Source organism: Bombella sp. ESL0378, from assembly GCF_009725845.1.
GTDB lineage: Bacteria > Pseudomonadota > Alphaproteobacteria > Acetobacterales > Acetobacteraceae > Bombella > Bombella pollinis.
In genome coordinates this window covers 115344-229038 of the sequence record NZ_WNIF01000007.1, presented here as the reverse complement: position 1 = coordinate 229038, position 113695 = coordinate 115344, and the positions used below count along the sequence as shown (strand labels likewise).

Annotated in this window: 112 protein-coding genes and 1 tRNA gene (2 of these 113 only partly in view); 86 read left to right on the top strand and 27 right to left on the bottom strand. The window is 52.6% G+C overall.

Going from position 1 to position 113695, the window contains the following annotated elements; translation table 11 throughout:
• Positions 1–45, top strand: the end of a protein-coding gene (locus GM556_RS06280) for a flagellar biosynthesis regulator FlaF (protein ID WP_155573700.1). The gene continues 330 nt to the left of window position 1, outside the view; the window shows 45 of its 375 coding nt (coding positions 331–375); the start codon falls outside the window, past its left edge; its stop codon occupies positions 43–45.
• A 40-nt stretch (positions 46–85) separates the two neighbouring features.
• Here GM556_RS06280 and GM556_RS06275 read toward each other — a convergent pair whose 3' ends face one another.
• A complete protein-coding gene (locus tag GM556_RS06275; protein WP_155573699.1) occupies positions 86–496 on the bottom strand; it encodes a hypothetical protein in 411 nt (136 codons plus the stop codon).
• Between the two features lie 338 nt (positions 497–834).
• On the opposite strand from GM556_RS06275, the gene GM556_RS06270 reads away from it, so the two are divergent.
• Entirely contained in the window at positions 835–1080 is a 246-nt protein-coding gene (locus GM556_RS06270) for a hypothetical protein (RefSeq protein WP_155573698.1), read from the top strand.
• Positions 1081–1368: 288 nt separating this feature from the next.
• Positions 1369–2079, top strand: coding sequence for a MucR family transcriptional regulator (locus tag GM556_RS06265; RefSeq protein ID WP_155573697.1), 711 nt, complete (start codon positions 1369–1371; stop codon positions 2077–2079).
• 100 nt (positions 2080–2179) lie between these two features.
• On the opposite strand, the gene GM556_RS06260 is transcribed toward GM556_RS06265, so the two are convergent.
• From GM556_RS06260 to GM556_RS06240, 5 genes are all read right to left on the bottom strand, one after another.
• Complete coding sequence (locus GM556_RS06260; RefSeq protein WP_155579582.1) at positions 2180–3970, bottom strand: flagellar hook-basal body complex protein; 1791 nt, start codon at positions 3968–3970, stop codon at positions 2180–2182.
• A 123-nt stretch (positions 3971–4093) separates the two neighbouring features.
• On the bottom strand, positions 4094–5203 hold the full coding sequence (locus tag GM556_RS06255) for a flagellar biosynthesis protein FlhB (protein WP_155573695.1): 1110 nt from the start codon (positions 5201–5203) through the stop codon (positions 4094–4096).
• A gap of 6 nt (positions 5204–5209) precedes the next feature.
• Positions 5210–6046, bottom strand: a complete 837-nt coding sequence (locus GM556_RS06250; RefSeq protein ID WP_155573694.1) for a flagellar biosynthetic protein FliR — start codon at positions 6044–6046, stop codon at positions 5210–5212.
• Positions 6047–6322 (bottom strand): EscS/YscS/HrcS family type III secretion system export apparatus protein, encoded by a 276-nt coding sequence (locus tag GM556_RS06245; RefSeq protein ID WP_099026900.1) that lies wholly within the window; start codon positions 6320–6322, stop codon positions 6047–6049.
• A gap of 42 nt (positions 6323–6364) precedes the next feature.
• Positions 6365–6721, bottom strand: a complete 357-nt coding sequence (locus GM556_RS06240) for a flagellar hook-basal body complex protein FliE (RefSeq protein WP_155573693.1) — start codon at positions 6719–6721, stop codon at positions 6365–6367.
• Positions 6722–6944: 223 nt separating this feature from the next.
• Between GM556_RS06240 and GM556_RS06235 the strand changes: the two genes are divergently transcribed.
• The 17 genes from GM556_RS06235 to GM556_RS06155 all read left to right on the top strand — a co-directional run bounded on the left by GM556_RS06235 (position 6945) and on the right by GM556_RS06155 (position 23162).
• On the top strand, positions 6945–7190 hold the full coding sequence (locus GM556_RS06235) for a hypothetical protein (protein WP_155573692.1): 246 nt from the start codon (positions 6945–6947) through the stop codon (positions 7188–7190).
• 49 nt (positions 7191–7239) lie between these two features.
• Positions 7240–10017, top strand: a complete 2778-nt coding sequence (locus GM556_RS06230; RefSeq protein ID WP_155579581.1) for a hypothetical protein — start codon at positions 7240–7242, stop codon at positions 10015–10017.
• Positions 10018–10054: 37 nt separating this feature from the next.
• Entirely contained in the window at positions 10055–10462 is a 408-nt protein-coding gene (locus GM556_RS06225; RefSeq protein WP_155573690.1) for a flagellar biosynthesis protein FlgB, read from the top strand.
• A gap of 43 nt (positions 10463–10505) precedes the next feature.
• Positions 10506–10916 (top strand): flagellar basal body rod protein FlgC, encoded by a 411-nt coding sequence (flgC, locus tag GM556_RS06220; RefSeq protein WP_155573689.1) that lies wholly within the window; start codon positions 10506–10508, stop codon positions 10914–10916.
• 45 nt (positions 10917–10961) lie between these two features.
• Positions 10962–11792: a MotE family protein gene (locus GM556_RS06215; RefSeq protein ID WP_155573688.1), complete on the top strand. Its 831-nt coding sequence runs from the start codon at positions 10962–10964 to the stop codon at positions 11790–11792.
• A 260-nt stretch (positions 11793–12052) separates the two neighbouring features.
• The gene (locus tag GM556_RS06210) at positions 12053–13600 is read left to right on the top strand and encodes a methyl-accepting chemotaxis protein (protein WP_155579580.1); all 1548 of its coding nucleotides are present in this window, start codon (positions 12053–12055) and stop codon (positions 13598–13600) included.
• Entirely contained in the window at positions 13600–13905 is a 306-nt protein-coding gene (locus GM556_RS06205; protein WP_155573686.1) for an STAS domain-containing protein, read from the top strand. The genes GM556_RS06210 and GM556_RS06205 overlap by 1 nt, the downstream gene beginning before the upstream one ends.
• Positions 13895–14278: a response regulator gene (locus GM556_RS06200; RefSeq protein WP_155573685.1), complete on the top strand. Its 384-nt coding sequence runs from the start codon at positions 13895–13897 to the stop codon at positions 14276–14278. Before GM556_RS06205 ends, GM556_RS06200 begins: the two co-directional genes overlap by 11 nt.
• 12 nt (positions 14279–14290) lie before the next feature.
• Positions 14291–16519 carry a chemotaxis protein CheA gene (locus GM556_RS06195; RefSeq protein WP_155579579.1) on the top strand — a complete coding sequence of 743 codons (2229 nt, stop codon included), beginning with the start codon at positions 14291–14293 and terminating at the stop codon, positions 16517–16519.
• Between the two features lie 32 nt (positions 16520–16551).
• Positions 16552–17073, top strand: coding sequence for a chemotaxis protein CheW (locus GM556_RS06190; protein WP_155573683.1), 522 nt, complete (start codon positions 16552–16554; stop codon positions 17071–17073).
• 5 nt (positions 17074–17078) lie between these two features.
• Entirely contained in the window at positions 17079–17912 is an 834-nt protein-coding gene (locus GM556_RS06185; RefSeq protein ID WP_155579578.1) for a protein-glutamate O-methyltransferase CheR, read from the top strand.
• 4 nt (positions 17913–17916) lie between these two features.
• Positions 17917–18963, top strand: coding sequence for a chemotaxis response regulator protein-glutamate methylesterase (locus GM556_RS06180; RefSeq protein WP_155573681.1), 1047 nt, complete (start codon positions 17917–17919; stop codon positions 18961–18963).
• An 81-nt stretch (positions 18964–19044) separates the two neighbouring features.
• A complete protein-coding gene (locus tag GM556_RS06175; protein ID WP_155573680.1) occupies positions 19045–19434 on the top strand; it encodes a response regulator in 390 nt (129 codons plus the stop codon).
• A gap of 134 nt (positions 19435–19568) precedes the next feature.
• Entirely contained in the window at positions 19569–19892 is a 324-nt protein-coding gene (locus tag GM556_RS06170) for a chemotaxis protein CheD (RefSeq protein ID WP_230873313.1), read from the top strand.
• 28 nt (positions 19893–19920) lie between these two features.
• Entirely contained in the window at positions 19921–20280 is a 360-nt protein-coding gene (locus tag GM556_RS06165; RefSeq protein WP_155579577.1) for a hypothetical protein, read from the top strand.
• A 126-nt stretch (positions 20281–20406) separates the two neighbouring features.
• Positions 20407–21204: a hypothetical protein gene (locus GM556_RS06160; RefSeq protein WP_155579576.1), complete on the top strand. Its 798-nt coding sequence runs from the start codon at positions 20407–20409 to the stop codon at positions 21202–21204.
• A 131-nt stretch (positions 21205–21335) separates the two neighbouring features.
• Positions 21336–23162: a carbohydrate porin gene (locus GM556_RS06155; RefSeq protein WP_230873312.1), complete on the top strand. Its 1827-nt coding sequence runs from the start codon at positions 21336–21338 to the stop codon at positions 23160–23162.
• Here the strand turns inward: GM556_RS06155 and GM556_RS06150 are convergent.
• Positions 23150–23656, bottom strand: coding sequence for a phosphate-starvation-inducible PsiE family protein (locus GM556_RS06150; RefSeq protein WP_155579575.1), 507 nt, complete (start codon positions 23654–23656; stop codon positions 23150–23152). The two genes, GM556_RS06155 and GM556_RS06150, sit on opposite strands and share 13 nt — an antisense overlap.
• Positions 23657–23873: 217 nt before the next feature.
• Between GM556_RS06150 and GM556_RS06145 the strand changes: the two genes are divergently transcribed.
• On the top strand, positions 23874–24254 hold the full coding sequence (locus GM556_RS06145; protein ID WP_099026882.1) for a hypothetical protein: 381 nt from the start codon (positions 23874–23876) through the stop codon (positions 24252–24254).
• A 195-nt stretch (positions 24255–24449) separates the two neighbouring features.
• Here GM556_RS06145 and GM556_RS06140 read toward each other — a convergent pair.
• The 3 genes from GM556_RS06140 to GM556_RS06130 form a co-directional block, all read right to left on the bottom strand.
• A tRNA-Thr gene (locus GM556_RS06140) sits at positions 24450–24524 on the bottom strand.
• Between the two features lie 86 nt (positions 24525–24610).
• A complete protein-coding gene (locus GM556_RS06135) occupies positions 24611–24811 on the bottom strand; it encodes a hypothetical protein (RefSeq protein ID WP_155573675.1) in 201 nt (66 codons plus the stop codon).
• Between the two features lie 55 nt (positions 24812–24866).
• Positions 24867–26006, bottom strand: a complete 1140-nt coding sequence (locus tag GM556_RS06130; protein ID WP_155579574.1) for an Mrp/NBP35 family ATP-binding protein — start codon at positions 26004–26006, stop codon at positions 24867–24869.
• 161 nt (positions 26007–26167) lie between these two features.
• On the opposite strand from GM556_RS06130, the gene GM556_RS06125 reads away from it, so the two are divergent.
• Positions 26168–27745 (top strand): Do family serine endopeptidase, encoded by a 1578-nt coding sequence (locus GM556_RS06125; RefSeq protein WP_230873311.1) that lies wholly within the window; start codon positions 26168–26170, stop codon positions 27743–27745.
• Between the two features lie 11 nt (positions 27746–27756).
• Here GM556_RS06125 and GM556_RS06120 read toward each other — a convergent pair whose 3' ends face one another.
• Both GM556_RS06120 and GM556_RS06115 read right to left on the bottom strand, forming a co-directional pair.
• Positions 27757–28590, bottom strand: a complete 834-nt coding sequence (locus GM556_RS06120; protein ID WP_099026878.1) for a TerB family tellurite resistance protein — start codon at positions 28588–28590, stop codon at positions 27757–27759.
• 98 nt (positions 28591–28688) lie between these two features.
• A complete protein-coding gene (locus tag GM556_RS06115) occupies positions 28689–28937 on the bottom strand; it encodes a ribbon-helix-helix domain-containing protein (protein WP_099026877.1) in 249 nt (82 codons plus the stop codon).
• Positions 28938–29055: 118 nt separating this feature from the next.
• On the opposite strand from GM556_RS06115, the gene GM556_RS06110 reads away from it, so the two are divergent.
• Both GM556_RS06110 and GM556_RS06105 read left to right on the top strand, forming a co-directional pair.
• On the top strand, positions 29056–30585 hold the full coding sequence (locus GM556_RS06110; RefSeq protein ID WP_230873310.1) for an adenosine deaminase: 1530 nt from the start codon (positions 29056–29058) through the stop codon (positions 30583–30585).
• A gap of 27 nt (positions 30586–30612) precedes the next feature.
• The gene (locus GM556_RS06105; protein ID WP_370513601.1) at positions 30613–31707 is read left to right on the top strand and encodes a purine nucleoside permease; all 1095 of its coding nucleotides are present in this window, start codon (positions 30613–30615) and stop codon (positions 31705–31707) included.
• A gap of 19 nt (positions 31708–31726) precedes the next feature.
• On the opposite strand, the gene tgt is transcribed toward GM556_RS06105, so the two are convergent.
• From tgt to GM556_RS06085, 4 genes are all read right to left on the bottom strand, one after another.
• Complete coding sequence (gene tgt / locus GM556_RS06100; RefSeq protein WP_155573751.1) at positions 31727–32875, bottom strand: tRNA guanosine(34) transglycosylase Tgt; 1149 nt, start codon at positions 32873–32875, stop codon at positions 31727–31729.
• A 41-nt stretch (positions 32876–32916) separates the two neighbouring features.
• Positions 32917–33981, bottom strand: a complete 1065-nt coding sequence (gene queA, locus GM556_RS06095) for a tRNA preQ1(34) S-adenosylmethionine ribosyltransferase-isomerase QueA (RefSeq protein ID WP_155579572.1) — start codon at positions 33979–33981, stop codon at positions 32917–32919.
• 81 nt (positions 33982–34062) lie between these two features.
• Positions 34063–34668, bottom strand: a complete 606-nt coding sequence (locus GM556_RS06090) for a phospholipid-binding protein MlaC (RefSeq protein WP_230873309.1) — start codon at positions 34666–34668, stop codon at positions 34063–34065.
• 49 nt (positions 34669–34717) lie between these two features.
• Positions 34718–35485 carry a VacJ family lipoprotein gene (locus tag GM556_RS06085; protein ID WP_155573749.1) on the bottom strand — a complete coding sequence of 256 codons (768 nt, stop codon included), beginning with the start codon at positions 35483–35485 and terminating at the stop codon, positions 34718–34720.
• A gap of 355 nt (positions 35486–35840) precedes the next feature.
• On the opposite strand from GM556_RS06085, the gene GM556_RS06080 reads away from it, so the two are divergent.
• On the top strand, positions 35841–37007 hold the full coding sequence (locus tag GM556_RS06080; RefSeq protein WP_155573669.1) for an aldose epimerase family protein: 1167 nt from the start codon (positions 35841–35843) through the stop codon (positions 37005–37007).
• Between the two features lie 211 nt (positions 37008–37218).
• Here the strand turns inward: GM556_RS06080 and cysE are convergent, their stop codons facing one another.
• Positions 37219–37953 (bottom strand): serine O-acetyltransferase, encoded by a 735-nt coding sequence (gene cysE, locus GM556_RS06075; protein WP_155573748.1) that lies wholly within the window; start codon positions 37951–37953, stop codon positions 37219–37221.
• A 91-nt stretch (positions 37954–38044) separates the two neighbouring features.
• Complete coding sequence (locus GM556_RS06070; RefSeq protein WP_155579571.1) at positions 38045–39265, bottom strand: FAD-dependent monooxygenase; 1221 nt, start codon at positions 39263–39265, stop codon at positions 38045–38047.
• 197 nt (positions 39266–39462) lie between these two features.
• Between GM556_RS06070 and GM556_RS06065 the strand changes: the two genes are divergently transcribed.
• The 3 genes from GM556_RS06065 (at position 39463) to GM556_RS06055 (ending at position 41644) form a co-directional block, all read left to right on the top strand.
• On the top strand, positions 39463–39801 hold the full coding sequence (locus tag GM556_RS06065) for a P-II family nitrogen regulator (RefSeq protein ID WP_155573667.1): 339 nt from the start codon (positions 39463–39465) through the stop codon (positions 39799–39801).
• On the top strand, positions 39801–41072 hold the full coding sequence (locus GM556_RS06060) for an ammonium transporter (RefSeq protein ID WP_155579570.1): 1272 nt from the start codon (positions 39801–39803) through the stop codon (positions 41070–41072). The genes GM556_RS06065 and GM556_RS06060 overlap by 1 nt, the downstream gene beginning before the upstream one ends.
• Positions 41073–41185: 113 nt before the next feature.
• Entirely contained in the window at positions 41186–41644 is a 459-nt protein-coding gene (locus tag GM556_RS06055) for a hypothetical protein (protein WP_196424782.1), read from the top strand.
• A 52-nt stretch (positions 41645–41696) separates the two neighbouring features.
• On the opposite strand, the gene GM556_RS06050 is transcribed toward GM556_RS06055, so the two are convergent.
• On the bottom strand, positions 41697–42596 hold the full coding sequence (locus GM556_RS06050) for a 4-(cytidine 5'-diphospho)-2-C-methyl-D-erythritol kinase (protein WP_155579569.1): 900 nt from the start codon (positions 42594–42596) through the stop codon (positions 41697–41699).
• A 185-nt stretch (positions 42597–42781) separates the two neighbouring features.
• Here GM556_RS06050 and GM556_RS06045 point away from each other — a divergent pair, with 185 nt between their 5' ends.
• The 11 genes from GM556_RS06045 to GM556_RS05995 all read left to right on the top strand — a co-directional run bounded on the left by GM556_RS06045 (position 42782) and on the right by GM556_RS05995 (position 56447).
• A complete protein-coding gene (locus GM556_RS06045) occupies positions 42782–43600 on the top strand; it encodes a uracil-DNA glycosylase (RefSeq protein ID WP_155579568.1) in 819 nt (272 codons plus the stop codon).
• A 317-nt stretch (positions 43601–43917) separates the two neighbouring features.
• Positions 43918–45756 carry a transglycosylase SLT domain-containing protein gene (locus GM556_RS06040; protein WP_196424778.1) on the top strand — a complete coding sequence of 613 codons (1839 nt, stop codon included), beginning with the start codon at positions 43918–43920 and terminating at the stop codon, positions 45754–45756.
• A 325-nt stretch (positions 45757–46081) separates the two neighbouring features.
• A complete protein-coding gene (gene edd / locus GM556_RS06035; RefSeq protein WP_155579566.1) occupies positions 46082–47950 on the top strand; it encodes a phosphogluconate dehydratase in 1869 nt (622 codons plus the stop codon).
• Complete coding sequence (gene eda, locus GM556_RS06030; RefSeq protein WP_155579565.1) at positions 47947–48567, top strand: bifunctional 4-hydroxy-2-oxoglutarate aldolase/2-dehydro-3-deoxy-phosphogluconate aldolase; 621 nt, start codon at positions 47947–47949, stop codon at positions 48565–48567. Before edd ends, eda begins: the two co-directional genes overlap by 4 nt.
• Positions 48568–48764: 197 nt before the next feature.
• The gene (locus GM556_RS06025) at positions 48765–50384 is read left to right on the top strand and encodes an MFS transporter (protein ID WP_230873308.1); all 1620 of its coding nucleotides are present in this window, start codon (positions 48765–48767) and stop codon (positions 50382–50384) included.
• Positions 50381–51502: an HlyD family secretion protein gene (locus tag GM556_RS06020; RefSeq protein ID WP_155579564.1), complete on the top strand. Its 1122-nt coding sequence runs from the start codon at positions 50381–50383 to the stop codon at positions 51500–51502. The genes GM556_RS06025 and GM556_RS06020 overlap by 4 nt, the downstream gene beginning before the upstream one ends.
• Positions 51499–53010, top strand: a complete 1512-nt coding sequence (locus GM556_RS06015) for an efflux transporter outer membrane subunit (protein WP_155579563.1) — start codon at positions 51499–51501, stop codon at positions 53008–53010. The genes GM556_RS06020 and GM556_RS06015 overlap by 4 nt, the downstream gene beginning before the upstream one ends.
• Positions 53011–53087: 77 nt before the next feature.
• Positions 53088–54686 carry a bifunctional phosphoribosylaminoimidazolecarboxamide formyltransferase/IMP cyclohydrolase gene (gene purH / locus GM556_RS06010; RefSeq protein WP_155579562.1) on the top strand — a complete coding sequence of 533 codons (1599 nt, stop codon included), beginning with the start codon at positions 53088–53090 and terminating at the stop codon, positions 54684–54686.
• Between the two features lie 10 nt (positions 54687–54696).
• Positions 54697–55083, top strand: a complete 387-nt coding sequence (locus GM556_RS06005) for a hypothetical protein (RefSeq protein ID WP_155579561.1) — start codon at positions 54697–54699, stop codon at positions 55081–55083.
• A gap of 8 nt (positions 55084–55091) precedes the next feature.
• Positions 55092–55850 (top strand): NAD kinase, encoded by a 759-nt coding sequence (locus GM556_RS06000; protein WP_155579560.1) that lies wholly within the window; start codon positions 55092–55094, stop codon positions 55848–55850.
• A 120-nt stretch (positions 55851–55970) separates the two neighbouring features.
• Positions 55971–56447 (top strand): TM2 domain-containing protein, encoded by a 477-nt coding sequence (locus GM556_RS05995; RefSeq protein WP_155579559.1) that lies wholly within the window; start codon positions 55971–55973, stop codon positions 56445–56447.
• An 89-nt stretch (positions 56448–56536) separates the two neighbouring features.
• Here the strand turns inward: GM556_RS05995 and GM556_RS05990 are convergent, their stop codons facing one another.
• The 5 genes from GM556_RS05990 to GM556_RS05970 all read right to left on the bottom strand — a co-directional run bounded on the left by GM556_RS05990 (position 56537) and on the right by GM556_RS05970 (position 63363).
• Positions 56537–57472, bottom strand: coding sequence for a 2-hydroxyacid dehydrogenase (locus GM556_RS05990; protein ID WP_155579558.1), 936 nt, complete (start codon positions 57470–57472; stop codon positions 56537–56539).
• Between the two features lie 13 nt (positions 57473–57485).
• A complete protein-coding gene (locus GM556_RS05985) occupies positions 57486–57974 on the bottom strand; it encodes a low molecular weight protein-tyrosine-phosphatase (RefSeq protein WP_155579557.1) in 489 nt (162 codons plus the stop codon).
• The gene (locus tag GM556_RS05980) at positions 57971–58948 is read right to left on the bottom strand and encodes an AEC family transporter (protein ID WP_155579556.1); all 978 of its coding nucleotides are present in this window, start codon (positions 58946–58948) and stop codon (positions 57971–57973) included. Before GM556_RS05980 ends, GM556_RS05985 begins: the two co-directional genes overlap by 4 nt.
• Positions 58949–59049: 101 nt before the next feature.
• Entirely contained in the window at positions 59050–62739 is a 3690-nt protein-coding gene (locus GM556_RS05975; protein ID WP_155579555.1) for a Hint domain-containing protein, read from the bottom strand.
• A 99-nt stretch (positions 62740–62838) separates the two neighbouring features.
• Positions 62839–63363, bottom strand: coding sequence for a hypothetical protein (locus tag GM556_RS05970; RefSeq protein WP_155573653.1), 525 nt, complete (start codon positions 63361–63363; stop codon positions 62839–62841).
• A 636-nt stretch (positions 63364–63999) separates the two neighbouring features.
• Between GM556_RS05970 and GM556_RS05965 the strand changes: the two genes are divergently transcribed.
• The 7 genes from GM556_RS05965 to GM556_RS05935 all read left to right on the top strand — a co-directional run bounded on the left by GM556_RS05965 (position 64000) and on the right by GM556_RS05935 (position 75094).
• Positions 64000–64494, top strand: coding sequence for a DUF3576 domain-containing protein (locus tag GM556_RS05965; RefSeq protein WP_155573745.1), 495 nt, complete (start codon positions 64000–64002; stop codon positions 64492–64494).
• A 9-nt stretch (positions 64495–64503) separates the two neighbouring features.
• Complete coding sequence (leuS, locus tag GM556_RS05960; RefSeq protein WP_155579554.1) at positions 64504–67113, top strand: leucine--tRNA ligase; 2610 nt, start codon at positions 64504–64506, stop codon at positions 67111–67113.
• A gap of 14 nt (positions 67114–67127) precedes the next feature.
• The gene (locus tag GM556_RS05955) at positions 67128–67874 is read left to right on the top strand and encodes a hypothetical protein (RefSeq protein ID WP_230873307.1); all 747 of its coding nucleotides are present in this window, start codon (positions 67128–67130) and stop codon (positions 67872–67874) included.
• Complete coding sequence (gene holA / locus GM556_RS05950) at positions 67871–68875, top strand: DNA polymerase III subunit delta (RefSeq protein WP_370513600.1); 1005 nt, start codon at positions 67871–67873, stop codon at positions 68873–68875. The genes GM556_RS05955 and holA overlap by 4 nt, the downstream gene beginning before the upstream one ends.
• A gap of 397 nt (positions 68876–69272) precedes the next feature.
• A complete protein-coding gene (locus GM556_RS05945) occupies positions 69273–71510 on the top strand; it encodes a TonB-dependent siderophore receptor (RefSeq protein WP_155579553.1) in 2238 nt (745 codons plus the stop codon).
• Positions 71511–71843: 333 nt separating this feature from the next.
• Entirely contained in the window at positions 71844–74285 is a 2442-nt protein-coding gene (locus GM556_RS05940) for a TonB-dependent siderophore receptor (protein ID WP_155579552.1), read from the top strand.
• Positions 74286–74410: 125 nt separating this feature from the next.
• Positions 74411–75094, top strand: coding sequence for a Fe2+-dependent dioxygenase (locus GM556_RS05935; RefSeq protein WP_155573649.1), 684 nt, complete (start codon positions 74411–74413; stop codon positions 75092–75094).
• 81 nt (positions 75095–75175) lie between these two features.
• Here GM556_RS05935 and minE read toward each other — a convergent pair whose 3' ends face one another.
• The 3 genes from minE to minC all read right to left on the bottom strand — a co-directional run bounded on the left by minE (position 75176) and on the right by minC (position 77255).
• Positions 75176–75481: a cell division topological specificity factor MinE gene (minE, locus tag GM556_RS05930; RefSeq protein WP_155573648.1), complete on the bottom strand. Its 306-nt coding sequence runs from the start codon at positions 75479–75481 to the stop codon at positions 75176–75178.
• Positions 75478–76293, bottom strand: a complete 816-nt coding sequence (minD, locus tag GM556_RS05925; protein ID WP_155579551.1) for a septum site-determining protein MinD — start codon at positions 76291–76293, stop codon at positions 75478–75480. The genes minE and minD overlap by 4 nt, the downstream gene beginning before the upstream one ends.
• A gap of 185 nt (positions 76294–76478) precedes the next feature.
• Positions 76479–77255 (bottom strand): septum site-determining protein MinC, encoded by a 777-nt coding sequence (gene minC / locus GM556_RS05920; RefSeq protein ID WP_370513599.1) that lies wholly within the window; start codon positions 77253–77255, stop codon positions 76479–76481.
• 83 nt (positions 77256–77338) lie between these two features.
• Between minC and GM556_RS05915 the strand changes: the two genes are divergently transcribed.
• From GM556_RS05915 to rpsM, 40 genes are all read left to right on the top strand, one after another.
• On the top strand, positions 77339–78007 hold the full coding sequence (locus tag GM556_RS05915; protein WP_155573645.1) for a glutathione S-transferase family protein: 669 nt from the start codon (positions 77339–77341) through the stop codon (positions 78005–78007).
• Entirely contained in the window at positions 78008–79192 is a 1185-nt protein-coding gene (locus tag GM556_RS05910; RefSeq protein ID WP_155579550.1) for an aminoacetone oxidase family FAD-binding enzyme, read from the top strand.
• A 42-nt stretch (positions 79193–79234) separates the two neighbouring features.
• Positions 79235–79990 carry a response regulator transcription factor gene (locus GM556_RS05905; protein WP_155579549.1) on the top strand — a complete coding sequence of 252 codons (756 nt, stop codon included), beginning with the start codon at positions 79235–79237 and terminating at the stop codon, positions 79988–79990.
• On the top strand, positions 79977–81410 hold the full coding sequence (locus tag GM556_RS05900) for a sensor histidine kinase (RefSeq protein ID WP_370513598.1): 1434 nt from the start codon (positions 79977–79979) through the stop codon (positions 81408–81410). The genes GM556_RS05905 and GM556_RS05900 overlap by 14 nt, the downstream gene beginning before the upstream one ends.
• Before the next feature lie 269 nt (positions 81411–81679).
• Complete coding sequence (locus GM556_RS05895; RefSeq protein WP_155579548.1) at positions 81680–84859, top strand: efflux RND transporter permease subunit; 3180 nt, start codon at positions 81680–81682, stop codon at positions 84857–84859.
• Complete coding sequence (locus GM556_RS05890) at positions 84856–86205, top strand: efflux RND transporter periplasmic adaptor subunit (protein WP_155573641.1); 1350 nt, start codon at positions 84856–84858, stop codon at positions 86203–86205. Before GM556_RS05895 ends, GM556_RS05890 begins: the two co-directional genes overlap by 4 nt.
• Positions 86205–87812, top strand: coding sequence for an efflux transporter outer membrane subunit (locus GM556_RS05885; protein WP_099026842.1), 1608 nt, complete (start codon positions 86205–86207; stop codon positions 87810–87812). The genes GM556_RS05890 and GM556_RS05885 overlap by 1 nt, the downstream gene beginning before the upstream one ends.
• A 121-nt stretch (positions 87813–87933) precedes the next feature.
• Positions 87934–88368: a 50S ribosomal protein L11 gene (rplK, locus tag GM556_RS05880; protein ID WP_099026841.1), complete on the top strand. Its 435-nt coding sequence runs from the start codon at positions 87934–87936 to the stop codon at positions 88366–88368.
• A 3-nt stretch (positions 88369–88371) separates the two neighbouring features.
• On the top strand, positions 88372–89064 hold the full coding sequence (rplA, locus tag GM556_RS05875) for a 50S ribosomal protein L1 (RefSeq protein WP_155573639.1): 693 nt from the start codon (positions 88372–88374) through the stop codon (positions 89062–89064).
• A gap of 260 nt (positions 89065–89324) precedes the next feature.
• Entirely contained in the window at positions 89325–89849 is a 525-nt protein-coding gene (gene rplJ, locus GM556_RS05870; RefSeq protein ID WP_099026839.1) for a 50S ribosomal protein L10, read from the top strand.
• Positions 89850–89909: 60 nt separating this feature from the next.
• Positions 89910–90287, top strand: a complete 378-nt coding sequence (gene rplL, locus GM556_RS05865; protein ID WP_155573638.1) for a 50S ribosomal protein L7/L12 — start codon at positions 89910–89912, stop codon at positions 90285–90287.
• Positions 90288–90513: 226 nt separating this feature from the next.
• Positions 90514–94680 carry a DNA-directed RNA polymerase subunit beta gene (rpoB, locus tag GM556_RS05860; RefSeq protein WP_155579547.1) on the top strand — a complete coding sequence of 1389 codons (4167 nt, stop codon included), beginning with the start codon at positions 90514–90516 and terminating at the stop codon, positions 94678–94680.
• Positions 94681–94762: 82 nt separating this feature from the next.
• Entirely contained in the window at positions 94763–99079 is a 4317-nt protein-coding gene (rpoC, locus tag GM556_RS05855) for a DNA-directed RNA polymerase subunit beta' (RefSeq protein WP_155579546.1), read from the top strand.
• A 320-nt stretch (positions 99080–99399) separates the two neighbouring features.
• Complete coding sequence (rpsL, locus tag GM556_RS05850) at positions 99400–99771, top strand: 30S ribosomal protein S12 (protein WP_023979007.1); 372 nt, start codon at positions 99400–99402, stop codon at positions 99769–99771.
• Between the two features lie 12 nt (positions 99772–99783).
• A complete protein-coding gene (rpsG, locus tag GM556_RS05845) occupies positions 99784–100260 on the top strand; it encodes a 30S ribosomal protein S7 (protein ID WP_099026835.1) in 477 nt (158 codons plus the stop codon).
• Between the two features lie 105 nt (positions 100261–100365).
• Entirely contained in the window at positions 100366–101556 is a 1191-nt protein-coding gene (tuf, locus tag GM556_RS05840) for an elongation factor Tu (protein WP_155573636.1), read from the top strand.
• 112 nt (positions 101557–101668) lie between these two features.
• A complete protein-coding gene (gene rpsJ / locus GM556_RS05835) occupies positions 101669–101977 on the top strand; it encodes a 30S ribosomal protein S10 (protein ID WP_018980179.1) in 309 nt (102 codons plus the stop codon).
• A gap of 10 nt (positions 101978–101987) precedes the next feature.
• The gene (rplC, locus tag GM556_RS05830; RefSeq protein ID WP_155573635.1) at positions 101988–102671 is read left to right on the top strand and encodes a 50S ribosomal protein L3; all 684 of its coding nucleotides are present in this window, start codon (positions 101988–101990) and stop codon (positions 102669–102671) included.
• Between the two features lie 5 nt (positions 102672–102676).
• The gene (gene rplD, locus GM556_RS05825) at positions 102677–103291 is read left to right on the top strand and encodes a 50S ribosomal protein L4 (RefSeq protein WP_099026832.1); all 615 of its coding nucleotides are present in this window, start codon (positions 102677–102679) and stop codon (positions 103289–103291) included.
• 41 nt (positions 103292–103332) lie between these two features.
• Entirely contained in the window at positions 103333–103629 is a 297-nt protein-coding gene (locus GM556_RS05820) for a 50S ribosomal protein L23 (protein WP_196424781.1), read from the top strand.
• Between the two features lie 18 nt (positions 103630–103647).
• Positions 103648–104478 (top strand): 50S ribosomal protein L2, encoded by an 831-nt coding sequence (rplB, locus tag GM556_RS05815; RefSeq protein ID WP_155573633.1) that lies wholly within the window; start codon positions 103648–103650, stop codon positions 104476–104478.
• Positions 104479–104494: 16 nt separating this feature from the next.
• Positions 104495–104773 (top strand): 30S ribosomal protein S19, encoded by a 279-nt coding sequence (gene rpsS, locus GM556_RS05810; protein ID WP_043557836.1) that lies wholly within the window; start codon positions 104495–104497, stop codon positions 104771–104773.
• Positions 104774–104775: 2 nt separating this feature from the next.
• On the top strand, positions 104776–105201 hold the full coding sequence (gene rplV / locus GM556_RS05805) for a 50S ribosomal protein L22 (protein ID WP_099026829.1): 426 nt from the start codon (positions 104776–104778) through the stop codon (positions 105199–105201).
• Between the two features lie 3 nt (positions 105202–105204).
• Complete coding sequence (gene rpsC, locus GM556_RS05800) at positions 105205–105882, top strand: 30S ribosomal protein S3 (RefSeq protein WP_155573631.1); 678 nt, start codon at positions 105205–105207, stop codon at positions 105880–105882.
• 57 nt (positions 105883–105939) lie between these two features.
• On the top strand, positions 105940–106356 hold the full coding sequence (gene rplP / locus GM556_RS05795; protein WP_099026827.1) for a 50S ribosomal protein L16: 417 nt from the start codon (positions 105940–105942) through the stop codon (positions 106354–106356).
• Between the two features lie 2 nt (positions 106357–106358).
• Entirely contained in the window at positions 106359–106595 is a 237-nt protein-coding gene (gene rpmC, locus GM556_RS05790) for a 50S ribosomal protein L29 (RefSeq protein WP_099026826.1), read from the top strand.
• Positions 106596–106608: 13 nt separating this feature from the next.
• Complete coding sequence (gene rpsQ / locus GM556_RS05785) at positions 106609–106884, top strand: 30S ribosomal protein S17 (RefSeq protein ID WP_077396236.1); 276 nt, start codon at positions 106609–106611, stop codon at positions 106882–106884.
• Between the two features lie 12 nt (positions 106885–106896).
• Positions 106897–107265 carry a 50S ribosomal protein L14 gene (gene rplN, locus GM556_RS05780; protein ID WP_043557844.1) on the top strand — a complete coding sequence of 123 codons (369 nt, stop codon included), beginning with the start codon at positions 106897–106899 and terminating at the stop codon, positions 107263–107265.
• Positions 107265–107585 carry a 50S ribosomal protein L24 gene (gene rplX / locus GM556_RS05775; RefSeq protein WP_155573630.1) on the top strand — a complete coding sequence of 107 codons (321 nt, stop codon included), beginning with the start codon at positions 107265–107267 and terminating at the stop codon, positions 107583–107585. The genes rplN and rplX overlap by 1 nt, the downstream gene beginning before the upstream one ends.
• 10 nt (positions 107586–107595) lie before the next feature.
• Complete coding sequence (rplE, locus tag GM556_RS05770) at positions 107596–108162, top strand: 50S ribosomal protein L5 (RefSeq protein ID WP_155573629.1); 567 nt, start codon at positions 107596–107598, stop codon at positions 108160–108162.
• Between the two features lie 130 nt (positions 108163–108292).
• The gene (gene rpsN / locus GM556_RS05765; RefSeq protein WP_155573628.1) at positions 108293–108598 is read left to right on the top strand and encodes a 30S ribosomal protein S14; all 306 of its coding nucleotides are present in this window, start codon (positions 108293–108295) and stop codon (positions 108596–108598) included.
• A 13-nt stretch (positions 108599–108611) separates the two neighbouring features.
• Positions 108612–109010: a 30S ribosomal protein S8 gene (gene rpsH, locus GM556_RS05760; protein WP_099026822.1), complete on the top strand. Its 399-nt coding sequence runs from the start codon at positions 108612–108614 to the stop codon at positions 109008–109010.
• Positions 109011–109019: 9 nt separating this feature from the next.
• Positions 109020–109556, top strand: a complete 537-nt coding sequence (gene rplF, locus GM556_RS05755) for a 50S ribosomal protein L6 (RefSeq protein WP_099026821.1) — start codon at positions 109020–109022, stop codon at positions 109554–109556.
• Complete coding sequence (gene rplR, locus GM556_RS05750) at positions 109556–109918, top strand: 50S ribosomal protein L18 (protein WP_099026820.1); 363 nt, start codon at positions 109556–109558, stop codon at positions 109916–109918. Before rplF ends, rplR begins: the two co-directional genes overlap by 1 nt.
• A 12-nt stretch (positions 109919–109930) precedes the next feature.
• Positions 109931–110500 (top strand): 30S ribosomal protein S5, encoded by a 570-nt coding sequence (gene rpsE / locus GM556_RS05745; RefSeq protein WP_099026819.1) that lies wholly within the window; start codon positions 109931–109933, stop codon positions 110498–110500.
• Positions 110493–110684 carry a 50S ribosomal protein L30 gene (gene rpmD, locus GM556_RS05740; protein WP_155573627.1) on the top strand — a complete coding sequence of 64 codons (192 nt, stop codon included), beginning with the start codon at positions 110493–110495 and terminating at the stop codon, positions 110682–110684. Before rpsE ends, rpmD begins: the two co-directional genes overlap by 8 nt.
• 1 nt (position 110685) lies before the next feature.
• Positions 110686–111174: a 50S ribosomal protein L15 gene (gene rplO / locus GM556_RS05735; RefSeq protein WP_155579544.1), complete on the top strand. Its 489-nt coding sequence runs from the start codon at positions 110686–110688 to the stop codon at positions 111172–111174.
• A 93-nt stretch (positions 111175–111267) separates the two neighbouring features.
• On the top strand, positions 111268–112641 hold the full coding sequence (gene secY, locus GM556_RS05730; protein WP_155573625.1) for a preprotein translocase subunit SecY: 1374 nt from the start codon (positions 111268–111270) through the stop codon (positions 112639–112641).
• 2 nt (positions 112642–112643) lie between these two features.
• Positions 112644–113222: an adenylate kinase gene (locus tag GM556_RS05725; RefSeq protein ID WP_370513449.1), complete on the top strand. Its 579-nt coding sequence runs from the start codon at positions 112644–112646 to the stop codon at positions 113220–113222.
• Between the two features lie 205 nt (positions 113223–113427).
• A protein-coding gene (gene rpsM, locus GM556_RS05720) for a 30S ribosomal protein S13 (RefSeq protein ID WP_099026814.1) crosses the window boundary here: on the top strand, positions 113428–113695 show its 5' portion. 110 nt of this gene lie beyond the right edge of the window; only the first 268 of its 378 coding nucleotides appear in the window; the start codon lies at positions 113428–113430; its stop codon lies beyond the right edge, outside the window.

Here is a 113695-nt window from a genome sequence, read left to right as displayed (position 1 = left end):
AATGTGTTGGAAGGTTTAAGCTCTCTTGCGGAAGATGAGGGCTAATAAGAACGGGTTCCCTCTGGAAGGAACCCGTTTTTTATGGCTAAGGGCTTGTACAATTTTGGTCCACACAGCTCCGGCTAGGAGGAGAGGGTAGGTAAGGGGCTTGGGATGTAATGTAATTGCCCCAAGGGGTGAAGGCAGGGGCATTCCAGCCATATTGAACAGAGAGTTGTGGGTCGCGGTAAGACCCCCAAAGCGGTCCTGCCCATGGGGCTGGCTGCTCGTGGGGGCGGTAGTCGTCCCGTTGCCATGTGCTGCCGAAGGAGGGCGGCGGCGGCGGTGGCGGTGGTAGATGGGTAAACTCCCTCATAGCTGGTGGCGGTGCTGGGGGTGGGCGTAGAAGATAAGCATTGCCGCCATAAAAATGCTGCGCCATGGCTGGGGTTGATGCGGTGCTGGTAAGGGCTGGGAGCAGTAAAACCGCAGGGAGAATGAGCTTATATATGGACATCGCGCCTCCTTTTTACATCCCGTTAAGGGTAATAGGCCTTCCAATGGTATAGGATGAGATATAATAAGGCATATAAGATTAACTGTTAGGAAATAGGGTTCCAATTTAAGAAGAAAATGGAGATATATAAGGAATATCTTATAGAGAGATAGGTTTTTATTATCTTAAAAATTAATCGTGAGCTATATTTTTAATCATTTTTTAATGTGCCTTCTCTATATAGGCTTTGCTGGCCTTATGATGAATGGGTCAATTATTATTTTTAGGTCTTTATACCGTATAAAAGGCAATAGAGGCCCAAAGCTCGCTAGAGAGACTGTTTTGAGAAGGATTACCTGATGCAGCGTAGCGTTGTTTCGTCTTGCTCTGGAGCGGTAGGGGACCGGTTGCAGGATTTCATGACAGATATGCGCGCGCTTGCCGCAGGGGCGGCGGCTTTGTCATCGCAAGTGCAGCATGATGAGCGCGGTGAGGCACTTCGTACAGCCTCTTATAAGCGGGATAAGCTTATCTATCAGCAATCGCGAGAAATAGGGATGGGGATTGCTGCTATGGTGGCGTGCAGCATTGATAGTATGACGTGAGAGCCATGCGTTACGCTCTGGGTTATCGTGTGAGGCTTGTTGGCATCTGTCAGCAAGCCTTCTTTTTTAAAGGCTATTTCCATGAAAAAGACAAAAATAGCCATTTTTTCGTCTTTTTCGATTTGTATAGTCCTCCTCATAAAATCTTATAACGGTTCTTTTAAAAAGAGAGTTATTGACCAAATGTGAGAGCTGGTTATTAAAAGCACTTGCCGTGTGGTTTGTAACAATCTTTTAATAAGACGGGTAAGATAGGCTAAGCTAGAGTCGGACATAGGAGGGGGACAAATGACAGTGCAGACAACAAGTAATTTTATTGAGAAGGGGATTGGGCGACTTCTTGCACGCTTCCAGCAGGAGTTTTCATCATCTCAAACATTAAGTGATATTGTCGGTCAGGCAGAGCATTTGCGCGGCATGACGGAGACGCTACTAAGCCTTGCTCAACATTACCCAGAGCGGGCAAGCATCGTGCTGAATGTCCTCTCAGAGCTTGTGGATCTTGGGGTTATCCACGATATGACGAGCGCATCAGATGAGATTGTGCGTCTCGCACAGAAGATGACGGCCGTTCTGCCTACGGGGAAAAATGAAGGTAGGGACGCTTTTGCAGGTTTGGCGGCATTGGCAAGCCAGCAAGGCCGTGGGTTTACGGGCTCTCTGGGGAGCCATTTTGTACAAGGTATGTCCCCTGAGGTAAAAGAAAAGCCGGGCCAGTGGATTGCAAACCGCGATGAGCCTTATTGCGCGCCTGAAGAATCTATCTTCCGTGATGAAATTATTTGTCTGCATTGTGGTGGGGCGTTTAGCATGCTCAAACGTCATATTGAGCGGCAACATCGCCAAAGCCCCGAGGGGTATCGCCTTTATTGGGGTTTAGCAGCAGATTATCCCATGGCGTGTGAGAGTTATTCCACAATGAAGAAGCTAGAGGCTTCTCGTACCGGGCTTGGTCATTATGACCGCAAGAAGAAGAATCACCCTCACATCAAGGCCTAAAGGGTCCCTCCTCTTGAGAGTAAGATGTGCTGGCTAGCCAAGAAAAAGGGCGCGAGGTGGTAAAACACCCGCGCCCTTTTTATGGCCTATATGAGACGGTTTATTGCTTCATAGCGATTGTTTGCTGGAGCAATGTATCGGCTGTTGTGACGATTTTCGTGTTCGCACTGTAAGCTTCTTGCGCCACAATGAGGGCGGAGAGATCGCCTGTTAGGTTGGTTGTGGAGGCTTCCACAAAGCCTACAGCGAGGGAGCCTGTGCCATTCTCACCGACAAGGCCCGTTTGAGGGGTGCCAGAGCGTGATGTGGCAAGGTAAGCTTGGCCATCTACGGCTTGAAGGCCATTGACGTTGTTAAAGTTTGTCAAAGCGACTTTGCCGATAAGCTGCGTATAGCCGTTGTCAAATTGCGCCATGACAGAGCCATCGCTTTCAATCTCGGCACCGGTATAGGTACCAGAGGTAATGCTATCATTTGTAAGAGTAGTAGCATCGCCGCCAAGGGATGTCCCAGTTGTGAGGGAGGCATTGCTGAGGTCAAGCGTGTAATTTGTACCATTGATGCTTAGAGACGTGGTAACGGGGCTGCCTTTGCTGACAGCTTGACCATCAAAGCTTTGGATGCTGCCATCTTTATTGAAGATGACAGAATGAGCCTGATCCATTTTTACAGGAGAGGTGGTGGTGGCATCATAAGGGTCCACCGCTTGGACAGACCATGTTTGTGGAGACGCTGAGGTTTGCGTCCATTTTACAGCCACAGGGACCTGCGTGGTGGTACTAGCATTAGTTTGCCCGTTTGTGCCGCCTGTGGTGGAGGCAGCTGTGCTGGCAACCATGAGGGGGGAGCTCATATAGCTTTGCATACTATCGGTTGTCGTCCCGATTGTTGTCGGGCTCATAGATAGTGTCGTGCCAGAGAGGCTAAGCGGGTTTGCCTGGTTGGTAGAGGCGGAGTTATTGGTTGTTACCATAGTGGTTCCGCTCGTTCCACCAATGGTGCCGAGGGCGAGATTGATGGTTTGTTCCACATTATTGCCGTAATGGGCCGTAATGGGGATTTCCGCCTTTGAGCCTACTGTTGATGAGCCAACCTCTTTACCTGTTTGCATATCGGTAATTGAGGCAAGAGAGCCGGAATGGTCGAATGTGACTTGATAATTATTGGGCGCGATGGTGCCTGTCCCATCTGCATCATAAGCAGAGACATTCCAAACAAGTGGGTTAGTGTCGCTTTGCTGCCATTGGAGGGCTATTTTATGGGGGTTAGAGCTTGCATCATAGGTTGTGGTGGCAGCAGTTGTATAGCTTTGCGGTGTGTAGTTGGCGGGGTCCGCAGGGAGCTTACCTACCGCAGCGTTAAGGGTCATGGTTGTTGTCGCGGTTGGCTTAAAGCCAACATTGCTGACATTAAGTGGGCTGATAACATTGGTGAGCGAGCCAGTGGAATCAGTCATATAACCGTCTAAATAATAGCCGGCAGGGTTAACAAGATACCCTTTTTTATCCTGCTGGAAGTCACCATTGCGCGTATAGAACTTTTGCTCGGAGAAATTGGTAACTCCGGCATTTGCTGCGCCTGCCCCGGTGGGTTTGGAAGTTACAAACATCCCCTTACCAGAAATATCTAAAGCCATGCCATTGGTGCTGTTGGTTGCCGTTCCGGCATTATCAACATGCTGCACTGTGATGGCCTGCACTGTGTTGGATTGCGCTTGGGAAGCGGAGTTCCCTGTGATGCTCCCTGCTACGAAATCCGCAAAGGAGGTTGTGTCCGCCTTATAGCCAACGGTCTGGCTGTTGGCGATGTTGTTACTAAGGTTGGTAAAGGCATCTGACTGGGCATTGATGCCGCTGACAGCCGTTGTGAGTGCATTAAACACACCAGACATGATTCTATCCTTGGTTCTGACACATGAATTAAGGTTATTCTATGGCATAAATTAGACATGTCTTTCTATTCAAATCAAATATAACATGCTTATTTCATGAATAAGGAGTTACATAAAGGTTTTTTAAAGAGATGATGATGTCTCTGTAGGAAGCTGCGCGCGTGCGCCGGGGGTTTTAAGGCGCATCACATAGGCAATAATTGTAGCAACGGGCTTCCAAAACTCCTCGGGGATTTCACTATCAAGAGGGAGGCTGTGCAAAGAGCGTGCTAAAGGCGGGTTGGAGATAACGGGGATTCGCGCTTTGCGGGCAATATCGCGGATGCGAAAAGCCAGATCATCCATACCTTTAGCAACAATATGCGGGGCTGTGTTGCTGTTTTGGTCGTAAAGAATCGCTACGGCATAATGGGTAGGGTTGACGACAATAACGGTGGCCTCTTTCACAGCCTTCATCATCTGTCGGCGGGAGCGGCTTTGGCGTAGCTGCCTAAGGCGGGCCTTAATTTGCGGGTCCCCCTCCGTTTGTTTCATTTCATCTTTAATATCTTGCAAGCTCATCCGTAATTTGGCGAAGCGATGATAGCGCGTCCAGACCTCATCGAGCCCTGTGATGACGCATTGTATGGCCAGCACCATAAAACCCGCATAGACGAACCAAGATTTCATGGCATCAATAAGTTGATACGGCGTCCAGCGTTCTGTTTGTGGGGCTAAATCAACCGTTTGTAAGGCAACCTTGTAAAGGATAACGCCAAAGACGGCGAATTTAGCGATGGTTTTTAGCAACTCGATCAGATTATTCACACTGACGATTCGCTTGAGGCCCTTGAGCGGGGAGAGGCGGCTTATATCAGGCTGCAAACTTTGGGGGCGAAAGAGGAAACCCGTTTGTAACAACCCGCCGATTAAAATAGCACAGGCCCCTGTGCCCATAAGAGGGCCAATGAGGTGGAGGCCTGCTGTAAGAGCATGGAGGGTAAAGCCATAGAGGGCCGCGGGGTCCTGACCTACAAAGTCAAAATGAAGGAAGATGCCATTCATCTCCCGGATAAATTGCCGTGCTGCGTTAGGAATGGTCAGCGCAAAAACGAGCAAAAACGTGCCTAAGGCAACGAGGATGAGCAGCTCTTTCGATTGAGCAATATTGCCATCTTCGCGTGCTTTTTGGAGGCGTTTTTCTGTTGGGTCTTGGGTCTTTTCACCCCCGCCGCTGCCATTTTCTTCTGCCATATGATGTTAGGGGGTGGTTAGCCCAAGGCCGGGCAGGGTGGAGAGATAGAGCTGCATTTTCTCTGCCCATGTGCTGGTAAGGATTTGTATGAGTAAGGCTAGGAGCAAAATCCCCCCTAGAATCTGTGCGGGGATGGCAAGGGAATAGACTTGTATGGAGGGCATTAGCCGGTTAAGCACCCCCAGCATGGCAGGCCATAATGTCCCTATTAGAATATAAGGGGCGGCAAGTTGCATCCCGATGAGGAAGCTAACACTGACAATATGGGTTATATCTTTTGTCATATCCCCCACAAGGAGGGCGGTAAGATGCCCTGCTGGAAAGAGTGTATAAGAGCCAGAAATCGCAAAAAGAGGGAGGGCGTAGAGCCCTGTTGCAAAAAGGATGATGGGGGCCAAAGCATTGGTCATATGGCTGACGGCTGTGCTGGAAGCTCCTAATTGGCTATCAGTTTGGATGACGCTTGCCATCCCGGTAAAGACGGCGATAATTTGCCCCGCAATAGCGAGGGAAAGGCTCAGAAGCCGCGCCATCATGCCGAGGAAAAACCCACAAAGAAGTTCCCCTGCAATGAGCTTGAGCAACATAGAGGGCATACGCAACGCCTCGCCAGAGACGGCGATGAGTCGTTGCTGAATGACGGGTAAAAGGGCGATGGTTATCCCTAAGCATAGCCCTGCTCGGATACGGGCGGGGGCTCCCATTTCTCCAAGGCCAGGGGCGAGCATAACTACGGCACTAACACGGCAGAGGATGATGACAAATATGCCTGTTAGGATGGCGATAGAGCCATGAGGTGCGGCAAGGTCAGGCGAGCCAAAGAAATCGGCTAGGCTGTTCATTTAGATGCCCCCAGCCTTGATGAGTTGATCAAAAATCAGCTCTGCATAGGCATGGATGGTGGCGTGCATGAAGGAGGCTGTGAGTATCAGCGTTGCTGTTGCCGCAATGAATTTTGGTACAAAGGAGAGTGTAGCTTCGCTAATTTGTGTCATCGCTTGAAAGAGTGAGACACATAGCCCCGCTAATAGGGATGCCAATAGGGAGGGGGCCCCAAGTTTGACGGCAACAAGAAGTGTTTGACGCAGTATTTCCTGCACATCAACCGCGTGCCCCATTGGGTGCTCCCCTCGTAATTGGCTGTTATTGCCTAATAAGGCTTAAATGGACATCCGCATAACGTCTTGATAGGCGCTCACAAAGCGATCCCGTAATGTTGTGACGGTTTGCAAGGTGAGTTTTGCTTCTTCAACAGAGGCCACAACATCGGACATATTGCCTTTGCCAGAGAGGGCAAGGGCCGTTTGGCTCTCCGCTACTTTGCCTGTGTTAATGGCCCCTTTAATGGCAGTGCTTAAAACAGAGCTGAAGCTAGAGACAGCATCGCTTGTGTCGGCATCTGTCATAGGGGCAGCATTTTCTAAGCGGGTTGCTTGAGTAAGCTGTTGGGCACGACCATAGGCCTGCCCGGCATCAAAGCTTTGTGCTGTGGTGCTGGCAATGCTGGAAAGGGACATGGCCTTGGGAACACTCCTATAAATGAGAGAGGCTGCACCGTGAGGTACAAGGACTTCATGGGCTTTTGTAATGCTTGCTTAAAAATAATTCCATAATTTTCTCAAAAAATAAGGCAATTTTATGGCTTGTTAAAAGTTATATGCTTAATTGGCTTTGTTTTTGGGTTTTGATTCGCTATCAAAAGCCAATAGATGTGGTTCTAAACCCTAATGTAAGGATAAAATGATGTCAGAAGCGTCACTAGCCTCTCAGTTAGCGTCTTCTATGAAGATGCATACGGTTCAACAAGCGCGTGAGGCGCGTAAGGCGGTGCGGCCGCAAAATGCGGGGCGCGTACAAATCTCCTCCCAGCGTAGCAATGGGGCGCAAGCGTCTATGCAGCTTGATGCGACAGGGCAGGTGGTTCCCAGCGCAAAAGGCGTGCGTAAAAACTCCGCTACAGCCAGCTTTGCCAGCTTGTTGGGTTAAGGGCCTGTGAGGGCCGTGCGGACCGAATCGCGGCCGGGCGGGGAGAGGAATGCGTGAGCGGAATGATATGATGAGGGATTGCAGCACGATGATGCGCGCTGTTCGTAAGGCTGTGCGGCGGCTGCCCGTATTGGGATGGCGGACAGCTTGTTATGGTGCTGTGGGTATGCTCCTCATCGGGGGGTATGACGGTGGGAGCCGGAGGGTGCTGTTGGCATCATCGGCTTTTGCTGTGCCATCGTCCCCTCATGCACATTCGGCGCGCATCACTCGTGGGGCGAAGCATCAACGCAAAGCGGCTGCATCGCACCATGCTGAAAATGTCGCTAATAGTGAAACATTAGGGCAAATGCACATTAAGCCGGGGGATCCTTTATTGGATGAATTGCCCGCTGGCTGGGGTGTGCATGTGCTTGGCGTTGGTGGTCCACAGGGAGGAAAAGCTCCTAAAGAGAGTTCTACTCATTCTGTGAAGAAAGTGGCGCGTCCACCTCATACGATACAGCCAGCGGAGGTGACTGCCACCAAACCGGAGGGTCACCCAGCTGCTGCGGGAGCGGTGGGGCTTGCCGCAGGGGTAGGGGATGCGTCTGTTCCCTCTCAGGCAGTGGGGCATATACCGGCTGCAACAGCATCTTCACGCAATCGGATTCTTATCCCTGTACCGGGGCAGATGGGGATAGCGGCGTATCAAAGTGGGGACCGTCTCATCATTTTGGTGGATGGCCGCCACCCTATGGACATAGCGGCCCTGCGTGGGGATGGCATGTTTGCACAGTTGAGTGTGACGGCTTTACCCGATGTAACGATGATTACTCTGCCTGTGCCAGATACACGGGCTTTATATCTCTCGCAGCAAAGTAATGGCTGGGTGTTAGGTGATCAACCACCGCCTGCTGTTGATTATACCGATAGGCGTGAAATCAGCCCAACATTGCGTGAGGATGGTCTTTACTTCCCTATGCGGAAGCCGGGACGTGTTTTCTCGGTTGAAGACCCCGTCTCAAATACGCCCTTATTAGTAGGGACAACGGTTTTAGATGATGGTGGGATGCTCTCTTTACGGCGGGGAGTGGATTATGACGTATGGCCCTCTCTGGAGGGGATCGTCATTGCTCAGCATGATCCGCCACAGGTGACGATGAAGGCCGTTGCTAAAGGGGACCTCCTCCAACGTGCGGATGGTCGTCCTTTGTCGGATTTGGATCGTGCGATTTATGCCAGTGATGTAGATTTAAATTGGTTAGGGCTTAAAAATCTCACCCCAGCCCAAGCACGAGAGCGTTATCGCCATGCCTTAATCGCGGCGGCTGATTCCACACCGGGAGAGCGGTTTAAAAAACGGTTTGAGGCAGCACAAGCGGCGTTAGGGGTTGGAATCTTCCCCGAGGCACGGGCGATTATGGATGTCGCTTTGGAGGATGACCCGGAGGAAGCCTTTCGCCCGGATGTGCGCTTCTTTCTGGCAGCGACGGATTTGCTGACAGGCCAGATGAAAGGGGCCTCACAGCTCATGCAGCAATGGCCGGAGCAGGCTATACGCGCAACGAAGCTCTGGCAGGGGCTTTATGAAGCTCTAGCAGGGGGGAAGGATAGCGAGGCGGCTCATCTTCTTGCCCGCGATATGCCCCGTTTGATGAATTATCCAGAGCCGTTGCGGTCCTTCTTGTTGCCCATCGCGGCAGAAACCATCGCCCGCCATGGCGGCTCAGCAGAATGGCATGCTTTGGACCATCTGCCGGAGGGGAGTGCGTATCAATTTGCGAAGGCGGTGCGTGCGTTACGCTCTGGGCGTGAGGATGAGGCGATCCATCTCTTGGAGGATTTGTCTGTTGATAAAGACCCTATCGTGGCGGAAAAAGCGATGGAGGAAGGCATAGCCCTCAGCGTGCGTGATGGGCATATCGACTCTGAGAAAGCGGCGCGGCAATATGCTTCTCTCCTGCCTGATGCTCGCCTTGCAGGGCGTGATGGTGTGGTGAATATGTTGCGGGCTGGGGCGAATATTCGTGCAAAAAAATGGGAAGCCGCTTTGCAAGCCCTTAATCAAGTGGAGGATACACCACTTCAACAAGACCCGGCGCGTATACAGGTTCTTTTAGGCAAGGCTTTAACAGGCTTAATGCAGGACTTGCCTCATGGGGCATCGGCTGGGCAATCCCCACAGGATGAAGCAGCGTTGGTGCGTGGGGCTGCGCTCATGCGGGCTTATTTGCCAGACCTTTTGCCAAGTGACCAAAAAGGGACTTTGCAGCTTTCTTATGGCCAGCTTTTGGGGCGGTTAGGGTTAGCTGATAAAGCTGGTGAGGCCATGACAACGGCCATCCCCATGATAACTGACCCACAAAAGCGGGCAGCCGGTGGGGATATGTTGGCAGAGAATGAAATTAAGCGTGGCTTGTTTGATGAAGCCTCTGCCACATTAGCGCAAACGGCTCCTAACCCCATGCCCCCGCAGGAAGCGGCTGAGCGGAATCGCATTATGGCGCGTATGGCTGCGGCGTCTGGCAAGCCAGAAATCGCCCTTTATTTGCTTAGTGCCGACCAATCTTCTCAAGGGGCCGATATGCGGGCGCGCTTGCATGAAAATCGGGAGGAGTGGCCTGCTGCAATAGCGGATTTGCGCGGCATGGTAGAGCATGACTTGCCAGAGCAAGGGGCCTTGGACGTATCGCAGCAGCTTTTGGCCTTACGTTTTGCCTCTGATGCGTCCCGTGCGGGGGATGTGGGTATGCTGAATTGGATTAAAAACCGCGTAGGTGAACGTCCTTTTGAGGGCGATGCAGGGCGTATGTTCCAACTGCTTGTCTCGCCAGAACAAGATTAGGAATGGCCTAAAGCGGATGGGGAAAGGATAGAGCGCGATGAGTAATATGATAACAGGGCCGGGGCAGGGCACGGATCTTCTCCACCTTGCGGAGCGGCGGATGAGTTGGCTGCAAAATCGTGAATCCGTGTTGGCAGGGAATGTCGCTAATGCCAACACGCCGCATTATAGCCCTAAAGATGTTACGCCGTTTCAGGGTGTGGTGAATGCGGCACATATGGTGGCGTTAAAGCGTACACAGCCGGGGCATATGCTAGGGCCAGCAGGGGAGAGCCACGCTAAGCGAGAAGGGGGGCGTGCCTCTTTGGATGGTAACCGTGTGGTTTTGGAAGATGAGCTAGGCAAAATTGCGCAAACAAGTGACCAGCAGCGTTTCGCGACAACCGTTTATGGCCGTTATATGGGCATGTACGGCATGGCTTTGGGCAGTTCTGGCGGGCAATAAGCCTTGCTTTATGGTTTTGTTTTGAGTGTGAGAGGGATGAGAGATGGATTTTTCTGATACAATTGGTGTTTCAGCCGCTGGGATGCGGGCACAAACAGCACGTTTGCGTGTTGCGGCGGAGAATCTTGCAAATGCTGAGACGACAGGAGCATCGCCGGGAGCGGACCCGTATCGCCGTAAAATTGTAACCTTTAAAGAATCGTTGGATCGTGCCAGTGGCGTTTCCAGCGTTGCGATACGCTCGGTTGGGGAGGATCAATCCGACTTCCAAATGCGGTACGACCCGGCCCATCCTGCGGCTAATGAGCAAGGCTATGTGAAGATGCCGAATGTGAGTTCCATTGTAGAGATTATGGATAGTCATGACGCTCAACATTCATATGAGGCTAATTTGAATGCCTTGCAGGTAACACGCGCTATGTTGACGCGCGCTATTAATGTCATGCGGGATTGAGGAAGCGGTGTTGTTTGCACTGCGCCGGGTATGAGGACGGATATTATGAGAGGACGTGCTAGGGCTGTGAAAAAACCGGGCTTTTCCCTTAGTAAGATTACAAATCTTGCCTCCTGTTTGATGACGGTCCTTTTGGCGTTGAATCTTCATTCTCTCGCGGCGCAGATTAGCCAGCCTAATACGGAGAAGGAGCCCCCAAAGAATGGTGCAGAGCTGGAGAAGAAGGGGGTAATAGCAGCCCGGAGTGATGGCGAGAAAACGCCCCTTCAGCCTACAGCAACGGGTGCAGTGCCGAAAAAGACGCATCCGACTACAGTGCGCGTTTATGTCAATAAATTACAGGGATGGACGCCGCTTAATGGTTTGGCAGAAGGGGACCCGGCCTCTGGAGAGAAAGATGAGGATGCGTTGGAGCCGCGTGTTAAAACGGCAGAGCAGGGGTTAAATGAGGAAATCTTGGCTCATCGTCAGGCGATGCAAGGGCAGGCAGAGGCTTTAAAGCAGCAACAAAAAAGCCTTGAAGCTGAGCAAAAAGAACTTGATGAGAAGTTGCAAGCGTTAGGGCGTAATGCTTCGGAACTATCTGCTGAGCAAGACCAACGCCGCCAAGATGTGGAGCATAGTATTGACCGGCTCGCGCGCATTTATGAGCAAATGTCCCCGCGTGATGCTGCCGCTATGTTTGATGTATTGGATATGCGCGTCATGGTCCCGGTAGCACAACATATGATACCGCGCCGTATTTCTGAAGTTATTGGAAATATGACGCCAGACCGGGCTAATGTTTTGTCACAATATTTAGCAGGTATTCGTAAATTAAGCCCTGATGCGATGAATCGTCTTAATAGTCCGGTGGATTGTAATATTGCTAAATGAGCTGTATTCTCCACAAATTAACAGGATCAAAATAAAGTTAAAATGAGCTAATGGAAGGTAAATGAAAGCCTATATTATGTCTATTTTTTGATAAATAGCCTTCTTTTTGCTGATATTCTGCCTTATTTAAGGTTAAATTGTGGCATGGTCATAATTCATATGGCTATAATAAGGCTTATGTCTTGTAATTTCGCAGCCCGTTGGGGGATATTGGCCATGCTGAACGGGGATGAATCTTCTGGAGGGAAGGGAGGAGTCTGATGTTCAAATGGCTTTACAGAGATGCTTTGTTCCGCGTGCAAGTGCGTGTAGCGATGTTGGCGATTGAGTTTTATCTAGCGGTGCAGCTGCTTGTGGAGGGGGGGGGTTATCTCCAAAAGAAGCAGTTTGATAGTGTTGCATTTATTAATGTCGGTACGCTTGTTTTTGGCATGTTGCTAGTATGGGGCGTATGGCTTTTTCTTACAAAAGCTTTAACAGAGCCTGTAGAGCGTTTGATGGGTATGGGTGCCGCTTTAGATGAGGGCTACACACCAGATATTAGCCAATATGAAGGCCGTAAGAATTGTGTAGGGCGGCTTGGTAAGCTGCTTGCCTCTTTAGCGGTGAGTTTGCAGGAGCAAAAAGCGGCAGAAAAAGCGCATGGTGAAGCGGCTAATAAAGCCATGGAGGCCATGGAGGAGCTGCGTGAACGTGAGGTGCGAACTCATTCTGTTGTAGAGGAGCTAAACCGTGCTTTGCAACGATTAGCGCAAGGGGATCTCTCCATCCGCATCATGAGCGAGTTATTTAGTGGGGAGTTTGGCCCAGTGCGGGAGGCTTTTAATGGTTCTTTAGCGGGGTTAGGGGCGGCACTTTCGGCTGTGGCAGAAAGCTCCAATATGATTGCTAATGGGGCGAGCGAAATCTCCACAGCCTCTGATGACCTTGCAAAACGGACAGAGCGTCAGGCGGCGAGCCTTGGGCAGGTTACATCCTTTGTAAAATCTATCTCAGCGGGGTTTCAAACCACAGTGAGCAACTGCTCTTATGCTAGTAATGAGACTAGAGAGACGTTGCAGAAGGTTAAGACAGCCTCTACGGGGATGGAGCAGACTCGTGAGGCGATGAACTCTATCAAAACATCATCAGATGATATTGTGCATATTACGCGCTCGGTGAGTGATATTGCGTTTAAAACCAATGTTCTTGCGTTGAATGCGAGCGTAGAGGCGGCGCGTGCTGGTGAGGCGGGCCGTGGTTTTGCAGTGGTTGCAAAAGAGGTGCAATCCCTAGCGGAGCAATCTGCCAAAGCGGCTGATATGATTCGTGATGTGTTAGAGACCGCTACAGCCCATGTGCAAGAGGGTGTACGCCTTGTTGCGCGGACAAGTGGGTTGCTTCAGGATGTTGAAGAAGGCACCGAGGCTCTGGCTGAGCGTGTTGAAGTGGTGACCCAAGCCACCGATGAGCAAGCGCGTAGTTTGGCGGAGGTTTCTGAGGCGGTAAGCAGTATGGATGGCATGACCCAGCAAAATGCGGCGATGGTCGAGCAATCCACAGCGGCAAGCCATAATTTGACGACACAAGCCCTTAAATTGCGTGAAACATTAGCAACTTTCACAATCGGGGGGGGCACGGAGCATAGTGCGTTGTTAGGCCGCAGCCAGCTAAAGGCCTTGCCGCAAGAAGGAGCACCGGCCTTCTCGGCGGGGACGAAGCAAAAGGCAGCATCGCCTTTGTTGGCCAGCCGTCATGGTGAGATTCAGCAGGATGGAAAAATCTTACCAACACATTCTGATGATGAAGATGGCTGGGAACATTTCTAATGGTCGCGCTTATGGAGGGAGCTAGTCCCATAATCACCCTGCCGTCACGATTGGATACAAAAGCAGCGGATGGTTTAAAGCAGTTGCTTTTGGAGGGGCTGGCAGAGCATCAGGGGGGAGAAGCCCTCAGGCTGGATGCATCGCATGTGGAATATGTTGGCGGATTATGCGTGCGATTACTGCTCGCGAGTGGGCTGAAGGTTAGCGCGTGGTCTGACAAAGCAGAGGAAGCCTTCACGCTCTTTGGCGTCCGCGGCCAGCTTTTGGCGCATGAGGGGGCAGAGGAGGCTCATTATGGTGGATAATCAAGCTATCAGGGTGCTGACGGTTGATGATTCGCGCACTATGCAAGGCATGTTGCGGAAAGTCTTGGGGGATGCGGGGTATGATGTCATCCAAGGTGGTGATGGTGTGGAAGGGCTAGAGGCCCTCCAGCAGGCTAATCCAGCCCCACAAGCGATTATTACCGATATTAATATGCCGCGGATGGATGGTTTCCAATTTATCGAGGCGGTACGCGGGATAGAGGCATTTGCGCATCTTCCTATCATCTGCCTTACGACCGAAATTGATGAAGAAAAGAAACAGCGGGCGCGCTCCCTTGGGGCAACCGGGTGGATAGCAAAGCCGTTTAGTGCCGAGAAACTCGTCTGGGCTATAAAGCGTGTCACAGCGTAAGGGAGCATGGTTATGAGTGATGTCATGGATGATATCCTTAAAATCTTCTTTGAGGAATGTGATGAGCTCCTTCCTGAATTGGAAAGAGGCCTTAGCGAACTCTCAGAGGATGATGCTGACCCGGAGACAATTAACGCTATTTTCCGGGCGGTTCATTCCATTAAAGGCGGGGCGGCTTCATTTGGATTGGAGCGTCTTGTACGTTTTGCTCATGTTTATGAGAGCGCGTTAGATTGTTTGCGCTCCGGGCAGGTGAGGCCCGATTCTGCAACAGTGAAGACATTCTTCATAGCGATGGATGTGTTGAGCGATCTTGTTTCTGAATCAAAACAAATTGGCGAGAGAGTCGATAATCACCGTGTTGATGAGAATATCCATAAATTAGAGGAGATTATTGGGGTGCGACCAGAGGAGGAGCCTGTTGTAGAGCTGGAGGATTCTGCAGCTCCGGAAGGGTTTGTCCCCGTCACGGTAGATTTAGAGGCGTTTGATTTTGACGATCCTGCGGAGGAAGCCACCCCCCTAACAGAGACATTGCGAGTGAGTTTTCGTCCCCATGGGGAGCTGTATGAGCGCGGTGATGATGCGCGTAACTTATTATTAGGGTTAAAGAGCCTTTTGCCATCAGAGCAAGCGGCGGCTATGGTGGTGAGCTGTCAGCAACAAGATCTCCCCCCTTTAGCGGACCTTCCCGTAGATGAAGGTTGCCTTGGGTGGGAGGTGCATCTCCCTATTGGAGCTGAAGGTCCAACAGAGGCTGATGTGCATAATGTGTTCGACTGGGTGAGTGATGTATGTGACCTCACCATCAGCCGAGGGGAACAGCCTGTAGAAGATGAAATCTCTGATGAGGCTGAGTGTGTTGCGCCAATAGTCTCAGAGCCAGATTGTGTAAAGCCCCCTAAGGAGGAGCCTCATCCTGTACAGCCCGTACAAGAGGAAGGTCCTTCTGCTTCACCCTCATCCAAACAGGGGCGTAAACAAGAGCAGCATGCGTCCATCCGTGTTGATACAGGTCGGATTGGTATGTTGATGGATATGGTAGGGGAGATGGTGATTGGTCAGGCCTCCCTAGAATCCGCCTTATCACAGCAAGGTGTTACACAAGATCAAGAGCTGGTGAAGCGACTAGCAGTTTTGAAGACCCTTACGCGGGATATTCAAGAGGCTGTTATGGCGATTCGCGCTCAGCCTGTTCGGCATGTCTTTCAGCGGATGCAACGTGTTGTACGGGAGGGAAGTGGCCTCGCGGGGAAAGATGTCCGTCTGATTTTGGAGGGTGAGGAGACGGAAATTGATCGGACGTTGATCGAAAATCTCACAGATCCACTAACCCACATGCTGCGTAATGCGATTGACCATGGGATTGAAGATAAAGAGACCCGGCAGGCGGCGGGTAAGCCAGCCCAAGGGACCATTAGGCTCTCAGCCCGTCATCGCTCTGGTCGGATTTTGATAGAGATTCAAGATGATGGGGGTGGGATTAATAGCCAGCGTGTTTTGCAGACAGCGATTAAACGCGGCATTGTTTCAGCACAGGCTGTTTTGGATGAGCATGAGATTAACGAGCTTATCTTTGCCCCCGGCTTCTCTACGGCTGATGCTGTTTCGGACCTTTCCGGCCGTGGGGTGGGGATGGATGTGGTTCGCCAAGCGATTCAGACCCTAGGAGGGCGGGTGATGATTAAAAGTACACCCGGGCAGGGGACGCTATTTACTTTGAGCCTACCGCTTACCCTCGCTGTATTGGATGGGATGTTGATAGAGTGTCGTGGTGCGGTGATGGTGGTGCCAGTCTCCTCCGTGGTGGAGCTCGTCACAGTGGATGTGAAGGAGGATATTTATCATCTGCCAGATGGGAGCCATGTTGTCTCGATTAGAACACGCTGTATCCCTCTGATTTATCTGGGTGATGAACTGACTCTCCCGCAGGATTATAGCGATGTGACTGGTCCTAACCATATGGGGCGGGCTGGTGAGGGTGATCAACTCATGGTCCTTGTGGTGGAAAATGAGGCCGGGGCCCGGGCAGCTTTGGTGGTAGATGGCGTGCGTGACCAAGCGCAAGTCGTCATCAAAAGCATCGAGAAGAATTACCGTCCCATCAAGGGGGTTTCTGCAGCAACAATCCTTGGGGATGGAAGTGTGGCGTTGATTTTAGACGTATCGACCTTAATTGTTTCTGCTACGAAACGTATTGATACGCGCGCCTTAGAAGTACTTGCTGAACATAATGCGTGAAGAATGACGCATCGGAAGAAAGGTGGAGAAAGATGCCCGTAACGACTAATAGACAAGCCCCCTCAAAAGAGACCGGGGTTGTGGCGCATGCTCCTACGGGAAAAGAGCAGATGATTATCTTCACTGTGGGGGAGCAGCGTTATTGTATTCCTATCCTCCGCATTCGCGAGATAAGGGAGTTTGAAGCCCCAACGTATTTGCCGCATTGCCCTGCTTATGTAGAGGGGGCCATTAATATTCGCGGGAATATCGTAACTGTTGTTAATCTCGCTCGTTATTTAGGGACAGAGATGCAAGAGGGGAATGAGCGGCGGGTTGTTATCATTATTGAGGATAGTACAAGCCGAACGACCTGCGGGCTGTTGGTTGATAGTGTAATTGGCATTACAGATATTATCTTAGATGAGATACAGCCCATCTCTGTTGATGGTGGTGCTGCGGAATTAAGCGGTCTTGTGAGTATTGATGAGCGTGTCATCCGTATTCTGCAATTAGATACATTATTAGCGCGCTTATTGGGGGCTAATCTTATCCATACAGATGGGGTGTCATAAGCGTCATGGACGTTCCAGATAGCTTTGCGTACTCCGCAACGGACTTTCACCGTGTGCAGGAGATTGCGCGTTTGGAGGCGGGGATTCATCTTCCTCATTCTAAGCGGAGCCTTGTGTTCTCCCGTGTGTCCCGCCGCATCCGTGCCACTGGCGGGGAGTCATTTCGCGATTATCTGGACTATGTGACCTCCCAAGCGGGTCGGGCAGAGCTACAAGAGTTAATCTGTGTTCTTACAACAAATGTGACGCAGTTCTTCCGGGAGAAGGCTCATTTTGAGCATCTGGAAACAGAGCTTTTGCCAAAATTAGGGGCTTCTTTACGCCAAGGGGGGCGGGGGCGGTTGTGGTCTGCGGCCTGCTCTACCGGGCAAGAGCCTTGGAGCATGGCTATGTCGGTCATGGCGCGTGTCCCTGATGCACCACGTTGGGATATGCGGATTCTTGCAACAGATATTAATCATGCTGTTGTGGAGACAGGACGTAAGGGAGAATACAGGGCAGAGGACCTCCAAGCTGTACCACAGCGTTGGCGGGAGACCTATATGCAGCAAGCCGGGGATGACACCTTCACTATGGGGGCAGATATTCGCCGGCTTGTGACGTTTCGGTCGCTTAATTTGAATCGAGCTTGGCCGTTTCATGGTCAGTTTGATGCTATTTTCTGCCGAAATGTAGTGATTTATTTTGATGACGAAACGCGCAATGCGCTTTGGAAACGTCTTGCCGAGCGGCTTGTTCCCGGTGGCTTTCTTTATGTGGGTCATTCCGAGCGGGTGGATTGTACAACCGCATGTCAGTTGGATGTTGTAGCCCCAACCATCTATAGAAAGAGGAATTAAGAGCATGAAGGAGCGCATCAAGGTCCTTATTGTTGATGATTCGCGGACCGCACGGGAGCTGATAAAACGCTCTTTTCTCAAATATCCAGAAATTGAGGTCATCGGCCTTGCGTCTAATCCGCTTGAGGCACGGGATATGATTATTGAGAATCAACCCGATGTTATTACGCTAGATATTGAAATGCCGGGGATGAATGGCCTTCAATTTTTAGAAAAGATTATGCGTCTGCGGCCTATTCCTGTTGTTATGGTCTCTAGCATGACGACAAAAGGGGCGAATACAGCGATTACGGCGTTACAAATGGGCGCGTTTGAATGTTTCCCCAAGCAAGATTGTGCTGGGGAGTCCTTTGCGGGGCTGGGGCAAATTGTTTTAGAGGCTGCACAGTCTCGCCCCGGTTTGTGGCATCAACGGGCTGAGAATCCTCTCTCGGCAAAACCGAGCATGGTAAAAATGCCGTTGCCTAAGGCGTGGCGTTTAAGCTTTGGCCTTGTGGGGATTGGTTCTTCCACCGGTGGGGTGGAAGCGGTGGAGGAGGTGTTAAAAGACCTCCCCGCGCATAGTCCGCCGCTTGTGGTATGCCAGCATATGCCGTCTCTTTACACAGCAAGCTTTGCCCAACGCTTAGATAGCATCATTCCTCAGCTCTCTATTGCAGAGGCGAAAGATGGCGAAGCCTTAACGCCAGGGATGGTGCGTATTGCCCCCGGTGGGAGCAAGCATCTCATTGTGGGGAAGGAAGGTACTCAATATGTAACGCGCTTAAGAGATGGTGCGCCGGTGGGCGGGCATCGTCCAGCGGTGGATAGTTTGTTTCATTCCATAGCGCAGGTTGTGGGGAAGAAAGCCTTGGGGATTATCCTTACAGGGATGGGGCGTGATGGGGCTGATGGCCTTTTAGCTATGCGTAAAGCGGGGGCTAGGACAATAGGGCAGGATAAGGCATCTTCTGTCGTTTATGGCATGCCGCGTGTTGCGGCAGAGTTGGGAGCTGTAGAGCATGAAGTGGCTTTGGGAGAGATTGCACGCTTTGCGATGGGGTTACAGTGAGGCTGTAAACCGGGCACGCTAAGGCATAATGCTATAGTTGTTTTTATGATTGATGATTTAATGGGCAGAAAGGGTTAGAAAATGCCGTCCGCATCTCAGATTCGAGCTTTAATTGTAGATGATCAAGCCTCTATTCGGCAGGTATTGGCCAGCCATATGGCAGAGATTGGCTTTAAAGGTGTTGTGCAACGTAAAGATGGCAAAGAAGCCTTAGAGTATTTAGAGGGCCACCCGGTTCATCTTGTTATTTCTGATTTTAACATGCCGGGTATGGATGGTTTAGCCTTATTAGAGGCTGTGCGCGCTAACCCGAAGACGTCCAAATTAGCTTTTATTATCCTTACAGGGGAGGCTAATGCGGGCCTAGTACAAAAGGCTGTGTCGGCAGGGGTCAATAACTTTCTAGCAAAGCCTTATACATTGGCAAAGCTGAAGGAAACGTTGGAAAAAGTCTTTGGGCCTATCAGGTGATATCGCCACTGAATATCATGACCTTGATACAAGGGGAGCTAGCGGTTTCGGATGATTCATCTGTCGTGTTTAGCACCTTGCTTGGTTCATGTATTTCGGTGTGCATGTATGACCCATATGCGGGGGTAGGAGGGATGAATCATTTTCTCTTACCGGGGGAGGATTGTGTCGGGTCAAGCTCTAGCACAGCGTATCTTTATGGGGTTAATGCCATGAATCACCTTATAGAGCGTCTGATAAAAGCGGGCTGTGTAAGAGAACGTCTTGAATGTAAGGCGTTTGGTGGGGCGTCGGTTTTGTCCGTAGCCAGTGATATCGGGCAAAAGAATGTTGATTTCTTATGGGATTATGTAAAGCGGACGCATCTGCACTGCGTTGCTTATAGTCTTGGCGGGCATAAAGTACGCCGTATCCGGTTTTGGCCTACAACGGGAAAAGTATTGCAGCATAAATGCTGATGTAAAATGAGTATATGGAGGCACGAGCATGAGCAAAGGGACTATCATACAGGCAGCTGCCTTAGTGCAACGTCTAGCCATGGTGTTGGATGATAGTTGTCATAAACTATCTGATGTACAAGAGGCGGTCGCTCGTTACATTGCAACTGGGAACTTAAATGCAGAGCAAATGGAACGCCTGCAAGAACTTGACGCGTTAACGCAAGAGATAGAAGCCGTACGCTCTGTATTAAAGCGCATGGGATGTTCGATGGCTAATTTAGATAATTTAAATTATTCATCTGATTCTATTCTTAAAGATGTTCACCTCTCGCAGGTAAGACATATTTTAAATCATGGTAAAGATTTGAATGATAAGGAAATTCATGGTGATGTTACACTCTTTTAACGATATTTTATAGCATTATGTTTTAGGTGGGTACAGTATGTGTTTATGAAGAGATGAATGGGTCGAGGATTTCCTTCATCATTTCTCCTTAAAGCCGTTTGGTTGGGAGGGGATAGAGAGAGTGACGTGATTGGCATCATTGTAGCAACAGCTGATGGGGCTGTGTTTCAACAACAAGGCTATATGAGTGATGAGGCTGCGCGCTTTTTAGTGGGGTATCGCGAGGCTGCGGCGTTAGTAGGGTTTGGGGTGCGGATGCTGCCTGTTATTCTTACAGGGGTTTGGTCTTTCCCGGGGACAGAGCAGTTAGGGGAGGAGAAGCGATGCCTTGTAGGGCTGCATGATGGGAGCGGTAATGATGATATTTACCGGTCTGTGTTGCAGTATTACCCTATGGCATTGGATAGTGATGATGAGGTGGTTGTTTCCTTCATCGCGGTGGATAATTTTCAGCATTGCCCGGTAGAAGAAGCTTTTGATACAGGGCGATTGGCTGCGTGTTTTGATATTGCTGCATGGGCTGTTGATTCATTACCATACCGTCCAAGTACTGGTATTTATGATCTAACAAAGCATGATGTTAAAGCATTGTCACTTGGTGTTTGGGTTAATATTTTAGCGACATGGTTATCGCGTATAGGTATTTTCTCTAATGAGTTTTTAGAGAAAATACGTTTGGTTATTTGCAGATTTGTTATTGAGAAACTTGCTTGTATAAAAAAAGGGGCCACAGCTAATGTGGAAGCCTATATAAAAGAGCAGCCGGGTATTATGGCGCGATTGGTCGATATGATGAGACATTGTTCGGATGAACGATTATCTTATTTGCCGATGGACCCAGAGGCATTATGCCGAGCTATTCTGGTGCGTTCGTTACGGTTTTTCCAAGCGGAGGGGGAGGAAAACGGTAAGGAAGGGCAGTAGTTTTTCCCACACTGTGACAAAGTAGTGACAAGTTATTCTTGATTATCTGCTCATATAGACGTGATTAATATTCTTTCATAAAATGCGCCTATCTTTTTAATGAGGCTGGCCGATAGGGAAGCGTTGACTATATGAGCGTATCTTTCTCAGCGTTATATCGTTGTTTTACTGCGACTTTTTGCTTCTGTGCGACTGCTTCGCCTTTATGGGCTGCGGGGGAGCCAGCAGCGTATGAGCATGCGCTTTCTTACTCTGCTCCCAAAGGTGTGTCGCCCGTGATGAAGGTAGCAGGTAAAACCATTCAGCCTGAGACAAAAGCGGGGCAAATGGAATATCTCTTTAAAAAAGGCGGTCAACATACCTCTCCGCCCTTGCATACAGCTCCCCCTCTGGCATCGGCTCAAGCACAGCGGGAAACGGCAGAGCATACAGCGCAGATTTTTATGCGTCATATGGGGATGAAGACGCAGCCTTATTCCAATTACCCTAAGGAGGAGTTTGGGGTTTTTGGGGAAAATGGAAAAGAATTGCTAGAGCGGGTGAATATCCCGTTGCATGAAGGTGACCCGGAGAGCAAATCTGGCCCACCTTTGCCCCACCCAGAGGCCTTGCTACCACAGATGAAGTGGAACCATTGGCTGCGGGATCGTGGCGTTGCTATTATGGTTGATACAACGAACGAGTTTGCCGGGGCGATTACCAGCCCGACCAAAGGATTGGGCTTAAAGCAGGGTTCCTCCAATGCGGGGCAATATAGTTTTGAAAATGATATTGATTGGTACAAATTAGCCGGTATTCGTGGCTTTGAGACTCATATTATTGGCGTGGGGCGTTATGGTATTTCCGCAAGTAAGATGTTTGGGGATAATACAAACCCCAGTCAGGAAATCTATGGCGGTGGCGGTAACGTCGTGTTCCATCTTGTCCATTTTTATGGGGAAGAAACATTATGGGGTGGGCGTCTGAATATTGCTATGGGGCGGATGTCCAGCAATACAGACTTTGCCAATAGCCCACTTTACTGTAACTTTATGAATAATGCCTTCTGCGGTAACCCGAAGGCTGTGACGGATAACTATGTGCGTTCCTCTTATCCGGGGACAAACTGGGCGGCGCGTATTCGGGCACGGCCAACAAATAGTACGTATATTCAGGTTGGTGTGTATTTCCCAGAGCGCGGCATTTACGGTGTGCAGGAGAACCGAACCGGTTTTAAGTTTAATGGTGCGATGATTAGTGGTGTCTTGACGCCTATTGAGTTCGGTTGGGAGCCAGAGTTCGGTAAAGCGCATTTATCTGGCCATTATAAAGTCGGTTTTGCGCCTGATACATCAGACCATTATCTCGGTGTGTATAATCCCCCTAACCGCCGTAATGCTGGACAAACGATGATGAGAATCCCGAATTGCCCGACCTGCAATGGCGTTGGGGATGCGGTGCCGGGGACAGGGATTCGCCGTAACTTCAACTGGGGTATGTGGTTCTTGGCCGACCAGATGATTATCCGCCATCCTACCAAAGATACGGTGGAAGGGGGTTTGATTGCCTTCTTTGATGCGTATTGGAACAAGCCAGATGTTGCCATGCGCGGTAAATTATACGCTTTTGGGTTGGTTGATACTGGCTTTTGGCGTGCGCGCCCGCTTGATACGGTGGGTGTATCTTTCTCTTACACAGGTTCTAGTCATTCCACACGGGCGGCGCAGCGTTTCCAGGTGGAGCATGGCATGGCTCCAGCGGCGGGCAGCCCTTATTATTCCTCTGGCGGGGCCCCGCTTATGTGGGGGTCTTATGGGGTGCAGCGTTGGGGGAGTACGCTGGAGGCCACATACCGTATCCATGTCATGCGGGGTGTGACCTTCGCGCCGGACTTCCAATATTACTTTAACCCCGGCATGCAGCGCGTTTTAAAAGATGCGGCGATGCTTGGCTTTAAATCACACGTTCAGTTCTTCTGAGGTTGCGTGTCTTGGCTTGTCTGTGAGGGTGGAGGGATTGTGGCATCAACACGGGCCATCGCCTTACCCCGGACAAGCCAATAAGCTGCAGAAAGTGATAAAACAGCAGCGGAGAGGGCGAGCAGTTCGCGGACATTGACACCGTTAAGGTCCAGCACGATGAACTTACGTACCGCGGCCATCATGCCGATGAGCAAGACCGAACGCATACGAATCATCCCCTGAGATTCCGAGCTTGGTAGGACGAGGATGGAGTGGCGGAACTCCAAAGCGATTAGCACTGTGAAAAAGAGGCCGAAGACTTCCTGCAATATAGCGGGGTCTGTAGGTTGTAAGCCTGCATGAAGCACCAGCTTTACAACGGCCACTACGACATGCAGCAACCCTAAGCAGGCGACAATGGTGATGCAGAGGGAGAGGATGAGCATAGCTCCCCCCTCAAAGAGATCAAATAAACGGGCAAGCCCGATGAAACCGGGGAAGGTGTTTTTCATGAAACGGCAAAAGCCTTTAATCTGTGTAGGGATGACGCCTATATAGGGCGATTATGTCATGTCATAACCATCATATTATGGCGAGGAAAGGCTTTATATCACAAGCAGAGGGAGCAAAATATGTTGGTTTGCTCTTTATTGCTGCTTTTAGAAAGAGCTAGATAGTGTGCGTGAAATAACGTAACGCTTATCGGGTATGTTTTTGGAGGTTAAGAGAATGAAACGTCTTTTACTATGTGCCACTCTGCTTCTGCCTTTATCTGCCCCGGTAGCGGCACACGCTGCGGATGCACAGCAGGTGGATATACAACATGCTGAAACGCAGCATCTTGTTGTGGGTATTGGTCTGAAACATTGTAAGTTCCACTTAAACAGCAAAGACCCTATGGCAAAGCCTTTGGTGTATAGCTGGGTGCAGGGTGCAATAACTGGCATTGATAACGCTATGGCCGCTGCAACGGGGAAAGAGCTGCTTATCAATAAGGTGACATCTAGCGATGTTATTATCTCTGTGTTTGATAGCGTCTGTCGCTCTAATCCCACAATGACGATTGAGGCCGCAGCGAATGAGACATATGGCAAATTGTTAAAGCGGTAACAGCATTAGTACGGCACAAACGGCACCTGCCTCCCCTATTTTTAAGGGGGGAGGCAGGTGCCAAGCGACTCTGATAAAATTGGCTTCTCGAAAAGTATGTTGGCTTTTATCCGGCCTTAGATACGCTTTATACGTTCCATAGGTCCTACGCGCTTAGCGCGATGCCATAAAAACCAGCAGAATGGTGGGGAATCATGGTGCCGGATGAGAGATTCGAACTCCCGGCCTTCGGTTTACAAAACCGCTGCACTACCACTGTGCTAATCCGGCGACGGAGGCTTCATCTCATTTTTGGAGAGTGAAATCAAGAGGGAAAATGCAAAAACGGAGAAATAGCCGCAGCTTTAAGGCAAAGCTTAATGTGCGGCGGGGCCTTGATGCTGGGTGAGATGCTCTGGCGGGGCGAGGACGGGGCCATTGGCGACAAAGCCGTACCCATCTGAGGAGAGGCCGCGATGAGCGACCTCTTGATGGGTGGTGCAGGCCGTAAGGCTAACGCACATCATAGTAAGGCTGATAACGAGGAGCCATTTATGAGGGGAATAAAGAGAGGCCATAAACTATGCTTTCAGAAGATGATGGGCGTTTTATACCAAAAAATGGATAACAACATCACGCCGCGTCATGGTGGCTGAGCTGGTCCTTTAGGTGGCGGGCGATGGCTGTATAAGCCTGCGAGGCGGGGTTGTCAGGCTCGCGCAGGACGAGGGGGGTGCCTTCATCGGCACTGCATCGGATGTCGCGCAGCAAAGGAATCTCACCTAAAAAGGGGATGTTAAGGGCGTTTGCTTCTTCCTTTGCGCCCCCATGGCCAAAGAGGTCTGTTCGCTCATGGCAATGAGGGCAGCAGAAATAGGACATATTCTCAATCAACCCTAAAAGGGGCGTGCCTATTTTCTCAAATAATGTCACGCCACGGCGGGCATCTAGCAGGGCAATATCTTGGGGGGTTGAGACAATCACAGCCCCGCCCTTTTGTAGTTTGTCAGATAATTTCCGTGTGAGGGTGAGTTGCGCATCACCCGTACCGGGGGGGAGGTCCACAATGAGAACGTCTAACGCCCCCCACGAGACATCGCTCATTAATTGAGTGAGGGCTCCCATGACCATGGGGCCACGCCAAATCATCGCTTGTTCTTTCTCAACAAGATAGCCGATGGACATGGTCTTAAGCCCCCAACGCTCAAGCGGGAGGAGCTTGCCATGGTCCACTATGGGTTTTTGGGTTTCACCTAACATATGCGGGAGGGAGGGGCCGTAAATATCGGCATCAAGCAAGCCGGTTTTCAGGCCCAGCCGCGCAAGGCTGCAAGCGAGATTGACGGCCGTGGTGGATTTACCAACTCCCCCTTTGCCAGAGGCCACAGCGATGACGGCTTTTACCTCTGGCAAGTATGCCTCTGGTGGGGCGGCATGATTTGTAGAGCCGGGTTTAGGGCGTTCACCTAAAGCGAGTGGGCGATGGCCACCTGTAGAAGGGGCCGCTTGTGATGGGCTGGTGGACGGTGAACGATGGGCTGTCAGAGATAATGTGAGTCGCTCGATAGCCGGATGATGCGTAATAGCGTCCTCAAAAGCTTGACGGTTTTTATGCAAAAGAGGCGCGCCTTTTGCGGTGATGCGTAGAATGAGATGAGCATGGCTATGCTCTAAGGTTAGGGCCTCGATTGTGGCATGAGGGGCTAAATGATGGGCCTCAAGCAGTGTTGTGATGTGCTGCGTGAGGGTGGTTGTGTCGTCTTGAGCAGTCATGGGGCAAGGTCTCTCGTGCATAAAACTGCCTCATGAGGCAAAAAAACATAAACAAACGCGTTGGAAGGATGACGGCCAGCGCGTGGTGGGGTAGTTTCTATCACATGAGCCGATTCATGTATTCTTCTCTTCTTTCATCTTCGCGTGCATGGCTGTCTTGCATGGTGTCATGTGCGCTCCTCTCTGGTGTGATGGTGCCGTCTCATAGGGCATGGGCGCAAGGGGAGGCAGGGACGGAGGCCCCCGCTGCTACAGGGCCTATGACGACCGCGCGGGAGGCCGGGGCGGCACGCGCAGCGCATGAGGCGGCGATGATGCCCGGCTTTGCAGCCTTAACGGATAGGCTTTTGCCTGCGGTGGTGAATATTTCCGTCTCCAGCGTTATCCATGCTGATGAGCATCAGCCAGAAGGCCCCGATGGGAGTGCCCCCGCCGGGCCGCAATCCTCGCCTTTTCCCCCCGGTTCGCCCTTGGAGAAGTTTTTTCATGATTATCTCCATCATCGGCATGAGGATGGTAAGCCGGAGCGGCAGGTGCAGGCTTTAGGCTCAGGCTTTATCATCGACCCTTCCGGTGTGGTCGTGACGAATAATCATGTGATTGAGAATGCACAGCAAGTTAGCGTGACCCTCTCCGATGGGACGGAATATCCCGCGCGGATTGTAGGGCGGGATAGTAAAGAGGACCTCGCGGTGTTGCAGGTCACGGCGGATCGTCCTTTACCCTCTGTCCCGTTAGGCCGTAGTGATGAGGCCCGGATTGGTGATTGGGTCTTAGCCATTGGTAATCCTTTTGGGTTGAGCGGTACGGTGACAGCGGGGATTATCTCCTCGCGTAAGCGCAATGTGGACCACGGTTTGTATGATGATTTCATCCAGACTGATGCGGCTATTAACCATGGTAATTCTGGTGGGCCACTCTTTAACCTGAAAGGGGAAGTGATTGGCATTAATACGCTGATTTATGGGGGCTCAGGCGGGGATTCGATTGGTATTGGCTTTGCCATCCCCGCTGATGATGCGCGTGGGATTATCGCCCAATTACGGCAGAGGGGTTATGTACGCCGGGGCTGGTTGGGCGTGCGGTATCAGGATGTTACGCGGACGATGGCAGAGGACCTCTCCTTCCATAAAGAGGGGGATTCAACGGGGAAGATGTGGGGGACAGGGGCCATTGTAGCAGAGGTTGTGAAGGATGGTCCTGCTCAAAAGGCAGGGTTACAGGTTGGTGATATTCTCACCGCTCTAAACGGCCAACCCGTGACAGGTCAAACATTGCCACGCCTTGTTGCAGGGCATGAGCCGAAGGAGCATGTTCGTTTCACCCTATGGCGGCGTGGGGCGTATCAGGTGGTGGACTTCACGTTAGGGAAAAACCCGGAGGAGAAAGACCCGCTCCCCTCCGATACGCACCCGCCTGAGCATGTTGTAAAAACACTGCATGACCTCGGCTTGAAGCTCGGGGTCATCGACCAGACAGCCCGCACACAATATGAGCTGAGTGATAGTCAGCGCGGTGTATTGGTGTTGCGTGTGTTTGATGGCAGCCCTGCTGCGAGCCGTATGATGGCGGAGGGGAATGTGATTCTCCAAGTGGGGGAACAAGAGGTGAATACGCCAGATGCGTTACAACACGCTCTTGACCGCGCACGGGAGCTGAAACGGACGGATATTCTGCTGCTTGTGCAGGATAAAGAGGGCCTGCGCTGGGTGCCGCTCCCGCTGGGAGTCACGCCGTAACGTCGTGGCGGTTATAGACCGCGATCGCGTTTAATTTGGTCCCATGCGGCATTGATGCGCGCGATGCGCTCTTGCGCGGCTTTGCGCTGAGCGTCGGTCATGGGTTGTTGGGCGAGGCGGTCAGGGTGATATTCACGGATTAAGACGCGCCAACGGGTGCGGACCTCGCTATCACTGGCTTGTGCGCTAATGCCGAGGATGCGGTAACAATCCGCCGCGGAGGAGGTCGATGCAGCACGGGCTTGGCCTGTCTCTGCGCGTTCCCATACACGGGCGGAAAGGCGAAAGGCCCGATGAGTCCGGCGGAGGAAGTCTTGCTCTAAGGGGTGAAGTTCCGCCCCAGCGGGGAGGTCAGCTTTCGCAATCCGAAAGAGGACGGTCAGCAGGCTTTCTAGCGGTTCGGGCTTATCGGCAAAGGCACGGCCAAGCTCTTGGGCGTATAGTTCAAAATCATCTGTCCGTTCGCGGGCGCGGTCAAAAAGGAGGCCGACTTCCTTTTGATTCTCCGCTGGGAAGCGAAATGCCGCTTTAAATGCGTTAATTTCTGCCCGATTTACGGGGCCGTCAATTTTGGCCAATTTGGCCGAGAGGGTGACGACCCCCAGCCCGTAAAGCTGGTCTGTTTTACCAAAAAGAGCCGCGAGTTTTGCCGCTGTAAAAAAGGCAGCATTATGGGGGTCTGGCCGCCCTTGGGTGGGGAAGCGATCCCCCCATGTGCCAGAAGGCGGGGTGAGAATCTTATCCGTATCGGTAAGGTGCCCTAAAATCATCCCAAGAAGGCCACCGACCGGCCCGCCAGCGGCAAAACCGGCTACCCCACCAAACATCTTTCCCCAGAAAGCCATCGCCGCCTCCGTGATTCGAGCCAGGTCAGCTTATCATGGAGATTAGAGCAGCGGGAATAGGTAAGAGCGTATAATAGGCGTGATGAAAGCGCAGCGCGTTAGGGGGGTGTATGATGCTGGTGTTGGGCAAAACGTAAGGCGGAAAGGCGCAAGAGCGAGGCCAGTGATTGTTCTGGTGGGCGGTCTGTATCAAGCTTAGCGATAAAGGTAGCCAAGGGGCATTGGGCGTGGCGGGCCATGCTCTCCAGCACTTGCCAAAACTCTGCTTCTAAAGCGATGGAGGTCCTATGCCCATATAGGCTGAGGCTGCGTTTTTGGAGGCGATACGCTGTTGGGTTGTGCTGCATAAGAGGAGATAGTGACAGGTCGTGCCGTATGGGGGAAGGGGATTTTCTTGTCAGTTACGCGTAGGGACGCCATGATAGGGCTATGAGAGTCTTACAGCTTTTATCCTGCCTTATTATTATGATGGTTCACCCAGCTTATGCGGCGGCGGGTGTGCCCTCGGTCCCTGCATTATTTGAGTCGCTTAAAAGTGACCCTGTGCGGCTGGAGCTTTTCTTACGAGCCTTCCCCAAAGGGGCGGATTTGCATAATCATCTCTCTGGTGCGGTATATGCGGAAAGCTTTTTAAAATGGGCCGCGCAGGATGGGCTTTGTGTTTCGCTTACAGAGCAAACGATTCTATCTAAACCATGCCCCCATCCGGCAGCGGGGCAGATACAGGCGGCTTTGTTAGTGGATAATGCCGCAGCGTGGGATAAGATGGTCAATGCGCTTTCCATGCGGCATTATGTGCCAACGGGGGAGGATCGCTCCGGTCATGACCATTTCTTTGCGACCTTTTTGCGGTTTGCTGTGGTGGATCAGGCTCATCAAGGCGATATGTTGGCCGAGGCAGCCAATCAAGCCGCCCGTGACCATGTGCATTATGTAGAGCTACAAATTGCCCCGCTCTCCTTCCCCCTTTTAGGGGAGATGATGCACAAGGCCTCCTTACCGCCCCTTAAAAATACTGCTGATTTAAAAGCCGCTTATGAGGCTCTGCGTCCTGCGTTGGGCCAGATGGGCGCGCTCTCGCGTCAGGCTGTGGATGCGATGGAGGCCCGCGCCCATGCTGTGATGCAATGTGGCACCAGCCATGCCGCAGCTGGGTGTGGCGTGACGATACGTTATCATTATTCTATTTTACGCATTTTCCCTGCGCCTTTTGTATGGACGCAGCTTGTGGCTGCTTATGAGAGCGTTAAGCAGGATGCGCGTTTTGTGGGGGTGAATATCGTAGCCCCAGAGGATGACCCCATCGCCCTGCGTGATTACGACCTGCATATGCAGATGTTCCATTATCTCAATCAACGCTACCCCGGCACGCATTTGAGCCTTCATGCAGGGGAGGTAACACCGTCTCTCGTGCCTGCGGCGGATTTGGACCATCATATCCGTGAGGCGATTGAGGTCGCAGGGGCGGAGCGTATTGGCCATGGGGTGGATGTGCTGTGGGAGCGCGACCCGGTAGGGTTGCTACATGAGATGGCAAAGCGGAAGATTTTAGTGGAGGTGAATCTCACCAGTAATGATGAGATTTTGTCCGTTAAGGGCGCGCGCCATCCTTTCCCGCTTTACCGTTATGCGGGTGTGCCTGTGGCCCTCTCCACCGATGATGAAGGCGTCTCGCGTAGTGATTTAACGCAAGATTATATGCGGGCCGTGCTGGCTTATCATCTGGATTATCCGACTCTTATTCAGCTTTCCCGCACGAGTTTGGAATATGGGTTCCTACCGGGGGAGAGCTTATGGGTAGGGCGGCAACCGGGGCAGATTGTGCCTTCCTGTGCAGGGGGTGGAGAGTGGGGGCGGGCTGATAATATCGCCTCTGATTGCACCCGCCTTCTACAGCGGAGTTTAAAGGCCAAGTTGCAATGGCAGTTAGAGGCGGCCTTTCATCACTTTGAGGCCGATATAATGGCAAATCCTTTATTGACTTCTACACCATAAGGGCCGTGTGATGATGAGAGGGAAGGCATGATCATGAGTTGTAGCAGGATGAGACGGTTTTGCGGCGTTATGCTAGCGGGCGTCATAGCTGGGGTAGGAATAGGGGTTAAAGCCCACGCGCAGGCCGCGCCGCTGGAGGTGCGCGTTGTGGTGGTGACGACCTTTGAGCTTGGGCAGGATAGAGGCGATATGCCGGGGGAGTTTCAACATTGGGTGGAGCGTTACCCGTTGGAGCAAAGCTTCCCTGCACCGGGGACGGAGCATGGTGTGCTGCGCTATAACGCGCAGGACCATGTGTTGGGGCTTGTAAGCGGGGAAGGCCCCAGCCATATGGCCGCCGCCATTACGGCTTTAGCGTTAGACCCTCGTTTTGACCTCCGTCATGCTTATTTCATATTAGCTGGGATTGCGGGGGTGAACCCATATAAAGCAAGCCTCGGCTCGGCCGCTTGGGCGCGTTATGTGGTCAATGGTGGGGCTGCACATCTTATTGATTCACGTGAAATACCAGCCGATTGGCCGGATGGCTTTACGCCTCTCCAAGGGCATGTACCTGATGAGTACCCCCGCCCGCCGCTTCATTCCATCGCGGGGGATATGGCGTATCAATTACGGCCTTCTCTGGTGCAATGGGCGTATGAGTACACAAAGGCCATAACTTTGCCTGATAACGCAGCCTTACAGGCCCATCGTCATGTTTATCAAGACTTTCCCGAGGCTCTAAAGCCCCCTCATGTGATGATAGGCGATACCATCTCTAGCGAGACTTATTGGCTCGGGGCGCGGATGAATCGTTGGGCAGAGCGGTGGGTGTCTTATTGGACGGACCATCAAGGGGAGATGGTGACAACAGCGGAGGAAGATATTGCCCTCTGCCAAGCTTTGGCCTTGCAAGCGAAAGCGGGCCGTGTGGATGCGCAGCGTATCCTTATCCTACGGACTGCCAGCAATTTTGATATGCCGCCCACCGCTGTTACCCCCGCGACGATGTTGGCCAATGCCGCGCATGAGGAAAATCTACCGGGCCTTCATGCCGCAACGGACGCCGCTTATCGTGTTGCCAGCCCCATTGTGCGGCACTTAGCGACAGATTGGGCCCGGTATAAGGAGCATGTCCCCTAACCTTAAAAGAGGGGGAGAGTTAATCTTGATGGTAGCGAGGCATGGGGTATTCCTCCTCGCTCCAATCGCCTTTGGCCCAGTTTTGGCGGAGTTCGGCTGCGGTTTGCTCTAATGTGCCCGCTATAATCGCAGCGCGAATTTGGCGCATGAGCCGTTGATAGTAAGCGAGATTATGAAGGGTGAGGAGCATCGGCCCTAACATCTCATTCGCGCGGAAAAGATGATGAAGATAAGCGCGGCTATAGCGGCCTGCCATAGGGCTATCATCATCTGGCGAGATAGGCCGTGTATCTTCAGCAAAGCGAGCATTGCGGAGGTTTAATGTCCCGCGCTCGGTATAAGCGCGGGCAGTACGGCCAGCACGGGAGGGCATGACGCAATCGAACATATCGCAGCCACGCATAACGGCTCCTAAGAGGTCATCAGGCGTGCCAACACCCATGAGATAACGTGGTTGGTCCTCAGGGAGGAGGGGGGTTGTATAATCCAGCGTGGAGAACATCAGCTCTTGCCCTTCCCCCACGGCGAGGCCGCCAATCGCATAGCCCTCAAAGCCGATGTCACGCAGGGCGCGGGCGGATTCTGCGCGTAGGTCGGGCTCTGTCCCACCTTGGACAATGCCGAATTGCCCATAGCCGGGGCGGGCGATAAATGCCTCGCGGGAGCGCGCTGCCCATCGCATAGAACGCTGCATGGAGGCCGCTAGCACCTCTTTAGTAGCGGGGAGGGCAGGACATTCATCAAAGGCCATTGTGATGGTGGCATCTAGCTTATATTGGATGTCTGTCGAGCTTTCAGGCGTGAGGCGGTGGGCACTGCCATCAATATGGGAGCGGAAGGTCACGCCATCTTCATCCATCTTACGCAATGGCCCTAAGGACATGACTTGGAAGCCACCAGAATCGGTTAGGATAGGCCCTGGCCAATCCATCATGCGGTGTAAGCCCCCTAGGCGTTGTACGCGCTCTGCGGTGGGGCGGAGCATGAGGTGATAGGTATTGCCCAGCACAATACCAGCCCCGGTAGCCCGCACATTATCCATCGTAATGCCTTTGACCGTCCCGACCGTCCCAACAGGCATAAAGGTTGGGGTGGGGACACTGCCGTGGCGTGTGTGCAGCCACCCCGCTCTGGCTTGCCCAGATTGGGCCTCCTTTTGCCAATGCATATGCTCGGAGGCGGTAAGGGTTGGGCGAGGGGTGGAGGGTGTCATGGGGTGCGCTCCAATAAGCAAGCATCGCCGTAGGAGTAAAATCGTAATCCCTCGGTGATGGCGTAATGATAAGCGTGGCGCATAGTGTCCGTCCCTGCAAAGGCGCACACCAGCATAAAGAGGGTTGAGCGTGGTAGATGGAAGTTTGTGAGCAGCGCATCAACAGCGCGGAAGCGGTAGCCCGGCTTGATGAAAATGGATGTCTCCCCCTGCCAAGGGTGAATGAGTCCATGCTCATCAGCCGCACTCTCTAAGAGGCGGAGGCTTGTCGTTCCCACGGCGACAATACGGCCCCCACGGGCACGCGTCTCATTGATTCGTTGGGCCGTTTCTGGGGTGATATGCCCCCATTCAGCATGCATTTTATGCTCGGCAATGCTACTGCGAACAGGCAGGAATGTCCCCGCCCCGACATGGAGGGTGAGTGTTTCCTGCGCGATTCCTTTGGCAGTGAGGGCTTTTAAGACGTCATTGGTGAAGTGTAGTCCCGCCGTTGGGGCGGCTACAGCCCCACGAAAGCGGGAGAAAATGGTGCGATAATCATGCGCATCCGCCTCTGTGGGGCCATGAGGGCGAGCAATATAAGGTGGCAGGGCCAGAGCTGCGCGGCGTTCTAAAAACCTATCGAACGCATCCCCCTCAACTGAAAAACGAAGGGTAATCGCTCCATCGCCCTCATTGGTGAGGATGGTGGCGGTGACGGGGTCATTCTCAAAATGGAGTGTATCATGAGGGCGTAATTTACGCGCATTGCGGGCAAGGGCGTGCCATTGCCCCTCTGGTAAGATGCGGTCGAGCGTGATGCCAATGCGAGCCTCGCCCCGGCGGGCTTCCATCTTAGCAGGGATGACCTCTGTATTATTTGCGATGAGGAGGTCGCCCTCTTTTAGCAGGTCTGGGAGGTTATGGATGTGGTGGAGGGTGAGGCGGGCCTGCTCTGTTCCTGTAAGGGCGGGGGGAATGACGTGGAGGAGACGCGCCGTATCACGCGGGCGGGCGGGTTCGATCGCGATAGAGTCGCGCGGGAGGGTGAAGTCGTAGAGGGAGAGTTCGTCTGTCATGCGATGTGAAGAAAGCAGGGATGCTTAGCGAAAAGGGGGCCGAACGCCCCCTTATGTTGGAACATCATAATGTGCTGCGCTTTATTGGCGGCCAAGCTGATGTTTTAGCGCATCAATAAGAGCCTGCACCTTATAGCCGTGGCGTGTGAGGTAAGCGGTGTAATCGCTGCGCTGGGTCATCCGCATGCTTGCGCCCTCGCCGTAGAGGTCCACAACCTTGGGAGGTTCGCCATCAATAACGGCTGTCATCATCACAGAAGGATGATTGGGACGGCTAATTTGGAGCGTCACTTTCTGCCCTGCGGGGGAAGCGACATTATCGACCAAACGGAAGGAGATATTCTCATATTCTCCCATCCGGGCGGTTACAGCATTGAGCAGCACATCCTCAAACAACTCAAGATAAATCTTTTGCTGTTCTGGCGTGGCTTGCTGCCAGAAACGTCCTAGGCAGTACCGCCCAATCCCTTGCACATCTATATTCTGACGCAGGAGCGGGAGGAGGGCGTTGCGTTTTTTATCCAATGTCGTGTTACTATTCATAACAGCGACTAACTTCCCGCCAAAATCATTAACGAACGCACTCGCTTCCTCGCTGGAAGGTGCGGCGAATGCCAACATGGGGGCGAGAGCGAGTAGGCTGGCAGCTCCCAAAATGGTGCGGCGTGTAAGCTGACGGAGCATCATGTGTGGGGAATCCTTCTAAAAAGGGCTGTCCTTAGTGAGGACGGGATTGTCAGTACCAGTCAGGCGTTGTAGCGCGGTGATCGGCCTTTAGGGCATCAATCTGGCTCTGACGCTGCTGCTGCCATGCACTCCGCATGAAGGCGTAAGGGTCTAGGCTTTGATGTTCTAGCTGGTCGAGCTGGTCTGTATTATCGGCGAAGGTATTGAATGTGCCAAGGATGTTATAGCCCCAGTTGAAGCTGATAAGCCCATAACCGCTGGGCACATAGTTAATTGGTGTTAGCCCCTGACCCAGCGCATAGCCCGCCGCATCGCGGAAGCTGCTTGGCCCTAAGCCGGGGAGAAAGAGATACGGACCGGACTTGACCCCCCAGAGGGCAAGGACCATGCCGGGGTCTGTCTCATGCTGCTTATAGCCCAAATGTTTGGCAACGTCATAAAAGCCCGCCGTTGTCATATTTAGGAGGAAGCGCATAAACGCATCACCAGCGCGGCGGGGACGCCCTGCCCCAACATCGGAGAAGAAGACCGCAGGCTCCCGCCATGTTTCATTCAATGTCGCAACCGAGGTGCGGATGGGCTGGGGAACATGCTTCTGCCAGAAACGTCCAACCGGGCGCAGAGCTTTGTGATACACCCACATATTGATGTTGAACATCTTGCGGTTAAAAGGCTCAAACTTATCATTTGCAGCTTTATAGTCAGCTAACTCATCAGGGTCTTTAGGGGGCTTGGCGGTGCATCCTGCAAGAGACGATAAAGTAAGGCAGCCGACCAGTGTGAACAGGGCAGCTTTTTTGCCCTTGTGATGCTGCATTGTGCTGCCTTTGCACGCCATGTTGTTGCCGCTCCTGCTTCTTTTAAGGCCCGGCTATGGGAGGTATCTCCCCTATAGGTGGAAAGGGGAAATGCCCAAACGGGAACGGGCCGGGACTGTAACGCATTAAGACTCTTATCTATGGCAGGTTATAAAACCTGCGCCAAGTGAACATAGGTTACTTATTTGGCCTTGCCTACCCCTTTCGCATAGCAGAATTGTAATAGAAAAGAGGGTATTGCATTTTTGCATCGTTAAGCGTTGAGATGAGTGCCTACCTTGGTGTGGATTATCCCTCTGTCATAGGCGGAGCTGCTCAGGGTGGGTTTATCTTTTCTGGAGTGGGAGAAATTACATGCCCCGTTTTCTAAAAAGCCGTGGTTGGCTTTTATCGGCTAGTGCCTTAGCCGCCAGTGTGGCTCTGTCTGGTATGGCTGTGGCGCACCCTAAGGTTAGTGTGCAGGACTGGGGGCATCTTTCCGACAAGCAGAAAGTAAAAGCAGTCACCCTCAGCAATGATAACGGCGTAACGGTTACTTTGCTGACCTATGGTGCAACCATTCATAAAATGGATGTCCCCGATAAGAACGGCCATCTTGGTAATGTTGTGCTTGGCTTCCCTAATATTGGGGAATATGAGCGCAATAATGGAGACCCTCGCTTCGGGGCTGTGCTAGGTCGCGTGGCGAATCGTATTACTAATGGCTCCTTCACGCTGGAGGGGAAAACGTATCATACCCTCACTAATGAAGGGACAAATACCCTTCATGGTGGGCCTAACAGCTTTGCTCAGAAGCTTTGGACAATCGAGCGCAAAGGTGTTGATGCTGACGGTGCTTATGTGGAGTTTAAGGTGGTTAGCCCTGATGGTGACCAAGGCTTCCCCGGCACGTTGACAACACATGCGATTTATCGTCTGCGCTCCGATAATACGCTGAGCCTGCACTTCCAAGCGACAACGGATGCTCCGACTGTTGTGAATCTCTCCACACATAATTATTGGAACCTCAATGGTGAGGGATCTGGCGCTGTGGATGATGAGATTGTGCAGATGTATGCGGACCATTACCTCAAGACAGATGCACAATCCATTCCGACAGGTGAGCTTGCCGCTGTTGATGGCACACCGTTTGACTTCCGTCAGCCGCGCCGTGTTGGCGATGGCCTACGTCAGCCGCACCCGCAGATGCTGCCTCAAACAGGTTATGATAAATGCATGGTCCTTAATGGGCCGTCCAAAGCGGGTGATGTAGAACGCGTTGTGGCCCGTGTGACAGACCCTCATTCTGGCCGTGTGATGGAAGTCTCCACCAACATGCCGGGGATGCAGTTCTATTCTTCAAACCATATTTACGGCACATATTATGGTCTGGCGGGTAAGACATATCGGCAGGGTGATGCGCTTGCTTTCGAGCCGGAGTTCTTCCCCAACAGCCCTAATACGCCGTCCTTCCCCAGCATTGAGCTAAAACCGGGGCAAACCTACGATTATTCTATGAGCTTCCATTTCTCTCATCAATAAGAGGGAAGGGGGCTTATCAGCTCACTGACTAAAAGAGAGGCTGGCGTGGTGTCCTCCATCACGTCAGTCTTTTTTGTTGGAGGAAAGAGCGCACAGCCTCATGGGGCGGTTTTTGGGGAGTCGTGAAATCTTATCCACATTTCTCCCATTGCAACACACAGGATGATGCCCCAACCTATCCCCGAAACTGGGGATAAGTGGGGGATGTTGTTTAGATTTGGTAATTTAAGAAGTCTTGGTCCATATCGCCAAAACGGACGATGCGGGCAGGGTTGCCTACAGCGGTAGAGCGTGGTGGGACATTGCCAAGCACAACCGAGGCAGCCCCAACGCGGGCATGAGCCCCAATCTCTAAATAGCCGAGTATTTTTGCCCCTGCCCCAATCATGCAGCCTTGCCGGATGACAGGGTGGCGTTGGCCGCTATTTTTCCCTGTTCCGCCGAGGGTAACATTCTGAAAAAGGGAGACGTCATCCTCAATGATGGTTGTCTCGCCTATGACGATGCCCGTGCCGTGATCGATGGTAATGCGTTGGCCAATTTGTGCTGCGGGATGGATATCGATGCCGAATTTCTCATTCACACGGCTTTGAAAGTGATAAGCGAGCGGCTTGCGGTCAACGCGCCAGAGGTGATGAGCAATGCGATGAGCTTGCAGAGCTTGAAAGCCTTTAAAAAAGAGAAAAGGCGTTACGAGGTCCGGGCATGCCGGGTCCCGTTGAAATGTGGCGACAATATCCGAAGCAGCGGCACGGGTAATGGTGGGGTCATCTTCTAATGTAGAGGTGATGAGGCGCATGAGCGTTGGCTCGGTCATGGCGCGGTCAGTCAGCTTTGTGCTGAGGAGCGAGGCTAAAGCAGAGGCAAAATCTCCATGATTACAAATATTCACCGCAAAGAGATCTTGGATGAGCGCATCAGAGCAGCAACACGCTTGTGCCTGCATGATAGCCCAAAACTCAGCTAAAAATCGTGGCTCAGAGGAGGATTGTGGGAATGTGTCAAGAAAACCGGCCATAAAAGATATGCCTTTAGAATTATAAACCCATGGCGCGCCGGACAAACCCTTGCCGTAGGGTTGGGAGCCGCCGTAAGGCCATAAGCCCTGCATGGCGGGCATGGCGAATGAAAGGGACATCCGTGCTGAAAAGACGCTCCATCATGTCACATCCAGCGAGCATGGCAAGATTACCGGGGCGGCTTAGCTGTTGGTAACGCCGTAATAAGGAAGGGGAGCCGAGGTCCTCCCCATGGGCGAAGGCCTCCCCCAATAGCGCAACGATCGTGCGGACATCACGAAAGCCAAGATTCATCCCCTGCCCTGCAACAGGGTGCAAGCCATGGGCGGCATCTCCCGCTAAAATCAGCCGTGTGGCGTAATAGCGATGGGCATATTGGGAGGCGAGTGGGTAGGTCCAATGCGTGCCGATAAGCTCCAGTGATCCAAGCTCCTCGCCACAAAGCCGTTCTTTAATGAGATGGGCAAAATGATGTGGGGCAAGGCTCGTGAAATGGGCGATTCGTTCAGCGCGGTCGGTCCATACAATGGCGGAGCGGTGGGGGTGGCCTTCTATGCTGGGGAGGGGAAGGCGGGCAAAGGGGCCTTGAGGGAGGAAGTTCTCCAGCGCACTACCATGATGAGGCAGCGTATGAGCTAACACGCTGACAAGGGCCGTCTTATGATAAGGGATGCGCGTTAGGCCGATTCCGGCTTGTTGGCGTAAGCGGGATTGGCGTCCATCAGCCGCGATGACTAAAGCTGCGGAGACTGTTTCACCCGTTGAGAGCGTGATACGGGCTTCATCTTGCGTAAACTGGAACTGCCCTGTAGCGGGGGCGCGTACATCCAGCCCCGGTTGAGAAGTGAGGGTGCTAGCAATAGCAGCGAGGAGGTTATGTGCTTCGACCATCCAGCCAAAAGGGCGGTGGTCTGGGGCATCCTCCTCGGTAAAGCTTAGCCCATCAGCAAGAGTGCTGCGGGAGGCTGCGGGGACTCGCCCTTGGCTATCTGTGACATGGATGGTCGTAATTGCCTGCGGTGGTAGGGGCAGGGCCTGCCAGATACCAGCCTCTTCTAATAAAGGGCGGACACCCTCGGCTAGGGCATAGGCGCGACCATCAGGGTTTTGGTCTGGCGTGGGGGAGAGAGGTGCGCGCTCTAGGAGAAGGATGCGGAGGCCTTTTTGCGCCAATAAGCACGCTATTGTCGCCCCGATAGGGCCACCACCATTAATGCAGAGGTCGTAATCTGTACGCATAAGCCATGTATCCTTCCCGGCCTGCAAAGAGAGGGCTGGAGGCCCCTCCAAGAGGGTGGCTTTTTTGCCAGAGGGGCGGGTCTTTTGTGTCTAGCTCTATCTTTGACGAAAAGAAAGACTTGCAGAAATCGTTGTGAAGGTGGCACGATTTCATTCCAGTGTAGTAACAGACCAACGGTAGAAAAGGGCCAGAGGGGATGAAGCTTGTAACGGCAATTATCAAACCGTTCAAATTAGATGATGTACGCGAAGCCCTTGCGGAGCTGGGTGTGCATGGGCTGACTGTGACGGAGGTGCGCGGTTTTGGCCGGCAGAAGGGCCAGACAGAAATCTATCGTGGGGCTGAATATACTATTAGCTTCATCGCCAAAATTAAGCTGGAAACGGTTGTTTCTGATGAGCGTGTGCCAGAGATTATTGAGGCCATTACCGAAAAAGCCCGTACAGGCCGTATTGGTGACGGCAAGATTATGGTCACAAATGTGGAGCAGATGGTCCGTATCCGGACAGGCGAGACAGGTGAAGGAGCCCTCTAATGCGTGCGATTGATACAGGCGATACGTCATGGATGTTGGTCAGCACGGCTCTTGTCTTGCTGATGACGGTCCCCGGCTTAGCGTTGTTCTATGCTGGGATGGTGCGGCGGAAGAATGTCCTCTCCACTATGGTTCAGTCCTTTGGGATTTGCTGTATTGTGAGCATTGTGTGGATGGTCCTCGGCTATAGCCTAGCCTTCTCGACAGGGACGGCGTGGATTGGTGATGCTTCTCGCTTTTTCCTACGGGGGGTTGCATCGCAATTCCATCAAGGGACGGACGGAGCCTTTACCTTAGGGGCGGGGACTCCGGCAGAAACACCTATGACCATCCCCGAGAGCGTTTATCTGATGTACCAGATGACCTTTGCCATCATCACACCAGCCCTGCTGACAGGGGCTTTTGCAGAGCGTATCCGCTTTGCTGGGCTGTGTGTTTTTACGATTCTATGGTCGTTGCTGGTTTATGCGCCGGTGGCTCATTGGGTATGGAGCCCGCTTGGCTGGGTTGCTGGGTTAGGGGCTGTGGACTTTGCCGGGGGTACAGTTGTTCACATCAATTCTGGTGTGGCCGGGTTGGTTTGTGCCTTGATGATTGGCCGCCGTTACGGGCTAAAGCGTGATGATATGTCCCCCTATAATCTGGCTTATGCGATTATCGGGGCCTCGCTGCTTTGGGTAGGCTGGTTTGGCTTTAATGCAGGCTCTGCCCTTGGGGCGAATGGTCGGGCCGGTATGGCGATGCTCACAACACAGGTCGCTGCCACTGGCGGTGGTGTAGGCTGGATGCTGGTAGAATGGTGGCGTCATGGCAAACCGACAGCGTTGGGGATTATCTCTGGCGTGGTGGCAGGGCTTGTGGCGGTAACACCGGCCGCGGGCTTTGTCCTCCCCAGTGGGGCATTAGCGATTGGGCTGATTGCGGGTGGTGTGTGCTTCTATAGTGCTGCGGTGTTAAAAACACGTTTGGGTTATGATGATAGCCTAGATGCTTTTGGTGTGCACGGCGTAGGGGGCATTGTTGGGGCTTTACTGACGGGCGTATTTGCTTATGGTCCGCTCTCTGCCACGGCCTCAAACCCAGTTGGAGTAAGTGGAAGTTGGGCGCAGTTAGGGCGGCAGGCTGAGGCTGTGGGTGTGACGATTATATGGTCTGTTATCCTAACAGCTATCATCTTCTGGCTCGTCGATAAGACGGTTGGTATGCGCGTTTCCTCTGATGAGGAGCAAATGGGGTTGGACCTTGCCCAACATGGCGAGCGGCTCAACTAAGCGCATATGGTAGCTTTGCCCTTGAGTTGGGGTGAGGCTGCTTGTGGAATTATGGTGAAAGAGTGGTATTATTTGCCCCTCATTTGTTAGTTCGTTGTAAGGATATGAATGTGATGAAGCTATCCGTTATGGGCCTCTCTATGATGGTGTGTTCTTTAATCGGGGGGAATGCTGCTTTAGCTGCCCCTGCTATTGAGGCAGGTAAGCCCTCCCTAGCTGCCTGTCATAAGGCGTTTAATAATGCTAAGGCCTCTGGGACATTAAACGGGCAGGATTATGTGGCTTTTAAGCAAGCTCATTGTACTGATACGTCTGCGCGCGCCGTTGCGCCAAGTGAGGCCAAAACGCCAGCCGCCGCTCCAGCCCCTGTTGTGAGTGGGGATGTGCTTTTCCCTCAGCGCATCGCGCCTGAGTTCTCCTCCTTATCGGAAGGGAAAGCGCGGATGAAGACCTGCCTCGCCCAATATAATGCCAATAAGAATAATGGCCGTAATGGTGGGTTGAAGTGGATTCAAAAAGGGGGCGGTTATTATTCCGCTTGTAATGCCCGGTTGAAGGGCGCGGCTCGATAAAAGATTGCCCTTTGTGTTAGGGAGAAAGCCCGCTTGCAGAAGCGGGCTTTTTTTACGCCAGTACAGCTCCCGCCCAGCACCACCATGTTTTTGCAACGGGGTGTTGTGTGAGGTGACGGGCTGCCTCTTGGGCAGCGTGAGGAGTATCGAACAACGCAAAGCAGGTCGCACCAGAGCCGCTCATACGGTTAAAACGGACCTGTGGGAGTTGGGCTAGATGTTCCAAAACCGTGGCGATGATGGGTTCCTGAGCGATAGCATGGGGTTGGAGGTCGTTCTCCGTTCCATTTAGGAAGGTGACGAGGGCATCTATCGTAGGCCATCCTTCTGTAGGAAAGGACAAAGCGGCGCGTGCGCGCGGTCCACCCGTTGCAGCGAGTCGTTTAAAGATAGTCGGAGTGGAAACGCTCACGCCGGGATTAACAAGCATGATGCCCATTTTGGGTAAAGCAGGGGCGGTGGTGAGGATTTCGCCAATGCCTTCCATGCGTGTTGCTTTTTGCTGCAAACAGACAGGAACATCCGCTCCCAGGGTTGGGGCAATAGCAACGGTGGCCTCTGATGAGAGGCCCCAATAGCGTGTCAGTAATCGCAAGGCACAAGCGGCGTCGGCAGAGCCACCCCCAATGCCAGAGGCGATGGGGAGGTATTTATCAAGCTGTAAGAGAGCGGCAGGGAGGGCTTCTTTGTCTCCCCCATGATGCGCCCGCAGGGCTGTTGCAGCGCGGAGGACGAGGTTATTGCCATCAGCCTCCAGCCCTTTGGAAAAAGGCCCTTGGAGAATGAGGCTTTCGTTTTTTTGTGATGAAGGGGCCGCGCTGAGGGAAAGTTCATCCCCCGCGCCAGCAAAAATAGCAAGACTATCCAAAAGGTGATACCCATCATCACGGCGGCCCGTTACATGAAGGAAGAGATTGATTTTAGCGTGCGCTGTGTCTTGATGCAGCACCATGGCAGGGCATCCTCATTTTATTAAAGCCGGACAATTTGGTAGGGCCTTGTTACGGTTTATCAGGTCCGGGTGGGTGTTCATCTATGCGTGGTCTATGTAACAGATTAAGCCGCTATAAGCTATGAAGGTGGATGGTTGGGTAGCTGTGTTAGAATCGTATAGATAAAGAGAGTTTTTAGAGTTCCATGGTTGTGTCTTCGTCTTCATCATACCCCGTGCAGGATGTATTAGCGGCTTTGCGTCTGCATCAAGAGTGGGGCGTGGATGAGCTGATAGAGGATGTGCCGTGGGCTATATGGCAAGAGGAGCCCGCCCGCCCCGCGATAGGGAGAGGGGGAGTGGCCCCTTCTTCGTCATCCGCAGAGCGGCTGACAGCCAAGCAGGAAACGCGTAGCCTCCAAGAGGCACAGGCTGCGCTTGCTAAGGCAGAAGACCCCGAGGCGTTATTGCAAGCAGGCCGTCATATACCCGGCGTGACGCTTGCACGGACAGCCAAGCATCATCTCGGGCTTCATCTGGTCAAGGACGCGCCTTTTTTATTGATTGGGGATGTCCCAAATGAGGATGAGGACCGCCATGGCACGCTCTTTGCGGGGGAGATGGGGCGACTATTAGAGCGCATTTTGGCCTCTATTGGGATGAAGCGTGAGCAGCTCTCATGTGTGCCTGCGATTCCGTGGCGGCCACCGGGGGGGCAGCGTGTCTCTCAGCGGGAATTAGAGCTTTGTGTGCCTATTTTGCATCGGGCGATTGCTTTAGCGCAGCCTTCACGCATTGTGACGATGGGGGCAACGCCTGCATGGATGTTGCTACGCCAAGAAGTACGGCTTAGCCAGTTGCGGGGGCGATGGCATGAGGTGATGATTCCCTCTATGGCTGCGCCGATCCCTCTTTTACCGCTCTGGCATCCTGCTCAATTAGGAGATAATGCAGGGCGGCGGCGGCATCTTTGGGCGGATATTCTTTTACTGGAGGAGACTCTTCAGAAAGAGAAGGTAAGGTGAAGATTAGCGAGTCGTTTATATGAATAAAAGATTAACGGCCACATCTAACAAAATGGTAAAGGGAAGTCTCATAAATTGGGGAACTATGCAAAAAGAGAAAGAAATCGCTGGTTTCTTTACTAGTGTATGCCTATCTTGGGGAAGACGCTGGGAGCGTTGGCTTTATTTTCAAGGGTTGTCAGTGAAGAAAAAGCGCGTTACGCCCCGGCATTATGCGATGGATATTTCCAGGTGGGTCTAGCGCAGTAAGATGTGGCGTTCTATTGAGCGTGGCATTGCTGGCTGGTCACACTGTTTTTCCGGCGCAGGGGCAGGGTATGTCTCTTCCGTCCCACGTGCCGGAGCATTTTGAAGGTGAGCGTCATGGCGCATCACCTCACCCTATAGGGGAAGCTTCTTTGCCGCGGCCATTGCCTGCGGCTGTTGCGGAGCGTTATCGGGCCCTCTTTACTGCCGTGCGGGAAGGGGATGTTACGCGTTTAGAGGCATTAAATTACGCCTCTGGCCCAGATAGCACAGCGGAGCGTTTGCTCCTGCCCGATTATCTGGCCGAGCGTTATCTTAGCACTATCTTTCATCCCTCTGTGGCAGAGCTGAGTAGCTGGTTGCAGCATTATGCCTCTTTGCCCGATGCGCCTTTTATCCAACGTAAATTAGATGATATGCGTCGCGGGGGTGATGCTTCCACCACGGCGGATCTACCCAGTGGGTATGATAATGTAGCGGACCTTCATCGGGTGGAGAAAGCCGTACCTTTCTCTCAAACATTGGTGCGTAACAGCCGTTTAGACCGTGCGTTAATGGATGAAGCCTCCCAAGGCGTGGCAGGCGCACAGCGGGCGGTGGCCCAGCTAAAATCTACCCCCGGGATGACAGCATCTTACGCGGCCCAGTTGCATGGCGAGATAGCGATGCAGTTGCTCAGCCAAGGGGAGACGCGTAGCGCATTGCGTATTGGCGCAAATGGTTTGGATGTAGGGCATTATAAAGTCGGGTTCCCTGCTTTTGTCGCTGGGTTAGCGGCATGGCGCGAGGGCTATACCGATGCCGCGTATGATTTGTTTGAAAATGCCGCCAATGCAGAGCAAACCGATGGTGAGATTCAGGCTGCGGCTTCTTTTTGGGCGGGTCGCGTAGCGGAGAGGCAGGGGAAAGCCAACCTTTATCACACATGGTTGCACCGGGCCTCTACACAAAGTGAGAGTTTTTACGGCCTGTTAGCGGGGCGTATGCTGCATGATGACCATACAGCAGAGACAGCTCTCTCGGGTGTATTATCCCATATTGGCTTGGCAGGTGCGGCTCAAACCTCCTTGAGTGAGGTGGATATTAATGTGGTTTCTTCTATGGAGGAGGGGCCGCATTTCTTCGCGTTGCTACAGGTTGGGGAGCAAGGACGGGCAGAAATGCTCGCCCGCCAGATGTGGCAGGATGCCCTTGTGGACCCTGTAAGGGCGCATTCTTTGCAACTTGTTGTGCAAAAAGCAGGGATGTTGGCTTTAGCAGAGCAGATGCAGCATGCTTTAGAGCGGTTGGATCATAATGAGTTAAAAGAAGTGCTCGGCCCCCTCCCAGAGCTGCACCCTTATAATGGCTTTCGTCTTTCTTCGGCTCTTGTTTACGCTGTAGCGCGTATGGAGTCGAACTTTGATGCTTCTGCGGCTTCCTCTGCGGGGGCGTATGGGATGATGCAGGTACGCCCTGTCACGGCGGGGTTGGTGAATGAGCAATATCATCTCCCACAAGCGGTCCCTACCTCTGCGGGGGGGCGGTTTTATCAGGAGATGCAAAGGCGTCTGCGTGAGCCGGGGTATAATTTAGAGGTCGGGCAGCTTTATATGCTCTATCTTGCCCGGAATATCGGGCAAAATGAGCCGAATAATGAAGCGTCCTTACTAAAGGTTTTGGCCTCTTATAATGCAGGCCCGCAAGCCATTAACCGCTGGCAGAGTGGGCAAAGAGGCTTGCAAGACCCGCTTATGTTCATCGAATGCCTCCCCAGCCCGGAGACACGGCGTTATGTGCGGAATGTTTTGACCAATGATTGGGTCTATGGCCGCCGCCTGCACGTAGCGACACCTTCTCTTATAGCCCTTGCGGCGGGTCATTGGCCGAGTTTTAGAGAGGAAGAGGAGGAGCATGACTCGCCGAGTTAGGCGCGGCGTCTATGCAAAGTGAGGTATTTTAAAAAGCCCAGAGAGGAGTTTTGTGCATGACAGTGCAAGGCTTCATCTGGGTTTTTTGTAGAGAAAACCCCCAAAAATCACTCTTTTTATAATATTGCCTTGTGTTGGGTGCTGGGGAGATGGTCAGTTCGTGCATGGGGGGTGGCTTGCCCGTTGGGGCGTCTTTCCTTACATAAAGGTGGTGCGATGCTTCCCTTTTGTTGGGGAAGCAAGCGGATGATAATATGATACCGTGTCTCTCAGGGGGAATTATCCGTCTGTCTGTGGGGTGTCCAGCCGAACAGCGAGTGCTTCAATGTCTCTGAATTCCGTTGTTGAGAGTGTAACGTCCAGAATTATCGAGCGGTCCAAGACGTCCCGCCGTCGTTACCTCACTCTTATGGAGCGTAACCGTGAAAAAGGTGTAGACCGGTCCCGGCTTACATGCGGGAACCTGGCCCATGCCGTTGCTGCCTCCAGTGCTGCTGATAAGCAGGAGCTGGTTTTTGAGCAGCGTGCTAATTTGGGCATTATTACAACTTATAACGATATGCTTTCTGCCCATGAGCCTTATGCTCATTACCCGGAGCAGATGAAGCTTTTTGCACGTGAGGTTGGGGCTACAGCACAGGTTGCTGGTGGGGCCCCGGCGATGTGCGATGGTGTCACGCAAGGCCAAGAGGGGATGGACCTCTCCCTTTTCTCGCGTGATGTAATTGCACAATCTACCGCCGTAGGGCTGAGCCATGGTATGTATGATGCTGTAGCTCTGCTTGGTATTTGTGATAAAATTGTTCCTGGCTTGTTGATGGGTGCGCTGCGCTTTGGTCATCTACCGGGCATGTTGATCCCCTCTGGCCCGATGATCTCTGGCCTGCCGAACAAGGAAAAAGTCCGGGTTCGTCAGCTTTATGTTCAAGGGAAAATTGGCAAAGATGAGCTGATGAAGGCCGAGATGGCCTCTTATCATGCTGAGGGGACCTGTACCTTCTACGGGACAGCCAATACCAACCAGATGATGGCCGAGTTCCTTGGGCTTATGATGCCGGATTCGTCCTTCATCCCTGTTGATACGCCACTGCGTCAGGCTGTGACCCGTGCCGGGGTCCATCGTTTGGTGGAGATTAGTACAAAGGGTAAGACCCCACGCCCAATGGCCGAGGTCGTCAATGAGAAGGCCATCGTGAACGCCATTGTTGGTCTGATGGCTACAGGTGGGTCCACCAACCATACGATCCACATCCCCGCCGTGGCGCGTGCTGCGGGTATTATCGTTAATTGGGAAGACTTCTCCGACCTTTCTGCTGCGGTGCCAACCTTGTGTAAGGTGTATCCAAGCGGTCCTTCCGATGTGAACAAGTTTAACGAGGTTGGCGGTTTGCCGACTGTCATTGCTGAACTAGCCGATGCTGGCTTGATCCATCGTGATATTCCCACTGTCTCTGAGAATGGGTTGGAGGATTACGCCAAACGCGCTCTGCTAGGCAATGACAAGAATGTTGTTTACACCCCTGCCAAGCTATCCAGCGATGTTGAGATTCTTCGCGGTGTGAAGGACCCATTCCACCCAGTTGGGGGGATTCAGTTGCTTCAGGGTAATCTGGGTCGCGGCGTGTATAAATCCAGTGCTGTGGCGGATAACCTGCTGACCATTGAGGCCCCGGCCCGCGTCTTTAACTCCCAAACGGCGGTGAAGGAAGCGCAAAAGGCTGGTGAGTTGCATCGGGATGTTGTGGTTGTGGTGATTGGCCAAGGCCCGCGCGGCAATGGCATGCCAGAGCTGCATAACTTGATCCCCTCCCTCGGTGTGGAGCTGGACCAAGGCTTTAAGGTGGCATTGGTTACAGATGGCCGTCTCTCTGGTGCGAGTGGTAAGGTCCCCGCTGTGGTGCATGTTGGGCCGGAGGCGCAGGTTGGCGGCCCGCTGGCTAAGGTGCGCGATGGCGATATGATCCGCGTTTGTGCCCGTACAGGGCAGTTGGAAGCTCTGGTGGATGAGAAGGAATGGAACGCACGTACGCCGACCAAACCGCATCGCGCCACAGCTGGCACAGGGCGCGAGCTGTTTGCCCTCATGCGTGAGGTGGCACCGTCCGCCGAGCAGGGGGCTTCGCCGATGCAGTTCATGATGGATCGTGAGCTGGATGAAATCGGTGATGATGTTGAGAAAGGAACCGAGGTATGAGCTACATCAAAAGACTGGATGCGGTAATGGACCGCAGCCCGATTATGCCTGTTCTGGTTGTTGAGGATGTGGCTACGGCCCGTCCGATTGCTGAGGCCTTGGTCGCTGGTGGCATCTCCACCCTTGAGGTGACATTGCGTACACCAGCTGCTTTGGAGGTCATCTCTGAGATGTCCAAAGTGGAAGGGGCATTGGTCGGTGCTGGTACGGTGCTGAACCCTAAGCAGATGGACCAGGCTATGAAGGCTGGTGCAAAGTTCATGGTCAGCCCCGGCATCACACCGGCTTTGGTGAAGGAAGCGTTGGACCGTGACGTACCGTACCTCCCCGGTACAGCTAATGCTAGCGACATCATGATGGGTTTGGACCTAGGGCTACGCCGCTTTAAGTTCTTCCCTGCTATGACTAATGGCGGCATCCCGGCATTAAAGGGGCTTTCCGCTGTGTTTGGTAGCTTGGGCGTGCGCTTCTGTCCTACAGGGGGCATTACCGAGGCTACATATAAGGACTGGTTGGCCCTGCCGACAGTCGCTTGCGTTGGTGGCTCTTGGTTGACCGCTGGCAATGCTTCCGCTGAGGAAGTAGCGAAGCGGACAAAGGCTTTGGGCTTGCGCTAAGCTTTAATCCTTCTCGTCTGAGACGTTAAGGCAAAGCGGGACCATACGGCTTATGGCTGTGTGGTCCCGTTTTTTATGGGAAAAGCTTGTTGTTTTTAAGTAACAGACTGGTCGGATAATTTCAAAAACATTAGGCTCTTTATTAAGTGATATGCCAATCTCTGATAGAGGTTTGACCTCTTGGTCAGGAGGATTGGTTGCAGGCTATTCGTGCCCATATGACATCTATCATCGGTCTCGCTGGCGTTTTGCTGGTAGCGGTGATGACAACGTTAAATGAGCAAGTCTCCCTCCAAGGTCTTGGTGATATTATGGGGGGGATGGGCCTTAGCCGGGACCCGTCCCGGTGGTTTGTTAGCCTCTATACCTCCGCACAGGTGATTGGGGCAGGGCTCTCCCCATGGATGGCTATTACGTTTAGCTTGCGCCGTTGGGCTTTGTTTGTGCTGGCCCTTGCTTTAAGCAGCATTGTGCCGATGACTTTTTGCACGATGCCCATAGCCGTTTATAGTTTGCGCAGCGTGCAGGGTTTGGCTGGTGGATTTGCCATCCCTTTGCTGATGTTCTCCATCTTGCGGATTCTGCCTTTTCATCTGCGGGCTTATGGGCTGGTGGCTTATACGCTTGTCTCCACCTGTTTTCCTTATCTCGGTACGGCTTTGGCCGGGATATGGACGGATTTTTTCAGTTGGCGGTTTATTTTCTTGCAAGCTATCCCGCTAGGCGCGTTAGCGGGGGCATGTATTTGGTATGGTATGCCTGTTACGGAGCCACAACATCATCGCTTAAAGCGGTTTAATGGTTATGGCTTGCTATTTTTCGTTATGGCCGCTTGGTGCCTAACAACGGTGCTGTCCCTTGGTGATTGGCTGGACTGGTTCAATTCATCCCTTATTTGCGTCTTGAGTGTGATTGGTGTCGCAGCCATCCCCCTTTTGGTGTGGAATGAATGGCGGCACCCTTTGCCTTTTTTTCGCTTTCAACTTCTCAGTCGGAATAATTATTTCTACGGGGTAGGGGGGATTAGCCTCTTTGTGGTGATTTCACTCTCTGCCTCGGCTGTGCCTTTGCAGTTTCTGACAAAGATAGTGGGCTACCGGCCGGAGCAAAGCTATCTCATCACCTTAGAAGTCGCAGCGGTGGAGATATTGGTCGCGCCTTTTGTGGGGTATTTGCTCAATAGGCGGGAGGTGGATTGTCGCATCATCGGCTTTAGCGGCATGGTTTGCATGTTCATCGCCTGTTGTGGGGATTCCCTCGTTACCTCCGTATGGCAACGGCCGGAGTTTTATCTCTGGCAGTTTTTGCAAGGCATAGGCGGGGTGATGGTGTTGGCCTCCCTGTTGATGATGTCCACCAATGCCGTTGTGGCAGAAGAATCACCTTTTGCCGTTGCGTTGGTGAATATGCCGCGTGCCTTCATGATGGTGGGGGGCACATGGTTGGTGGATTTAGTGACGCGGTGGCGCGGTGGCCTGCATGAGGGCCGCTTGGCAGACCGCTTGGGCCAATATCGATACGCGCTTGTGCAAGGTAGTAGCCCTTTATTGCAAAGCCCTACGCCTTTTTTACCAGATGGAACACCGCGTTATCGCGGGAGTATGGCGTATCTTAAACAGCAATTTCATCATCAAGCCACTGTGCTGACGTTATCGGATTTATTCTGCGTTTTGGCAGCATTGTTAGTGGTGTTGATGGTCTTTATCCTCATTGTGCCTGTGCGAACTTATCCACCATGGGTTGTATTTGCACCACGAGTTGTGACATCGCCAGAGCAGCCAGAGGCCCAGCGTGGGGAAGGGGTGGAAGAAGAATGACACAACAAGCAGCAGAACATCATAGCCATAAGCAGCAAGGGCGTTTTTTGGGGCAACGCTGGCCGGTCTGGTTAGCGGGGGGGATTCTGGCTCTTTTTGTGGGTGTGATTCTGGCGATTGTGTTCATCCCTGCTGCACGCGTATGGACGAATGATGCGTATGTGACGGCACATTATAGCGTTATCGCCCCGCGTGTACCGGGGCAGGTTGTGGCTGTGGCAGTGGATGATAACCAGAGTGTTCATGCAGGGGATGTGCTGGTCCAGCTCGACCCACGTGATTATCAAACTACATTAGACCAAGCCCGCGCGACCGAGGCGCATGACCGTGCGGTGGTGTTGGATGCTGCTGCTACTGTAGAGCGTCAACCCGCTTTGATTGCCGAGGCTCAAGCGCATGTGGCGCAATTAACCGCGCAGTTGATTTTCGCCCGGCAGAATGCAACTCGTTATGCCCATTTGGCGCGTAATGGTGCGGGGAGCCGCGAGGAGGGCGAGCGCACACGGGCAAGTTTGGATGAGCTGGCAGCGTCCCTTCAAGCCGCGCAAGCGCAATATGCCGCAGCCCAAGCGCAGCTACGTGTGTTGGAGGCTGTGCAGGATTCAGCACGCCGCCAAGTGGAGGTGGACCATGCACGGGTGCATCAAGCAGAGTTGAACCTCTCTTACACCACCATTCGTGCGCCTTTTGATGGCATGGTTGGGGAACGCACCGTTCAGGTGGGAAATTACGTTCCCAATGGGGCGGCGTTGATGGCCCTTGTGCCGATGGACCAACTTTGGATTGAGGCAAATTATCGGGAGTTAGCCCTCCAGCATATGCGCCCCGGCCAGAAGGCCCGCATCCATGTTGATGCTTATGATATTGACCTTGAGGGCGTCGTGGATAGTGTCCCGCCTGCCTCTGGAGCGGCTTTTGCGCCTTTGGCACCAGAAAATGCTACGGGTAATTTTACAAAGATTGTCCAACGTCTGCCGGTGAAAATTACCCTTCTTCCCGGTCAGCCTCATGCACGGCTATTGCGGATGGGGCTTTCGGTCGAGACAACGGTGGAGACGCATTTAGCCAATATTGTGCAGGCTCAAAAGCGGCTTGACCGTGGGGTGACAGATAAATGAGGCAGCGTAGTTTTTGGCTTTTAATAGGCCTATTAGGGCTGGGTGGGTGCATCCGTGTGGGGGCGGATTATAAAACCCCAAAAGAGACGGATCAACCTAGTGGCTGGGAGAAAGCGGCTGATGTGCATGAGGCACGGACGCGCGGTTTTATTCATGCAGGGGATGTGGATACGACATGGTGGCAGCAATGGCACGACCCTGTTTTAAATAAATTGGTCGAACGGCTTGCACGCGATAATTTGGATATTCGGCAAGCGGCCACGCGGGTGCTTCAAGCTCGTGGGGAGCTTAAAGTAGTCGCCTCGGAAGGGGTGCCGAGCCTAAATTGGGCAGGCTCTTATACATGGACGCAGCAGAGCACCCACGGCTTTCTCACTCTCGCTCAGCCTGCACCGGGGGCGAATTTGCAATATCAGCAATATGCCAATGTTGGTTCAGCCTCGTGGGATATGGATTTATTTGGCCGTATTCGCCGCCTTGTAGAGGCAGGTAAAGCCCGCGTGGTGGAGCAGCAAGCCTATGCGCGTGGGGTGGCGTTGGGACGGCTGGCCGACCTCGTGGAGGCTTATTTGCGCCTTCGTGCTGTGCAGGCACAGATTCACCTTACAGAGCAACATCAAGCCCTTGTGCGGCACGACCTTGCCCTTGTGTTAGCACGGCAGACAGAAGGAGCCGCGAATGACTTGGAGGTCGCGCAGGCGCGTGGGCAGGTGGAGCAAACCGATAGTGCTTTACCCCCTTTACGGGAGATGCAAGCGGCATTGATTAACACGATTGGCGTGATGCTTGCTTTGCCGCCTCGTGCGTTGGAGGGGGAGTTACTGCCTATACGTCCGCAGCTGGACCTCCCTGTTTCGGTCGGGGTTGGGGTGCCATCCAGCCTCGCCCAACGGAGGCCGGATATTATGATGGCTGATGCACGGCTCCATGCCGCTACAGCAGAGGTGGGGGCAGCAAAAGCGGCCTTTTATCCTGATATTAATCTAGCGGGTAATTTAGGAACACAAAGCCTCTCTGCGGGGGATTTCTTCATGCCGGGGGCGAAATATTTTACCCTTGGCCCTACTGTCAATGTACCGATTTTTGAGGGGGGACGTTTACGCGGCACCTTGGCTTTGCGTAAGGCGGAGCAGCAGGAGATAGCCCTTGCTTATCGGCAAACAGTCTTAGAGGCATGGCGGGATGTTGATGATGCAATTACCCGTATGGCGCAACTCCAGCTACGGTATCAGCATATCATGGAGCTTGTTCGTCAGAATCGTAAAGCCTATGAGGCAGCACGGCTGCAATATCGGGATGGTGCGGTGCCTTTCTTAGAGGTGGACCGCGCGGAATCCATGTTGCTTTCCAGCCAAGTGGTGGAGGCAGAACTCCATATGCAAACAGCGTTAGCCGCTGTGGGCCTCTATCGTGCTTTGGGTGGTGGATGGCAAACGATGATGGCGACAACAGAGCAGCGCATGATAGGTAATCATGCGCATGAGAGCCAGATTGAACATCAAGAATAACCCTTAAAGAGGCTTTTTAGCGCGGATGGTTCTGAATCTATCTTGCACAGGAGGGAGGGGGGCGATATGCCAAAACCATGACTGATACACGCTTCTCCCCTCGTCGTGCCCTTCTTTCTGTCTCCGATAAGACTGGGTTGGTTGAACTCGCTCATGCCCTCATCGCAAAGGGGGTGGAAATCCTCTCGACAGGAGGGTCCGCTCGCACATTGCGCGATGCTGGCCTGCCGGTGAAGGAGGTCTCCGACCATACAGGCTTCCCCGAGATTTTGGATGGCCGTGTTAAGACGCTCGTACCGTGGATTCATGGTGGTATTCTTGGCCGCCGGGATAAGGCAGAGCATCAAGCGCAAATGCAGGAACATGGGATTGCCCCGATTGATTTGGTTTGTGTCAATCTTTACCCATTTGCAGCGACTGTCGCTTCCGGCGCGGATGAAGAACAATGTGTCGAGAATATTGATATTGGCGGCCCGGCTATGGTGCGCGCGGCGGCGAAGAACTTTGCCTCTGTAGCGATTTTAACAAGCCCAACCCAATATGAAGCGTTTTTAAACGCCCTAGCGCAAGGGGGGACAACCCTAGCAGAACGCCGGGCATGGGCTGCTGCGGCTTATACCCATACAGCAGCATATGATGGGATGATTGCTGCATGGTTCACCCAGCAGGATGATGAGGCGAGCAAAATAAATGGCGTGAGCTTACCGCCTGTTCTTACCCTCTCTGGCCAGCGTGATACGCTTTTGCGTTACGGTGAGAATCCTCATCAAGCAGCAGCGTTTTATCGGGATGGTAGTACGCGGCCGGGTCTTGCTACAGCACGGCAGATTCAGGGGAAGGCTCTAAGCTATAATAACCTGAATGATACTGATGCCGCTTTTGAGGCTGTAGCAGAGTTTGAAGCCCCTACAGTGGTGATTGTGAAGCATGCAAACCCTTGCGGTGTTGCGTCCGCTGGGAGCGTTGCGGAGGCATGGAAGGCCGCCTTACGCTGTGACCCAGTCTCTGCCTTTGGGGGGATTGTCGCGTTGAACCGGACGCTAGATGAAGCAACAGCGGAGCAGATTAGTGCCATCTTTACCGAGGTGATTGTCGCCCCAGATGCAGAGGAAGGGGCAAAGGCTATTCTTGCGAAGAAGAAGAATCTTCGTCTCTTGCTGACAGGTGGCGTGCCAGAGGCACAAGCACCGGGGCTGTCCTTCCGCTCGGTTTCGGGTGGGTTCTTAGCTCAGAGCCGGGATAATGGTCATGTTACGGAGGATATGCTGAAGGTCGTCACCAAGCGTCAGCCAAGCAAGGCGGAGATGGCGGACCTCCTTTTTGCCTTCCGCGTTGCCAAACATGTGAAGTCTAATGCCGTGATTTATGTGAAGGATCAGGCTACGGTTGGCATTGGTGCGGGGCAGATGTCCCGTGTGGATAGTGCGCGTATTGCAGCGCGTAAAAGTGAGGATGCCGCACACGCTGCGGGGGAGACTGATGCTTTGACAAAAGGCTCTGTTGCTGCTTCTGATGCCTTCTTCCCCTTTGCTGATGGGCTAGAGAGTGTGGTAGCAGCCGGGGCTACGGCAGTGATTCAGCCTGGTGGTTCCATCCGTGACCAAGAGGTGATTGATGCTGCTGATAAAGCAGGGATTGCGATGGTCTTTACGGGTATGCGGCATTTTAGGCACTAAGGAGCATGTGATGATCGCTCGTTTTTCTGCATTTTTTGTCATCATGATGGGCTTACTCGGCATGATGCCGGCTTTCGCCCATGCTGCGGAATGTCAGTATGATGTGCGGCCCTTGCCTGTTTTTACAGGGACAGTAAGCCGCATTACGGGCGATGGCGTGCTTTTTACCGATGGGCGTACAGTCGTCATGCCGGAATCTCTTTTGCCGTTTGTACGGCTGGATAAAGAGGTGAAGTTGCATGGTTTGCTCAGTCTTGATGGGCATAAGATTTGGATGCTGGCCCTTTATGACAAAGAGCAGCTTATTTGCCCATCCGCGTTGGATGTCCGCAAAGGGGCTTATCCCGGCTCCCCTGCTTATGATGTCATTGAGCATAAGAGTGGTGAATCCCCCTGAGTGCCTCTATGAATATTGCCTTTGTCGCAGCGGGGACGGACGCCGCGCAGGAAGCCCTCACGCGCTTTACGGAGCGTTATGGCAATGTCCCGTTAGAGCAAGCTGAAGTCCTTGTCTGCTTAGGCGGCGATGGCTTTATGCTGGAGACATTATTGCAAATTATTGGGCGTAATATCCCTGTCTTTGGTATGAATTACGGGACGGTTGGTTTTTTGATGAACCATCCAGAGGAGGATCAGCTCCCCCAACGTCTAGCTTATGCCCAACATACGGAGATTGCCCCGCTGCATATGTGGGCGCGCACCACAGCGGGTGAGATGTATGAGGGTGTCGGCTTTAATGATGTGTTCCTTTACCGCGAGACACGCCAGACGGTTCATATCGGTATAGAGGTTGATGGCCGCGTGCGGATGCCGCGCCTAACTTGTGATGGCGTTATTCTGGCTACTCCAGCGGGATCAACTGCTTATAATCGTTCTGCTCATGGGCCGATTATTCCTTTAGGGGCGGAGCTTTTATCCCTTACACCAATATCGCCTTTTCAGCCGCGCCATTGGCGGGGGGCGTTATTGCCAGCGGATGTAACTGTACGCTTCACTTTGGCAGATACCAAAAAACGCCCCGCCTCTGCCGTTGCCGGGCCAGAGGAAATACGCGATGTGGAGGAGGTTATTGTCCGGTTAGACCAAGAGAAGAAAGTTACTCTACTGTTCGACCCTGACCATAGCCTATCGGAACGGATTATTGCTGAACAATTTGCTGAATAAATTGTACATAATCAAGAATAATGTTGTGAGATTTTATTTAATGGATAGTTTCTAATGGCAGGACTCGTTATAGTTATTCAATATGTCCTGTTTAGGTAATGATTCCGTTGGAGAGATAAGATGCGTGGAACAATTCTGAATTATGATATTCGCATTGGTGAAGGGCTGATTAGCGGTGATGATGGCAAGCGTTATACGTTTAAGGGAAGCAGCTTTGGCTCTGACAATGTTTTTTTAAAAAACGGAGTCGCTGTGGATTTTGAAGTAGAGAATGATGAGGCACTCTCTATTTTTGTCGTACCAGGAACAGGCCAGATATCAACGAGTGATATTTTCGAGGGGATGAGCGGTAAGTCTAAAATGGTTGTCGGGCTTCTTGCTCTCTTTGCGGGTGGGTTTGGTGTCCATAAGTTCTATTTAGGTTATAAACGAGCAGGCATTATTATGCTTTTGGTGACTATTTTTGGGCTTATCTTGCTAGGGATTCCAAGTATTATTATTGGGATTATTGCCTTTGTTGAAGGGATTATTTACCTCACAAGGTCTGATGAGGGTTTTTATCGAACATATGTGCAAAATCGCCGGGAGTGGTTTTAACCCTATCGGCTGTGGAGAGATGAAAATAGAAAGCCCGGCAGGCCTTCCCCTGCCGGGCTTTGCTGTAAGGACTTTACGATGAGACCTGTTCAATATGCAGGGGTCAGGAGGGGCTTACCGCTGAAATAGGCGTGCAAATTATCAATGATATTTTGCCCCATTGCTAAGCGTGTCTCTATCGTTGCGGAACCTTGATGGGGTTGGAGGACGACATTCTCCAGCGCGAAAAAGGCCGGATTAATCTTCGGCTCATTCTGAAAGACATCCAGCCCCGCCCCGGCAATGGTTTTGTTTTGGAGGGCAGTGAGCAGGGCATCTTCATCTACTACGCTACCGCGAGCTGTATTGATGAGGACGCCGTCCTTGCCGAGGGCTTCAAGAATCTCCGCATTAATCAACCCTTTTGTTTGGGCTGTTGCGGGGAGGGTTAGCACCAAAACATCTGCCCAATGGGCAAGAGCTTTTAAATCTGGCTCAAAAGCTAGTGGACTATTGGCATGGTGATGGCCACTAAAATAGGCGACCTCCATAGCACTGGCCTGCGCGCGTTGCGCTACTGCTTGGCCAATACGGCCAAACCCGGCAATCCCTAATTTCCGCCCTTTTAGGGAATGGGCGAGGGGTGGCAATGTCCCATCAGCCCATGTGCTTTTGCGTAAAAACGTCTCATTGGATCTTAGATTACGCTTGAGCGCGAGTAGAAGCAGCATGGCCATATCGGCTACATCATCGGTGGAGATGTCAGTTGTGACAGTGACGCGGATAGCGCGCTTTTTGGCCTCTGTCAGGTCGATGCGGTCTAACCCCACACCATTAACAGCGATGATTTCGAGATTAGGTAAGGCGGCCATGATCTCTGGGGCAACGCCGTAGGAGCCGCCTGTAGCAACTGCCCGAATGGTAGGTGCAACCTCTTTAAGAGCGTCTAACGTGCTGAATTGTAGAAGCGTGAAGTCCTTTGCGAGGGCCTCCATCGTAGGGGCGGGGAGGGGTTCTAAAAGCAGGAGGGGTTGTTTTGGGGACATGATGAAGGACCTTTCAGAGAGAGGAAGACTCTAAATAACGTGCTGCAAGAGCTTTGCAGCCAGCTTCCACATCGTGCCATGTGGTCTCAAAACCGGCTTCAGAGCCATAATAAGGGTCGGCTACATCGCGCCGTGTTTCATGAGGGATATGCTCTAATAAAAGGCTGAGTTTCGCTTTGCTTTGGGCAGGCTGCATCTTTTGCAAGGCGGCTAGATGGGAGCGGTCTAAAGCAATGATGTGGTCGAATCGTTCAAAATCTTCTTTACGGACTTGGCGGGCGCGGAGGGGGTCGGCATTCAACCCATGGCGGCGCGCTGTAGCGCGGGCGCGTGGGTCTGGTCGGTCGCCTTCATGCCAATTCCCCGTCCCTGCGGAGTCGATATCTGCTATGAGGCCGCGTTGTTCAATTTCGCGCCGCATAGCGAGTTCTGCCAAGGGAGAGCGGCAAATATTGCCGGTGCAAACAAATAAGAAGGAAGGCGCAGAGGAGAGGCAGCTCATGAATGGGTCATCCAAATAAAAAAGGCTAAGCTGAATATGGCACTTACCGTGCCGAAAAAAAGGACCGAGGCAATTTCGCGCTCCATTATGTGATAACGCATGGCGAGAATGACATTGATAGCCGCACTCGGCATCGCCATAGCAAGAACGCCTTCTTGCATGGTGAGAGTAGGGAGATGCCCAGCAAAGGCTAAAGCGCATACCCCAAGAGGGATGAGAAAATTACGCCCTAAAACCATTAATCCTACAGAGAGGCTAAGGCGGACTTGCCGGGCGTATAATACTACGCCGGAGGCAAAGAGGGCCGTTCCCCCCGTGGCATGGCCGAGTAGTTGGAAGGCATGTGTGAGTGAAACGGGAAGGCCAATACCAAGCAATACGAGCAAAAAGGCCAGCATTGGGGCCCAGACAACAGGCTCTTTGCAGGAATGGAGGAGATGCCCGCCCAGTTCGCGCATGGTGGTGTGCCAGCTATAAGGCCCTTCATGCTGACATTGTTGGCGTTGCTGGTCATGATTCATCAAAATGAGGGTCAGGGGGATTTGGCAGAGATTCATTACCAATGAGCCAACGGAGATTGGCACGGCACTGCTAGGGCCAAAGAGCTGCCCTAAAACGGGAATCCCAATAAAGGGGACAGAAGGGCCGGTGATTGTCATGGCGATGAGGGCTGCTTCGCTTTGTCTGCGCTTCATCACCCAACGGAGAAGGCAGAAAAGAACAACATAGACACCAAGCATCGCCATAAGAATGAGCCCCGCTAAAGGCCCAGCGGAGAGAATATGTGCGCGTGGTGTGCTGAGGATGGAGGTAAAAAGAGCCAGCGGCAGGGCATAAAGCATCACGAGGCGGATTAAGATGCTTGCCTGTTGGGAGTCAAAATCCCGCCGCCAAGCCGCCACATAACCCAGTCCTAATGTAATTAATATGGGCAGGATAGCATTTATAATTGTCAGGAAAAGGGCTGTTGTCATAGCGGCCATCAATCCTGCCGTGGGAGTGGAAAGATTAGCCTATGATGTTTTCTTCCGTAAGGGAAGGGAGCATTACAGCTCCCTTCCTGTGTCCGTCCTCTTTATGAGGGGAGGCGGTATGGACCACCAGCTTGCACCTCAATCGCGAGGACTTGCTGGCTCGCACTGACAGGCGGACTATCATGCAGAGGCAGCTCTGCTTCGCCATTGGTCCAACGATGTGGCCCAGCCTCGATGACATCCCAACCGTTCAGGCCTCTATCTGTTAGATGGCGTGTAATGATGCTCTCACGCCCACCATTCCAGAGGGAGACTTGTCCAACGAGAACACCTAGTTGACGGCGGTCATCCATATGAGGCCCTACAGCCTCGGATGGACGGAAGGTACGCGAGCCAACGGTGACGCGCTGTGTATAGGCGGGGAGGGTAAAGAGATAACGCCCTGCCTCATGCCGTTGTGGGTGGAGCGTCTCCCCCGTTTCTAGACGGATATAAGGCGCAGGGTCCGTTGTGGTTTCCCCATCTTGGGAATTTTGTTCGGCCTCTGGATCGGTGAGGCCAAGTTCCGCTGCGCGAGCAGCAAACTTGTCATGCAAGGGCTTGACGAACTCTTGAGTAACACCCAGCGGAGCCGCGGCATTCTCATTCCAGTTAAGCTGCTCTTGCTCGACCAAGCGGAGGGTATTCTCCTCATTAGCTTCGTAATGGTCTTGCAGGTCAGTATCCAGCCAGCTTTCTGTCAAGACATCATTTGCCCAGATGACAGAATGAGGCTCCGTTTTGATGTGGTAATAATCATATTCCACTTGGCTATGGTCATAACGGATGGAGGTCCCATTGATGAGCATGCGAGCTGGGACGAAGTGACCTTCAAAATAGAAGCAATGCTCCGGTGTTACAGAGAGGTCTTTATTGGGTAAGCCGGGACCGAAGGCGTCCTTGGCTACAATAACAGACCAACCGGCGAGATCCTCTGGCTGAGAGGTATTTACACGCGCACGCCGTTGGATGACAGCTGTAATCTCGCGCGTTTCCTCACGCCCTTCATTAAGGACACAGATTGTCTCACCTTTACGCAGACGTTCAACGGCCTTCTCCCCTTTCGGGGTACGAATCATACTGCCAGCGAGGAAGCATTTTTCGTAAATAAGGACCGTATTGCCTTCACCATCATCGTTGAGGATAAAGCCACCAGCGTTATAGTTACCTTTGAGGCTCAGCTGCCATGTTGAGGCGTTAGAGCCGTTAGAATCTGTCTGTGTCACAAAGACAGTATTCCCGCTGACAGCAGTTTGCCACTTATCGGTATATTTCATCCCGTAAATACGGATACGAGCATTATACCCCATGGAGGTATTGATGAGTGTTGCGCCGGAGGCAATAGTGAGGAGCCCGCCAAGCTGCTCAGGGTCGTTTGTACCATCCGCACCGAGGACGGTAGCCCCAGAGAGGTAACCGCCAGAGGTCACCATTGTGTAAGGATGGCGTGCATAGGGCCCTTTACCAGAGTCGAAGGTAACAACGGTATCCTGTGCTGTTCCTTGGGGGCCAACAACAAGCTCATCATTGTTCGAGACTCTGGCACCACTGACCCAACCGCCGCTAGCGACATCAATATGTTGGACAGAGGCCCCGCTCATTAACACACCAGAGCCACCGCTGAGGATGGTCAGGCGGCTAACATACGCCCCCGACTGCACCGTTGCGTTACCACCGGAGATGAAGACGCTGCTAACATTGGCCCCGGAATTAATAACACCTACACCGCCATTAAGCGCGGAGAGCGTCTGGAGGCCAGCCCCACCGGCGGGAATAGCTATTGTCCCACCGCTCAGGGTAACATTCGGCACTGTTGCACCACCATCCAGCAGGGCAGAGCCACCGCTATTTATGGTAAGCGAGCTGACAGTCACCCCGGAGGCAATGTTCCCTGTCCCGCGGGAGCCTAGTGAGAGAGCATCGACTGTCCCACCGGAGGAAATATTAGCAAAGCCAGCATTATTACCAGCCCCGGTTGCGCTGATGCTGGTGACGTGGACGCCAGAAGCCAGAGAGATGAGACCGCCCGTAAGTTGAGCTGTAGCCCCATCAGCAACGCTAGCACCAGCCAGAATACTGGCTGTCCCGTTACTAATAGGCGCAAAGTTGCTTGCTGTCCCCCCAGAGCCGAGGATAAGCAAACCATTCATCCTGGCCCCAACATTATTCGCAACAGCTCCGCCGCTTACGATGACCGTCCCACCAACGGCAGCCTTATTCTGGGGATCATAACCTGCAATAGCAGCCCCGACCGAATCGCCAGATTGTGTGACCAAACCTGTACCGTTTGGACCTGCGGCATAAATGCCAGAGATAGTAGCCCCAACATTAGCGACCACCTGACCGGCACTAGCAAGCAGGTAATCTGCTGTTACCCCAGAGACGGGAGCAAAAACTTGGTTGCTATCATTAAGGGTCGCCCCGCTGTAAATGACGGCACCAGCATCAATCGTGGATGTACCACCGGTATTGATGACCAGGTTACCAGCCGTACCGCCGCTATTAAGCAGGACTGTACCTTGAGCGTTAGCGGTAACGGCACTCCCCGTACCGCCAGATGTTATCCGGATTGTACCGCCAGTAGATGCCGTAAGGACGTTACCTGTCCCTGCTGCGGAAACAACAATGTTACCGCTGGTCTGGGCAGAAAGGTTGGAGCCTAGTGCATCGCTGAGGAGTGTGATGTTACCTTGTTGTAGGGCCGTACCACCGCTGATGATACCACCAGCACTGCCAATTTCTGTACCGCCCGAAACTAAAGGAGAAAGGGCCAAGCCACCGCTATTAACTGTACCGATACCGCCTGAAAGAATGGTGGAACGGCTGGCTATACCATCTTTGTTAACAATCTCGGTTCCGCCAGCGGAGACCACATTGTTAAAGGAGGTCCCGCTACCATAACCGTAAGCGGAGGTAGCATAGCCTTTATTCAGCCATGACACATATGTCCCACCCCCAACAATGAGGGTCCCACCGCTCACAGCGATAACACTGCTTGTTGTACCGCCAGAGTTGAGCCCGGTAGCACCGCTGAGGACAGTTGATTGTGATGCGAGCCCCTTGCTCATCACGGCCTGTGTGGCAGCAGAGCCAACAAACAGCTGATTGAGTGATAACCCGTTAGAGAAGACGGATTGTTGGCCGCCGACGGTGCCGCCGCTTGCCGTTCCCCCATTCCCAACAGCGTAGAGACTGCCGGGGTTGAAGGTACCGCCCAACATAAGGCCACCACTACCGTTAACGGAGTAGCCTTTAACGGTGAAGTCAGCCCCACCACCACCAACGAGGGCGTAGCCGCCGGACCCAACAATAGAGTTAATAGCTGTACCAATCCCGGTGATAGGACCAATGCCCCCTTGGTTAGGGTCGGCTTTGGAGGTCACTGATCCAGCGAAGACGGCACCAGAATAACCTACAACCCCACCGCTAATAACCCCGCCACCGATAGCCTCAATAGAGGCGGCGGAAAGAGCGGTGGCACCATACATAAATGAGTTATTACCGGCGATGGCGATAGAGCCACCATCGACAGCGATACCATTTGTTATGTTATGGTTAAACACCGCTACGAGGGAGTTGATTATGGCCCCATTAGACCCGCTGGATAACCCGCTTACATAGTAGTTAGAAACGTTAGTGCTAAGGCCAACGGTATTTTGGGCACCGCTCAAAACTGTCGCCCACCCATCGGGGGCTTGAGCTGTCCCAATCGGGGGAAGATTATCGTACTTGGAATCAAAACTATAGGCCATGCAGAGGGCTGTCCTTCCAGCAAGTAGGGCAGAGTAAGTTCATGTGTGGCTATGATAAAAGAAGAATTAATAAAATACTATAAAAAAGTGCGCACTTTCTTAAGAAAGGGGGGTCACATTGTCCGCATAGCTGTGGGGGTGGCTGGCTTCAGCCACGCTAAAGAAAAGGAGAATCCCGTCCTTTTGCGGGGAACAGAACTCTAATTTCGTCCCAGCGCTAAGGCGCAGCGCGGTAATATCGTGAGGGTGTTGCAGCAGTGGGTGGGGTATCTCTGGATTCTCTAGGTCAATGGTATTGGGAGCGAGGTTGTTTAAATAATCCGAAGGGGATGGAATCCCGTAATCATTTGGATTTGAAGATTCGGTAATAGAGACCTTTAACGATCCTCCAAGGAATAAAGTGATTAAAGCTTGGTCTGTGGGGACTTCAAGAAGAAACTTAGTATTGGTTTGAATGAGGCATAGTTCTGCTTGGTACCCATTGCGCCGATATAATGTAAGATTCGTTAATCCATTTTGATGATGGGTTGGTTTTAAGAGAGGAATGGAGAGTAAGCCGGGTCCAGCGGGGGAGAGAAACCATTGACGAAACGCCTCTAAGCTTTCAATGATTGGATGGGTCATCCCGTATATATCCTAAAATATTGATTCTGGTCTCTGTGTAGCCATTCTTGCTGAATGGTTGGTGTCCGCGGGGGGATTCGAACCCTCGACCCCAGGATTCATACCACTTCGACTTTCATCGCCAGCCCTTCCTATTTTATAGGAAGGGCTGTTCGTGGTCTGGACTGTCTCTTCACCACAGGGAGGTCCTGCCGCGGTGTCGCCCGTACAGTCTCTACACCTTCCTGCGTCATTCAGATGAATGAGGCAGGCTTGGCTCGGGATTGGCATAGCCTACTCAATATTTATAGAGAGAGGCGTTAGCGTTCCCCGAATTTGAGCGAATTCACCGGATGGTTTGCCAGCCCGGTGCCCAATTAACTTAGGAATCCTGTGCTCTATCCTGCTGAGCTACGCGGACACGCAGGCTCTGCCTAGCGGCTTTTTTGCGCTTTCGCAAGCCTGTCTATGCAGCATAGCTCTTGGCCTGCGAGGGTGAGCGCGATATGAAGGGGGACGTTTTGATCATTTATGATCGTTATGCTCCTGTCTTTGCCATGGTGGGGGCTTCAATTTGAGACCGGCCTTGGCATGGCCTTTTCAGGTTTGCTCATGTTCTTTTCATCATCGCGCTCAGCCTTTCGCTCTTTTGTCTCTATGTACAATATGCCGCGTTATACCGTGCTGCCTCTTGTAGCGTTATTGGCTGTTGGCGGTCTGGCAGGGTGCGGCGGTGATAAGCGTAACCCATCCTCTTTAGCTGTGCCGCGTAATCACCTGTTAGGGGTGGATCGTGGTGCACAAGGGGGTGATGACCAGCTTCGCGGTGGGGTAAATGCTTATCTCTGGCGTGGGGCGATTGATACGCTTTCCTTCATGCCGATGGCCTCTGCTGATGCGCAGGGGGGTGTTATCCTTACGGATTGGTATCAGCCGGCAGGGGCGCAGGATGAGCGTTTTAAAATCGCAGCTTATATTTTGGACCGCCGGTTACGTTCCGATGCACTTCGTCTGAGTGTCTTCCGCCAGACGCGCCTTAATGGAGGGGAATGGCAGGATGCCCCCGCTGCACCGAACACAGCTTCAGACATTACGGCGCGTATTTTAGAGCGTGCCCGTCAGTTGCGCGCTGAAAATGGTGGCGGGAAGTAAGAGAGACTCATGAGCGATAAAACAGTGAATAGCGCAGCCGAGTCCGGTTTTGACTTCCATGTGCGGGAGCCGCATTGGCAAGCCCGTTGGGCTGAGGCGGGGACCTTCCATGTGCCGGATGTACCGCCAGCCGATAAGCCTAAATATTATGTGCTGGAGATGTTCCCGTATCCTTCTGGGCAGCTCCATGTAGGGCATGTGCGTAATTATACGCTAGGTGATGTCGTAGCACGTTATAAACGCGCGCGGGGTTATGCCGTGTTGCACCCTATGGGGTGGGATGCGTTTGGCCTCCCAGCGGAGAATGCCGCGCGGGAGCGTGGGGTGCATCCGGGTACATGGACATTGCAAAATATCGCCACCATGCGCGGCACGTTGCAACGGCTAGGCTTCTCGCTGGATTGGAAGCGAGAGATCGCTACATGCTTGCCGGATTATTACGGCCAGCAGCAAAAGCTCTTTCTCGATATGTTGGCAGCGGGTTTGGTAGAACGGCGCGATTCGTCAGTGAATTGGGACCCAGTGGACCAAACTGTTTTGGCAAATGAACAAGTTGTGGATGGGCGCGGTTGGCGGTCTGGCGCGTTGGTGGAGAAAAAGACGCTCTCCCAATGGTTCCTCAAAATTACCGATTTTGCTGAACCCCTTTTGGAGGGGCTGAAAATACTTGATAAATGGCCAGAGCGTGTCCGCACCATGCAGGAGCGTTGGATTGGCCGTTCTGAAGGGGCGCGGATTCGCTTCAGCCTGCATAATCCTCCGCAAGGCTATGATGTGGATGGCGATTCCATTGAGGTTTTCACCACCCGTCCTGATACGCTCTTTGGGCTAAGCTTCATTGGTATTGCAGCGGATCATCCCTTGGCGCGTAAGATTGCGGCGGGCAATGCTGAGGCGCAGAGCTTTATTGAGGAGTGCCAGAGAGTTGGCACGTCCGAAGAAGCGTTAAGCACGATGGAAAAACGCGGCTTTGATACGGGCCTGCGTGTGGTGAACCCGTTGAACCCAGAGCAAACCGCCCCGGTCTGGATCGCTAACTTCGTGCTGACAGAATATGGCACGGGTGCTGTGTTCGGGTGCCCCTGTGGGGACCAAAGAGACCTCGATTTTGCGCGTAAATATGGGTTGGATGTCCCTTCCGTTCTGCTGCCTACAGGTGAGGAAGAAGCGACGTTTAAAGTCGGGAAGAAGGCCGTCACAGGTGAGGCCACGCTTTATAATTCCGGCTTTTTGAGCGGTAAGACGACCAAAGAGGCGATTCGTGCAGCTATTGCGCGGGTGGAGGAGCTTGGCGTTGGGCAGGGTGTAACTAATTGGCGTTTGCGCGATTGGGGTATTTCTCGCCAGCGTTATTGGGGCTGCCCCATCCCTATCATCTATTGTTCGTCTTGTGGTGCGGTCCCCGTGCCAGAGGCAGAATTGCCGGTGACCTTGCCGGAGGATGTCAGTTTTGACGTACCGGGCAATCCGCTAGATCATCATCCAACATGGAAGCATGTTGCTTGCCCTAAATGTGGGGCAGAGGCGCAGCGGGAAACCGATACATGCGATACGTTTGTTGATAGCTCATGGTATTTCGCCCGCTTTACCGCCCCACAGGCCAAAACACCGACAGAGCGTAAGGCTGTTGATGGCTGGCTTGCGGTGGACCAATATATTGGCGGCATTGAGCATGCGATTTTGCATCTCCTTTATGCACGCTTCTTCACGCGTGCGATGAAGAAGACTGGCCATTTGGATGTGAGCGAGCCTTTTGCTGGCTTGTTTACGCAAGGGATGGTCACTCATGAGAGCTATCGTGATGGGGCGCAATGGCTATATCCTGATGAGGTCGAGCAGCGCGGCGCTGAAGTTGTGCGGAAGGATAACGGTAAAGCCGTGACGGTTGGACGCTCGGAGAAGATGTCCAAATCCAAGCGTAATACGGTCTCGCCTGTGGAGATTATCGAGCGTTACGGGGCTGATACAGCGCGGTGGTTTGTGCTTTCCGATAGTCCGCCAGAGCGTGATATGGAATGGACAGCAGCCGGTGTGACGGCGGCCGGACGTTTTATGCAACGTCTGTATCGGTTGGTTCAGACGGTTGCTGCGCAGGATGATCTTCATGCCGCGCATGATATGGCAGGGGATGAGTTGCGCCATGTGACTCATCGCACCATTGTCGCAGTGACGGAAGCATTGGAAGGCTTTACGCCGAATGTGGCTGTTGCGCGTCTGCATGAGCTGGCCTCGGCACTGGGTGAGGCCACTGGCCATGAGGAGGGCCTTCCCGCAGCGCGGCGTGAGGCCGCTTATGTGCTGGTGATGTTGATTTCCCCCATGATGCCGCATCTGGCAGAGGAGTTAATGTCCCTCTTAGAGCCAGAAGGCCCCATGGTTGTGGAGCGGCCTTGGCCGGAGGCAGATGAGAGCTTATTGGCGGTAAAAAAAGTCACGATTGCTGTGCAAGTGCTTGGTAAGCTGCGTGGGACGATTACATGCGCCCCTGATGAAGCTAAAGAGGTTGTTATCGCGCAAGCCAAGGATGAGCCGAATGTGGCGAAGGCTTTGGCAGGCAAGCGTATTGTTAAGGAAATCCATGTGCCAAACCGCATTGTTAATTTCGTGGTAGCAGGGTGAGTAAGAGGGGCTGGATGAGCAGTATGTGCCAAATGCAGCGTATTATACGCGGGGGGCTTGTTATTCTTGCCGCAGGATTAGGGATTACGAGCCTTGGGGCATGTGGCTTCCAGCCTCTTTATGGCAAGCAATCAGCCCAAAAAGAGGTTGCGGTTAATGACCAGTTGAAGAATGTCTTCGTTGCGAACATTCCCAGCCGTTTTGGGCAGGAAATACGCCTCGCTTTACAAAAGGAAATGGCTGGAGATGGGCCAGAGCGGCCAGAAGGCTATGTATTGCGTGTGAGTGCGACAGCCTCGTTAGAATCAGTTGATGTGCATGAAGATAACACATCTGGTCGGACGCGCGGTGTTGGTTGGGCGGATTGGCGTTTATATCGTGTCGGAGACATGGATAACGTTTTAGCACGTGGTTATGCCCGGACGATGGATGGCTATAATATGTATATTGAGCAATATTTTGCTCAAACCTTAAATAACGAGACGCTTTATAAACGGATTGGCGAAAATCTCGCTCATGAGATCACCATGCAAGTAGCCGTATGGTTTAAGGCGCATCAAGCCCTTGGGCAGGAGAAATCCATTCGTCCCGGGCGTGACCCTTATTTGGACCGTCTGCCAGGGATTCAACGGACAGATATGCAGAATCTGGGGGTGGATGGCTTTCCTTCGAGTATGACGGGGCGCAGTAGCAATAGCATTACCACTTCGACAGGTGAGGATAGCCGCCACCTACAGGAGGAAGAGGATAACGGCCTGTGAGGATAGGCACGCAGGCTGCCGAGCGGACCATTACCGAGGCAGCTCGTTGGCGTGTTGTTCTTCTCCATGGGGAGGATCATGGTCTTATCCGTGAGCGCGCTAAGCGTGCGGTGCAAACGGTTCTTGAGGATTTGGATGACCCTTTCCGCCTTGCTCGGTTAGAGGGTGAGGAACAAGGCCGTTTTGAGGAAGAAGCCTCGGCCCTTTCTTTAACAGGAGGGCGGCGGGTTGTTTGGGTGCGTGGGGTGAAGGATGAGCTTTTACCTCCGCTTAAAGAAGCTCTAGCTCAAGAGAGTGATACGCTGGTTGTGCTGGAGGGACCGGAGCTGACAGCACGCTCTAGGCTGCGACAATTTGCGGAAAAACATGAGCAGGTTGCCGCTATAGGCTGTTACCCTGAAGAAGGGCGGACCTTATCGCGCACGGTTGCGGATATGTTGGCTGAAGAGCGCATCACGCTCGATAAAGAGGCGATGGTTTGGTTCCTCGAGCATGTGGGTAATGACCGCAGCCTTGTGCGCAGTGAGGTAGAGAAGCTTCGTCTCTATGGTGAGCCGGGAACGAGATTGGATATAGAGGCGGTACAGGCTTGTGTGGGGGATTCGGGTCAAGCCTCGCTAGATGATGCTGTGTACGCAGCTTTAGCGGGTAACCGGCTGAAGGCGGACCGGGCTTTTGAGCGTGCTATGGCTGATGGCACGAGTGCTGTAGCTTTTGCGCGTGTAGCATTGTCTGTATTAGAGCGGATGCAACAGGTGAGCTTACGCGTTCAGCAAGGGGCCTCGCGGCAAGAGGCGATGGCGGCTTTAAAACCGCCTGTTTTCTTCCGCCGTAAAGATGAGTTTCTCGCTGGGCTACAACGCTGGTCCTTCCCCGCTTTGCAACAGGCCGCACGCGCTACGCAAGCTTTGGAGCTTGCATGCAAACAAAGTGGCGCACCTGATGAGTTATTATGCCGTCGTCATGTGGTAAAGCTGTGTTATCCGCGTTCTTTTTTATAAAGAAGATGTAAGTAGCATCCTCATTCTTTAAGTTCTTCTTGTAAGAAAGAATGGTTTTCCTAAAAAAGCGTTATTTTTTTTAATATGGAGGGGTTTGGTTTATCTCCTTGAAAAACATGATTATTTTTACGTCCTTCTCAAAGGGAGAGGCGTATTGGGGAGAAATTAAATTAAGTTTTATTGTTAAATGAAAATGATTATCATTTAGAGAAGAACGAGATTATTCCTTGCATGGTGATGTAAATGAGTCGATTTATCCGCAGCGGCCTTAGGCCTTTTTCAGCAGCCTTGACCTTAGGGAGCGTTGCGGGGGGAGCGTATGCAAACACAACGGCCGCTGCCGATGCTGCGCATATAGGGGCTAAGCCTAACATACAGGCGACAGAGGCCGACTCGGATGGTGACCAAACAGCCGGCGGATGTTGGTGTTCAAGCTAAGGGTGTGGAGCGCATCCATGTAGTGGGGCACCCATTTAATACATTGCATGCAAGCAATGATATGGGGCGTATGCCGCAAGATGTGATGCATACCGCTCAGACAATTGATGTTGTCCCGCGGGAGTTGATTAAGCAGCAGAATGTCAAATCTCTTGATGAAGCCCTGAAGAATGTGCCCGGTATTACAGCCTCTGTTGGGGAGGGGGCTGGTGGGATGAGTGGGGATCAATTCCTCATCCGTGGGTTCCCTGCGCAAAATGATATTTATGAGGATGGCTTGCGGGATTTTGGTGTTTATACCCGCGATAGCTTCTTCCAAGATTCGGTGAATGTCATTAAAGGCCCATCATCTGAAGTATTCGGTAATGGGACAACGGGCGGGGCGATTAATATTGTTACAAAGACCCCGACATTACATGACCATTACGGTGCTGACTTTAGCGGTGGGTCGGCTAATTTTTATCGTGGTGTTGTGGATGTTAATAAACGCATCAATGATACATCAGCCTTCCGTGTGGAAGGTATGGCTAACTCCAACGATGTTGTAGGGCGCGATTATGTATATTCCCATCGTTGGGGTGTTGCGCCATCTATAGCTTTTGGTTTGGGAACCAAGACAACTGTTGTGTTGCAGGTGATGCACCAAACATCGCGTAATGTTCCCGATTATGGTGTACCCGTTGTGAATGGCCATCCCATAACGGAGAGCTCGTCCTTTGGGGTACGGCGTAGTAATATTTATGGTAAATCGCAAGACCATGATAATAGTGACGATACAATGGAGACGCTGCGTTTAAAGCACGTCTTTAATAAGCATCTTACCTTCCATAATGATTTACGCTTTGGTGAATATAGCCGTGACTTTGCGGCATCTTCACCACAATGTGCTAATGCGTCATGCTCGGAATTGCAGATTTATAATCCGGGTTATAAGAAGGTGGACCCTGCGGCGGGGATTGGCCTTAATGGCGGGCCAATGCCGTATAAGCAAAAGAGCTGGTCTTTCCAAGATGTGGCCTCCCTACAGGCTGATTTTAAGACAGGCTTCTTGCGCCATCAGCTCGTAACGGGGGCGGATTTTGAATATGTGCAGGATTCCCGGCGGCAATATGCGTATGATGCTGTAGGGGCTAATCGGGCAATTCCGTGGCAGAATACATATCATCCTCAGCGTGATAATTATGGCTATGGGACGTGCCGCGCTGATTCTGGGAATTGTTGGAAGAATACGAATTATAGCCTAGGGCGGCCTGATTCCCATGGTTATGGGTTTGATACGGGCTTATTCTTGTACGATCAAATCTGGTTTGCAAAATGGGTGTCCATCAAAGGGGGATTCCGGTGGGACCGTTGGCAAACAGCGTATAAAACATGGGGGGCTGATGGGCAGGAAAGTGCTGCTGCACGGGGCCCGCAAGGGAAGGCTCCTTCTGCTGCGCTAAATTATCACGATACAAAAGGCGTCTTTAACCCGACAGCCAGTTTGCTCATTACTCCCAATAGCTGGCAGACCTTTTACTTCACTTATGCGAGCTCTACCACGCCGATGGGTATGTATGTGACCAATGGCGCAATCCCTATTCGCCCCCTTAATGGGCAGGTTGCTACTCAGCCAGAGCGGGCAAAGCTCTATGAGGTCGGCTCGAAGATGAGCTTCTTGCATGACCGTTTAGGGGCGACAATTTCGCTTTTCCGGCTGGATAAGAGCAACGCTCTGACAACCGACCCGATTGCGGGGCAGGTTTTGGCCACAGGGGTGAAGGAGCGTAACCAAGGCTTGGAGCTCTCCCTTGGGGGGATGATTCTGCCGGGTTGGAACATTACCGGGACGTATGCTCTATATGACCCTCGCGTGATGTCTGGCGCGAATCACGGGCGGAATATCCAATATGTGCCGCATAATCAGGCGACCTTATGGACCGCATATGAAGCCTTCCCCGGTAAGTTGTGGAACTTTACGATTGGCGGAGGCGTTACATGGCGAGAAGGCGTGTATCTGGACCTCGCAAATACGGCGAAAGTCCCGGCTAATGTGGAGTTCGATTCTTACATATCCCATCGTATCAATCGGCATTGGGTCGTATCGCTTAATGCGTATAACCTCTCCAACCGTTTGAATTATAATTCCCTCTTTACAAACCGCGTTACCCCAGCGCCGGGCCGTGCCTTCTTGGGGCGGTTGAGCATGGATTATTAAATCACCACTCAAAATATCAGGGTGTGAACCGCGCTTGCTTGCCTTTCAGAGAAGGGCAAGGGGCGCGGTTTTTTGTGAATGCGCGTTTGTTATCTCACTGTTCTGTAACATTTATGAGGGGAGAGGCACGCACTTAAAGCGGCTTTTATGATGGGGCCTTGGCTGAATGATAGGAGAATACTGCGCTTTTTGTGTTGTGGCAATTAAGACACAATCGCAACTTTAAATAGTTTGTCATCTTTTTTAATGTTTGAAATTGAGAATAATTATCATGTAGGAGAAAAATCATCCTCTTTCGAGGGGCTGTATCATTCTTGCTGTGGAGCATCTTTTATGAGCCGTTTTATTCACCGGTGCCTTAGGCCAGCATCTGCCGCTCTGACATTAGGGAGTGTTGCAGGGGGAGCTTATGCTGCTGATGTGGCTGCAAGCCAGCATCAGGATAGTGCGAAACCAGGTGATAAACGTCATGTCGCTGCAAAGGCTGAGCATAAGGCTGTCACTCAACAACATGCGCCGTCATCTGCGACGCAGGGGAGCGCAACGCAGCTGGCTTCAGCGCAAACCACCCCGCAGCAAGAGGGAGTCCAAGCGAAGGGTGTAGAGCACATCCATGTGATTGGGCATCCTTTTAATACCATGCATGCAAGCAATGATATGGGACGCTTGCCGCAGGATGTGATGCATACGGCGCAGACGATTGATGTTGTTCCGCGGGAGCTGATTAAGCAGCAAAATGCGAAATCATTGGATGAAGCCTTGCGCAATGTCCCCGGCATTACGGCTTCCGTTGGGGAAGGGGCTGGTGGGTTGAATGGCGACCAATTCCTCATCCGTGGCTTCCCTGCGCAGAATGATATTTATGAAGATGGCTTGCGGGATTTTGGTGTCTATTCACGCGATAGCTTCAATTATGATTCCGTGAATGTCATTAAGGGGCCATCCTCTCAGGTCTTTGGGAATGGGACGACCGGCGGGGCCATCAATGTCGTTACAAAGACCCCGACGGTTAATAATCATTATAATGTCGATTTTAGCGGCGGGTCTGCCGATTATTTCCGCGGTACGGTGGATATTAACCAGCGTATTAATGATACAACGGCCTTCCGTATAGAAGGGCTGGGGGCCTCCAATAATGTTGTCGGGCGGGACCATGTGTGGGACCACCGCTGGGGGATTGCGCCGTCTATCGCGTTTGGGCTGGGGACAAAGACAACCGTTGTCCTGCAAGTCACACACGAGACGGATAATAGCGTACCTGATTATGGGATGCCCGTTGTCAAGGCGCGTGGCTCAGCCTATGGGCGGCCTATCTCAGAATATGGCGTCCCGCGGGAGAATTGGTACGGCAAACGCCAAGACCATAACCATACTGATGATACGATGGAGACATTGCGGCTGAAGCATATCTTCAACGACCATCTAACCTTCCATAATGATACGCGTTTTGGTGAATATAGTCGTAATTTTGAGGCCTCTAAGCTTGCTTGTGGGGCGCAATGTGTGAATGCGCTCAATAGTGGTAATTACGGGGCTGGGAGCATTCTTCGTAATACAAATGGGAGTGTGCCGCTGCCTTATAAGCAAAATAGCTGGTCCTTCCAGGATGTAGCGTCTTTGCAGGCTGATTTTAAGACAGGCTTCTTACGGCATCAGGTCGTGACGGGTGTTGATATGGAATATGTCCATGATTCCCGGCATCAGGATACTTATGAGGGTGTATCTATTAAAAACCCTACACCTACAGCGAATATGCTTAACCCTAACCCTGATAATGTGCCTGATGCGATGGTGCGCCGTGTGTCGGCACGGGCGAACTCTATGCCGGATATTGCCGGGATTGGGAAGAAGCCGAGCAGCCGTGGCTATGGGTTTGATACGGGTATCTTCTTGTATGACCAGATTTGGTTTACCAAATGGGCGTCTATTAAAGGTGGCTTCCGTTGGGACCGTTGGCAGAGCAATTATAGGGTCTATGGCCTTGAGAACTTGCCTAATAATCCTGACCGTAGCTTCCCGCAGACAAAGAATACCTTTAACCCAACGGCTAGCCTGATTTTAACGCCTACAAAATGGCAGACGATTTACTTCACCTATGCGAGTTCTACAACCCCAACGGGGATGTATGTAACAAGTGGGGCTGTGCCCGTACGGCCGGGGAGACAGGGGGGCGTGGATACGCGGCCGCAAAAAGCACGTTTGTATGAGGTAGGCAGTAAGTTCAGCCTATTGCATGACCGCTTAGGGGCTACCATCTCGCTCTTCCGGTTGGATAAGGATAACGCGCTGACGACTGATCCCGTCTCTAACTCCACCATTAATACAGGGGCACAGCAGCGTAACCAAGGGATGGAACTCTCCGTTGGGGGGATGATCCTACCGGGATGGAACATCACAGCGACTTACGCATTATATGACCCCAAGACATCGCCTAACGGTGGGGGAAAGATGCATAATCAAATCCAATATGTGCCACATAATCAGGCGACCTTGTGGTCTGCTTATGAGGCCTTCCCCGGTAAACCGTGGAACTTTACCATCGGTGGGGGGCTAACATGGCGTCAAGGCGTGTATTTGAATAACGATAACACGAGCAAGGTCCCTGCTAATTTGGACTTTGACTCCGTTATTTCTCATCGTTTTGGGCGGCATTGGGTTGCCTCTCTTAACGGCTATAACCTCGCCAATCGTCTGAATTATAATAGTCTCTTTGCAGGTTATGCGACCCCAGCACCGGGGCGGACCTTCTTGGGCCGTTTGACGATGGATTATTAATTTTGGTCTATCCTTCTTGTATCGCAGGGAGGATGGGGTGAAAGTTTCATAAGGAGCGGGCTGGGACTGCCTGCTCCTTTTTACGAATACCCTGCTGACATGGGATAATGGAAAGGCGTGATTTTATGATGTTGCATATTCCTGCGGTTCTCTCCGCGGAGGAGCTGGCAGAACTACGTGGCCGTCTTGCAGCGGGAGAATGGGTTGATGGCCGTGGGACGGCGGGGCCGCAATCAGGCAGTGTAAAAAACAATCTCCAAATCGCGCCGGATAGCCCTTTAGGGCGTGAGCTTTCTACCTTTGTGTTGCGTAAATTGGGGACGAATCCTCTTTATAATAGCGCAGTCCTCCCTTTACGCCTCGTTCCTCCTTTGTTTAATCGCTATGATGTCGGGATGAACTTTGGGGCGCATGTGGATAATGCGTTGCGTCCTATCCCCGGTACAGGTCATCGTGTCCGAACGGATGTATCCAGCACACTCTTTATTTCCGATTTGGATGAATATGAGGGCGGGGAGCTAGTTCTTCATGGCCCGTCCGAGGAGAAGCGGGTACGGCTTCCTGCGGGGGATATGATTGTGTATCCCACAACAGCGTTGCATACTGTAACGCCTGTTACGCGTGGTAGCCGTTGGGGGTCGTTCTTCTGGGCGCAATCAGTGATTCGCTCGCAGGAGCATCGGTCTATCTTGTTTGATTTGGACCAGAGCATCATGGCTCTGACAGAGACACACGGGCCGAAGGATCAAGAAGTCCTAAGGTTGACCAATGTGTATCATAATTTATTGCGGAGTTGGGCGGAGCTATAAAGGGACCGCATCTAGACTTTAAGAACCGGCGGCGGAGCTAGGGCTCCGCCTGCATAACGGTACAATGTGGGGTAACTGGCTTTAAAGCTCGTCACTGGTGACGGTGGAGACCTGTGCACGCAAACCACTTTGAGGGACTTGGATATCAATCTCCAATTTGGAGCATTTATGCCCTCTATCAAGCTTTACATGAACATTATCTTCATCTACCGACACATGGCGTGCGAGGACCTCTAGAATCTCCGCATGTAAGGTACGGAGGAGGGTAGAATCCCCCCCCGCTTGGGCTTGACGCTCATGGGCTAGGAGAATCTGTAAACGGTCCCGGGCAACATTACTGCTTGTTACGGGGCGTTTTTTATTAAAAAAGCTATCCAGAAAACTCATGAGCCCCTCTTTTTGAAGATGCGGTCAAATAGGCCACGTTTTTCTGTAGGAACATTGACAGGGATGTCCTTGCCTTTAAGCCGCTCTACAGCCTCAAAATAGGCCATAGCAGGGGCACTTTCAGGGGCGGCAAAAGTGACGGGAGCTCCTACATTGGAGGCTTTAAGGACATCTTCACTCTCTGGCACAACGCCGAGCAGTGGAAGGGAGAGGATACCCACCACATCTTCCACACTGAGCATCTCTCCGCGTGCAGCGCGGCTAGGGTCGTAGCGTGTCACAAGGAGATGTTTCTCCACTGTTTCACCTTTTTGGGCGCGGGCGGTCTGGCTATCCAACATCCCGATGATGCGGTCGGAGTCACGCACAGAGCTAACCTCTGGGTTTGTGACAATGACCGCATCATCAGCATGATGCATCGCAAGCTGTGCCCCGCGCTCAATTCCTGCTGGGCTGTCGCAGAGGATCCAGTCGAAGCGTTCTTGTAATTCCTGCATGACGCGGGCAACGCCCTCGGCGGTGAGGGCGTCTTTATCGCGTGTTTGGGAAGCAGGGAGGATAGAGAGGGTCTCGCAGCGTTTATCACGGATAAGGGCTTGGGAGAGGGTGGCCTCATTTTGGATGACGTTGATGAGGTCGAAAACGACCCGCCGCTCCACACCCATGATGAGGTCTAGATTACGCAAGCCTACGTCAAAATCGACCACAGCCACATTCTGCCCGCTATGTGCCAAAGCGGCACCTAGGGCGGCTGTCGTTGTTGTTTTGCCAACGCCCCCTTTACCGGATGTAACAACCACAATCTTTGCCATGAAGTTCCCAGCCTTCCTAATTTGAGTGGCCGATTAGCCGAATGTTAGCAGCACACACATTATGGACCTTAGGAGGAGCCTTTATCCTCCTTATCTGTCCCCACACTCTATAGTAGCTCCTAGAAAATGATAAGATGTCCTTGCATGAAAAATACACAATGTTTCTTTCAAGAGTGTAAAAACGATCAGTTTTTTATAACAGCTGCTTGTAGAAGAACGATTTTTAGCTGTTCATCTTCTAGATAAACTTGAGCAGCTTGCCCGATAGGCTCAGCAGGCATTTCCTCAGCAACCATGTAAAAACCATCAATGGCGAGCAATTCCGCTTCCATTTTGGTGGTATAGATGCGCGCATGAGGGCGACCATCGACCCCGGCAATGGCGCGCCCACGCAGGGGGCCATAAACATGGATAGACCCCCCAGCGATAATTTCCGCCCCAGAGGAGACCGGCCCTAGGATAATGACATCACCATCAGGGTTTTGGATAGATTGCCCAGAGCGTACGGGGCGATTAATGATGAGGGGTTCTTTGATAGGGTTAAGAGGCGGGGCTTTTTCTTCTTCCTCAGGGAGTTGGACAGGCCCGCTGGGGCGACCGCCTTGGAGTTCGATAGGCCATTCCCATGTTTGTAAGGCTTGCCAGTGGCGGTCAGCCCCTTCTATGCCGATAAGATGAATATGGCGTTGGCGGAGTTCTTGCTGGAAGCCTGCAAGGCCTTCAGTATGTTCATCAAGTAGGCCAAGATCTAAAATAACGGGCTGGCGATTGAAGAACCCAGCCGCGCGTTGCATGTGATTATCCAGCCCAGCGAGCCAGTCTTTTAAAGGGGCCTCTGGAGAGAGAATAAGCGCAAGGAAAGAACGGCCACGGGCACGGATAGTCATGCCATTAGGCTTTGAGGCTTGCACTGAAGGCCCATCTGATGGATGAAGTGGCTGAGATGCTGAGGGGTTGGGCATGAAGCTGGGGTCACCTGGCTGTTTGTAGAATTATGGAGTGTCTTTTAATGGTCCATAGCATAAAAATGCGTTAGGAAGGACATATGCGTATACTGCATCACTTACCCCTCTCTCCGCAATCGCGTTTTGTGCGTCTTATGCTTGCTGAAAAAGGCTTGCCTTTTGAGCTTGTTATAGAGAAGACATGGGAACAAAATGACGCGTTCCATAAGTTAAATCCGGCGGGGGAAGTGCCCGTTTTGGTAGAAGATAACGGCATGGTTGTGCCCGGAGCGCGGGTTATTGCTGAATATCTGGAGGAAGCGTATCCAGAGACATTTCTATTAGGCCGCACCATGGCAGAGCGTATTGAAATCCGCCGTTTGATTGATTGGTTTGATCGCCTTTTTCAGCAGGAAGTGACAGTAAATTTGCTAGGGGAGAAGGTAGAGAAGCGTCTTTTTGGGCAGGGGGCTCCAGATGGGAATATTCTGCAAGCGGGCTATAAGAATCTACGCTTCCATTTAGATTATATTGGCTATTTGGCAGAGACGCGTACATGGCTTGGTGGTACGGCCCTTTCTGCGGCGGATTTTATCGCTGCGGCACATTTCTCTGCGCTGGATTTTCTGGGTGATATTGACTGGCGTGCAGCCCCTTGTGTGCGCGATTGGTACGCCCGCATTAAGTCGCGCCCTTGCTTTCGGGCCTTATTAAGCGATCGAGTGAGTGGCGTTACCCCACCTGCACATTATGCGGATCTCGATTTTTGAATGTGGGATGTTATCGTTATAGGGGCTGGTGCAGCGGGGATGATGGCCGCTGCTAAAGCTGGGCAGAAGGGTGCGTGCGTCCTTGTGCTGGACCATGCAGAGCAGCCGGGGCGGAAGATTCTGATTTCTGGCGGGGGGCGATGTAATTTTACGAACATTAAGGCGGATTGGAGGTATTATCGCTCCGAAAATCCGCATTTTTGCCGTTCAGCCCTAGCGCGTTATCGCCCTCAAGATTTTTTGGCTTTGGTGGAAGCCCACAAGATAAGCTGGCATGAGAAGGAAGATGGTCAGCTTTTTTGTGATGAATCTGCCCGGCAGATTGTCACAATGTTGGAGACTGAATGTCGTGCCGCGCATGTGCGCTTTCAGCTTGGTTGTGTGGTGCGGGATGTCGCGCATGATGGCCATGTTTTTGCGGTGGAGACCGCGCAGGGTGTGCTTCAGACGCGGGCGGTGATTTTGGCAACCGGTGGGTTGGCTTTGCCAAAATTAGGGGCAACGGACTTCTCTTTACGCATCGCGCAGCGTTTTGGGCTGCGTGTGGTTGCACCGGCTCCGGCCTTAGTGCCCTTTTGTCTGACTGAGGCCCAGCCGGAGCTTGCCGGTGTGTCTTTGCCTGTTACGGCGTCTCTTATGGGGCGGAAAAAACCCTGCTTTACGGGGGGGATGGTCTTTACACATCGGGGTGTGTCTGGCCCTGCGATTTTACAGATTTCTTCATGGTGGGAGAGGGGTGAGGCTGTGCGTCTTAATCTTCTCCCCGGCCGAGATGTGTATGAGATGATGCGGACTATCAGCCAAAAACGGCCCAAGGCCCATGCTGCGGCTTTGGTGGAGGCCCTGCCTGCGCGTCTAGCACGATATCTTGTTCATGGACGGATGGATGGACGTCCTTTGGCAGAACAGCCCGCAAAATCTGTGCGTGTTTTAGCAAACTATGTGGCAGATTGGACGATAAGGCCGAGCAGCACGGAAGGGTATGCTAAGGCGGAGGTCATGCGGGGAGGAGTGGATACGCGGGACTTGTCCTCCCAAACGATGGAGGCACGCTCTGTGCCGGGGCTTTATATTGTGGGGGAAGCGGTGGATGTGACGGGCTGGTTGGGGGGCTATAACTTCCAATGGGCATGGGCGAGTGGTGTGGCAGCAGGACAGGCTGCGGCAGAACGGGTTAACGTATAGGGTAAGACTGAGGGGACAGTCCCGCGTGGGAGCATATAGCTGATGGTAGATATATCTTTGAAAAAGAATGAGCGGCAGCCTTGGCCTAGCGATCCTCATGAGGAGGGGAAAGGCCATGCCCCAGCGAAGCTTCTTTTAATAGAGGATGACGATAGCCTCGCAGAAGAGATTGTAGAGGATTTACGCGGGCGTGGTTATGTCGTGAAACGCGCGTCTACAGGCCCAGAAGGCTTAGAGATGGCCCGAACAGGCGAGCATGACCTTTTGGTGATGGACCGTATGTTACCGGGGCTTGATGGGTTGAGTGTCTTAGAGACGCTGCGTGAGCAGGGGATGACAATGCCTGTCTTAGTCCTCTCGGCGTTATCGGCGGTAGATGATCGTATTAGCGGGCTTAAAGCGGGCGGTGATGATTATCTGACGAAGCCTTTTGTAATGGAGGAATTAGCCGCACGGCTAGAGGCCCTATTGAGGCGGCCTATTTATGGGCGGACGTCTATGTTGAAGTTAGGGCCGTTGGAGATGGACCTGTTAGAGCGGCGTGTCCGGCGCGAGGGCCGGGAGATTGAGTTATTGCCGCGTGAGTTCCGCTTGCTGGAATATATGATGCGCCGGCCTAATACTGTCCTTACCCGGACAATGTTGCTTGAGGATGTGTGGAATTACCGCTTCGTCCCACGGACAAATTTGGTGGATGTGCATATCGGTAAATTGCGCCGTAAGGTGGATAAAGAGGGGGATGAGCCTTTAATCCAAAGCATTCGTGGGGCGGGGTTCTGTTTGCGTGTCCCGGAGTGACCTTTTCCGCACCGCAGCGTTCCGGCTGACCTTAGGGCTTGTTGGCATCATCGTGCTGGGCATGTTGTTGGAGCTAGGCCTTCTTTATGGGCAGATTAGCACTTATGAGAAGCTCCGCACCGATGATTTGCTCCGCCGCTCCGCCTCTGTTTTGATGCAGGAAGCTCCGGGTGATTTGGAAATCCGTCTAAAGGAGCGCAGCACAAGCGAGCTACGCGTTTTTCTTAATGCCGCAGCGTTGTTTGATAAAAATCGTCATCCCATCGTAGGAGATATGAAGGCATGGCCTGTTGGCCTTAAGTTTGGCCCGACCATGCAGAAGCTCTCCTTTGTGCTGCCAGACCATAGCGTTACAGTCATGCGTTTTTTGGTGGTGGAAGTTCCGGGGATGCAGCCGGGGCGGACGCGGCTTTTAGTGCTAGGTCGCTCCCGTCATATGATTAACGAGCTATGGCAGGTTGCGCAGCGTTCAGCATTATTTGCGATGGTGCCGGTGGTGCTGTTCGCGTTGTTAGCGGGGATGGTCCTTAGTCGCAGGGCCTTGGGACGCATTACCAAAATGCACTCCTCTATTGAGCAAATTATGAAAGGCCAAATGCGTGAGCGTTTACCTGTTGGGCGCGGGCATGACGAGCTAGACCGCCTTGCAGGCTCGGTAAACCGTATGTTGGATAGGCTAGAGCAGCTTATGGGGGAGATGCGCGATGTGGGTAACGATATTGCTCATGACCTCCGCACCCCTCTAGCACGCGTGCAAGCGCGCTTAGATCGCGTTAATGCTGTGGCGCAGAGTTTGGACCCTTCCATAGAGGATAAAGAGCGTTTTGAGCGTGCGATGGGGTTATGCCAGCGCGATTTGGAGCAATGTTTCTCCATCATTACGGCGTTATTGCGTATTGGTGAGATTGAGACAGGCCAGCGGCGGGTGGGTTTTCAGCAGATGGATATTATGCCCTTGATGATGGATATGGCCGATTTATATGAGCCTATAGCGGAGATGCAGGGTTTATCCCTCTCCGTGGTCCCGCATGAAGGGCCGGTCCCTCTTTGGGGGGATGCGGATTTATTGAATGAAGTCTTAGCAAACTTACTGGATAATGCACTAAAGTTTACAGCCGCGGGAGGCAGCGTCACCTTACGGGCGGGCTGTAATGAACTTGCAGAAGCGTGGTTTGAAGTACGCGATACAGGTGTCGGTATTGCTATAGAGGAGCGCAATGCGGTGATGGGCCGTTTTTACCGTGCAGATAAAAGCCGTCATATCCCGGGGAGTGGCCTTGGTCTCAGCTTAGTAGCGGCGATTGTTCGTCTGCATGAAGCCCGCCTTGTGATTGAAGAAAATAATGAGGTGGGCGTGATGAGTGGCACTGTCTTCCGCCTCATCTTCCCTGCCATTACGGCAGAGGATAAAGCTGCTTAATGGAGAGGAGGGTATGAGGGGGGAAGGAAAATAAATTGTAACGGAATTGTGTTATTTAAAAATCTTTTCAGATGAAAAGGATTTCCTCTTTCATTCCTCCCGTTATAATCTCCTCCCATGAGATAAAAGCGGCCTAGTTGCGCGCAGTGGAGAGATATAGTGCCCCGTGTGATGAAAAAAGAGACATATGCTTTTTTTACAATATTATGGGGCGGAGTGCAGCGCGTGATGCAAGGGGGGCGCGCATGTAAGGTAGGTGCGTTAGCTGTATGAATGCGATTGTTCTAACAGCGTTACGGCGGCCTTACACTTTTGTGGTGATGTCCATCATCATCGTCATTTTTGGTGTAAAAGCGATTTTGGGAACACCGACTGATGTATTCCCAAATATTAAGATACCTACTGTTGCCGTTGTTTGGTCTTATACTGGCTTAATGCCGGAGGAAGTCTCAGGCCGTATCGTTTATTATTACGAGCGCGCTTTAACAGCGACCGTGAATAACATTGAGCATATAGAGAGTAACTCTTATTACGGGCGCGGTATTGTAAAGATATTCTTCCAACCTGGGACGGATGCTGCTGTTGCGCAGACGCAGATTACCTCTGTATCGCAGACTGTGATTAAGCAGCTCCCCACCGGGGCAACGCCGCCTTTGGTTTTGGCATTAGATGCGTCCTCTGTCCCCGTGCTGACTTTACAGGTCAATAACCCGAATATGTCGGCTTCGGAGGTCTATAATATGGCCTCCAACCTCATCAGGCCGGAGCTTGTCTCAGTCGCTGGGACGGCCATCCCTAACCCTTATGGCGGTGTGGCAGCGGATATCATGGTGGATATCGATCCCGTGAAATTGCTGGCTCATCGGCTCTCCCCGGTAGATGTCGCCAGCGCGTTGAATCGCCAGAATATTGTTCTCCCGGCTGGGGATCAGAAGATTGGGCCGATGGATTTCATGGTGCGGACTAATTCTGCCCCCATGGATATTGAAGCCTTTAATAAGATGCCGATTAAGCAGGTGGGTAACTCGGTCATCTATATGCGTGATGTCGCTTGGGTGCATAAAGGTGGCCCTCCGCAGACAAATGCCGTGCTTGTCCGGGGTAAGCAGGCGGTGATGATCGTCATCCTTAAAAGCGGAAATGCCTCGACCTTAGAGGTCGTTAATGGCGTGAAGAAGCTCCTCCCAGATATTCAAAAAACCCTGCCAGAGGGGACGAGCATGAACATCCTGACGGATGCTTCTAGCTTCGTAAAGGAATCTGTGGTGGATGTGGTGCGGGAGATGGTCACGGCGGCTATCCTAACAAGCCTTACCGTACTGCTCTTTCTTGGTTCATGGCGATCGACCGTTATCGTGGCGGTGTCTATTCCCTTAGCGATGTTATCGGCACTGATTTGCCTAAGCCTCGCTGGGCAGTCCATCAATGTCATGACCTTAGGCGGTCTGGCGTTGGCTGTGGGTATTCTCGTGGATGATGCCACGGTGATGATTGAGAATATCGATGCTCATTTGCATATGGGTAAAGAGCTAGAGCAGGCTATTATTGATGCTGCGAACCAAATTGTTATTCCGACTTTTGTCTCTACAACGTGTATTTGTATTGTTTGGTTCCCTCTTTTTGGTCTGACGGGTGTGTCCGGCTGGCTCTTTATGCCTATGGCAGAGGCGATTATCTTTGCGATGATCGCGTCTTTTATTTTCTCACGAACTCTTGTGCCCACCATGGCGAATTGGCTGCTCGCCGCGCAGGTGCAGCAGCAACGTAATCCCGACCATGGCACGGGGCGGCGAGGTATTTTTGGGACGTTTCAAGAGGCGTTTGAAGCACGGTTTGAACGATTCCGCCATCTCTATCATGAGGTTCTGTTACGCGCTTTAGCGAACCGGAAGCGGTTTATCATTATTTTCCTCTCTGGGGCGTTATCGTCCTTATTATTATTGTTATTTGTCGGGCAGGATTTCTTCTCGGAGATTAAGTCCGGCACGATGCAGATGCATTTTCGCGCTCCGATTGGCACACGCATTGAGGAAAGTGCCAAGCTTAGCGGCCTTGTAGAGAAGAAAATCCGTGAGACATTGCCCGGCCAAGTTAAGTTGATTGTCAATAATTGTGGTTTGCCGATGAGCCAGATCAATCAGGCTATGGTCCCTTCACCGACAACGGGCGCGCAAGATTGTGACGTGACCATCCAATTAGCGGAATCCGAAAGCCCCGTTGCAACATACCGCAAACAGTTACGTAAGGCGTTGAGTACGGCCTTCCCCGGTATGGTCTTTACCTTCCAGCCGGGGGACTTGACGGCAAAAATCCTCAATTTTGGGCTGCCATCACCGATTGATGTACAAATTGTCGGGCGTAATTTGCAGGATAATTACGCCTTTGCAGTCCGTTTAGCCCAGCGGCTGCGGAAGATTCCGGGGGCGGTGGATGTAAGTATTCAACAGCCGATGACCCAACCAACCATGCTCATCAATGCACGGCGGAGCTTTGCGCTGGGGACGGGCGTTTCCGAAAAAGATATTGCCTATAACGTGCTGACGACCCTCTCGGGTAGTTCTCAGGTGGGGCAGACTTATTACCTCAATGCCCAAGGGACATCGCAGCTGATTGATGTGCAAGCCCCAGCGAATTATTTGCAGACGCTTAATGATCTCCAAAAGGTGCCGATTGATAAAGGCGATGGCAACCCGCAAAACCGGACCATGCAGATTATGGGGGGCTTGAGCCAGATTGTGCAGACAGGCACGCCCGCTGAGGTCTCACATTATAATATCATGCCGGTTTTTGATATTTATGTCGCGCCAGAGGGGATAGACCTTGGCAGCCTATCGAGGGCTGTAAAGCGGGAGGTAGAGGCTGTGCGGGCAGATTTGCCCCGTGGCTCTAGCATGGTAGTGCGTGGGCAAGCTGTGACGATGAACAACGCTTATATTCAGCTCATTGGTGGGTTGTTGCTCTCTATCGTGCTGGTTTATTTGATTATTGTTGTTAATTTCCAATCATGGTTGGACCCGTTTGTGATTATTATGGCCTTACCAGCTGCTTTGGGAGGCATTGCGTGGAGCTTGTTCCTTACACATACGACCCTCTCCGTCCCAGCCTTAACGGGGGCGATTATGTGTATGGGTACCGCAACAGCTAATGCAGTGCTGGTGGTCGCCTTCGCACGGGAGCGGTTGGAGGACCATGGCGATGCCATTTTAGCGGCCTCCGAGGCGGGGTTTGAGCGTATTCGCCCCGTGTTAATGACGGCTCTTGCCATGATGATTGGTATGATTCCTATGTCCGTCAGTAATTCCTCCAATGCAGCTTTAGGGAAGGCGGTGATTGGCGGGTTGCTGATGGCTACTGTGGCAACATTACTGTTTGTTCCCTGTGTGTTTGCTATGATTCATGGTGGTGCCCCGAAGGGGAAGCGGGCTGTTACGCAAGGAGAAACGGTATGACATCGACCTCACAACAGCCATCATCTCCTATGCGTGGTAAGGGGCGTGTGTGGCTTTATGGCTTGCTGGCTGTGTTAGTGGGGCTGGTGGTTATCGGCTTGCTGCAACGGGCATGGCATCATGCAGCCTTAGAGCGGGAGGCGGCTGATGAGGCCATTACCCGCGTGGTGTTAATTAAGCCACAGCCCGGCCCTGCCACGCGTGAGGTCGATTTACCAGCGAACTTAGCCGCATGGTACGAGGCCCCCATCTATGCGCAGGTCTCCGGCTATGTGAAGATGTGGTACAAAGATTACGGTGCGCATGTAAAACGGGGGGATTTGCTCGCAGAGGTCAGCACACCGAGTATTGATGCCCAATATGCAGCGGCTAAGGCACATTATGAGGTGATTAATGCCCGGTATAAATTGGCGTTGATTACCACCCAACGTTGGACGGCTTTACGCAGCACGCAGGCGGTCTCGCGCCAAGAGGTAGATGTGCAAGCCGCTAATGCAGCGGCCCAACGGGCCGAGCTGGATGCGGCAGCTCATGAGGTAGAGCGTGTCGAAGCGTTGGAGAACTTTAAGCGGATTGTTGCCCCTTTTGATGGCATTGTGACTTCGCGTTTAGTCAATGTTGGGGATTATGTTAACGCCACAGGCGGCAATATGAGCGCGCGTGGGGCTATGGCGGAGTTATTCTCCGTTGCGGATGTGCATAAAATCCGTGTTTTTGTCTCTGTCCCGCAGGATTTTGCGAGTGTCATCTCCCCTAAAATCAGTGCGGATTTAAGCGTGCCACAATATCCGGGGCGTTCCTTCAAGGCGCGCTTTTTAGCCACGGCGAATGCGTTTAATGCCGCCACACGCACGGTGACGACGGAGCTTGTGTTGGATAATCCCGATGGGTTGCTCTGGCCCAACTCCTATGCGACTGCGCATATTCATGCCCCGGGGGATACGAATATTCTCATCGTCCCGACCAATGCGCTTATTTTCCGTGCACAAGGGATGCAGGTGGCTAAGGTTGTTCATAACCACATTACTTTGCTGAATGTGCAAGCGGGGACGAATTATGGGATGACCACGCAAATCCTTTCAGGCTTATCAGCAGAAGATGAGATTGTGGCTAATCCTACTGCGGATATGTTGGATGGCGATGAGGTAAAGGTCGTGACACCAACACGAGGTTATAATGACCATAAACCTAAAGAGGCCCCAGCGGTTAAAAATGTTACATCGAATGATTTACGCCGCGTGGGGGCTATGCCGCCGCCTGATGAGAATAACACGGATGATGCTGATAAAACGGGGGGAGCGGTGCATGACAAACCGGCTGTGCCCTCACAGCAGGAGCAGCATTAATGGCGGGGCGTTTATGGGGGCGGGTGTCGTTAGTGATAGGCGGGCTTTCGTTATGTCTGACTTCGTGTGACCTTGCCCCTCATTATCATACGCCGCATTTTATTTATCCTGATGGGTGGGCTGGCAAGGGCATTATGGGGGATGCTCAGCCCGCTGATGCTATTGAGCGTGGGCAATGGTGGACGCTCTTTCATGATCCGCAATTAGATGATCTAGAAAAACGTTTGGAGGCCTATAACCCAGACCTTCAAGCCGCGGCTGAGGTTTTTACACAAGAGCGCGATATCGCACGGGAGACTGAGAGCCGCCTGTATCCGCAATTAGCCGGTGGCGCACGGATGAGCCGTAATAAGCAGTCGGAAGGGCGGCTCTTTTTACGGCGTAGCAACAATACGCCTATTTATGAGTCGAATGTAGCCTATAGCGGTGCAGCAACATGGGAGCCGGATTTTTGGGATGCTATCCGCAACCAAAGCCATATGCAAAAGAACTTGGCACAAGCTGGGGCGGCACAATATGCGTTGACGCGTTTGTCGCTTCAAGCGGAGTTAGCGTCCAATTACGTTACGTTGCGCGGGATTGATGCACAGCTTGCCGTGTATGATGATTCCATTCGTTATTTCCGCACAGCGGTGGAGATTACGCGCTTACGGCAGGGCGGGGCTATTGGGGCGGGGCTGGATGTCTCGCGTGCTGAGAACCAACTTTATGATGCAGAGGCCGCTAAGAGTGACCTCATGGCGGCACGCCAGATAGAGGAACATGCAATTGCTGTCATGGTTAATATGGTGCCAGCAAGCTTCCATATCGAGCCGATTAAAGACATTCGCATGCATTTCGGGACAATCCGTGTGCAGAGCGGTTTACCCTCTACGCTGTTGGAGCGGCGGCCTGATGTCGCGGTGAGCGAACGGCAAATGGCGGCGGCGGCACGGGCGATTGGCGTCTCGCGTGCGGCCTTTTATCCGCATATCGTCATTAGCGCGACTGGTGGGTTTGAAGATTCAGGGTTTGACCTTGCCAGCATTTCACGTGCGTTTTGGCAAATTGCGGTGCAAGCGGTGGAGCCTCTTTTTACAGGCGGTATGCGCCGTGCGGCTTTACAACGGGCATGGTCGCAATATCGGGAGCGGGTAGATGCGTATCGCGCGACTGTATTAGGTGCCTTTCAGGATGTAGAAGATGGTCTTAGTGAGACCGGGTTATACCACCAAGAGCAGCTCCAGCAGCATCAAGCTGTCGAAGCGGCTTTACGGACCCAAGCCATGACCATGGCCCTTTATACTGGCGGGTTGAGCAATTATCTGGACGCGCTGGTGGCACAGCAAGATGCGCTGAAGGCACGTTTATTAGAGGTCCAAGCGCAGATGAAGCAGGTGCAAGCGACAGTGCGGCTTATTCGCGCTCTAGGGGGTGGCTGGTCGGATAAATTATTACCCGATATTAAGAGTATCGACCCGATTGGCCCGCTGCAATATAAGGGCCTGCATCATGCTCGCCCTGCGGGGGAGGTGCCCGTGGGGGTGGCGCAGCATGGCTCGGAGATTGAGCCACCTCTTGCAGAGCGTGACTTTACAGGTGCGCCGCATGAGACAACACATCCTTGATTCCACCTTGACGAAGCAGGGGATAATAGTCTAGGGAACGCCCCTAGTCGAACGCGGGAGGTAGGGATGCTCCCTGCCGTCTTAACCGCGGTTCGGGTACTAAAGATAAGGAGTCCCGGATATGGCCAAAAAAGTTGTTGGCTACATCAAATTACAGATTCCCGCTGGTAAGGCGAATCCGTCTCCCCCAGTTGGTCCTGCGCTCGGTCAGCGCGGGTTGAACATCATGCAATTCTGTAAAGAGTTCAATGCAAAGACGCAGGGTCTTGAGCCCGGTATGCCGATCCCGGTCGTCATTACGGCTTATGCGGACCGTACCTTTACGTTCATTACCAAAACCCCGCCGAACACTTACTTCTTGCTCAAGGCCGCTAAGATCACCAAGGGTGCTCAGACAGTTGGTCGCGCGGCATCTGTTGGCTCTGTGACGACAGCTCAGCTGCGTGAGATTGCTGAGAAGAAATTCCAAGACATGAACGCAAACGACATTGATGGTGCCGTGCGTATGCTGGCTGGGTCTGCTCGTTCCATCGGTCTTGATGTGGTGGAGGGCTAAGAAATGGCTAAAAACAAACGTATTGCTGCTCTGCGCGCTAAGGTTGATAGCGAGAAGCTCTATTCCCTGAATGAGGCTGTAGCTCTGGTAAAGGGCAATGCAACCGCAAAGTTTGATGAGACGGTCGAGTTCGCGATCGGGCTGGGCGTTGACCCTCGTCATGCTGACCAGATGGTCCGCGGTTTGATCTCCCTACCGCATGGCACAGGTAAAACATTGCGCGTTGGTGTGTTTGCCCGTGGGCCGAAAGCGGAAGAGGCGCAGGCTGCTGGGGCTGAGGTTGTCGGTGCTGAGGATTTGGCCGAGAAGATTCAGGCTGGTGAGATTGAGTTCGATCGCTGCATCGCAACACCGGATATGATGGCTCTGGTCGGGCGTTTAGGTAAGATTCTTGGTCCGCGTGGTTTGATGCCGAACCCGCGCCTAGGCACCGTGACAATGGATGTAAAGGGCGCGATTGAAGCCGCTAAGTCCGGTCAGGTGGAATATCGCGCTGAGCGTGCTGGTATCGTGCATGCTGGTGTTGGTAAGGCTTCCTTCTCCGAGTCTCAGTTGGCCGAGAACGTGAAGGCCCTTGTTGATGCACTCCAGAAGGCTCGTCCTACTGGTGCAAAAGGGACTTACCTGAAAAAAGCTTCCCTTTCTTCCACAATGGGGGTAGGGGTACGCGTTGACCTTTCCAGCTTTGAAGGCTGAATGAGGTTGTAAGGAATCGCCATCCTTCGGGATGGTGCTGAGCGGTGATGAGCCGCTCTTTTCCTGTCCAAGAGCGCATGTGGGGTATCCCCTTGAAGCTAAAGTAGCGCAGGCGTGAGACGGGTAGAACGTATTTTACCTCTGGGTATGGTGCGGTCTTCTCATCATGGACAGGCGAGCGGGCTTTGTTCTGCCATTGCGTGGGGCAGGGCCTATGGGTAACCTGGTCCGAGATAATCGGACTAACGAGGAGACAGGTTTTGGACCGTACGGAAAAACGGGCCTTTGTCGAGTCCCTCAGTAAAGTGTTCGGCAGCACCTCCATGGTTGTCGTCACCCAGAATTTGGGTCTGACGGTGGCTGATGCGACAGAGCTGCGCCGGAGCATTCGTGCTGTGGGTGCGACATATAAGGTTGCGAAGAACCGGCTGGTCAGCCGGGCTCTGGATGGGACCCAGTTCGACGGTATTGCGCCGCTATTTAAAGGCCCGACGGCCATTTCTTGGTCGGATGAGCCGGTTGGCGTGGCGAAGGTACTTGTCGAGTTCGCCAAGAAGAATGACAAGCTGGTGGTGCTTGGTGGTGCCCTTGGTAACCAGACGCTGGACGTCAATGGTGTCAAGGCTCTGGCTGAGCTTCCATCTTTGGACGAGCTGCGTGCACAGCTGGTGGGTATGATCAGTACCCCAGCAACGCGCATTGCAGGCGTCACCCAAGCTCCGGCTGGGCAGCTTGCTCGCGTTCTTGGTGCCTATGCCAGAACAGGCGACACAGAAGCCGCTTAATGAACAAGGTGGCTCGCATGTGTGTGGCTGCCTAACTTACATATCTTAGAGGATATTATCATGGCCGATTTGGCAAAACTGGTTGACGAACTCTCCGCTCTCTCCGTTCTGGAGGCTGCTGAGCTTTCCAAACTTCTGGAAGAGAAATGGGGCGTTTCCGCTGCTGCTCCGGTTGCTGTTGCTGCAGCTGCTCCGGGTGCTGCTGGTGGCGAGGCTGCTGCTGACAAGACCGAGTTTGATGTTGTGCTGGCTAAGGCTGGTGACAAGAAGATCAACGTCATTAAGGAGATCCGCGGCATCACAGGTCTGGGCCTGAAGGAAGCTAAGGAGCTGGTTGAAGGCGCACCGAAGACCATTAAGGAAGGCGCAACCAAGGAAGAAGCTGAGAAGATCAAGAAGGCTCTTGAAGAGAACGGCGCATCTGTCGAGATCAAGTAAGAGTTTAATCCTGGCGGCCCCCTCTCAAGGGGTCGTTGGAGCGCGTGGGCGGGTGCTTTGTTGTGCCCGCCCCATTTGCCGTTGACAGGAAGTTTGCTTATAGTAGGCACTCCGTCACGCGTCATAGAGTAGGGGTAAGCCAGCCGTTCAAGTCGTCTGTCGTCTTTATTAAGAGGCATGGGACTAACACGGACGACTTGAAGGTCTGGTTCAGAGGCAGGATAAGATGGCGATCACAAAATCCTTCACAGGGCGTAAAAGGATCCGCAAAAGCTTCGGGCGTATTCCCGAGATTGCGCCGATGCCTAATTTGATTGACGTGCAGCGAGCTTCGTATGAAGCATTCCTGCAGATGAATGTGCGCCCCGATAGCCGCGAGGCAGCGGGCCTTCAGGAGGTTTTTCGCTCCGTTTTCCCAATTCATGATTTTGCTGGGCGTGGTCGGTTAGACTTCCAGTATTATGAGTTTGAGGAGCCGAAATATGATGTGGAAGAATGCATCCAGCGCGGGCTAACTTATGCTGCTCCGCTGAAGGTCATTCTGCGTCTAACAACATGGGATATTGATGAGGATACAGGGACACGCTCCATTCATGACCTGAAGGAGCAGCCGGTCTATATGGGCGATATGCCGCTCATGACAGATAACGGCACCTTTATCATCAACGGGACCGAGCGCGTCATTGTTTCGCAGATGCATCGTAGCCCTGGCGTGTTCTTTGACCATGATAAAGGCAAGACACATTCTTCCGGTAAATATCTCTTTGCAGCGCGTATTATCCCCTATCGTGGCTCTTGGTTGGATTTTGAGTTCGATGCGAAGGATATTATCCATGTCCGTATCGACCGTAAGCGCAAATTGCCTGTCACTACGTTGCTTTATGCCTTAGAGGGAGAAAATTACCTCAAGGCGCGTGAGGCCAAATTGGCTGAAGGTGGCGATGTTGATGCGCTAGAAGTCACGGGGATGGATGAGGATGAAATCCTCGCTAACTTCTATGGCACGGTGCCCTTCACGCGCATGGGGAGTGAGTGGGCGCGTCCGTTTGACCCAGAGGCTTTTCGTGGCATTAAGCTGCTCAGCCCGCTCGTGGATGCGGATACGGGTGAGGTCGTTGCAGATGCCGAGACAAAGCTAACAGCGCGCGTTGTTCGTAAAATTGCTGAAAAGACCCGCGTTGTGCAAGTTGGGCGGTTGGATATTCTGGGCCGCTTCATCGCTCATGACCTCGTCAATGAAAAGACGGGTGAGATCTACGCGGAAGCCGGCGAGGAGCTTACGGAAGAAAAGCTTGCCGAGCTGGAAGAGCTTGGCCTAACGGAGCTGCCCGTTCTTGCCATTGATGGTACGCATGGCCCGTGGATTCGTAATACGCTTATGGCGGATAAGAACACCACGCGTGAGGAGGCGTTGATCGATATTTATCGCATCATGCGCCCCGGCGAGCCGCCGACCCGTGAGACGGCGGAGGCTATGCTGCGTGGTTTGTTCTTCTCGCAGGATCGTTACGACCTCTCTGCTGTTGGCCGTGTGAAGATGAACATGCGGCTGGATGTGGATGCGCCTGATACGCTGCGGACGCTGCGTAAAGAGGATATCCTACGCACGGTTAAGATTCTGTGCGACTTGAAGGATGGACGTGGTCAGGTTGATGATATTGATAACCTGGGTAACCGCCGCGTTCGCTCCGTTGGGGAGCTGATGGAGAATCAATATCGCATCGGCTTGCTGCGGATGGAGCGTGCTATCCGTGAGCGGATGGGCTCTGTCGATATTGATACCGTCATGCCGCATGACCTCATCAATGCGAAACCGGCTGCGGCTGCTGTGCGTGAGTTCTTCGGTTCTTCCCAGCTTAGCCAGTTTATGGACCAAACCAACCCGCTCTCTGAGGTAACGCATAAGCGGCGTCTCTCCGCTCTTGGGCCGGGCGGGTTAACGCGTGAGCGCGCAGGCTTTGAGGTTCGTGACGTTCATCCAACGCATTATGGTCGTATCTGCCCGATTGAGACGCCAGAAGGGCCGAATATTGGTCTGATTAACTCCCTGGCGACTTACGCAAAGGTCAATAAATACGGCTTTATCGAGACGCCTTATCGTCTGGTGAAGGATGGTGTCTTCCAAGATGGTTGGAAGTATCTTTCCGCGATGGAAGAAGAGCGTCTTTTGGTGGCGCAAGCGGATGCTAAGCAGAGCAATAACCGCTTGACTGATGAGCTTGTTGCTGTGCGTCAGACGGGTGATTTCCGCCTCGTAGCCCCGGAGCAAGTCACGGCGTGTGACGTCTCACCAAAGCAGCTCGTCTCTGTTGCGGCGGCGTTGATTCCGTTCTTGGAAAATGACGATGCGAACCGTGCGCTCATGGGTTCAAACATGCAACGTCAGGCCGTGCCTCTGGTGCGCGCGGATGCGCCGCTCGTGGGTACGGGGATGGAAGGGCCTGTCGCACATGATTCTGGGGCGACCATCATCGCTAAACGTGGCGGTGTGGTGGACCAGCTCGATGGTGCGCGTATTGTTATCCGTGCCACGGATGAACAAGGCGCAACGCAAGGTGTGGATATTTACCGCTTGCGGAAATATATGCGCTCCAACCAGTCCACATGCTTGAATCAACGTCCACTAGTGCGGGTTGGGGATCAAGTTGTGGCAGGGGACATCATCGCAGATGGTCCTTCTACCGAGCTTGGGGAGCTGGCTCTGGGGCGTAACGTTCTCGTGGCCTTCGTGCCGTGGAATGGGTACAACTTCGAGGATTCGATCCTGATTTCCGAGCGTATTGCGCGTGATGACATCTTCACTTCAATTCATATTGAAGAGTTTGAGGTCATGGCCCGTGATACAAAGCTGGGGCAGGAAGAAATTACGCGTGATATTCCCAATGTTGGGGAAGAAGCCCTGCGCAACCTTGATGAAGCTGGCATTGTTTATGTTGGGGCCGAGGTTAATCCGGGCGATATCCTCATCGGTAAGGTGACACCAAAGGGTGAAAGCCCGATGACGCCGGAAGAAAAACTTCTGCGTGCCATCTTTGGTGAGAAAGCCTCCGATGTGCGCGATACGTCTCTGAAGCTTCCGCCGGGGACAAGCGGCACAGTGGTTGATGTGCGCGTCTTCTCCCGCCGCGGGGTGGATAAAGATGAGCGCGCCATGGCGATTGAGCGTTCCGAGATTGAGCGTCTCGCTAAGGACCGTGACGATGAGCGCGGGATTCAGGAGCGTAGCTTCTATAACCGTCTTAAAGAGCATCTGATTGGCCAAGAGGCTGCGGCTGGCTTTAAGGGGATTCGTGCAGGTACGCCTATCACGGCGGAGCTGCTTGCTGAGCACCCACGTACAACATGGCGTAACATTCCGGTTGCTGATGTTGCGACTATGGCGCAGCTTGAGACATTATGTCGTGAGTTTGATGATGCTGTTAAGCGCATCAATTATCGCTTCGATAATAAGGTCGAGAAGCTTCAGCGTGGTGATGAGCTGCCGCCGGGTGTGATGAAGATGGTTAAGGTCTTCATTGCGGTGAAGCGTAAGCTTCAGCCGGGTGATAAAATGGCCGGTCGTCATGGTAATAAGGGTGTGGTCTCCCGCGTTGTGCCGGTTGAGGATATGCCCTTCCTTGAGAATGGCCAGCCTGTTGACCTGCTATTGAACCCTCTTGGCGTGCCATCGCGTATGAATGTGGGGCAGATTTTGGAGACCCATCTCGGATGGGCCTGTGCCAATATCGGCCAAAGCATTGGTGCAATGGTAGATGAATATCAGCGCACGGGTGAGAAACGGCAAGAGTTGTTGGACAAGCTGAAAGATGTCTATGGGGAGGAAATCTTCAAAGAAGACATCGCCAGCATGGATAACAACCAGCTGATTGAACTTGCCAATAACCTGCGTAAGGGTGTGCCGATTGCTACCCCAGTCTTCGATGGGGCATCTATCCCTGATATTGAGGGAATGCTGAAGAAGGCTGGTGTGAGCGAGACGGGGCAGTCCCAGTTGATTGATGGGCGGACGGGTGAAGCGTTCGAGCGTCAATCCACTGTTGGTTACATCTATATGCTGAAGCTGCATCATCTTGTTGATGACAAGATTCACGCACGTTCGATTGGTCCTTACTCGCTGGTCACCCAGCAGCCGCTTGGTGGTAAGGCTCAGTTTGGTGGGCAGCGTTTCGGGGAGATGGAAGTCTGGGCATTGGAGGCTTACGGGGCGGCTTATACGCTTCAGGAAATGCTGACAGTGAAATCCGATGACGTCTCCGGCCGTACAAAGGTGTATGAGGCGATTGTTCGGGAGCAGGATGATTTTGAAGCAGGTATTCCAGAAAGCTTCAACGTCCTTGTGAAAGAACTGAAGTCGCTTGGTTTGAATGTCGAGCTTGAGCAGGGGGGGCTGTGAGGGCAGTGCTTTCCGCTCCTTCTTCATTGTTCATGTTTAACGTGCCGGCGGTATGTCGTTCGGCACAATGGGGTTTCGGCAAATGAACGATCTCATGAAGATTCTCGGTCAGTCTGGGCAGTCAGGCACGTTTGACCAGATTCGTATTCAGCTTGCTTCGAGCGAGCAGATTCGGTCTTGGTCTTATGGCGAGATCAAAAAACCAGAAACGATCAATTACCGGACGTTCAAGCCAGAGCGCGATGGTCTTTTCTGTGCGCGCATTTTTGGTCCGACTAAGGATTATGAATGTCTGTGCGGTAAATATAAGCGGATGAAGTTCCGCGGGATTATCTGCGAGAAATGTGGCGTAGAGGTCACCTTAGCCAAGGTGCGGCGCGAGCGGATGGGTCATATCGATCTAGCCTCGCCGGTGGCTCATATTTGGTTCCTCAAGTCCCTTCCTAGCCGTATTGCCACAATGCTGGATTTGCCGCTCAAAGATGTTGAGCCCGTCCTGTATTTTGAGAAGTTCTTGGTGCTGGATAAAGGGGTTTGTGAGTCCGACCAAGTCGAATCTTACAAGCATGGCAAGCGTCGTGATCAATATTTGCTGGATGAAATCCGCTGCGAAGAATTGATGGATGAGTTCGCTGATGATGGTCTGGATGTCGGCATCGGGGCGGAGGCGATTAAACGTGCGCTCTCCAGCTATAATTGGGGCCTTCCCAATGCTGAGGAAGCCGAGCTAAGCCGCGCGGCGAAGGAGCGGGGCGAGGCGGATCCTTTCGATTACGATGCTGAGGTAATGGAAGGCGATTCGGAAAAGACCATCATGCGCAAGAAATTGCGTAAGGCGACATCCGAGGCAGCGCGTAAGAAGCTCGTCAAACGCTTGAAGATGGTTGAAGCCTTCGTGGAGAGCGGGGCTAAGCCGGAATGGATGATTCTGGACATTGTGCCGGTGATTCCGCCGGAGCTGCGTCCTCTCGTGCCATTGGATGGCGGGCGTTTTGCAACATCTGACCTCAATGATTTGTATCGCCGTGTTATCAACCGTAATAACCGTCTAAAACGCCTCATTGAGCTTCGTGCGCCCGATATTATCGTGCGTAACGAAAAGCGTATGCTGCAAGAGGCGGTGGATGCGCTGTTCGATAATGGTCGCCGTGGACGTGCCATTACCGGGGCGAATAAACGGCCGTTGAAGTCCCTTTCTGATATGCTGAAAGGGAAGCAAGGTCGTTTCCGTCAGAACCTTCTTGGTAAGCGCGTGGACTATTCTGGTCGTTCCGTCATTGTGGTGGGGCCGGAGCTGAAGCTGCATCAATGTGGTCTTCCTAAGAAGATGGCTTTGGAGCTGTTCAAGCCGTTCATCTACTCCAAGTTGGAGAAGTACGGGCACGCAACGACCATTAAAGCCGCTAAGCGTATGGTCGAGAAAGAGCGGCCGGAAGTGTGGGATATTCTTGAGGAAGTTATCCGCGAGCATCCGGTGATGTTGAACCGTGCGCCAACGTTGCACCGTCTGGGGATTCAGGCCTTCGAGCCGAGCCTCGTAGAAGGCAAGGCGATTCAGCTTCATCCGCTCGTTTGTACTGCTTTTAATGCGGACTTTGACGGTGACCAAATGGCCGTGCATGTGCCTCTCTCCCTAGAGGCGCAGCTAGAGGCACGCGTGTTGATGATGTCTACCAACAACATCCTCAGCCCTGCCAATGGTAAGCCCATTATTGTGCCGTCTCAGGACATTGTGCTTGGCCTGTATTATCTGAGCCTTGAAGTGCCAGAATACCGCCTCACACCTGATGAAGCAGAGATTAAGGATGGCAAGGTCGTTAAAGCTGGGCCGCCTGCTTATGCAGCGGTTGCCGAGATTGAGGCCGCTCTGCTTGCTGGTGCATTAAAGCTGCATGATAAGATTCGTCTGCGCTTGGATGTGCAGGATGAGGAGGGCAAGTCCGTCCGCCAGACGGTGCTTACAACCCCTGGTCGTGCTTTGATTGCTCAGATTCTGCCCAAGAATCCGGCTATTCCTTTCAGCTTGATTAACCGTCAGCTGACGAAGAAGCTGGTTTCCGACGTGATTGATACGGTGTATCGTCATTGTGGGCAGAAGGAAGCGGTTATCTTCTGTGACCGTCTGATGGCTCTTGGTTTCCGCCATGCTGCGAAGGCCGGTATTTCCTTCGGTAAGGACGACATGATCGTCCCAAGTGAGAAGGCAACCTTGGTTGCCAAGACGACCGAGGAAGTAAAGGAGTTCGAGCAGCAATATCAGGAAGGTCTGATTACCGCTGGCGAGCGTTACAACAAGGTGGTGGATGCGTGGTCGCGCTGCACGGACGAGGTGCAGGCCGCCATGTTGAAGGAAATCTCCAAGCAAGTGCCGGGTAAGCCCACTAATTCTGTGTGGATGATGAGCCACTCTGGGGCTCGTGGGTCACCAGCACAGATGAAGCAGCTTGCCGGTATGCGTGGCCTGATGGTGAAGCCATCAGGTGAGATTATCGAACAGCCGATTGTTGCTAACTTTAAAGAAGGTCTGTCGGTTCTCGATTACTTCACCTCGAGCCATGGTGCGCGTAAGGGTCTTGCCGATACTGCGCTTAAAACAGCGAACTCCGGGTATCTTACCCGCCGTCTGGTCGATGTGGCGCAGGATTGCATCATTATCGAAGCAGATTGCGGCAGTGAGCGTGGTTTGGTTGTTCGTGCCGTGATGGATAGCGGTGAGGTTGTAGCCTCCTTGGCAGAGCGTGCTCTGGGGCGGACCTTGGCGAAGGATGTCGCTCATCCTATGACGGGTGAAGTGCTGCTGGAGCGTAACCGCCTGTTGGATGAGGCGGATGTCGAGCGGCTTGAGGAAGCAGGGATCGAGGCGGTTGAGATTCGTTCCGTTCTCACCTGCGATAGTCAGGCTGGCATCTGCGCCCATTGCTATGGGCGTGACCTTGCTCGTGGTACACCAGTGAATATCGGTGAGGCTGTGGGTGTAATTGCCGCTCAATCCATTGGTGAGCCTGGTACGCAGCTTACGATGCGGACCTTCCATATTGGTGGTGCGGCGACCCGTGGTGCGGAGCAATCCATGGTGGAAGCCTTCCGTGATGGTAAGGTGACCATCCGCAACCGCAATGTGGTGCAAAACTCACAGAATGTCCCTGTAGTGATGTCCCGTAACTGTGAGATCCTGCTTATTGATGAGACCGGGGCAGAGAAAGCCCGGTATCGTGTGCCTTACGGGGCGCGCTTGATGGTCTCGGAAGGGCAGGAGGTAAAGCGCGGTGATAAGATGGCTGAGTGGGATCCTTACACCCTCCCCATCATCACCGAGCAAGCTGGTACGGTGGAGTATCAAGACCTGATCGACAGTATCACACTGGTTGAGCGGGTTGACGAAGTCACCGGCCTAACCTCTCGCGTGGTTGTGGACTACAAACAAGCCGCGAAGGGTGTGGACCTACGGCCTCGCTTGCAGTTGAAGGACGCTCAAGGGAATGTGGTTCGTCTTGCCAATGGTAATGAGGCTCGCTACTTCCTCTCTCCCGACAGTATTCTCTCGGTAGAGAATGGGGCAGAGGTTCATGCGGGTGACGTGCTGGCCCGTATCCCGCGTGAAGGATCTAAAACGCGTGATATTACCGGTGGTCTACCGCGCGTGGCAGAGCTTTTTGAGGCACGCCGTCCGAAGGACCATGCGATTATTGCAGAAGGTGATGGTCGTATTGAGTTCGGCAAGGACTATAAGGCTAAGCGTTGTGTCATCGTGCATAATGATGAAACAGGCGAGCGAAAAGAATATCTGATTCCTAAGGGCAAGCATATTTCCGTTCAGGAAGGTGACTTTGTTCAAAAGGGTGACCCGCTGGTGGATGGCCCCCGTGTTCCGCATGATATTTTAAAAGTCATGGGGATGGAGGCTCTGTCTGACTATCTCGTTAATGAGATTCAGGATGTTTACCGCCTGCAAGGTGTGAAGATTAACGATAAGCATATCGAAGTAATCGTCCGCCAGATGTTGCAGAAGGTTGAGGTTCTGGAGCCAGGTGATTCCACTTACCTTATCGGTGAGACAGTGGATCGGATTGAGTTTGAGCGTGATAATAAAGCTCTTCTGGAGCAAGGGCGTGAGCCAGCAAAGGCGATGCCGATTCTTCAGGGGATTACCAAAGCATCGTTGCAAACGCAGTCCTTTATCTCGGCGGCCTCCTTCCAAGAGACGACACGCGTGCTTACAGATGCTGCTACATCAGGCAGAATCGACACGCTTGGCGGCTTGAAGGAGAATGTGATTGTCGGTCGTTTGATCCCCGCAGGGACAGGCGGTGCTATGCGGCGGTTGCGTAGTCTGGCAGCCGATCAGGCTCCGACACAGCTCCCTAAAGGGCTGGATGAGGTGGAGGACGCCGCAGAGTAAGGATTCTGGATGTTTAAGCCTCTCTGTTGGTACAGAGAGGCTTGACAGTGAGGCCAAGCCCTCTTAGGGTTCGCGCTTCAGACAGTTCCCGCTTGTTAAGGTGAAGGAATCGTCCCAGAGTAAAAAATAGCGTCTGGCACTACTTCCGTTTCTGTAAGAAAGGGGTTAAGTCCAGAGGCAAGTCGCTACGGGAGGAGGAGTCTCTCCTTCTCTTCGGTGCAATTGTGCGAGACAGGCGGTTCAGCCGCGTGTCGGTTAGAACGGAATGTCGTGGTGGGAATGTCTCCCGCCAGCATATGGACAAGGATTGGGAAGGGCGCATGCCGACCATCAACCAGTTGATCGCAAAGGGCCGTGAGCCGGCCGCAAAGCGGAACAAGGTTCCTGCTCTGCAGGGATGTCCGCAGAAGCGTGGTGTTTGCACACGTGTTTATACTGTAACGCCGAAGAAACCGAACTCCGCCCTGCGTAAGGTCGCCAAGGTGCGCCTGACCAACGGGTATGAGGTGGTGAGCTATATTCCTGGTGAAGGGCATAACCTTCAGGAGCATAGTGTTGTTCTTATCCGCGGTGGTCGCGTGAAGGATCTTCCCGGTGTGCGTTACCACATTCTACGTGGTGTGTTGGATACGCAGGGTATCGCAAAACGTCGTCAGCGTCGTTCGTTGTATGGCGCGAAGCGGCCGAAATAAGGGGTATTTGGAATGAGTCGCCGTCATCGCGCTGTTAAGCGTGAGATCCTTCCCGATCCAAAATTCGGAGATGCCGTCATTACGCGCTTTATGAATGCGCTTATGTATGATGGTAAGAAATCTACTGCCGAGCGCATCGTTTATGGAGCACTTGAAGTGCTGCGTAAGCGTGGTGGGTCCAGCGCGGACCCAGTGGCTATGTTCCACTCGGCATTGGATAATGTAAAACCGGCCGTTGAGGTCCGCTCCCGTCGTGTCGGCGGTGCGACCTATCAGGTTCCGGTAGAGGTTCGTGCAGAACGCCGTCAAGCTCTGGCTATTCGCTGGTTGATTGATGCGTCCCGCAAGCGTGGTGAGAACACCATGCAGGACCGTCTTTCCAATGAGTTGATGGACGCGGTGAATAACCGCGGCGCAGCCGTCAAGAAACGGGAAGACACGCACCGCATGGCTGAAGCCAATAAGGCATTCAGTCATTATCGCTGGTAATTTTACCAGCTAAGGCTTCTGGTCACTATCTGCTTGCAGGGTGGCCAGCATGAAGTTTCAGTCATACCTTTGGCCCTTGCCGGGTCAAGGTTTTGGAGAGAGACGATGGCAAAGGCTAAATTTGAGCGTACTAAGCCGCATGTTAACATCGGCACGATTGGTCACGTTGACCATGGTAAAACCACGCTGACGGCTGCAATCACAAAGACACTGGCTGAGACCGGTGGTGCAACCTTCAGTGCTTATGATCAGATCGATAAGGCTCCTGAAGAGCGCGCTCGTGGTATTACGATTTCCACAGCGCACGTTGAGTATGAGACGGATAACCGTCACTACGCTCACGTGGACTGCCCTGGTCACGCTGACTATGTGAAGAACATGATCACTGGTGCGGCGCAGATGGATGGTGCCATTCTGGTTGTGTCCGCTGCTGACGGCCCAATGCCGCAGACACGTGAGCACATCCTTTTGGCTCGTCAGGTCGGTGTGCCGGCTCTGGTTGTCTTCTTGAACAAAGTTGACCAGGTTGACGATCCAGAGCTTCTGGAGCTGGTGGAGATGGAAGTTCGTGAGCTTCTGTCCTCCTACGACTTCCCTGGCGATGATATCCCCATCGTGAAGGGTTCCGCTTTGGCAACTCTGGAAGATGGTGATCCAGCCCAGGGTAAGGAAGCTATCCGTGAGCTGATGAAAGCTGTTGATGCTTACATCCCGCAGCCTGAGCGTCCGGTTGATCGTCCCTTCTTGATGCCGATTGAGGACGTGTTCTCCATCTCTGGTCGTGGTACCGTTGTGACGGGCCGTGTCGAGCGTGGTGAAGTCAATGTTGGTGACGAGGTCGAGATCGTTGGTCTTCGTCCGACCACAAAAACAACAGTTACGGGCGTTGAGATGTTCCGTAAGCTGCTGGATCGTGGTGAGGCTGGTGATAACATTGGTGCGCTGCTCCGTGGTACGAAGCGTGAAGATGTTGAGCGCGGTCAGGTTCTGGCTAAGCCGGGTACAATTACCCCGCATAGCAAGTTCAAGGCTGAGGCTTACATCCTGACGAAGGAAGAAGGTGGCCGTCATACGCCGTTCTTCACTAACTATCGTCCGCAGTTCTATTTCCGTACGACGGACGTGACAGGTGTTGTTACATTGCCGGAAGGCACCGAGATGGTGATGCCGGGTGATAATGCTACCATGGATGTCGAGCTGATTGCTCCGATTGCTATGGATGAAGGCCTCCGCTTCGCTATTCGCGAAGGTGGCCGTACAGTGGGTGCCGGCGTGGTGGCTTCCATCAGCGCCTAAGGTCCGACTGGTTTTGAATATGGAACCCCGGTCGAATTTTTTCGGCCGGGGTTCCATTTCTAAATAAAATGCAGTAGGACAGCATCCGGTTTAGTAAGGATGAAGTGAAATCATGGACGACCAGAACATCCGCATTCGCCTTAAAGCGTATGATCATCGCGTGTTGGATAACAGCACAAAGGAGATTGTGAATACGGCGAAGCGTACGGGTGCGCGGGTACGGGGGCCAATCCCTCTGCCGACGCATATTGCCCGGTTTACTGTGAATCGTTCACCGCATGTGGATAAGAAAAGTCGCGAACAGTTCGAAATGAGAACACATCGCCGCTTGCTCGACATTGTCGAGCCGACTCCGCAGACCGTGGACGCCCTCATGAAGCTCGACCTCGCCGCTGGCGTTGATGTCGAGATTAAACTCTAAGGTCCAGACGATGCGTACCGGATTGATTGCAAAAAAGCTGGGGATGACCCGGCTCTTTAAAGAAGACGGCACACATGTGCCGGTGACGGTGCTGCACCTTGATAATGTCGAGGTTGTGGATGCCCGCACAAAAGAGCGTGATGGCTATACGGCTGTTCAGCTTGGTATGGGTGCGGCAAAAACAAAGCACGTTACAAAAGCGAACCGTGGGCACTTTGCCCGTGTGAAGGTTGAACCCAAGAAAAAGCTGGTCGAGTTCCGCGTGGCAGAAGATGCCGTGCTGGAATCAGGGACGAAGCTTTCTGCTGCTCATTTTGTTGTGGGTCAGAAGGTGGATGTTACTGGCCGCAGTAAAGGTAAAGGTTTTGCTGGTGTTATGAAACGCCATAACTTTGCCGGGTTGGAAGCCACACACGGTGTGTCTATTAGTCACCGCTCTCACGGCTCTACAGGCCAACGCCAGGATCCTGGTAAGGTCTTTAAGGGCAAGAAGATGGCTGGTCACCTTGGTGATAAGCGGGTGACAACACAAAACCTCGAAATTGCTGCTGTGGATGAGGAGCGTAACCTGATTATGGTGCGCGGTGCTATCCCAGGTGCCAAGAACAGTGTTGTTCTGGTTCGCGATGCAATCAAGAAGGCCCGCAATGCGGACGCGCCCTATCCGGCTGCGACCGTAGGGGCCGCCGGGTGAGGGATATGGAATACGATATCAAAACCCTCGATAACGGGAGTGCAGGCAAAGTCGCACTGCCGGAAGAGATTTTCGGGATTGTCCCCCGCAAGGACATTATGGCCCGTGTTGTGAACTGGCAGCTCGCTAAGCGTCGTGCTGGGACGCATGCAACGCGCGGCATGGGTGCTGTTTCTGGTACGACAAAAAAGCCGTACCGCCAAAAGGGAACAGGCTCTGCTCGTCAAGGCTCTTTGAGAGCACCGCAGTTCCGTACTGGTGGTGTGGTTCATGGGCCGGTTGTGCGCGATCATGGCTTTGATTTGCCTAAGAAAGTGCGCCGTCTTGGTTTGCGGTCTGCTGTTTCTCAGAAAGCGTCTGAAGGTAAGTTGATCATCCTTAAAGACCTCTCTGGTGTTGAGAAGACACGCGATGCAGCGGTTCGTCTAAAGGCTCTCGGTTGCTCTTCTGCTTTGATTGTTGATCAAGTAGCCGACCAGCCTTTCGCGCGCGCAATTTCCAACCTGCCGAAGATTGATCTTCTGCCTACGGTTGGGGCGAATGTTTATGATATTCTCAAGCATGATGTGTTGGTAATTACCCACGCTGCTCTTGAGGGTCTCAAGGAGCGTCTGGCATGACAACAAAAACTGTTTTGAATGCCCGTAAGGCCGCAGCAAATCTGTCTCAAGAGGCTCTGTTTGATGTTCTGCGTGCGCCGGTGATTACGGAGAAGGCAACATTGCTCTCCGAAAAGAATCAGGTTGTTTTCAAAGTTGCTTTGGAAGCTACTAAGCCGCAGATTAAGGTCGCTGTTGAGACACTCTTTAAGGTGAAGGTTGCTGGTGTCAGCACTTTGGTCCAAAAGGGTAAAGTGAAGCGAGTTAAGGGTCGTCCAGGTCGCCGTTCTGATGTCAAGAAGGCGTATGTTCAGCTTGCTGAGGGTCAATCGATCGACCTTACAGCGAAGCTTGGTTGACGCGCGGGGTAAAAAACTATGGCATTGAAGCACTTTAATCCCACGACACCAAGCACTCGTGGTACCGTGCTGATTGACCGGAGCGAGCTTTGGAAAGGCAAGCCCGTCAAGCAGTTGACGGAAGGTAAAAACAAGACTGGTGGTCGCAATAATTACGGGCGTACGACTGTGCGCTTCCGTGGTGGTGGGCATAAGCAGTCTTATCGTTATGTTGATTTCAAGCGGCGTAAGTTTGATGTTGCTGCGACGGTTGAGCGTCTGGAATATGACCCTAACCGCACAGCCTTCATCGCACTCATCCGTTATGAAGATGGTGAGCTGGCCTATATTCTGGCTCCTCAGCGTGTGAAGGCTGGTGATCGTGTGATTGCAGCTCATCATGCTGATGTGCGCCCAGGGAATGCTATGCCGCTGGCATCTATGCCGGTGGGGACCATCATTCATAATATCGAGCTAAAGCCGGGTGCTGGTGGTAAGCTTGCCCGCTCTGCTGGGAATTATGCTCAGCTGGTTGGTAAGGATGCTGGTTACGCGCAGATTAAGCTGCAATCTGGTGAGCTGCGTATTGTGCGCGGTGAGTGCATGGCAACGGTTGGTGCTGTGTCTAATCCGGACAACATGAACCAGCATTTCGGTAAGGCTGGTCGCCGTCGTTGGATGGGTCGCCGTCCGCATAACCGCGGTGTGGTTATGAACCCTGTTGACCATCCACATGGTGGTGGTGAAGGGCGTACGTCCGGTGGTCGTCATCCTGTGACACCTTGGGGTGTACCGACAAAGGGTTACAAGACGCGTACCAACAAGAAGACGGACAGCCTGATTATCCGTCGTCGTAAAACTGGTAAGTAAGAGAGGGGCATAGAAGATGGCACGTTCCGTCTGGAAAGGCCCGTTCGTCGACGGGTATCTGTTTGGTAAGGCTGAAAAGGCTCGTGCATCGGGCCGGAACGAGGTGATCAAGATTTGGTCACGTCGTTCTACCATCCTGCCGCAGTTTGTCGGGCTGACGTTCGGCGTCTATAATGGTCAGAAGTTCCTGCCTGTGCAGGTTACGGAGCATATGGTTGGTCATAAGTTTGGGGAGTTTTCTCCGACCCGTACTTATACCGGTCATGGTTCCGATAAGAAATCGAAGCGAGGCTGAGCATGAGTAAGCCTAAGCATATCCGTACCTTGGCTGATACAGAGGCGCAGGCAGTTGCCCGCAATATTCGTGTTAGCCCGCGTAAGTTGAACTTGGTTGCTGCGACGATTCGTAATCAGCCAGCTGATAAGGCTATTGCTGCGTTGACATTCTCACGCCGCCGCATTGCCCAGCAGGTGAAGAAGGCTCTTGAGAGTGCCGTCGCTAACGCAGAAAATAATCATCAGCTTGATGTCGATAAGCTGGTGGTGAAAACTGCCGAGGTTGGCAAGTCGATTGTGATGAAACGCTTCCATGCTCGTGGCCGTGGTCGGTCTGCACGTGTTGAGAAGTTTTTCAGCCACCTGAAGATTGTTGTTGCTGAGCGCGCAGAGGCTGTTGAAGCCCCCAAAGCTGGCAAGAACTCCAAAGAGCAGAAGGCAGCCTGATCTATGGGACATAAGGTTAATCCGATCGGGCTGCGGCTCGGTGTCAATCGTACATGGGATAGCCGCTGGTATGCAGGTGGGGATTATGCCCGCCTCCTCCATGAGGACTTGAAGCTACGCGCTTTCTTGCGTAAGAAGCTTTCTGGTGCTGGCGTTGCCCGTGTTGTTATTGAGCGTCCAGCGAAAAAACCGCGTGTGACGATTTATGCTGCGCGTCCTGGTGTGATTATCGGTAAGAAGGGGCAGGACATTGATGCCCTGCGTAAGACCCTTAGCCGCATGACCAAGGCCGATGTTGCTCTGAATATCGTTGAGATTCGCAAGCCAGAAATTGATGCCACTCTGGTAGCGGATAGCATTGCGCAACAGCTGGAGCGTCGTGTAGCGTTCCGTCGTGCGATGAAGCGGTCCATCCAGTCTGCTATGCGTCTGGGGGCTCAGGGTATTCGCATCACATGTAGTGGGCGTCTTGGCGGTGCTGAGATTGCTCGTGATGAGCAGTATCGTGAGGGTCGCGTTCCGTTGCATACATTGCGTGCGGACATCGATTATGGAACTTCTACAGCGCATACCACTTACGGTTCTTGTGGGGTGAAGGTCTGGATCTTTAAAGGTGAGATTCTGGCTCATGACCCAATGGCTCAGGACCGTCGTGCTGCGGAGCAGGCTCCCCAGCGTTAAGGGGCGGGGGTCTCCCCGTCTTTTAATCTGCGGTGCTTGATGTGAGGATAGAAAATTATGCTTTCTCCAAAGCGGACAAAGTTTCGTAAGGCCCATAAGGGCCGTATTCATGGTTTGGCTAAGGGCGGTACGCAGCTGAATTTTGGTGCGTATGGTCTAAAAGCCTTGGAGCCGGAGCGTATTACTGCGCGTCAAATTGAGGCATCTCGTCGTGCGATTACACGTGCGATGAAACGTGCTGGGCGTGTTTGGATTCGTATTTTTCCGGACACTCCGGTCTCGACAAAACCGGCAGAAGTGCGTATGGGTTCCGGTAAGGGTAACCCTGAGTACTGGGCAGCCCGTGTAAAGCCGGGACGTATCCTATTCGAGATCGAAGGGGTGCCACCGGAGGTTGCTCGCTTGGCTCTTAGCTTGGCAGCTGCGAAGTTGCCGATTAAGACCAAGTTCATTCAGCGTATCGGGGAGGCTTGAGAATGGCTGAAACGACCTATAAGGTTGCTGATCTGCGCGCCAAGAGCGAGGATGAGTTGAAGACTCTTCTTGTAGATTTGAAGCGTGAGCAGATTAACCAGCGTTTCGCTGCGGCCACAGGCCAGTCTGAAAATAGTAGCCGTGTTAAGATTGTGCGTCGTGCTGTCGCGCGTATCAAAACATTGCTGAACCAGTCGAAGAACCGCGCGGGCGCAAAAACGTCCGCCGCAAAGTCCTGAGAGGAGACGGACGATGCCAAGGCGCGTCCTGACAGGGCGGGTGACGAGCGATAAGATGGATAAGACGGTAACTGTTCTTGTCGATCGTCGCGTGATGCATCCGCTCTATAAAAAGTTTATCCGCCGTTCCAAAAAGTATGCAGCGCATGATGATGCTAACGCATGCAAGATTGGTGATGTGGTGCGTATTGTTGAGTGCGCACCGCTTTCCAAGCGCAAGACATGGACGGTCATTTCCCGCAATGGAGTCGATGTTGCTGAGGCTGCATCGTCTTCTGTCGGCGCATAAGGGGGTAGACAGATGATTCATCCCGAGACCAACCTAGACGTGGCTGATAATTCTGGTGCGCGTCGGGTGCAGTGCATCAAGGTGCTGGGCGGCTCCAAGCGGAAGACCGCCTCGGTCGGCGACATCATTGTCGTATCCGTTAAAGAGGCGATTCCGCGTGGTAAGGTGAAGAAAGGTGACGTCCATCAGGCCGTTATCGTGCGTACATCTTACCCGGTGCGCCGCGCTGATGGTTCTGCCATTCGCTTTGATCGGAATGCCGCTGTGTTGCTGAATAAGCAGCAGGAGCCGATTGGCACGCGTATCTTTGGCCCCGTTGTTCGTGAGCTGCGTGCACGTAAGTTCATGAAGATCATCTCCCTTGCTCCGGAGGTGTTGTAATGGCTGCACGTATTAAAAAAGGTGATAAGGTCCTCGTTTTGACAGGTCGCTCCCGTGGTGTGCAGGGGGAAGTTCTTTCTGTTCTGCCTAAGGCGGAGAAGGCTGTTGTGCGTGGGGTTGCTATCGCGAAGCGTCATACGAAGCCGAATCGTATGGGCGAAGGTGGCGGTATTGTTGAGCGTGAAATGCCTGTTCATCTCTCCAATCTAAAGCTGATCGACCCGAAAAGTGGTAAGCCAACACGTGTTGGTTTCCGTGTTCTGGAAGATGGTCGCAAAGTCCGTGTTGCTAAAGTAACCGGCGAAGTGATCGAAGGCTGAGGAGCGAACGATGAGCGATAAAAAAGGTACCGTTCTGCCTCGTTTGCAGCAGGATTATCAGGACAAGCTTCGCGCTAAATTGCGTGAGCAGTTCGGATATAAAAGCGACATGCAGATTCCCAAGCTTGAGAAAATTGTCTTGAACATGGGTGTCGGTGAAGCCGCTGCTGACCAAAAGAAGCTTGACGCTGCTGTTGAGGAAATGGCTCTGATTTCTGGTCAGAAGCCTGTAAAAACAGTGGCTCGTAAGGCTGTTGCGGGGTTCCGCATTCGTGAGGGGCTGCCGATTGGATGTAAGGTCACGTTGCGTAAGGCTCGTATGTACGAGTTCTTGGATCGTCTTGTGACGATTGCTATGCCGCGTATTCGTGACTTCCGTGGTCTTCCGGCGAATAAAGGCTTTGATGGCCGTGGTAATTTTGCCATGGGTCTGAAAGAGCAGATTGTATTCCCGGAAATTGATTATGACAAAGTTGATGACATCCGTGGGATGGACATTATCTTTGTGACGACGGCAAAAACGGATGAAGAAGCAAAAGCTCTTCTGAAGGCATTTGATCTGCCGTTTGTGTCCTAAGCGACATTTTTTCGTATCAATCGCGGAAAAGAGATTTTCCCCCTTCACATGAGGGGGGAGTTTCCGTTACAGTTCCGTTGGTTGGAAAACCGTCGGGATGGGCCCGACAGGTTCCGGGAGAAGATTCGAGATGGCGAAAATCTCTGCGGTGAACCGTAATAATCGTCGTGCTGCTATGGCGCAGCGTGATCGTGAAAAGCGGACCGCTCTTAAAAATACAATTAAGGATCGCTCTCTTTCTATGGAAGAGCGTTTCGAAGCGACACTGAAATTAGCGAAGTTGCCGCGTAATGGGTCTCAGACCCGCGTGCGTTTGCGTTGCAAGCTTACTGGTCGTTCTCGTGGGAACTACCGTAAGTTTGAGCTGTGTCGTATCGCACTGCGCGACTTGGCGTCTACGGGGCAAATCCCCGGCATGGTTAAGTCCAGCTGGTAAAAGGGTAGTCTGAATGTCTATGTCTGATCCATTGGGTGATATGCTCACCCGGGTCCGTAACGCTCAGCGTGCCCGCCATGCTGCTTGCGTTGCTCCGGCCTCCAAATTGCGCGCTAGCGTGCTTGAGGCATTAAAGCGCGAAGGATATATTCGCGGTTATACAACTGAGGAGGTCCGTAAGGGTATCTCTCAGTTCCGTATTGAGTTGAAATATAGCGATGGCCAGCCTGTGATTCGTGAGATTCACCGTGTTTCTCGTCCGGGGCGTCGCGTATATTCCAAGATTAAAGAGTTGCCCCGCGTTTATGCTGGTTTGGGTGTTTCTATCCTTTCCACTCCGCGTGGCGTTCTTTCAGACGTTGAGGCTCGTGCTGCCAATGTTGGTGGCGAGGTCCTCTGCCGCGTCTTCTAAGGAGGGAATATGTCTCGCGTAGGTAAATATCCTATTGAGCTCCCCGCCGGGGTTGAGGCGGTTGTCAAGGACGGCATGTTTTGCGTCAAAGGCAAACGTGGTGAGCTGAGTGTGCCAGTATCTTCATTTGTTGATGTGAAGATTGCGGATGGTAAGATTACTGTCTCTCCTCTAGGGGGGCGTACGCCGCGTAGTTGGACGATGTGGGGGACATCTCGCGCTGTGTTTGCAAACATGGTGAAGGGTGTTTCTGAGGGTTTCCAGAAAGGGCTTGAGATTCAGGGAACGGGTTTCCGTGCCGCTGTTCAGGGTTCCAATCTGGTGATGAATCTTGGTTTCTCACACGATGTGGTCTATCCGATCCCATCTGATGTGAAGATTACAACACCGCGTCCGACAGCCATTTTGGTTGAGGGTAACGACAAGCAGCGCGTTGGTCAGGTAGCTTTGGATATCCGCAGCTTCCGTAAACCTGAGCCTTATAAGGGCAAGGGTGTTCGTTATGAGACCGAAGTTCTGCGTCAGAAAGAAGGTAAGAAGAAGTAATGGCATCGCTGCAAGGATTGCAGGAGCGTCGCCGCAAGCGGTTGCGTTTCCAGCTTCGTCGCAAGAGCGGCGGCCGGCCGCGTTTGTCGGTCTTCCGTTCTAGCAAGAATATCCACGTTCAAGTCATTGATGATGCGCGTGGGGTTACACTGGCCAGTGCGTCTACGCTTGAGAAAGCTGTTCGCGAAGCCGGTAAAACCGGTGCGAATATCGCAGCCGCTTCCGTCATTGGTAAGCTGGTTGCAGAGCGCGCTGTTAAGGCTGGGGTCAAAGAGGTTGTGTTCGACCGTGGCTCCTATCTCTATCATGGCCGGGTGAAAGCCCTGGCAGAGGCTGCCCGTGAGGGCGGGCTGTCTTTCTAAGGAGGATCACACATGGCACGTGAGCCAAGAGAAGGCGGCCGTGGTGGTCGTGAGCGTGAGCAGGGTGATGAGCTTGTTGATAAGCTCGTAACCATTAATCGCGTTGCAAAAGTTGTTAAAGGCGGTCGGCGTTTTGCCTTTGCTGCTCTGGTTGTTGTTGGCGACCAGAAAGGGCGCGTTGGGTATGGTGCAGGTAAAGCCCGTGAGGTGCCTGAGGCCATTCGTAAGGCGACAGAGCGTGCACGCCGTAACATGATTCGCGTTCCGATGAAGGAAGGCCGTACGCTGCATCATGATGCAGTGGGGCGTTTTGGGGCTGGTGAGGTTGTTGTACGTGCTGCTGAAGCGGGTACAGGGATCATTGCTGGTGGGCCAATTCGTGCTGTCTTCGAGAGCTTGGGTGTAAGCGATGTTGTCGCAAAAAGCCTAGGGACACGGAACCCGCACAACATGATTAAGGCTGCATTTGACGCCCTGGAGCGTGCAAGTAGCCCGCGTCAGGTTGCGGCACGTCGTGGTAAGAAGACATTCGAGCTGTTTGGCCGCCGTGAGCAGTCAGAGACGGAGGCTGCTAATGTCTAAGACAAAAGGTAAGACTATCCGGGTGACGCAGATCGCTTCTGTGATCGGCTCCAAGCCGGGTCAGGCGGAAACGGTCAAGGGGCTGGGCCTTCGTGGTATCGGTTCCAGCCGTGAGTTGGAGGATACGTCTTCCGTCCGCGGGATGATCCGCAAGGTGTCCCATCTGGTAAAGGTGGAGGCTTGATATGAACCTGAATGAATTGCGTGATAACGCTGGGGCTCGCTACCGCAAAAAGCGTCTTGGGCGTGGTATCGGCTCTGGTAAAGGCAAGACCTCTGGTAAGGGCCATAAGGGTCAGAAAGCACGTTCCGGCGTAGCGATTAATGGCTTTGAGGGTGGTCAGTTGCCGATTTATCGTCGTATGCCGAAGCGTGGCTTCGTCAATATTTTCCGTAAGGAATATGCGGCGGTTAATCTTGGTGCTGTCAGTAAGGCTCTGGAAGCTGGTAAGCTTTCTGCTGGTGCGCCTATTACTGAGGACGTGTTGCGTCAAGCTGGGCTTGTTGGTAGCCGTAAGGTTGCTGGTGTGCGTCTTTTGGCCAAGGGCGAGCTGTCTCAGGGTGTGAACTTTGAGGTCTCCGGGGCGTCTGCAGCAGCGGTAGCTGCGGTAGAGAAAGCCGGTGGCTCTGTGAAGGTTCTTGCCGTTAAGAAGGAAGCTCAGGCTGAGGCTTGAGTTTGCTTACCCAGTAAGCTGGGGTGACAGTGAACAAGTGAGCAGCGTCCCGTACGATGTGCGGTGACGCTGTTTTCATGAAAGGACGGGGAGATGGCTTCAGCGGCAGAACAGTTGGCCGGCAACCTGAATATGAGTGCCTTTTCTAAGGCGACAGAGCTCAAAAAACGGATCTGGTTTACATTAGGGGCATTGATTGTTTATCGCCTTGGCACGTTTATCCCTGTGCCGGGGATTGATGCTTCTGTGTTGGGGCAGCTTGTTGGGGAAAATCAGGGTGGCATCTTGGGCATGTTTGACATGTTCACAGGTGGTGCTTTGGGGCGTATGACGCTTTTTGCCCTTAACATTATGCCCTATATTAGTGCTTCTATTATTATTCAGCTGCTTTCAACGGCGTTGCCTTCTATGGAAGCGTTGAAGAAAGAGGGTGAATCAGGGCGTAAAAAGCTTAACCAATATACGCGGTATCTCACGGTGCTTATTGCCGTGGTACAAGCTTATGGCTTCGCCATGGGGTTAAGTAGCATGCATACAAAAACAGGGTTGAGCGCGGTTATTTCTCCCGGTCCGACCTTCCTTGTTTCTTATGTTGTGATGCTTGTGACGGGGACGCTGTTCCTTATGTGGTTGGGGGAACAGATTACCTCACGTGGGATTGGGAATGGGATTTCCCTCATAATTTTCTCCGGTATTGTAGCGAATTTACCACATGCGCTTAATACGTTGTTCGAGCTAGGAAGAACGGGGGCTTTGTCGCCGCTCTTTGTGGTGGCCTTCCTCATTTTAGCTCTGCTGGTTATCGCTTTTATTGTGTTTATGGAGCAAGCGCAGCGGCGTATTGTTATTCAGTATCCTAAACGGCAGGTGGGTAACCGTATTTATGGCGGGGATTCCACACATATGCCGCTTAAGGTGAATACAGCAGGTGTAATTCCCCCCATTTTTGCGTCTTCTGTTTTGCTTGTGCCGGCGACTTTGTCGGGTTTTATGCATAATAATGGTGGCATTATGGGGCGTGTGGGGCAGTGGCTCTCCCAAGGGCAACCGCTTTACATGGCGTTTTATGCTTTCATGATTGTGTTTTTCTCTTATTTTTATGCAGCTGTGACATTTAATCCTGAGGAAACAGCTGATAATTTGAGGAAGCAAGGCGGGTTTGTGCCGGGTATTCGTCCGGGGGCTAATACGGCGCGTTATTTTGATCGTATTTTGTCACGCTTGACGAGCATTGGCGCGGCTTACATGGTGCTGGTTTGTCTCTTACCGCAGTTCTTGATCAACAAATATAATGTACCGTTTTACTTTGGTGGGACGAGCTTGATTATTATCGTATCGGTCACGATTGATACGGTTACGCAGGTGCAATCTCATTTGGTGGCGCATCAATATCAAGGGCTTATCCGTAAGCAGCGGGAGCGGGGTAGCCGTGGGCGTAGTCGCGTTGGTCGGGAAAAACGGAGGTAAGGGTGAATATCATTCTTCTTGGTCCCCCCGGTGCGGGAAAGGGGACACAGGCGAAGCGTCTCGAGAAAAATCGTGGCATGAAGCAAATCTCTACAGGGGATATGCTGCGTGCTGAGGTCAAGGCGAAATCTCCGATTGGTTTGGAGGTTAAGGGTTTGATGGAGAAGGGGCATTTTGTGCCGGATCCCATCATTGTTCAAATGATTGAGAATCGTATTGAGCAGCCCGATTGTGCGAAGGGGGTCATTTTAGATGGTTTCCCTCGTACAGAGCCTCAGGCAGAGATTTTGGATTCTATGCTCAAAGAGCAGGGGCTCAAAATTGATGCGGTGATTTTGTTAGAGGTGAGTGAAGATGCTCTTGTAAAGCGTCTTTGCGAACGTCAGCATGATGATGGCTCCCGCCGTGCGGATGACCACCCAGAGGTGATTCATTCACGTCTGAAGGTCTATCGGGAGCAAACAGCCCCTATTCTGCCTTATTATGAGGGGAGAGGGTGCTTAAAGCGCGTTGATGGGATGCAAGATGTTGATACGGTTGGGGCGGCGATTGACGCTATTCTCGACCAATTAGCGTCTTGATATGTAAGGCGGTCACGAAAAAGTGATCTTTATTATTTGACTTGTCTGGCAGGGCAGTATATTCGCCCAGCATAAGGTGAACGTATCGAACCCCATGGCGGGGTTGGAATCGTTCTTTGGGGACTGATGCCGGTGAGCGGCCATGGTCCGTCAGACAAAGATTTTTGGCAACGCGGCTTTGGGCCGTGTGGATGGGAGAATTGGCGTGGCACGTATTGCCGGCGTAAACATTCCGACCAACAAACGGGTGGTCATCGGTCTGCGCTATGTTTATGGCATTGGTCCGTCGAGCGCACAGGCAATCTGTGCAAAGCTCGGCATTGATGATGCTAAGCGCGTGAATGAGCTTTCTGATGATGAGGTCACAAAGATTCGTGACCTGATTGACAGTGAGTACCGTGTAGAAGGTGATCTCCGTCGTGAGACGGCGATGAATATTAAGCGTCTGATGGACCTTGGCTGCTATCGTGGTC

Bases quoted from the DNA above. Each gene is read 5' to 3' on its own strand.
- GM556_RS06275 (WP_155573699.1), bottom strand. From the start codon at position 496: ATGTCCATATATAAGCTCATTCTCCCTGCGGTTTTACTGCTCCCAGCC.
- GM556_RS06270 (WP_155573698.1), top strand. From the start codon at position 835: ATGCAGCGTAGCGTTGTTTCGTCTTGCTCTGGAGCGGTAGGGGACCGG.
- GM556_RS06265 (WP_155573697.1), top strand. From the start codon at position 1,369: ATGACAGTGCAGACAACAAGTAATTTTATTGAGAAGGGGATTGGGCGA.
- GM556_RS06260 (WP_155579582.1), bottom strand. From the start codon at position 3,970: ATGTCTGGTGTGTTTAATGCACTCACAACGGCTGTCAGCGGCATCAAT.
- GM556_RS06255 (WP_155573695.1), bottom strand. From the start codon at position 5,203: ATGGCAGAAGAAAATGGCAGCGGCGGGGGTGAAAAGACCCAAGACCCA.
- GM556_RS06250 (WP_155573694.1), bottom strand. From the start codon at position 6,046: ATGAACAGCCTAGCCGATTTCTTTGGCTCGCCTGACCTTGCCGCACCT.
- GM556_RS06245 (WP_099026900.1), bottom strand. From the start codon at position 6,322: ATGGGGCACGCGGTTGATGTGCAGGAAATACTGCGTCAAACACTTCTT.
- GM556_RS06240 (WP_155573693.1), bottom strand. From the start codon at position 6,721: ATGTCCCTTTCCAGCATTGCCAGCACCACAGCACAAAGCTTTGATGCC.
- GM556_RS06235 (WP_155573692.1), top strand. From the start codon at position 6,945: ATGATGTCAGAAGCGTCACTAGCCTCTCAGTTAGCGTCTTCTATGAAG.
- GM556_RS06230 (WP_155579581.1), top strand. From the start codon at position 7,240: ATGCGTGAGCGGAATGATATGATGAGGGATTGCAGCACGATGATGCGC.
- GM556_RS06225 (WP_155573690.1), top strand. From the start codon at position 10,055: ATGAGTAATATGATAACAGGGCCGGGGCAGGGCACGGATCTTCTCCAC.
- flgC (WP_155573689.1), top strand. From the start codon at position 10,506: ATGGATTTTTCTGATACAATTGGTGTTTCAGCCGCTGGGATGCGGGCA.
- GM556_RS06215 (WP_155573688.1), top strand. From the start codon at position 10,962: ATGAGAGGACGTGCTAGGGCTGTGAAAAAACCGGGCTTTTCCCTTAGT.
- GM556_RS06210 (WP_155579580.1), top strand. From the start codon at position 12,053: ATGTTCAAATGGCTTTACAGAGATGCTTTGTTCCGCGTGCAAGTGCGT.
- GM556_RS06205 (WP_155573686.1), top strand. From the start codon at position 13,600: ATGGTCGCGCTTATGGAGGGAGCTAGTCCCATAATCACCCTGCCGTCA.
- GM556_RS06200 (WP_155573685.1), top strand. From the start codon at position 13,895: ATGGTGGATAATCAAGCTATCAGGGTGCTGACGGTTGATGATTCGCGC.
- GM556_RS06195 (WP_155579579.1), top strand. From the start codon at position 14,291: ATGAGTGATGTCATGGATGATATCCTTAAAATCTTCTTTGAGGAATGT.
- GM556_RS06190 (WP_155573683.1), top strand. From the start codon at position 16,552: ATGCCCGTAACGACTAATAGACAAGCCCCCTCAAAAGAGACCGGGGTT.
- GM556_RS06185 (WP_155579578.1), top strand. From the start codon at position 17,079: ATGGACGTTCCAGATAGCTTTGCGTACTCCGCAACGGACTTTCACCGT.
- GM556_RS06180 (WP_155573681.1), top strand. From the start codon at position 17,917: ATGAAGGAGCGCATCAAGGTCCTTATTGTTGATGATTCGCGGACCGCA.
- GM556_RS06175 (WP_155573680.1), top strand. From the start codon at position 19,045: ATGCCGTCCGCATCTCAGATTCGAGCTTTAATTGTAGATGATCAAGCC.
- GM556_RS06170 (WP_230873313.1), top strand. From the start codon at position 19,569: ATGAATCATTTTCTCTTACCGGGGGAGGATTGTGTCGGGTCAAGCTCT.
- GM556_RS06165 (WP_155579577.1), top strand. From the start codon at position 19,921: ATGAGCAAAGGGACTATCATACAGGCAGCTGCCTTAGTGCAACGTCTA.
- GM556_RS06155 (WP_230873312.1), top strand. From the start codon at position 21,336: ATGAGCGTATCTTTCTCAGCGTTATATCGTTGTTTTACTGCGACTTTT.
- GM556_RS06150 (WP_155579575.1), bottom strand. From the start codon at position 23,656: ATGAAAAACACCTTCCCCGGTTTCATCGGGCTTGCCCGTTTATTTGAT.
- GM556_RS06145 (WP_099026882.1), top strand. From the start codon at position 23,874: ATGAAACGTCTTTTACTATGTGCCACTCTGCTTCTGCCTTTATCTGCC.
- GM556_RS06135 (WP_155573675.1), bottom strand. From the start codon at position 24,811: ATGGCCTCTCTTTATTCCCCTCATAAATGGCTCCTCGTTATCAGCCTT.
- GM556_RS06130 (WP_155579574.1), bottom strand. From the start codon at position 26,006: ATGACTGCTCAAGACGACACAACCACCCTCACGCAGCACATCACAACA.
- GM556_RS06125 (WP_230873311.1), top strand. From the start codon at position 26,168: ATGGTGTCATGTGCGCTCCTCTCTGGTGTGATGGTGCCGTCTCATAGG.
- GM556_RS06120 (WP_099026878.1), bottom strand. From the start codon at position 28,590: ATGGCTTTCTGGGGAAAGATGTTTGGTGGGGTAGCCGGTTTTGCCGCT.
- GM556_RS06115 (WP_099026877.1), bottom strand. From the start codon at position 28,937: ATGCAGCACAACCCAACAGCGTATCGCCTCCAAAAACGCAGCCTCAGC.
- GM556_RS06110 (WP_230873310.1), top strand. From the start codon at position 29,056: ATGATGGTTCACCCAGCTTATGCGGCGGCGGGTGTGCCCTCGGTCCCT.
- GM556_RS06105 (WP_370513601.1), top strand. From the start codon at position 30,613: ATGATCATGAGTTGTAGCAGGATGAGACGGTTTTGCGGCGTTATGCTA.
- tgt (WP_155573751.1), bottom strand. From the start codon at position 32,875: ATGCATTGGCAAAAGGAGGCCCAATCTGGGCAAGCCAGAGCGGGGTGG.
- queA (WP_155579572.1), bottom strand. From the start codon at position 33,981: ATGACAGACGAACTCTCCCTCTACGACTTCACCCTCCCGCGCGACTCT.
- GM556_RS06090 (WP_230873309.1), bottom strand. From the start codon at position 34,668: ATGATGCTCCGTCAGCTTACACGCCGCACCATTTTGGGAGCTGCCAGC.
- GM556_RS06085 (WP_155573749.1), bottom strand. From the start codon at position 35,485: ATGCAGCATCACAAGGGCAAAAAAGCTGCCCTGTTCACACTGGTCGGC.
- GM556_RS06080 (WP_155573669.1), top strand. From the start codon at position 35,841: ATGCCCCGTTTTCTAAAAAGCCGTGGTTGGCTTTTATCGGCTAGTGCC.
- cysE (WP_155573748.1), bottom strand. From the start codon at position 37,953: ATGCAGGCACAAGCGTGTTGCTGCTCTGATGCGCTCATCCAAGATCTC.
- GM556_RS06070 (WP_155579571.1), bottom strand. From the start codon at position 39,265: ATGCGTACAGATTACGACCTCTGCATTAATGGTGGTGGCCCTATCGGG.
- GM556_RS06065 (WP_155573667.1), top strand. From the start codon at position 39,463: ATGAAGCTTGTAACGGCAATTATCAAACCGTTCAAATTAGATGATGTA.
- GM556_RS06060 (WP_155579570.1), top strand. From the start codon at position 39,801: ATGCGTGCGATTGATACAGGCGATACGTCATGGATGTTGGTCAGCACG.
- GM556_RS06055 (WP_196424782.1), top strand. From the start codon at position 41,186: ATGAAGCTATCCGTTATGGGCCTCTCTATGATGGTGTGTTCTTTAATC.
- GM556_RS06050 (WP_155579569.1), bottom strand. From the start codon at position 42,596: ATGGTGCTGCATCAAGACACAGCGCACGCTAAAATCAATCTCTTCCTT.
- GM556_RS06045 (WP_155579568.1), top strand. From the start codon at position 42,782: ATGGTTGTGTCTTCGTCTTCATCATACCCCGTGCAGGATGTATTAGCG.
- GM556_RS06040 (WP_196424778.1), top strand. From the start codon at position 43,918: ATGTCTCTTCCGTCCCACGTGCCGGAGCATTTTGAAGGTGAGCGTCAT.
- edd (WP_155579566.1), top strand. From the start codon at position 46,082: ATGTCTCTGAATTCCGTTGTTGAGAGTGTAACGTCCAGAATTATCGAG.
- eda (WP_155579565.1), top strand. From the start codon at position 47,947: ATGAGCTACATCAAAAGACTGGATGCGGTAATGGACCGCAGCCCGATT.
- GM556_RS06020 (WP_155579564.1), top strand. From the start codon at position 50,381: ATGACACAACAAGCAGCAGAACATCATAGCCATAAGCAGCAAGGGCGT.
- GM556_RS06015 (WP_155579563.1), top strand. From the start codon at position 51,499: ATGAGGCAGCGTAGTTTTTGGCTTTTAATAGGCCTATTAGGGCTGGGT.
- purH (WP_155579562.1), top strand. From the start codon at position 53,088: ATGACTGATACACGCTTCTCCCCTCGTCGTGCCCTTCTTTCTGTCTCC.
- GM556_RS06005 (WP_155579561.1), top strand. From the start codon at position 54,697: ATGATCGCTCGTTTTTCTGCATTTTTTGTCATCATGATGGGCTTACTC.
- GM556_RS06000 (WP_155579560.1), top strand. From the start codon at position 55,092: ATGAATATTGCCTTTGTCGCAGCGGGGACGGACGCCGCGCAGGAAGCC.
- GM556_RS05995 (WP_155579559.1), top strand. From the start codon at position 55,971: ATGCGTGGAACAATTCTGAATTATGATATTCGCATTGGTGAAGGGCTG.
- GM556_RS05990 (WP_155579558.1), bottom strand. From the start codon at position 57,472: ATGTCCCCAAAACAACCCCTCCTGCTTTTAGAACCCCTCCCCGCCCCT.
- GM556_RS05985 (WP_155579557.1), bottom strand. From the start codon at position 57,974: ATGAGCTGCCTCTCCTCTGCGCCTTCCTTCTTATTTGTTTGCACCGGC.
- GM556_RS05980 (WP_155579556.1), bottom strand. From the start codon at position 58,948: ATGACAACAGCCCTTTTCCTGACAATTATAAATGCTATCCTGCCCATA.
- GM556_RS05975 (WP_155579555.1), bottom strand. From the start codon at position 62,739: ATGGCCTATAGTTTTGATTCCAAGTACGATAATCTTCCCCCGATTGGG.
- GM556_RS05970 (WP_155573653.1), bottom strand. From the start codon at position 63,363: ATGACCCATCCAATCATTGAAAGCTTAGAGGCGTTTCGTCAATGGTTT.
- GM556_RS05965 (WP_155573745.1), top strand. From the start codon at position 64,000: ATGTACAATATGCCGCGTTATACCGTGCTGCCTCTTGTAGCGTTATTG.
- leuS (WP_155579554.1), top strand. From the start codon at position 64,504: ATGAGCGATAAAACAGTGAATAGCGCAGCCGAGTCCGGTTTTGACTTC.
- GM556_RS05955 (WP_230873307.1), top strand. From the start codon at position 67,128: ATGAGCAGTATGTGCCAAATGCAGCGTATTATACGCGGGGGGCTTGTT.
- GM556_RS05945 (WP_155579553.1), top strand. From the start codon at position 69,273: ATGGTGACCAAACAGCCGGCGGATGTTGGTGTTCAAGCTAAGGGTGTG.
- GM556_RS05940 (WP_155579552.1), top strand. From the start codon at position 71,844: ATGAGCCGTTTTATTCACCGGTGCCTTAGGCCAGCATCTGCCGCTCTG.
- GM556_RS05935 (WP_155573649.1), top strand. From the start codon at position 74,411: ATGATGTTGCATATTCCTGCGGTTCTCTCCGCGGAGGAGCTGGCAGAA.
- minE (WP_155573648.1), bottom strand. From the start codon at position 75,481: ATGAGTTTTCTGGATAGCTTTTTTAATAAAAAACGCCCCGTAACAAGC.
- minD (WP_155579551.1), bottom strand. From the start codon at position 76,293: ATGGCAAAGATTGTGGTTGTTACATCCGGTAAAGGGGGCGTTGGCAAA.
- minC (WP_370513599.1), bottom strand. From the start codon at position 77,255: ATGCCCAACCCCTCAGCATCTCAGCCACTTCATCCATCAGATGGGCCT.
- GM556_RS05915 (WP_155573645.1), top strand. From the start codon at position 77,339: ATGCGTATACTGCATCACTTACCCCTCTCTCCGCAATCGCGTTTTGTG.
- GM556_RS05910 (WP_155579550.1), top strand. From the start codon at position 78,008: ATGTGGGATGTTATCGTTATAGGGGCTGGTGCAGCGGGGATGATGGCC.
- GM556_RS05905 (WP_155579549.1), top strand. From the start codon at position 79,235: ATGGTAGATATATCTTTGAAAAAGAATGAGCGGCAGCCTTGGCCTAGC.
- GM556_RS05895 (WP_155579548.1), top strand. From the start codon at position 81,680: ATGAATGCGATTGTTCTAACAGCGTTACGGCGGCCTTACACTTTTGTG.
- GM556_RS05890 (WP_155573641.1), top strand. From the start codon at position 84,856: ATGACATCGACCTCACAACAGCCATCATCTCCTATGCGTGGTAAGGGG.
- GM556_RS05885 (WP_099026842.1), top strand. From the start codon at position 86,205: ATGGCGGGGCGTTTATGGGGGCGGGTGTCGTTAGTGATAGGCGGGCTT.
- rplK (WP_099026841.1), top strand. From the start codon at position 87,934: ATGGCCAAAAAAGTTGTTGGCTACATCAAATTACAGATTCCCGCTGGT.
- rplA (WP_155573639.1), top strand. From the start codon at position 88,372: ATGGCTAAAAACAAACGTATTGCTGCTCTGCGCGCTAAGGTTGATAGC.
- rplL (WP_155573638.1), top strand. From the start codon at position 89,910: ATGGCCGATTTGGCAAAACTGGTTGACGAACTCTCCGCTCTCTCCGTT.
- rpoB (WP_155579547.1), top strand. From the start codon at position 90,514: ATGGCGATCACAAAATCCTTCACAGGGCGTAAAAGGATCCGCAAAAGC.
- rpoC (WP_155579546.1), top strand. From the start codon at position 94,763: ATGAACGATCTCATGAAGATTCTCGGTCAGTCTGGGCAGTCAGGCACG.
- rpsL (WP_023979007.1), top strand. From the start codon at position 99,400: ATGCCGACCATCAACCAGTTGATCGCAAAGGGCCGTGAGCCGGCCGCA.
- rpsG (WP_099026835.1), top strand. From the start codon at position 99,784: ATGAGTCGCCGTCATCGCGCTGTTAAGCGTGAGATCCTTCCCGATCCA.
- tuf (WP_155573636.1), top strand. From the start codon at position 100,366: ATGGCAAAGGCTAAATTTGAGCGTACTAAGCCGCATGTTAACATCGGC.
- rpsJ (WP_018980179.1), top strand. From the start codon at position 101,669: ATGGACGACCAGAACATCCGCATTCGCCTTAAAGCGTATGATCATCGC.
- rplC (WP_155573635.1), top strand. From the start codon at position 101,988: ATGCGTACCGGATTGATTGCAAAAAAGCTGGGGATGACCCGGCTCTTT.
- rplD (WP_099026832.1), top strand. From the start codon at position 102,677: ATGGAATACGATATCAAAACCCTCGATAACGGGAGTGCAGGCAAAGTC.
- rplB (WP_155573633.1), top strand. From the start codon at position 103,648: ATGGCATTGAAGCACTTTAATCCCACGACACCAAGCACTCGTGGTACC.
- rpsS (WP_043557836.1), top strand. From the start codon at position 104,495: ATGGCACGTTCCGTCTGGAAAGGCCCGTTCGTCGACGGGTATCTGTTT.
- rplV (WP_099026829.1), top strand. From the start codon at position 104,776: ATGAGTAAGCCTAAGCATATCCGTACCTTGGCTGATACAGAGGCGCAG.
- rpsC (WP_155573631.1), top strand. From the start codon at position 105,205: ATGGGACATAAGGTTAATCCGATCGGGCTGCGGCTCGGTGTCAATCGT.
- rplP (WP_099026827.1), top strand. From the start codon at position 105,940: ATGCTTTCTCCAAAGCGGACAAAGTTTCGTAAGGCCCATAAGGGCCGT.
- rpmC (WP_099026826.1), top strand. From the start codon at position 106,359: ATGGCTGAAACGACCTATAAGGTTGCTGATCTGCGCGCCAAGAGCGAG.
- rpsQ (WP_077396236.1), top strand. From the start codon at position 106,609: ATGCCAAGGCGCGTCCTGACAGGGCGGGTGACGAGCGATAAGATGGAT.
- rplN (WP_043557844.1), top strand. From the start codon at position 106,897: ATGATTCATCCCGAGACCAACCTAGACGTGGCTGATAATTCTGGTGCG.
- rplX (WP_155573630.1), top strand. From the start codon at position 107,265: ATGGCTGCACGTATTAAAAAAGGTGATAAGGTCCTCGTTTTGACAGGT.
- rplE (WP_155573629.1), top strand. From the start codon at position 107,596: ATGAGCGATAAAAAAGGTACCGTTCTGCCTCGTTTGCAGCAGGATTAT.
- rpsN (WP_155573628.1), top strand. From the start codon at position 108,293: ATGGCGAAAATCTCTGCGGTGAACCGTAATAATCGTCGTGCTGCTATG.
- rpsH (WP_099026822.1), top strand. From the start codon at position 108,612: ATGTCTATGTCTGATCCATTGGGTGATATGCTCACCCGGGTCCGTAAC.
- rplF (WP_099026821.1), top strand. From the start codon at position 109,020: ATGTCTCGCGTAGGTAAATATCCTATTGAGCTCCCCGCCGGGGTTGAG.
- rplR (WP_099026820.1), top strand. From the start codon at position 109,556: ATGGCATCGCTGCAAGGATTGCAGGAGCGTCGCCGCAAGCGGTTGCGT.
- rpsE (WP_099026819.1), top strand. From the start codon at position 109,931: ATGGCACGTGAGCCAAGAGAAGGCGGCCGTGGTGGTCGTGAGCGTGAG.
- rpmD (WP_155573627.1), top strand. From the start codon at position 110,493: ATGTCTAAGACAAAAGGTAAGACTATCCGGGTGACGCAGATCGCTTCT.
- rplO (WP_155579544.1), top strand. From the start codon at position 110,686: ATGAACCTGAATGAATTGCGTGATAACGCTGGGGCTCGCTACCGCAAA.
- secY (WP_155573625.1), top strand. From the start codon at position 111,268: ATGGCTTCAGCGGCAGAACAGTTGGCCGGCAACCTGAATATGAGTGCC.